Genomic DNA, 115,343 nt, shown 5'->3' with positions numbered 1-115,343 from the left:
ATTCTCTCTGTTAGGAGAGAATGCTCTAAAATTTGATTACAACTAACAATACTGTTAGCGTGCCATCTTACTTAACGCCCTTTTTCGAAAGCTTAGTAGCACGAGTAGTGCCTTGACGAGCTTTGAACTTAGGGTTGGTCTTGCAGATAACGTAGAGTGTGCCCTTACGCTTTACCACTTGGCAATCTTCGTGGCGGCGCTTCATTGAGGCGAGTGATGATAAAACTTTCATGTATTGAAAACTAGCTGTTTGGGAGGCGCAAAATACTGACACACCCTCCCTTGTAAAGCAATTTCTACACTTTTAATGGAATTTTTTTCCATCTAAGCCTGCTTTGTATTGAAATCATTCTTAGAAATAACAGTTGATAGCAGCTGCAAATACTCTTCACGACTTACTTCATACCCTCCGAACTGGCTCAAGTGCTCTGTCATCCACTGCGTATCCAGCAGCTCCGCTCCCGACTCCCTAAGCCAGTCTACTAGGTGCACTAATGCTATCTTACTAGCATCCGTCTTACGACTGAACATACTCTCTCCAAAAAAAACTCCTTTGTAGCGCACCCCATACAAGCCTCCCTGCAAACCATCCTCGTCCCAACATTCAATGGAATGCGCGTAACCGAGTTTGTGCAACTCCACGTAGCTCTCAAGAATACATTCATCAATCCACGTTTCGGAGCGATCTGCACAACCCTCCATCACTTCTCTAAACGCCGTATCCCTACGAATGATAAATGGACGCCTCCTTAGCGCCTTCTTTAAACCTCTTGGTATGTGAAATCGCTCGTCTAGAGGAATAAGCCCACGCATTAATGGCGAGTACCACTGTAACTCGCCATCCTCAGCCATAGGGAAGACCCCCTCGCTGTATGCACCTAATAAAATTTGCGGAGGAATGAGCAGCATAAAGCAGAACTCTATGAGCTTCAGAAAAAAATGCAAGTTCACGAAACGTCACACCCAACACACCCAGAAAAAGCTCAAACCAACACTCGACAGAACCCATGCTTCTGCGAACATCAAATACTTCTATGCTAACAGCTGATCGTTACATCGGAAAACAAATCATTTCCACCACTCTCTTTGCAGTGATGATACTTAGTGGTGTATTCCTGTTAGGAAATGTTTTCAAGGAAGCGCGCCCACTCTTCGTGGGCCAACACCCATCTCCCTACCTATTTTTAGAATTCATCGTCAGTGTTCTTCCATTTTCGCTGATGTTCACCATCCCCTTCAGCTTTCTCGCGGCTGTAATGCTCGTCTTCGGGAGACTCTCTGGTGACAACGAACTAGTGGCCATGCGCATGGCTGGACGCAGCTTACCCAGAATCGCAATTCCCGTCTTCGTAGTCGCGGTCACACTCTCAGCTTTTTGCTTTTGGTTAAACGTCCAGATCGCCCCACGGGCCAAACAGAATGTCCAAGACCTGTTGGTCCAAGCCGTCCAGGAAGACCCCAACAAATTCCTCGACCCGGGCGTGGTCCAAACTCAGCTCGACGACAAACGCATCTACGTCACGGACCGCAAAGGAGACATCCTCTACGGTGTTCACATTCATGATATCGGAAACGATTCAAATCAATATAGAGAAACCCTCTACACCTATGCTGAGAGAGCCCACCTCGCTATAGATATAGAAAAAGGCCAACTTGAACTCCGGCTCGAAGATGCCACCATCGAAACTATCGATAAAAACGGCATTCACACACCCATTACTGTCGCCGCGGTTAATCCCGTCATTTTTGATTTCAATGTAGAAAGAAAAAAACGCATCCGAGCCTCCTACATGACCAATAGCGAGATCCATGACTACCTCGAGGCCACCCCAAACCTAGATCCGGAGAAGCGCGCTGAGTTCAAAAACCAAATCACGCACCGCAGATCCTACTCACTCGCCTGCATCGCCTTCGCCCTGGTGGGAGTCCCTCTCGGCATGACCACTCGAAGAAAAGAATCTTCGAGCGGATTTGCATTTTCATTAGCCATCGGCATGGGCTACTTCCTCTTTCACATTTTCGCCAATCAAAGCGACTCAGAGTCGACCGAAGTCACCACTATTTTGTATTGGCTTCCCAATATCCTAGCCCTCCTCATAGGCTACTCCCTCTTCCGTCGCGCACGCAGAAGATAACCCCATGGCTAAATATAAGCATCCAGCCCGCAACCTCTGGCGCAATGTCTCTACGTTTTTCAAAGAAAACTCCGTAGACCTCTTACCTATTCGCCACAGCCTAGGCGACCTGCGACCCAGCTTCATGCGATCTGACGCTAAAGCCGCATTGAACGTCGCCCTCCTCACGCTCCCCCAAGGCATGGCATATGCAGCCATTGCCGAACTCCCGATCTATTACGGCATCATCTGCTCGATCATAGCCGGCATCTTAGCCCCCCTTTTTGCCAGCTCCCGTTTCACCATGCTCGGCCCCACCAATGCCACAGCATTCATGGTTTTCTCCTACTTTGTCTCTCACCCCGAGATCGATCTAGCCAGCAGAATGGCCATGATGCCCTTGCTGGTTTTTATGGTCGGAGCCCTCTCAGTAGCGGGAGCATTCTTCAAGGTCGCCGACCTACTCCAATACGTTAGCCGCAGCGTCCTTGTCGGATACATCACGGGTGCAGCCCTGCTCATCATGACCAACCAGATGAAGCATATCCTAGGCATCGCAGAACCAATGGCGGAACAAGGAGCGAAAACCTTCTTCTCCATCTTAGGTGCCACAGCCGACCTCTGGCAGCATTACAAATGGCAACCATGCCTCATCGGCGCTGGTACACTAACACTCTACCTAACACTGCAGAAAAAGTTTAAAGCTCTGCCAAATTTTGCGATCTGCCTCACCATAGTCACCCTCGCCTCCGTCGCACTAAAGACCTGGGCTCCCCCATTTGCTGAACTCAGCACTTTCACATCCTTTGCCCAATTTTCAATTTCACCCAGCATACCTATCCTCCAGTTCCCAAGCGTCACGATCCTCTTCGATGCTATATCCTCGCTTTTCGCCGTAGCCTTTGCCATCGCCTTTCTCGCCTCGCTCGAGAACACCGTCATGGGGAAATCCCTTGGGTCCCGCATCGGTGAACGCCCAGACGTCAACCAAGATATGTTTGCTGTTGGCATGGCTAACATGGGAGCCTCACTACTCGCTCCCATGCCAGCCTCCGCCTCGCTGACGCGGTCTGCACTCAATTACGAGTCCGGTGCCAAATCTCGCTTTGCATCGATCTACTGCTCCGCACTTTGCCTCATCGGATTTATAGCACTCATCAAACTACCAATCGTTGAGCACATCCCAAAATCTGCGCTCGCCGGCCTAGTTATCGGCATCGCTATTTCGCTCATTAATCGTCATAACATCCGTATTTGCCTACGCACCACTCATGACGACGCACTGGTCATCCTTACCACCTTTACCGCCACCCTTCTCACACGCCTAGACTACGCCATTTTCGTGGGTGTAGCCCTCTCCATCACACTCTTCCTCCGAAAGGCCTCTATACCTCACCTCGTCGAATATGAAATGAATGACGAAGGTGCACTGCGCGAACGCGACATCAAAAAAGAGCGCCCCAACCCAGCCATATCCATAGTACACGTCGAGGGAGACCTTTACTTCGGCGCCGCTGATCTATTCCGCACTCAAGTTCAGCGCACAGCATCCGACCCAAACCTCAAAGTCATCATACTGCGCCTAAAAAATGCGCGCCACCTCGACGCCACTAGCGTGATGGCCATGGAAAGCTTAGTACGCCATATGCGCGGTGAAGGTAGACACGTACTCATCTCAGGCGCGTCACGTGAGGTCTACAAGGTCCTCAAGCTCTCAGGCGCCCTAGAATGCATACAAGAAGGCTGTGACCGCACCCAAGGGGAAACTAACCTCTTCGTTTACTCCCCTAGCAACCCGAACCTCTCCACTAGAGATGCGCTGCTACGCGCACAAGACCTGCTCGGCACCAAGCAAGCAGACATTAAGATCTTCTATGATCCGTCACACTCTAAAAATTAGAGTCTCCACAGCATGTGATTTTTCATTGAAATTTCCCCCATTCAGCCTCACTAGTGGGGCATGAATGAATCTTTAGTCATCGAACTCGCCACCCTCCCAGAGGAAGGCAAGAACTTCCAGGGTGAGCTCGACTCAGCTCTCTACAGCCTCCCTAAGCACGACGCCCAGCCAGCTGGACCACTCTACTACGATCTCACTGTTCAGCGTTTTGAGGACGAACTTTTAGTCCGAGGCTTCATCTCCTCACCATTCAAATTTACATGCGTGCGTGATAATCAAGAATTTGTGCGAACAATTTCTATCGAAGAATTTGGACAATCTTTCGAAATCGAAGAGAGCTCTGTAAACCTCACTGAAGCCTTACGGGAAGAGGTTTTGATGGCTTTCCCTAGCTATCCAACCTGCACCGAAGCCGATGAACCTCACGAATGTAAAATAGATGATCGCTATTTAGCAGTAGACAAAGACCCAGAAGATGGTGTAGACGAAGCGCCCCAAAGCAAGAGTGACAACCGATGGGGTGCACTCGATCAGCTTGACGAATTTAAAGATTAATAACCAACCGTCTCATAAGACACCAAGATTATGGCAGTACCAAAGCGTAGAACATCCAAAATGAAGCAGAAAATGCGTCGCGGCGCTAACCGTTGGCGTGCACCTAAACTCCAGACCTGCTCCGAATGCGGCAGCCGCGTTCCTGGTCACATTGCTTGCCCATCATGTGGCAGCTACGCTGGCCGTCAGGTTCTTGAAGTTGACGCTCTCTAAAATGCTCCCGCGATACACTCGCGGAGCTACGAATATTTTCAAAAACGCTGCGGCAACAAGTTTGTCGCGCGTTTTTTCGTGTTTACACTAGTTAAACCGCACATAGATTTTACTTATGAAAATCGCACTCGATGCAATGGGCGGAGACAAAGCCCCTCTCGTCAACATTATTGGCGCTAAAGATGCTCTCGCACTTTACCCTAGAATTGAGAAAATTTTTCTCGTTGGCGATGAAGAGGTCCTCAAACAAGATTGTAAGAAGCACCAACTTACTGACCCTCGCGTAGAAATCGTCCACGCACCAGAAGTTGTCGAAATGCACGAATCTGGAGCAAAGACACTTCGCTCAAAGAAGAAGTCTTCAATCGCAGTTGCTACTGAACTCGTAAAATCAGGCATAGCAGACGCTGTGGTAAGCGCCGGAAACACAGGCGCAGCAGTGGCCACGGCCACGCTCAAACTCCGCACACTCAAGGGTGTTGAGCGCGCAGGAATAGCCAGCCCGATCCCAAACGAACACGGTATCTGCAATCTACTCGACGCTGGAGCTAACCCCGAGGCAACAGCCAAACACCTCGTAACCTACGCTATAATGGGAGCCATTTACTCCAACCACGTCATGGGAGTTAAGAACCCAGTCGTAGGACTCATGTCAAATGGCGAGGAAGATGAAAAAGGCAACACCTTAACTAAAGAGACCTTCATCCTACTTAAGGAGCTAGAAAAAGCAGGGAAATGCCCCTTCACATTCAAAGGCAACATCGAAGGACATGACCTCTTCGAAACAAAAATCGACGTCGCTCTTTGCGACGGCTTCACCGGCAACATCATTTTAAAATCCTGCGAGGCGACAGCAAAGGCCATGTCCAAATGGCTAAAGCTCGAATTCAAACGTAATCCATTCCGCGTACTCGGTGCGGCAATGTCACGCGGCGTATTCAAAGCGGTCAAACAACGCTCATCCTACGAATCCTATGGAGGCAGCCCGCTTCTCGGAGTCAACGGCGTCTGCATCATCGCTCACGGCGGATCATCCGCTCTAGCCATGCAAAATGCTATCCGCGTAGGCATGGAGACAGTAGAACAAAGTGTGAACCCACACATTGAAGAAGCTCTCGAAGCTCTCACTTAAGCAATTCACAGACACCCTGCGCCACACTACTGACGTCTTTTCAACGAGATCGTGACGCAAAAAAGAATAGCGCCTCCGCCTATTCAGAACTATCCTCTTGCGGCGCAATTCAACAAAACTGCTCCGCAATTTAACAAGCACACTTTCCAGCAGTGCTTGACTTATTTACCACTATACTAAAAAAGAACGTTCTATGTCCAACCAACTTGAATCTCTGAAGGGCTACACCACTATCGTAGCCGACACTGGTGACTTCCAATCCATCGCGGAATACACACCACAAGACGCAACTACTAATCCATCGCTCATTCTAAAAGCGAGCCAACAGGAAGAGTACTCAGCTCTCGTGGACAAGGCAGTAGCTGAGTTCGCTAGCTCCGACCTCACTGGAGACGCCAAGACAGAAGCAATCATCGACCGACTTCTCATCCTCTTTGGCCTCGAAATCCTCAAAGTCGTTCCAGGTCGCGTCTCCACAGAAGTGGACGCTCGTCTTTCTTTCGACACTGCTGGCACAGTAACTAAAGCCAAACAACTCATCGCGGCATACGAAGCTGAAGGCATCAGTCGTGAGCGCGTACTCATCAAGATCGCCTCCACATGGGAAGGCATCAAAGCTGCTGAAGAGATCGAGAAAGAAGGCATTCGTTGTAACCTCACACTCCTCTTCTCCATGGCTCAAGCTATCGCATGTGCCGAAGCTAAGGTTCAGCTCATCTCCCCATTCGTAGGCCGCATCTACGATTGGTATAAAGCGAAGAACGGCGTAGAGTACACAGGCGCAGAAGACCCAGGTGTTCAGTCTGTGTCTCAGATTTTCAACTACTATAAGAAGTTTGGTTACGCGACAGAAGTCATGGGTGCATCTTTCAGAAATGTTAGTCAGATCACTGAGCTATCTGGTTGCGATTTACTCACTATCAGCCCAGGTCTCCTCCAGCAACTCAAGGACACAAGCGGCGAAGTAGAACTAAAACTCGACCCGGCTAAAGCAGCTACGGCTGATATCGAGAAAATCTCTCTCGACGAGAAAGCATTCCGCTTCATGTACAATGAAGATGCTATGGCTACCGAAAAAACAGCAGAAGGCATCCGTGCATTCTCTGCTGACATCGTAAAGCTAGAAAAGCTCATCACAGACCGTATCTAATCGAACAATTCGATTTTAAAAGGTACTTATAATGGCACTCTACACACTAGGCGACATTCATGGAAAATTTTCCAAGCTCGCCACCAAACTCACTGAACTCCCAACCGGAGCTCATATCATTTGCGTTGGCGATATTGGCTTAGGATTTCCTGACTCACGAAGTGCAGAGTGTCTTTTTGACGTCGATCAAGTTGCCACAGAACGAAACCAAAAAATCTGGCTCGTTCGTGGCAACCACGACAACCCTGACATCTGGCAGAGCCTGCGAGAAGAATGGAACTCCAAACTCACAAGTATCCGTATCGCTCGCGATGTAGACCGCTTAAAGGTTGGTAATATTCATGCCATTTTAGTAGGTGGCGCTATCTCTTTAGACCGGAGCCACCCAGAACGTGTCCACGGCCACAACTGGTGGGAAAACGAAGGCGTACAGAAAAACGCACTTAAGCAAGTGGAACTCATGGTAGAGTCCTACGGCCGTGCTGATCTTCTAGTCACACACGCCGGCCCCATTGAGGCCAAACCAGGACCAGAGCGAGACACGGAGTCCTTTGATCACTACCAAAAGACCGACGCCACCCTTAAAACAGATGTCCTCGCGGAACGCCAGCTACTGAGCGACATCCTACTCGCCAGCCAAGCACGCACTATCGCCTTCGGCCATTACCACGTGCCACTAGAGAGCAATGTAGGCCCTATTCGCTACCGTTGCTGCGCCGAACTTGAAGCGTGGGAATACATCAAACGCAGCGTACTACCACCCCTCCCTTCCTAACTTCCCCCATCTGAGGCACAACTCATCAATTAAGAGTTTTATATCCATTGACCAGAGCCCATTGACCCATTAACAAAAAATCATGAGCGAAAAGAACACTGGCCCAATGGAATACGGCATGCTCGGAGAAGACCTAGCGAGCGAAGATGAAAAAGTCGCAAAGTACACTGGCGACGTGGACTGGTCATACCTGCGACCACACTTCAAGTCAGGTGCTATGATTTACGTCGACCCCAGCCTCGGGTTAAAAGAAGTAGCGAAAGCATTCACCAATGACGAGAAAGACAAGGTTAGCGCCTGGATGAAAAAGGCAGACCTCGTTAAACCATCCTCTCTTCATGCTGACTGGTGGGAATACGACAAAACTCGCTTCACCGCGGTCGTAGTCACCCCCTTCGTCCTCGCTCAGCCTCTCCCGGCGGAAGGCTAACCTACACTCATAGGAGCTTATAGAAAACGCTTGAAGCTATTCACTCCTACCTCTCAAAACCGCTCGCACGATAGCACCCAACCCTAGGCCAATAGCAACCACCACCCAGACGTTGCCATTACCTAACATCTGCCCAGGAGCATTCATTCCAAGAATCGCAGCGAGCGTCATCAGTGGAAAAAAGAAAGCAGCTAAGCGATTCAGCTTCTGCGCTTCCTTCGCTGACCTTTGCGCATCCTTTGCCTGCGCCGCTGCATTCTTAGCGATCATATACTCCAAGCTCGACTTAGCATCTTGAAGCAACAAGTCGCCACTTCGCTCCATATTGACAGCCAAGTCTCGTGTAGCCAAAATATCCAAATCGTCCTTCAAAGCTCTCCTTAACTCGCTCAAGACCTGAGCCACATGGCGGCCTGCTCGCGCTACCGGAGTAGCACCATCGATCACCTCATGAATAACCTCAGCCTCATTCGCTGATTCCAAAAGCTGATCCAACTCTGTAAGCTTTCGTTGGTAATCTCTCACCAAGCTTTTCAACTCAGACTTCCCTCCTGAACTAGGCAGAGATTTCCACTCACCACCAGAATCTAGCCAAAACAAAGCAGCCTCGCGGTGACTTTTATCCTCAACTTTAGGCACTTGGTGTAATAGGACCAAAATCTCCCCCTCTTCCTCGATTAATCTCTGATGCCCCACATCTTCACCCACCCGATGACGGATCACTGGCGACACATTCCAAGACTTTGGGATAATCGATTTACGCGTGCTAACTGGCTGCATGCATTTTTCTAAACCAATCCCAACAACTAAGCCCATGATAATCCTCAAAAACTAAGCGCACTGACTCACATTTATGAAAGATTTTCATCTAATATATCACCACCATAGAAACCATACGTCTACATCCTGAAAATCTCCGAAATCTAGGCTTAACAAGCCCTAACAACTATAACATAAGGAACAAAACCTCCTGGAACCGGAAAAGCAACTCATTGGCTCTTGTGGTTCACACCAGAATACTCTAAACCCCGCGCCATCAATTGATCATTCTTATGTCTACTATTATTTACACCAAGACAGACGAGGCTCCAGCGCTCGCAACCTATTCACTACTCCCTGTGATCGAGGCATTTTCTAAGACTGCAGGCGTTGCGGTCGAAACCCGCGACATCTCACTCGCTGGACGCATCATTTCAACCTTCCCAGAAAACCTCTCCGAAGATCAAAAGATCGGTGATGCTCTCGCTGAGCTCGGCGAGCTCGCTAAGACTCCAGAAGCAAACATCATCAAGCTTCCTAACATCTCTGCATCAGTACCTCAGCTCAAAGCTGCAATCACTGAGCTCCAAGCAGCTGGATACGACATCCCGAACTACGAAGACGCTGAAGACCGCTACTCCAAGATCAAAGGTTCTGCAGTAAACCCAGTGCTCCGCGAAGGTAACTCTGACCGCCGCGCACCTAAAGCAGTTAAAAACTACGCTAAGGTAAACCCACACCGCATGGGAGCATGGTCAAAGGACTCCAAGTCCCACGTTTCCACCATGAGTGAAAATGATTTCTACTCCAATGAGCAATCCGTCACTCTCGAAAAAGCGACTGACGCGAAAATCGTTTTCACTGCTACTGACGGCACAGAAACAGTACTCAAAGAATCCACACCACTCCTCGAAGGTGAAGTGTTTGATTCCACATTCATGAGCAAGAAGGCTCTCATCTCCTTCCTCGAACAAGAAATCGCTGACGCAAAAGCAAAAGACGTCCTTTTCTCCCTTCACATGAAGGCCACCATGATGAAGGTCTCTGACCCGATCATCTTCGGCCATGGCGTAGAAGTATTCTATAAGCCAGTCTTCACTAAGCACGCAGCGACTATCGCTGAGCTCGGCGTAAATACGAAGAACGGCTTCGGCGACCTCGTTGCTAAGCTCGACTCACTCCCAGCTGACAAGAAAGCTGAGATCGAAGCAGACATAGCAGCATGTTACGCGGACGCACCAGCAGTCGCTATGGTTGACTCCGACAAGGGCATCACCAACCTCCACGTACCATCCGACGTGATCATCGATGCTTCCATGCCAGCAATGATCCGTACTTCAGGCCAAATGTGGAACGCCGCTGGCGATCAGCAAGACACGAAAGCAGTCATTCCTGACAGCTCCTACGCAGGTGTTTACGCAGCGACTATCGACTTCTGCCGCGAAAACGGTGCATTCGACCCAACTACCATGGGTACAGTTCCAAACGTTGGCCTCATGGCGCAGAAAGCTGAAGAATACGGCTCACACGACAAAACTTTCGAAATCCCTGCTGACGGCACAGTAAAAGTTCTCGACTCCGACGGCAACGTTCTCACTGAACACTCCGTAGAAGAAGGTGACATCTGGCGTGCATGTCAGGCAAAGGACGCACCTATCAAGGACTGGGTGAAACTCGCAGTCACACGCGCTCGCGCAACTGGCACACCTGCTGTGTTCTGGCTCGACGAAACACGTGCACACGATGCTGAACTCATCAAAAAAGTGGGCGCATACCTACTCGATCACGATACAGAAGGCCTCGAGCTTCTCATCATGGCGCCTACCGAAGCGACTGAGTACACACTCGCTCGCACTAAGGCTGGTGAAGACACCATCTCGGTCACTGGAAACGTTCTCCGTGATTACCTCACAGACCTTTTCCCTATCCTCGAGCTCGGCACTTCTGCTAAAATGCTATCCATCGTTCCACTTATGAACGGCGGAGGACTCTTCGAAACCGGCGCTGGCGGTTCTGCTCCTAAGCACGTTCAGCAGGTAGAAAAGGAAAACCACCTCCGTTGGGACTCCCTCGGCGAATTCCTCGCAACAGCAGTTTCCTACGAGCACCTCGCTACAGCCTACAACAACCCGAAAGCTGGAGTTCTCGGTAAGACACTCGACGAAGCAACTGAGAAGTTCCTTCAGAACGACAAGTCACCATCACGTAAAGTAGGCGAACTCGATAATCGTGGTTCCCACTTCTACCTCGCTACATACTGGGCTGAAGCACTTGCAGAACAAACTGAAGACGCAGACCTCCAGGCAGCATTTGCACCAATCGCAAAAGAGCTTGCTGACAACGAAGAAACTATCGTTAGCGAACTTAACGCAGCTCAAGGACCTGCAGCTGATCTCGGCGGCTACTTCCTCTTCGACGACGCTAAGACGACTGCGATCATGCGCCCATCCGCGACATACAACGCGATTATCGCAAAACTTGGCTAATACCAAACAAGCGATCTACTAAAGATTCAAAAAGCGCTGTCGAGAAATCGGCAGCGCTTTTTTGTGGAATGATTTCTGTAGAACTCCCTCATACGATGCAAATACTACCATCACCATGTTCAACTCCATCATCAAACTCCCAAACACGACACTCGCCTACCATTGTCTCCGTTTTACTTTCGGAATTAGCTTCCTCGTTCACGGCGCCATTCGCCTCCCTAAAATCCAAGCCTTCGCAACTGGCATGGCAGGACAATTCGACGACACACTTCTCGCCGGATTCCCGGCTCTCACCTTCGCCTATGCCATCCCATTTATCGAAGCGCTAGTCGGCCTATCCTTACTCATCGGCGGACAGATCACACGCATTGGCCTCATGACTGGCATCCTACTCATGGGCGGAATCATGTTCGGCACATGCATGTTAGAAAAATGGGAACTCCTCACATCACAGCTCTTGCACGCTACCGCCTTCTACCTACTGCTCATCAATCCGCATACAGCGGGAGCCGAAGCTAAGAGCAACTCTAATCAATAAAATAACTAAGTACGCGCCACTACCTCCCTAATAAAAAATTTCAACTAATAAACACACACTCTCTGTGCCAATTCAAATATCCCATATGGGCATCCTTGATGCCTTTTATTTTTGCAGTAGAACTAATCCCCATAGCCATTAAATTTTTTGTGTGTTCCGTACTGAGTACTATGTACCCTTTCTCATCAAATGATATAAAACCTTGATCGAAAGCTAAATCATAAGATGGAGACAAGGCTAGGCCATTCATAGGGTCTAGTCTTTCCACATCATTTGCAGTACTCCACGGTTTGATATGAGAAGCCCTGATTAATATATCGACCCCTGTTACACAGCACCGTCCATTAAAGTTTTTTAAAACTTCTCTCCTAAACCTTTGCTGCCCGACCCTAGCTTTAATCTGAGCAAGCTTTGTTGTAGCAGTAACATTTTCATCTAAAGCAATTTCGATAATACTTTTTTGAGGTTTATCAGACTGAAGTTCGAACAAGTCCTGTAATAGATCTTCATAGAAATAATATAGCTCTAATACACCTTCATCATCTCTATGTTTATCTGTAAGTAAGAGCTCATCCAGATTATCCCTACGGGCTTCAATAACGCACCTTAGCGCCTCAACTTCTCCATATTTGTTGATGGATCTCCCTATACGCCTCTCTTTACCTCTAGAGTCCTTAAAACTAGCACGCCAAGAAACGCTAACCTCCCCATTCTTACCTTTGGTAAATTCCCGATACACACCTGGAATACCGCTAGTATTGTTTGACTGAAGCTCCGTTGAGATTCCTCTCCCCTTGCCTTCAGTCATCCAATTTTTGATGGCTACCTTGTCAGAGTTTTAAGTTAACCACTTCTTTCGGTACTCTTTAGCAGCCACTAAAGCCTCACTCTCACTACCCCACTTATTATACCTAAACAGCTTACTTGTGTATTTCCTCTTCCCATCCGGCCCCGGAAAATTAAATTTCACAAGCCATCCTTCTAAACCATTCTGAGAATATCTGGTAAGATAGCGCATTCCCCATTTGAAATCTTCATTACTCATAATTCATTATTAGCATCTAAATTTATTAAATAGATTCAAAATCTATGAGAACAACTCGCTACACACACATACCTAACGACAGCAGACAGCAAAAACTAGAATGTGACTACTGCGAGGCGTAGTTTCGCGCGCCAAAGATCGAACTCCCCACGCGCACCATCGTTGCTCCCTCTTCGATCGCCACCTCGAAGTCACCACTCATTCCCATACTCAGCTCACTGAGCTCCACGCCATGCTTTTCACAAAGCTCTTTACGTAGACTCACCATGGCTTGAAAGAACGGCCGTGCCTGATCTGGCTCTGCAACTGCTGGCGGTATACACATGAGCCCCTTCACCTCGAGATTCTCTAATTGCATAATCTCCGCAAAATGTTCGCGAATCTCATCCAGCTCAAAGCCTCCCTTACTCAACTCTGCCCCAATATTTACCTGCAACAGCACTTTCGGCTTCAAGCTCATATCCGCAGCCACACCATCAGCATAGCGAGCGAGCTTGAGCGAATCGACACTATGCACCCAGTGAAACAAACCTAAGACCTTGCGTACCTTATTACGCTGGAGACCACCGATGAAATGCCACTCAAGCCCTTGATCCATCGCTGGGATTTTCTCCTGCCCTTCCTGTAATTTATTCTCACCCAGAATTTTCTGCCCTGCATCTACAGCTAGCTGCACATGATCCACTGACCAGGTCTTCGAGACAGCCACTAAGGTAACCTCCTCAGCCTCACAGCCAACACGCGACGCTGCAGCCTTAATACGGCCCTGCACCTCCCTCAAATTCTGCGCCACTTCAGTCATACCCACATCCTCATTTCCCAGCCGAAAAAGGCAACTCCTTTTAATAAACAAAGCTTAATGACTTTCGACAACAGCCCGCCAATTTCTCTCTCATCACCACTTGCATTTTAGAGAAGCCGCATGACAATCGCAATACTGCCACATTTCACGCTTTCCAAGCCGGCTGTGAGCATCTTAAATGCCCCGTCTTGCAGCCTCTAGCTGTTGACAGGCAAGGACGTAGCAACCGCTATGCCACACAAACTTTTCACCATCAATCATTAGTAAATGAAGACTAGCCCATACGATCAAAGATTTACTCCGGATAGCACCGGCTCACTCCACTCATTTGATAACGAGCGCGATAACTGCGGCATGGGCGCGATTGCAAATATCAATGGCGTTCCATCCTTCGACATCCTTAGTAAGGCGATCGAATCAGTCTGCAACATGACCCACCGTGGTGGCGTTGATGCTGACATGAAAACAGGTGACGGCTCTGGTATTCTTTCCCAGATCCCACGTAAACTTTTCAAGCAAGAAGCTGAGAAGCTTGGCGCTACAGTCGAAAATGCAGACGACCTCGGTGTCGGTGTATTCTTCCTACCAAACGCAGACAACGCTGGATCAGAAAGAGCAAAAAACCTCGCTGAAAAGACACTTTCCGAACGAGGCATTCCTTTCATCGGCTGGCGCCAAGTGCCAGTTGCGAAAGAGGAGCTTGGCGTGCAGGCACAAAAATCATGCCCAAACATCCAGCACCTCATTGTAAGCAAGCCATCTGGCTGGGATGATCTCCACTTTGAGCGTCAGCTCTACCTCGTGCGCCGCACTATCGAACACGGCACATCTGACATTCAGGACTTTTACATCCCAACACTTTCAGCTCGCCTCATTTCCTACAAAGGATTGGCGATGCCTGCGACACTCCGTGCGTTCTACCTCGACATGCAGAACCCGGATTTCGAGACAGCTATCGCAGTCTACCACCAACGTTTCTCCACAAACACCTTCCCTGCATGGCCACTCGGTCAGCCATTCCGCATGATGGCTCACAACGGGGAAATCAACACAGTCCGCGGCAACCGCAACTGGATGTCATCCCGTGAAGAATTTTTCTCTTCAGATGTCTGGGGTGACGATGTGGAACTCGTGAAGAACCTAGTGAAGGACAACGAGTCCGACTCAGCGTCTCTCGATCACTGTCTTGAGCTACTCACTCTCTCTGGACGCGAAATTGAACACTCCATGTGCATGCTCGTGCCACCTGCATACCGCAACGACAACGAGATCTCTGAAGACCTCTACAATTTCTACCAGTACCACGGCTCCTTCGCAGAACCATGGGACGGTCCAGCAGGACTAGTCTTCACCGATGGCGTGAAAATCTGTGCAGGTCTCGACCGTAACGGTCTCCGCCCATCACGCTACGCGCTATTCGACGACGGGCTCCTTTACATCGGCTCAGAAATCGGCTGTATCGAATGCGACGAAATGAAGGCAATCGCCAAAGGTCGTCTCGGACCGGGTCAGACTATGGTTGCTAACACAGCAACTGGTAAGCTTGAGCTCGACCGCGAAGTTAAGGAACGCCTTGCTAAGCAAGCTCCATACGGACGCTGGGTTGACGAGAACCAAGTACAACTCAAGGACTACGTTTCACACGAAGCTATCGTCCCAGCTATCGACTTTGATGAAGTCACTATCTCGCGCATGCAGCTAGCCAATACTATCTCTGATGAAGAGCTCGACATGGTATTCCCACCTATGATCAAGGGTGCTCAAGAAGCAGTCTTCTCTATGGGGTGCGATATCCCACTCGCGGTGCTTTCCAACTACCCACGTCTCCTCCAAACTTACTTTAAGCAGCTCTTTGCGCAGGTTACTAACCCACCAATCGATCCGATCCGTGAGTGGGCAGTCATGTCTCTCGAAGCTGGTCTCGGTGCAGAGAAAAACCTCCTTACTGAGACACCTGATCACGCTCGCGTTCTCAACCTTGAATCCGCCATCCTTCTCGAGCACGAGATGGACCGTATCAAGGAAATGGGAGAATATGGATTCAACAATCGCATTATCGACACTACTTGGGAGTTTACTGCAGGTGCTGCGGGCCTCAAGGCTGCTGTTGAAGCCGTTTGCGCTGAAGTTGAAAAAGCGGTCGACGAAGGAGTCGACGTTCTCATCCTTTCGGACAAAGCAGCTAGCATCGAGCGCGTGGCCATTCCATCGCTGATGATCACAGGCGCTGCTCATCACCACCTCAACCGTGTAAGAAAGCGCATGCGCGCTTCCATCGTTGTGGAAACTGCTGAAGCACGTGACACACACACTGTGGCAATGCTCTTCGGTTTCGGAGCAACCGCTGTTTGCCCATACCTTGGTTACGCTACTGTCCGTCAGGTTGTGGCGAACGATAAGAAAGGCAAGCTAGGCGAAGGAATGACTCCTGAGCTTGCGATGACCAACTACCGCAAGGCGCTAGAAAAAGGCCTCCTTAAGATCATGTCCAAGATGGGCATCTCCGTACTCAACTCTTACCAGGGCGCACAGATTTTCGAAGCTGTTGGCATAGGCAAAGACGTTATCGACCTATGCTTCACTGGCTGCGTATCACGCATCAGCGGTGTGGGCTTCGAAGAAATCGCAGAAGAATCAATCATCCGCCACAAGGCAGCCTACCAAGACATCCTGGAAAGCGGCCTAGCATCTGAAACTCCATTATCACTCGGCGACCCAGGTTACAACCGCTACCGTAAATCTGGCGAGCGTCACGCGATCACTACTGACTACATCAAGAACTTCCACACCTTCGTCAAAACTGGCAGAGCGGAAGATTACGAAGAATACGTCAAAGCATCACTCGACACTCACCCGATCACCATTAAAGACCTTCTTGAGTTTGTGCCAGCATCCAGCGGCCCAATCCCGATTGAGGAAGTAGAGACCATCGAACAGATCCGCAGACGTTTCACCACTGCAGCGATGTCAATGGGCGCTCTTTCTCCAGAAGCACACGAGACTCTCGCTATCGCAATGAATCGTATCGGCGCTAAGTCCGACTCAGGTGAAGGTGGCGAAGACCCAATCCGCTTCAAGAAGTACCCGAATGGCGACCTCGCACGCTCTGCTATCAAGCAGGTAGCATCTGGCCGCTTCGGTGTTTCAGCTCACTACCTAGTCAATGCGGATGAACTGGAAATCAAAATGGCTCAAGGAGCGAAGCCTGGTGAAGGCGGTCAGCTTCCTGGCCACAAGGTAAATGGCATCATCGCCCGCTTGCGTAATACGCAGCCAGGTGTGCAGCTCATTTCACCGCCACCGCACCACGACATCTACTCTATTGAAGATCTCGCACAGCTCATTCACGACCTTAAGGAAGTAAACCCTTACGCGAAAGTCACCGTAAAGCTCGTATCTGAAGCTGGAGTTGGAACCATCGCTGCAGGTGTTGCTAAGGCTGATGCGGATAACATCCTTATCTCTGGTCACGATGGCGGAACAGCGGCATCCCCGCTCTCCTCCACTAAGCACACTGGTCTTCCATGGGAACTCGGTCTTGCTGAAGCACAACAAACACTCGTGCTCAACAACCTCCGTTCTAAGATCACTCTCCGAACAGATGGCGGCATGAAAAACGGTAGGGACATTGTTACTGCGGCTATCCTTGGAGCTGAGCAATTCAACTTTGGTACCACAGCAATGATTGCTATGGGTTGTGTTTACGTACGTAAATGCCACCTTAATAACTGCCCTGTAGGTGTAGCCACTACTGATCCGAAGTGGCGCGCTAAGTTCAAGGGGACTCCAGAAATGGTGATCAACTTCTTCAATGGTGTCGCCCAAGAAGCGCGTGAAATCATGGCTAAGCTAGGGATTAGAAATCTTGACGAGCTCATCGGCCGCCCAGAGTACCTCAAGCAACGTCACATTCCTGAGCACCCGAAGGCAAACTCAATCGATCTAGCACCTGTCCTCAAGGATGTTGTTGCGGAGACAGCGCGTGCATTCGACATCGCACCAAGTGAAGTTTCATTGATCAACGTAGACGAACGCAACGACGGCATCCACAAGCCAGAGCTCGATGTTCAGATTATCGAAGACATTAAGTCTCAGCAAAAGGTTTCCGACTTCACTGAACTTGCCGATCGCGCTCCAATCTCGCTCGACTACAGAGCTGTAAGCACCAACCGTAACCTCGGCACACGCACTTCTGGTGCCGTCGCTATGGCATTCGGTAAAGAAGGCCTTCCAGCTGGATCCATCGTACTCAACTTCACAGGTTCTGCAGGCCAATCACTCGGTACATTCCTCTGCTCAGGCATTGAAATCAATGTCACGGGTGAAGGTAACGACTACGTGGGCAAAGGCATGTCCGGTGGTCAGATCACCGTCAAGCCACACCCTGGATCTCAGTTCGTAGCACACGAAAACTCCATCGTCGGAAACACCTGCTTATACGGAGCTACTGGTGGTCAAGCATTCCTCAACGGACGTGCTGGCGAACGCTTCGGTGTTCGCAACTCTGGCGCCCAAGCAGTAGTAGAAGGTGTTGGTGACCACGGTTGTGAGTACATGACCAATGGTCTCATTGTGATCCTCGGAACTACTGGCCAGAACTTCGGTGCTGGTATGTCCGGTGGTGCAGCCTACGTCTATGATCAAGACGGCCGCTTCCAGTCCCGCATCAACACCGAAATGGTGGTTGCCCTTCCAGTGAAGCGCAGCGTAGACAAGGCTGAAGTAAAAGCGCTCATCGAGAAGCATGCAGCCCTCACCGGCTCACCGCGTGCGAAGGCTCTTCTAGAAAAATGGGAGAAAACCTGTAAGAAACTCATCCGTGTGATTCCAAAAACAAAGGCAGCTCTCGAAGCCGCCGAGGAACAACATGAAGCTGCGTCCACGCCAAAAGCGTAAGTAGATCTAAGATCATAACAAAGCCCGCTCGGAGAAATCCAAGCGGGCTTTTTTGTTTCGTTCTATAAAAAGCTAAAATCGAGCTTACTCAGTCGCGTGATCGCGGAAGTTGAGATGCTCATTGCGGTCATGTAAAATCGAAACCATGTACTTCGAAGATAGCAGAACAACCCAATTACCATCCTGATCACGCGCCACAGCGGCACCTGATGGTAGATTCACTTTAGGTGGATCTTGAGGCTTTCTTAAGGGATCAGGCTCCTTTTCGTCAAACCACTGGACTACTGACCACTGTGGACTCTCAAGTCTAGTTTCTACATTATACTCAGAAAGCAGGCGCGCTTGTAACACCTCAAACTGAAGTGGCCCAACTGCTCCTAACATAGGAACTGCCTGAAAACTGCCGTGCACAGTGTAGGCCTGAGCCACACCTTCTTTCATCAACTGCTCCATCCCAGAGCGGTAGCGCTTAACCGCTGCAGTGTCATTGTTGAGGATATAAGCGAAACACTCAGGAGTGAAGCGAGGCATTTCATTAAAGACTACTTTGGGATCAGTAGTTAGAGTATCGCCTATAAGGAAATTGTAATTACCGACCAGCGCTAGAACATCGCCTGCGTAGGCTGTGTCCAGGGTTTCACGACCTTGACCGAAAAGCTTCTGGGCATTGGCCAATCTGACCTTCTTACCAGTGCGCTGATCAACAACCTGCATATCCCGCTCAAAGACACCAGAGACGATACGTACAAAAATAGCTCTATCACGGTGACGCGGGTTCATGTTCGCCTGAATCTTGAAAACGAAGCCTGAGAAATTATTGGAAGTCGGAGGCACCATTTCATCATTACTGACTCTCCCCGTTGGCGCTGGAGCCATCTCTAGGAAACTCTCCAACATGCTCTGCACACCAAAATTATTCATCGCACTACCAAAATAGATAGGCATTTGCTCACCAGCCAAAACCTTCTCGATATCGATTGGCTCAGTGAGACCATCCAGCATCTCCACTTCAGAGATCACTGTCTCATATAAGTCATCGCTCAATGCCTCGCGTACTCTTGGATCCTCAATACCAGCGACTTCGAGAGGAGCCTTAAATGCACCATGTGCAGTCTTCTCAAAAAGATTCACCTCACCTTTTTTCCGATCGTAAACCCCACGGAATCGAGGGCCATCACCGAGTGGCCAGTTCACAGGAGCTGGTGCTAATTTTAACACTGTCTCCAACTCATCAATCAACTCGAGTGGTGGTCGTGACGGACGATCCATTTTATTGATAAATACAAAAATAGGTACTCCACGACGGCGACAAACATCGAACAACTTCAAGGTCTGCGCTTCGATCCCTTTACCAGCATCGATCACCATCACGGCAGCATCAACAGCTGAAAGAACCCTATACGTATCTTCAGAGAAATCGTGGTGTCCTGGTGTATCTAGCAAGTTCACACAGCAATCTTTATACTCAAATTGGAGCACTGTAGAAGAAACAGAAATCCCGCGCTCCTTCTCCATGGCCATCCAGTCACTAGAAGTCGTCTGCTTTTCTTTTTTAGAAGTGACACTCCCGGCTAAGCCGATAGCTCCTCCGTAAAGGAGCAGTTTTTCTGTGAGAGTTGTCTTCCCTGCATCAGGGTGAGAGATAATCGCAAAGGTTCTGCGCCGTGATATTTCACGCGCAGCTGCTGCGGGAACCGGACTTATGGATGCTTGAGTTGTCAAAACAAGTAGATTGCTAATTCGAAGCGGAACAATTAGCAACCCTTCGCATTAATATAGTTACTAACACATAAACTCAATCCATCAGCCGAGAAGTCTATCATTTCGCGAACTAGCGGTTGACGTGTCGCTCTAGACAGTTCATGAACTTCCGACCATTTTATTACTTAATATGAATGAAGGAATTCCTTCTACTTACCAGTAAAAATGGCAGACGCATAAACTCATGACAACTTCACAACTCGCATCCGCACCAGGCAGTGACACAACGATGGTTCTCTTCTCTGGAGTCAGCCTTTTGATCCTTCTGTTTTGGTATCTCGCCACAGACAAAGATCGTGTTAAGCGCAACGTCGGCACAACAATTGTTCTCTTGATCGCAGTCTTCTCGTTCTGCGCCATCATTTCACCAAGTAACCTAATTCAGGTCATCAAAGGTGAAAAAGAACTCTCCAAAGCACACAACCTCAGCGGTGGTATTGAAATCGTTGGTGGTTCCGCATTCATCATCGAAGTACAACCGAACGTCGATGAACAAACTCTCGAAGTCGTCCCACTCACGCCATCCTCAATGGATACGGCTAAAACGATTCTTGAAAAGCGTCTCAACGATTCAGGCACTCTCGATGCTCCGGTTACAGTTCAAGGTAATCGTATCGAAATTCAGATTCCAAAAATCGACCCAGCTGATGCAGCTGCACTTAAGAAAATCCTCACAACTACAGCAAAGCTCACTATCCATGAAGCACACCCTCAGAGTGCTCAGCTGGCTCAGCTAGTTTTTGAAGGCGAAGAAACCATCCCTGGCTACCGGGCTTACCCGCAAGAATTCAAAGACCCTGAAACTCGAGAGATAGTAGGAACACGCTATGTTCTCGTGAAGCGTCAACCAGCACTCACAGGTAAAGATGTAGCCTATGCGCGCGCAAACTATGCCACGAACACTAGTGTCGGGATCACTCTTACTTCTTCTGGCGGCAAGAAAATGGAAACCTTCACAAAGAGTCTTGTTCCTGGACAAGACCTCATAGTGAGCATCCTTGATAACAAAGTTATTAATGCAGCCAAGTTAAGCAACGACGTACAGGTCCTCTCCAAAAATTTCGAAATCACAGGCCTCGACGATATCGAAGAATGTGAAGAGCTAGCAAAAGGCCTTTCCAACCCAATGGAAAACGACATCGAAGTGATCGATGAACGCACCATTTCCGCTACACTTGGTGAAGCAACTGTTAAGCAAGGAATCAATGCGGGCCTCGCAGGACTCGCGCTTACAATCGTCTTCATTCTGCTCTACTACCGTTACTCTGGTATTATTGCGATCATCGGCCTTGGGCTTAATATTCTCATCCTTTTCGGTGCGATGGCACTCTTCGGAGCATCCTTCACCCTTCCAGGTATTGCTGGTATCATTCTTACCATCGGTGTAGCAGTAGATGCCAACGTTCTCATCTACGAGCGCATGCGCGAAGAACTCGCCCTTGGCAAGTCAATGCATGCGGCGATTAAAGCAGCCTACGAAAAAGCATTCTCAGCTATCTTTGATGCCAACATCACCACACTCCTCACCGCACTCATCCTTTTCTGGAAGGCTACTGGATCAGTCAAAGGTTTCGCAGTAACTCTCATCATTGGTATTCTTGGCACGCTACTCGCAGCCCTCCTTTGTACTCGCGTCATGTTCGCTTGGTCTGAGGACTCAGGCCTACTCAAGAAGGTCAAGTTCATGAACCTCATCCCGCAGCGTGCATTTGACTTCCTAGGCAAGCGCAAGATCGCATTTACTATTTCAAGTCTACTCATCATTGGCGGCCTAGTAGCCACAGCGATAAAAGGTGACCAACACCTAGGCATCGACTTCGTCGGTGGTAGTGTGAGCCGTTATGAAATTCCAGAAGGACAAACGGTCACTCGCCAGCAAGCTCAAGACATCCTCAATAATATCAATACAGCGAAAGCGGTATCTGCTCAGATCGAACAGCCGGCAAAAGGCAATGCCTTCCTCACTGTGAAATCCTCTCGTGAAGATGCTGTTGCTTGTGAAACAGCTATTCGTGAGAACATCCCAGGCTTCAACGAAAAAGTAGCGCATGAATCAGCTCTCTCTGGTGACATCGAAAGTGACGCTGAAGAGTTTGTTGTAGAAGCTTCATTCTCGGAAGTCTCCCCCACACTTGGTGGTGAGTTTCTTGAGAATGCTATTTGGGCACTCGCACTCGGAATATTCTGTGTACTCATCTACATCACCCTGCGTTACGAGTTCGCCTTCGCACTAGGAGCCTTCCTTGCGCTAACACACGATATCTTGATCACACTAGGTATAATCGTTCTCTCCGGTCAGGAAATCTCCCTCATTCATGTAGGAGCCTTCCTCACCATTGCAGGTTACTCAATCAACGACACCATCGTTGTATTTGACCGCCTCCGTGAGAATCTCAAGACTAAGCGTGGTGATGTACGTGACGTCATGAATGCGGCGATCAGCACCACCCTCTCCCGTACGATTATCACTTCTATAACAACATTTACTTCAGTACTCGTACTCTACTTATTCGGCGGAGCTTCGCTCAAGGCGTTCTCCTTCACTATCATGATCGGTGTGATCGTAGGTACTTACTCCTCTATCTTCATCGCATCTCCAATCGTATACATCTACTCAAAAGCTCGCGGCATCAACCTTCGCCGCGAAGTATTAGAGTCAGATCTCGAATCCGAGATCAACCCAGCCGATGTGTAATTTTAAAATTACAGTCTAAATTTCCCAAAGCGCAGTCCTCACCAGAGGCTGCGCTTTTTTGTTACGTAATTTTGACCGTTACGATTTATCTTCATATCTATAATAGATTCTAACAAAAATTTCTGATAGCTTTCTCCTCATGGACACAGAAGAAAACCACACACCACAACCAGACGCCCTACACATACTTTCTACTCAGGAAAAAAACTGGGCGATGTTCGCACATTTATCTACCTTCCTCGGCTGGATAGGCATTCCACTAGCGAACATCATCGCTCCACTAATCATCTGGCAGATAAAGAAAGAGACCATGCCATTTGCAGCTGAACAGGCGAAGGAAGCTCTCAACTTCCAAATAAGCCTCACCATTTTAGCTGTTATATCTGCTATCCTGATAATGGTCTTCATTGGAATCATCGGTCTCATCGCCATCGGTATAGCCCAGCTCATCTTTACTATCATAGCCTCGCTCAAAGCGAATGAAGGCATTGCATACCGCTATCCTATGACCATTCGCCTCATCAAGTAAGCAAGGGCACATTCTTACATTTGACTATCGAGCTCAGACACACAATATCCCCGCATGAACTTTGACACCATCATCACACGCCGTGACACTGGATCCATCAAATGGGACAGACGTCCTGAGCTCGACCCATTCTGGGTCGCAGATATGGATTTCACTTCTCCTGGTTGTATTCTAGAGGCTGTGCAAGAGCGCGTCTCTCATGGAGTGCTAGGCTACGCCCACGCCCACGATGGAGTCACCGAAGCTGTCCTCGAGTACTTGAAGTCTCGCCACGGTGCGAATGTCACAGAAAATAGCCTAATTCACCTCGGAGGACTCGTACCTGCCCTCTCGCTGGCGGCTCGTGGATTTGTCAAACCTGGTGAAAACCTAATGATCTGCACACCGGTCTACTATCCATTTCTCCATGTCGGGAATGATGCTAAATGCGAAACGATCTCGGTTCCCCATGTCGAAATAGATGGCACTTGGACCTTTGACTGGGAAGAAATGGAAAAGCAAGTATCAGCCAAAACCAAGCTCTTCATTCTGTGTAATCCACAAAACCCACTCGGGCGTAACTTCACCAAAGAAGAAATCATCCGCGTTGCTGAATTTTGCCATCGTCACGATCTACTGTTAGTGTCCGATGAAATACACTGTGACCTCGTCTTCAACGAAGACACACAGCCATTTTACTCTGCTCTGCATCTGCCAGAAAAGCTCCGTCAGAAACTCATCGTTCTGCAAGCACCTAGTAAAACCTACAACATAGCAGGCATGGGCTACGCCTTTGCCGTTATTGAGAACCCAGATACTCGCAAAACATTCTGTGACGCCCGTGGTCACACACTCGCTGAGATTAACTGTCTGTCATTCTTTGCTGCCGAAGCCGCTTACAAGCACGGTGAGCCGTGGCGCCAAGAACTACTCGCTTACCTCAAGAAGAACCGTGACACCGTCATCGACTTCGTCCGAAGTGAACTCCCAGCTGGCTGCACTATTCCAAATATCGAAGCCACCTACCTCGCGCTAGTCGACACACGCGAAGCTAAAATCAGACATCCTGCCCAAGTCATCGAAAAGCATTCTAAAGTCTGGGTCAATGACGGCACAGCATTCGGCGCTCCTGGCCAATTCCGCTTTAACTACGGCTGCCCGCATTCTCGCGTCCTCGAAGGGCTAGAGAAAATCAAAGTGGCTCTCCACTCCTCTAAGTAAAAGCAAACACCAGATCAGCTTCTCCCATATTTCCTGTGCGTGACATTTCCTAGATGCATGCTACTAAGATTCTAACAATTTATTATGCTCCGCCCACTCATCTCAGCTTTCTCTCTTTGCCTCCTATCCACCCCATTGATGGCTGTAGACCCTCGAGAAACAAGTGCAACTGATGATATCCCATACGGTATTGAATTTCTCACGCAGTACAGCAGTGAGTACAACTACCGCGGATTCATCCTAGCCCAAGACACGATTGATGTGCAGCTCAGCACCCACTACGCCTTCGGTAAAAGCACCTACATCAATGGTGCCGCATGGTTTGGCAGTGCTGTTGGCGACGGAGACTTCACTGAAGCTGGATTTCTAGCAGACCTCCGCAAGGATATTGATCAATGGACTCTTTCACTCTCGGGAACCTATCGCTCTTACTCGAATACCTTTTTTGAAAATGGAGTCAATATTGAGACAGTAGCTTACTATCAATGGAACAGCATGTTTCAATCAAGCGCTCACATAGCATATGACACTGGAGCAGAAGGATGGTACGGAAGCTTGGAAACTGGCTACTACCATCGCATTAATGATGACTCATTCTTTCTCTTCGATGTTGGAGTAAGTGCCGTGGAGAACTATTATTCTAGAGATGGTTTCAATGATGTATTTGGAAAACTAACCTACACTTATAACATCAACCAATCCGTCTCACTCAGTCCATATATCGGCACTTCAGTACTGCTCGACGACAAGGAAACTGGGAGTGATAGCCTTTACGGAGGTATTTACCTTGCCGTAACCTTCTAGAATTCGGTAAGAATCACTTGTGATTCGCATAGTCCTCATTCTCATTGTATCAGCGGCCTCGTTCTTCGGGATCGTATTTCTCATTGAGACGAAAGCCCCCGACGTCAAATCAATGACCGACAAGCCCGGCGCGAAGGCTACCATAATCAACCCACATGGCCTACCAAGTGGCGTCATTGGTTCCTTCACCTTGAACCAAGAAGCTACCAATGCATGGCATACAAGTGACAGCCGCCTCACCGATGACGACCGAGTACGTTTCAGTGAAACTCAAGCGCTCCAAGAGCTCTACAATTTTGATGGTGATCACCTTTGGCGCAATTCTCCTGATAATAAAATAGTGGTTATCACTAGTGAAGTCACACCCGACTTCGTCAAGCTCCTCACCACAGTTTCTCTCAATGGCGAAGAACTGCCAAACGAATTCTACCTTCAATGGGATGACCAAGGTTTCTGGCTATCGCAGCGTCTCCCAACCACTGCTGGAGTAACTAAACTCTACCGTGCTCGCTACGAGCGCAATGCTGCAGCTGAAAAATAGTAGCCACTACTTCCACTTACCCCTTGTAACCGGAAGCTTCCATTAGACTTCCGCGTCTAACCACTTACCCTTGAAGTGAACTATAGTGAACACCAGAGATTGGACAACAAGATCTGTCATCATGATCAGCCAGACTTTCGTCAGCGTCATATGCTCACCAAAGTAGTAAAACGCTGCAGCCAGAGCACCCACACGGAAGATGAGCATGGTGCCAAATGAAGACACCATCACCAACACTGTAGCTCCAGCCCCGCGCATCGACATCTTCATCACCATCGCTGTTGCAAAAAATGGCTGCACCCAGCCAACGTAGCGCAGTACCGAAATCGCCATCTCTGTCTGCGGCCCTCCTTCTGGACTCATCAGCCCCACTAACTGAGGTGCGAAAATAACGAGGCAAATCCCAGTCAGCCCCATCACGACAATCGCGACATACCAACACACGCGCACAGCGTAAGCCGCTAATTCTTTCGCCCCAGCTCCTAAGTACTGCCCAGCAAGCGTAGAAGCAGCCATCCCCAACGCAAATCCAGGCATAAAGCTCATTGATTCGATTTGCACAACCATTCCATGTGCTCCCAGAACTCCTTCTTGACTCAGTTTATTGGCCACCATCCAGACTCCAAATGCATGGATGCTCCACATTCCTATGATTTCAATCACCTGAGGAAAGCCCACACGAACGATACGATGACCCACACTCCAATCCCAACGCAGCGACTCCCTACTTAAAGTCACCACTGCTGGCCGCCAATCACGCGGTAGCATCGCCCATAGAATTACCACAGCTCCAGCCAACCAGCCCCCCACTGTCCCCCATGCGAGACCAGCCATACCACTCGTATAAAAATCTGAAACTCCATCTCCTGGCGGCATCCAATGAGACATGAATAGAACACTCAATGTCACATTCACAAGGTTTACTACCAACATCGCATAAAACGGCGTGCGCGTGTCACCACCCGCTCTCAAACACGCATTGGCAACAAACAACAAGCCACACAATGGTGACGATAGAGAGACGATTCGTAAATACTGGAGCGCATACTCCTCAGCCACGCCACTCAGCCCAAACACTTGGATCAAAACCGGAGCAATCAACCAAACTACGACTCCAGACACAGCCCCTGAAATCACCCCTAGAATCAGTGATTGCCCAGTAGCCTTTTCAGTAAGCTTCTCATCATGCGCGCCGAAAGCTCTCGACACTAAAGCCTGAGCACCAGTCGCCACAGCTCCCTGTAAAATCATCATTAGCCAAGCAACATACATCGCCAAGCCCATCGCATCAAAAACCTCGCTATGAACTTCAGCCGCCATCGTATTCCCAGCAATGATACGGTCAGTAAAGGAAACCACAGTCCCCATCAAATTCTGTAAAAACGGCCACAAGGCCAAGGTCACAATCTGTCTGGTTAACGAAATTCCAGCCAGGCGCCCCCCCAGCACAACCGACTTCCTAGGATGACTAGGTGGATCGATGGCATTGGCGGGATTACTCATAAGAAATGCGAGGAAGCTACGACTGATACCCCCTGTTAGACTGAAAAGCTACATAATTTTAGAAGTTTGCAGTTGCGGTCTTCCTGATTCAGCTTGAATACTAAGAGAGAAATGCACACTCCAGTCACTAGCTTTTCAGACCATAGTATCGCGAAAAAATTACTTCTTGCAGACCCATCACTGCGTGATGAGTATTTTGGCCATAGTGTCGTCTACATAGTAGAACATAACGTGAATAAGGGCTCACTCGGCCTCATCCTTAATAAACCGACACCTCGAAAAGTTGGTGATCTTATCAGTAGTGATCAATTCAAAGACTTAGCCCACCTCCCTGTTTACCTAGGAGGTCCAGTCGAGAGCGATCAAATGCTTTTCGCTAGTTTCGAGTGGAAAGAACCGAACACTCTCAGTTGTACATTTAGACTCTCTGCGAAGCACGCTGTAGAGCTCGTCAATACACCAGGCTCCAATGTCAGAGCTTACGTCGGCCACTCAGTATGGTCAGAGGGGCAACTCCAAGACGAAGTCGAGAAGCATGCTTGGTTCTGTCGAGACGCCTCTGCACGCCTCGTACTAGAAACGAAATCGGACGAGCTATGGCAAACTCTGCTGAAAGACCTCTCACCTTTCCATCATATTTTATCGCTCACTCCCGATAACCCATTTCTTAACTAACTGAATCTACCAGCATCTATCATGCGAGCAGTCATCCAACGCGTATCCTCAGCCTCAGTCTCCATTGTGGGAGAAATATCGGGAGAAATCAAACAAGGCTTCCTCATCCTCCTGGGGATCGAAGCCGCTGACACCGATGAAGATATAGAATGGCTCACTGGCAAGATCGCTCGTATGCGGGTGTTCGCAGATGAAGCGGACTTAATGAATAAGTCTCTGACTGACATCGGTGGCTCTGCACTCGTTGTTTCACAGTTCACGCTTCACGCAAATACGAAGAAAGGCAACCGCCCCTCATTCATCCGCGCAGCTAGACCTGAGCAAGCAAAGCCTATGTATCAGGAATTCATGCTCAGCTTAGGCAACAAAATTGGCATCCCATGTCAATCCGGAGAATTTGGTGCTGACATGCAAGTCGCTCTCGTCAACGATGGACCAGTCACCATCATCATCGACAGCAAAAACCGAGAATAGGATTCCCTAAAATTTTCCAACAATGCTCAGTAACGACCCAGTCTCAATCCAATTCCGCATCCCAGCTTCAGACCACCTCGGAAAAAATGAAGTTGAGGGGAAAGTCCGCTTCATGCCAGATAGTGTAGAACTCGACTGGCGCCTTAAGGGAAATGTCTTTCGCGGGGGACAACAAGAAGTGGAGACCATTTCGCTCAATTACGGTGACATCGAGCATGTGGAACTGAAAAAGCGCTGGTGGAAGCTACATTCCATTATTTTGCGTATCAATAATCCTGCTCTCGTTGAAAAAATCCCAGGAGTCGAAATGGGTAAAATGACTCTCGAAGTCGATGAACGTTCTCGTGAAGAAGCGAAAAAACTTGGATCACTGATCGACTTCAAACGCTCAATTTTTCTAGTCGATGAGCAAACGCGAAGACTCGAAGCTATGAGTAGAGATCTCTAAGCCTGCTTAGCCCGAGTAGCTGCTTCCTTTTTAAGCTTACGCCTATAGGCTGCAGGAGTGGTACCCATTCTTTTTTTAAAAACGCGTGTAAAGTGCGCTTGGTCTGAGAACCCTGACTCGGACGCCACTTCAGCCAATGTGACATTTGTCGGCATCAGCGTCAGCGCCTTTTCAAGACGCATAGTTGTGAGATACTTGTGCGGCGAGTGCCCAGTCGTCTTTTTAAAACTCCTAGCGAAGTGAAATGTGGACATGTTTGATTCAGATGCCAAATCTTCCACATAGATTGGAGAGTGGAGTTTCCCCCACATATAATCAGTCAGCCGCTTCAGCAATGGCTTGCTGAGCTCCGATCCCGATGTAGTATTTTTTTCTCCTTTCATCCGCAATTTATTACGTCTAACTCCACACATTAATGTGCTTCAGCTGAAATAACGAGACACCTTAGCATCCAGTAATTCAGACACTAGAGTAAACTTCAGCACTCGACCAGAACTTTTTAATCTGCAACTCACTGTTCTTTAAACAGCCTTGCTAAAAGCTCAACTTATAAATTTTCAGGGTGGCTTAGTAGTTCAGCAACACGATTCAAAACACGCCCTGCATCACCACCGTCAATAACCCGGTGATCGAAGGTTAAGTTCAGCTCCGCTTCAGTCACTGGAATGAATGCCTCCACTTGGTCCGACCAAACTGGCTTCTTCACACCAGCGCTAATACCCAGAATTAAAGTTTCATTCGGCAGAGGAATCGGAGTACCCCATGTCAGGCCAAATGTCCCGAAATTCGTCACAGTTGCTATCCCTCCTTTGGTATGCTCCGCAGTAAGTTTACGCGCACGCGCAAGATCCACCAGGTCAGCATAGTCTTTTGCGAGTTCAGCCACAGATTTAGTATCTACATCGCGAACTACAGGCACCATCACACCGTCTTCCACTTGCACTGCTAGTCCAATATCGAAAGCGCGTGGGTGCACAATGTGACCACCAATCAAATATCCTGCTGCCTCTGGATGCTCAGCTAAAGCTAAGGCTAGGGCGCGGAGCACATAGAGCGTGAGGCCTGGCTTCGGATTCTGCTCAGAACGATGTTTGAGCAACTTATCCATCACTACCGGACGAGCAACCGTCGCCAGCGGGCGACTCCATGATCGACGCATAGCATCAGCCACAGCTCTACGCATTGGTGATGCAGGAGAAGAGGGCCAAGAACTAATATACTCGAGGAATTTTTCCAAATCCTCAACTGTCACACGCCCTCCAGCGCCACTCCCATTAATAGCTGAAATATCTGCAGCTTGCAGACCGAGCTCATTCATTCTCGCACGCATACGTGGAGAAATATAATGCGCTCCTTTCTTACCCATTGGGACTTGTAGACCTTTTACATTAGGCTCCACAGCTTTTGGTTCGAAATAGGCATCACCATCTAACTTAAAGTGTAGATTCGCCTCAGCGTCATCAGGAGTAGTCTCTTCATCGCTCTCATCTTGAGCATCAGCCACCGTACTCACGCCTGTACGCTGCACCTCTTCTGCAGTGACCTCTATCACACCTAAAACACTGCCGACTGCGTAGCTTTCGCCTTCACTTGCACAGATATCTTTAATCACACCTCCACAGAGTGTTGGCACACTCATTGTAGCCTTATTGGTTTCTACTTCGATCAGGTCTTGCTCGGCCTCGACAACATCTCCTACGGCTACATTAAACTTAAGGATAGTAGCTTCAGCGATAGATTCGCCAAGCTGGGGCATTACAATTGGGACTTCAGGCATAATAGTTGTAACGTAAATTTAGTAAGCGAGGAGGTTACGAAGAGCCTCACAAATAGACTCTGGAGTTGGGCGGTGCATTGCCCAAAGTTTTGGATGATAGGGAACTGGAGTGTCTTTCGAATTCAGACGCATTGGTGGCGCGTCGAGCAAATGGAAACCATCTGCACACACTCGCGACACAACCTCTGCGGTCACTCCTCCCCACGGGAAAGCTTCGCCGAGAGCTAGCAAACGTCCAGTACGCGCAACTGACGCGATGACGGTATCCGTGTCTAATGGCTTCACTGAGCGTAAATCCACTACTTCGATTTCCCAACCACCTTCTTTATAAAGCATATCCGCAGCACGCACTGCTTCATGCACCATCGCACTGTATGTCACAACGGTTGCGTGCTTACCACTACGAGTGATCCGCGCTTTACCGATTGGTAAATCATCACCCTTATAATCATCAGCCTTCAGCCAACGATAGAGAAATTTGTGCTCACAGTATATTACCGGATCGTCAAGATCGACAGCCTGCAATAACATCGAATACGCATCTGCCACAGTCGCAGGTGTGACCACTACAGTGCCAGGATAGTGCGCATAAATCGTTTCCATACTCTGGCTATGAAATGGACCTGAGCCAGGTGTACCACCAGAGGGCATGCGTACTACAAGAGGCACAGGAACTCCTGTCCGGTAGTAATGCGTCGCTGCTTGGTTTACGATCTGGTTAAATGCGACTGATGAGAAATCAGCAAACTGCATTTCAACAATAGGACGCATACCCTCGATCGCTGCACCCACTGCCATACCAATCATCGCATCTTCACTAATAGGCGCGTCGATAACGCGGTCTGGCCAGCGCTCCTGTAAGCCTTTGGTTGCCTTAAATGCACCGCCAAACTTACCAATATCTTGACCATAGAGAAACACCTTTGGATTATCCTCCAAGGCCTTTTCCTGCGCGTCTTTAATCGCGTCAATGTACGTAACTGCCATGCTATAAACTATTTCTTATTGGAGACCTTGAATGCTTTCACTCGCTGTCGCCGCCCACACTTCTTTGTATGGGTTAGGTGGATCCTCACGCTGAGCTACTGCCACAGCCTCTTGAGCTTCAGCATTAATCTCTTCTACCCACTTTTGATATTCCTCTTCACTGAGCCAGCCTTTTTTAATCAGCTGCTCCTTCCCCACTTCGATACAGTCGCGACCATAAGCCCCTTCTCGAATCTCCTGAGGAACATAGGAACCATCGTCATGTTCTCCGTGACCAGACAATCTAAGCAACTTCGCAACGACTAATTGAGGTCCTCCTCCTGCGCGCGCTAGTTCAACTGCATTTCCAATCACTTCAATACAAGATAAAAAGTCTGTACCATCCACAGAATGACCACCCACTCCGTACCCTTTTGCACGGTCAATTAAATTTTCACAAGCATACTGGCGCTCACTCGGAGTCGAGTACGCAAATTGATTATCAGCCACCACCACCACCATCGGCAGCTTCTCCACAGCTACAAAGTTAAGCCCTTCATGAAACGCTCCAGTGGAAGTCGCGCCATCGCCAATACAAGTCGCTCCGACGCGACCGTCTAGCTCGCCTTTCAAACGCTTGGCCAATAAGGCTCCGCCCACTTGTGCCACAGCCGCACCAAGATGACTAATCATCGCAAACATTCCATCTTTTGGACGGCCACGGTGAATATTACCATCGCGACCACGCATCGGACCTTGCGCCGATCCTAGGTAAGTACGCGTGGTGTCTAGTGGATCTTCTCCAAACGCCATGCGTCCGGCTTGGTCCCGAATCAAAGGAGCAAAAACATCCTTCCCCCATTCCAAACACGTACCTAATGACGCGCTCACCGCTTCTTGACCCTTGCCCAGATACACACCACCAACAATTTTTCCAGCCTTGTAGAGATTGCTTAATTTAGTCTCTAAAATGCGAGCGCGCAGCATGGCTCTATACACTGCAAGCGCATGCTCTTTACTGCTAATATCTATTGTTGTCTGCTCTGCCACGCCGCAATCTTATAGGCAAGCACCCCTATCTAGCAACTGGTTTCCTCGCTTCTTCAGTGAATTTTTTAGCCATACCATACAATTAACTCGTCCATAGTATTCTCGATCGCTTTGCCACCCAAAATCAATTTGCTTTTTGAGCCCCACATCTCCATAAGCGCCTCGACTTTCATCAAACCCCACGCAATACATTTTCATGAAACCAACTCTACTCGTTCTAGCAGCAGGTATGGGCAGCCGATACGGTGGCCTCAAACAAATGGACCCTATGGGACCTAACGGAGAAACAGTTCTAGACTACTCCGTGTTCGATGCCATCCGCGCAGGATTTGGCAAAGTAGTTTTCATTATTCGTCGTGATTTCGCCGAAAATTTTAAAGCCGCTATTGGCGATAGATTCTCTGATAAAATCGAAGTCGAATACGCCTACCAAGAACTCAACGACTTACCCGCTGGCCACACACTCCCAGAAGGTCGCGTTAAACCATGGGGAACTACCCACGCTATTCTCGCAGCACGCGACATTGTCGACACACCATTTGCTGTCATCAATGCTGACGATTTCTACGGAGCAGACGCATACCAGCAATTCTCTCGACACTTCAATTCCTCTACCGAGGTTAATAGCGACTCCGATCATTACTCAATGGTAGGTTACCCCTTGAAGAATACTCTATCAGAAAATGGCAGCGTTAATCGCGGAATCTGCTCTGATAATGACAGCCTCCTGGATACTGTCGAAGAACACCTCGAAATCAAAATAGAAGAAGACGGCATCTGTCGTGGTGAAAACCTCGCAGGTAAACGTGTCGAGCTCTCACCAGATGCCCTCGTTTCAATGAACTTCTGGGGATTCCCGCTCAGTATTATGCAAGACCTCGAATGCGAATTTGTAAAATTTCTCACCGAGCGGGGCACTGAGCTCAAATCCGAATGCTATATCCCGACCGTTGTCGACACCATGATTCACCAAGGGAAGGCAGATTGTAAAATCCTAAAGACCTCCGGAACTTGGTTCGGGGTAACCTATCCAGAGGACAAACAATGCTGCGTTAATAGCATTAAACAGCTCATTGATGAAGGAGCCTACCCGGACCAACTTTGGAGCTAAAACCGCTTTAAAATGACTTCCAAAAGAATAGCCACTAGTTCACTTTAGTGGCTATTTTCATCCCCGCGTTTCATCTAAATTGCAGGGCCAAAAAGAGCACTACCTATTCCACTTGCTCAAGTGACGAGAACCTGTTTATTTGCTCTGTAGATAAACGGTCTGCGCTCAAGCTGAGCCAGCGCCAACCTTTTTATAATTTATGAAAATCGTAGTAGCCTACTCTGGTGGCCTCGACACTTCTGTTCTCTTGAAGTGGCTCAAGGACAAGTACAACGCTGAAATTATCGCTTACTGTGCCGATGTCGGCCAAGCTGAAGAGCTCGACGGCCTTGAAGCCAAGGCTCTCGCGACAGGAGCTTCCAAATGCTACATTGGTGACCTTAAGGAGGAATTTGCTTCTGACTTCATCTTCCCAATGTTCCAAGGCAACGCTCTCTACGAAGGTCGCTACCTTCTTGGCACCTCCATCGCTCGTCCATGTATCTCTAAAGGCATGGTCGAAGTTGCGATCAAGGAAGGTGCTGACGCTATCGCTCACGGTGCGACAGGCAAAGGCAACGACCAAGTACGTTTCGAGCTTTCTGTAGCAGCACTCGCTCCACACATCAAATGTATCGCACCATGGCGTGACGATGAATTCCGCGAGCAATTCCCAGGCCGCGCTGAAATGATCGCTTACGCTGAAGAAAACAATATTCCGGTTAAAGCATCGATGAAGAAGCCCTACTCCATGGACCGTAACCTCCTTCATATTTCATTCGAAGCGGGCGCTATGGAAGACACTTGGCATGACGCCACTGCTGAAGACGACAAGGACATGTATGTGCTTTCCGTTTCTCCAGAAGACGCACCAGACAAGGCTGAATATGTCCAATTCCTTTTCGAGAAAGGTAACGTTATCGGCCTCAAACACGACGACCTCGATACTATCATCTCCGAGCTTGGTGACATTTCAGCTCAGGGCGAACAAGACGGTTACACCCTATTCACCCCATACGGTGTAATGCGTGTGCTGAACGCTCTCGGTGGCAAGCACGGTATCGGCCGTGTGGACCTCGTAGAAAACCGCTTCGTCGGCATGAAGTCCCGTGGCGTGTACGAAACACCAGGTGGCACCATCCTCCTCGCTGCTCACCAAGACCTCGAGACCCTTACTCTCGACCGTGAAGCTCAAGCTCTCCGCGATAGCCTCATTCCTAAGTACGCTCAGCTTATTTACAACGGTTTCTGGTACGCACCTGAACGCGAGGCTCTTCAAGACCTCATTACGTCTACTCAGCGTACAGTAAGTGGCGAAGTTCGCCTCAAGCTTTACAAAGGTAACTGCCTCCAAGCTGGACGTCGCTCCCCACTCTCTCTTTACGATGAGGAAGTGGCTTCTATGGAAGGCGCTGAAGAAGGCAAAGAAGAAGCATATAACCAGAACGATGCTTCTGGCTTCATCGCTCTTAATGCTCTCCGCCTCAAGGCAAATGCCCGTCAGCGCGAACTTCTCTAACACCTAAAGTTGTTACCCCTTAAAAAGAAAGCCCTGCGTTCATCGAACGCAGGGCTTTTTTCTTTTTCTAAACTACTTAGAGACTATCGGCGAACACCTCTGTATTCATTATTTTTCCTAGCTGGCTTCCCATTGTCATTACTTGGAGGAAGCTGAATGACGCGCGGCTCAGGTAAATACCAAGGACGCTCCATCACAGCACGAGAAACACCTTCCTGCTCATCTGGATCACCATACTTTGGAGGAAGGATACTCGCTTTCGTTTGAATATCTTTCGCTAACTGAGACTTTTCAGCATTCAAACTCTGAAGCTCCATCAGTGATGCTCTGTCACTCACAATTCTTGGCTGAATGAAGATGAGCAATTCTTCACGCACTATATCCTCTTGGATCGTCGAAAATAAACGTTTCAAACCTGGAATATGCATGAGTATAGGAATTCCACTCTCACTTGACTCGCTTCGTTCCGTAATCAACCCACCTAGTACAATAGTCTCGCCATTCGGCACGGTGACTGTTGTCTTAATCTCTTCCTGACCAATTCGAGGAATCGAGTTCCCATCAATAATATCTTCACCTATAATATTTTTGTTCGTGAAGGCAATCTGCAGAGTCACCTCGTTCGCAGAGTTGACTAGTGGAATTACTTCTAATTCGAGCAAGACATCTCGATACCCAATATTGGTCGACTGCGTACTATTGTCACCAGTTCCTCCTGCAGTAAAGGTATTCGTCGGCACAGCTACCTGCTGGCCTGAATTGAGGGTCGCCACCTTATTATTCGTAGTAAACACAGTCGGACGCGCCATCAAATGAAACTTCCCGCTATCCTCCATCGCTCGCAAAGTAGCAGTGAAGTGTTTCCCTATCTGACCGTAGAGCGATAGACCTGACACTCCACTAGCAAACTGGCCAATATCCGTGAGTGTTGTCGGATCCACAAGTATAGGGTAGCCAGTATTATTCTGACCAGCAAAGCCACTATTTGCACCGCGTGTCTCTTGGTAAGTACGCGCAAAGTCTACCCCGAAATCTAGTGAGTCACCAAGGTTATAACGCCCAAAAATAGCCGTGATTTGTACCTGTTCAGAGGGAACATCCATTGCTTCGATCAAATCCTGCACAACCTTAATAGCCTGTGGCGGACCTTGGATAATTATAGTGTTGTTACTGTTATCTGCCACCAGCAGAGTCTTTCCAATAATCATAGCCTCCGGCCCTTCCTTACGCGTAGTAGGATCTAAGCTAATACCGGTACCGCCACCTACTGACTCATTATTTGTACCAGCGTTACGAACCACCTCGCCACCACGTGTGGTTGTGCCCCCAGCACCAGAGCTTTCTGCCTGAGGTGAAACCTGAGAAATCGCGTTTTCAGCAATCGACATAAAATCAGATACCGATAGGAAATTAAGCTTATGCTTAAAATAGTTTCTCTTAGAGAGTGGTGAATCAAAACCAGAGATCAACCCCTCAGCAACTTCTACATCAATTGGACGACCAATTACAAAGATCCGATTGGTTCGTGCATCTGAAATCACTTGGACTGTACTTGAACTCGTGGAATTTGCCCTCTGTGTATTATTCCCACCACGGTTTGAACCATTGTTGTTACCACCACGATTGTTTCCACCTTGGTTTCCTCCACCATTGTTATTTACTGCCACGGAAATGGTATTCCCCCCACCGGCCGACAATGGTGTATTCTGCTGAGCACTAAACTCCAAAATCCCACGCACACTTTCAGCTGTTTCTTCAGCATCTGCATGCTCAAGATGAAACCATTTTTGCATCGAAAGCTCCTGAGGAATGTCGATACGATCCTTTAGCTGGACGAGAGTCCGAATCAATTGCGAGTTTTCGGTAATCAATAATGCATTAGCATTAGCCACGGGGACAATAGAACCGTGCGGGTCCACTTGAGATACCACTCCGGTAAAAATACTCATAGCCTCTTCAGGCTTGATGTTATCAAAGCTCATCACGTAAGTGACTAATTGCTCATCATCCGGCAGGAGTTCAGCATCCATAATCATTGGATATCCACCAGCCTTGCGCACATTAGGGGCGGGAAGAAGCTTCACTTCATTTGGTCCGGATGGAACAAACACTAAGCCCTCTAAGAAACATGTTTTCACCAATAGAGCCGCAGCTTCTCCATACGTAATAGGCGCCTTTGGTTTAAAACTAATATCCACCCCCATTGCAGCCTTGGAAACAATCACACGCTTACCAGTCCATGTACTATAGAGGTCAGCAATGATGTCACCAGTCATACCTGCAGGAAATTCGAGATTACTCTTCATCGGCGTATCAGGGTTGACCGTATTCTGCCGAATCACTGGTTGATCTGGCTCTGGCGGAGCTGCAGGCGGCGCAGGCACCTGCGCGAGAGCAGCACTAGTCATCGCAGCGAATGCCGAGAATCCTTTGAGTTTGTTGGAAAATTTCATAGTGTGTTCTATTTAACGGGTTTTAGGCACAGGTGGTGCGGTCACAGTGCGTCGCACACGTGGACGGCGACTGCTAGTATCTGAAGATGATGGAGTGGCCGTTGTTGACGGCTTAGTCTGGGTAGTTGGTATGGGAGGTCTAGTCGACTGAGCTGTTTTAGTAACGGGCTTCGCGGTAGCTAGACTCTTTTTAATGTCAGCAGGATTGTAGCCCACTGATTGAGTTCTCCCGCCACTCATTATCTGTACTGTTGATTTGTTATAATCAGACTTATTCTGATTCACCCGGATGAGGCGAAGTCCCTTATCGTTTGCAGCCCCCCCTTCTCTCAGGATAATATTTTGCGTGGGATTCTTGCGATCAACGACAACCACGTACCAGCCATCTTCGAGCGCAGCCATACCGCGGAGAGCCAGCGAACTATTTACGACTACTTCAGGCGCTTTAACCTCAGGCTTTTCAATAATAAATGGTGAGCGCAATAGCAGCGCACTGTATCCATTTATCGAAGGTGACCTGGGGACATCTGCAAAAAGTTGCCCACACAGCACCCAACTAAAGGTAATGAGTATTTGGTGAATTTTCATTAGAGTTCAGCCTCCTTTTCTATCAGCCATTGCTCGGCAGTGAGTGTGCAAGACACTAAGCTGTCATCATTTGAAACAGGTTTGAGCAGGATTTGAGTCACTGCTCTAAACTCCGTTGGTTGATGAATAGCCACTAGCCATTCGTAAATTTGTTCCTCAGAACCATTCGCCGTCACCTCGATTTTCACGCGACGGTAAACTTCGCCTGAATCCTCAAGAGGGATCAACTTCTGATCTTTTGCTGAAATACCGAGCTTACTACTCGAGCTTTCTAAAAACTTAAGCAAGTCACTCTCGGTATTTTCTAGCGTGCTTGGCTCTGGCTCATTCTCTGAGAGCCACTCGACTTCGTCAGCTATCGACGAAGCTGTCTCCGTACTCGAGCGATAACTCGCTGCACGAATACCTAGATCATTTACGGTCTGTTCTTTTTGGCGGTAAGTCGACATATACCACTTAACTCCCAAGATGTGTGCGAAGAGCACTACCACCACGAGAATCATCGTTAACAAGGATTTTTCGCGCTTATTCATTAGTACTCTTCGTAGCCGGCGGGTTTTGCTTTATAAGTGAATCTCCAGAGCTGAGTTTTGGGGTCGCGGATTGCTGGTGGATGTTCCCACTCAAAATCGGCAAACATTTCAGCATTCTTGAGCTTAGGTTTGTAGACATTGAGGTATTGGTTGCCTAAGGCATTCCCTCTCAACTCTATAAAACCATTCTGCACATTCACATTTGTGTAGCGAATGGTCTGTTTAGGCGGCATAGCCATCACACATTCTTTATAAATTTCTAGTGGCCACTTATCAGTCACTACAGGATAGAGCTCGTCCCAAGCCTTGAAGTGTTCACTATTCATCTCCCATGATGGAGCATAGAGTGCCACCTCCTCCTTGAGATCAGATGCTTGCCCATCGAGAGCTAACAACTTCCACGTCAAGACTGCCAAAACAATTAAATAAAGAGCAGCTACTCCGCCCCCGACCATCTTCAGTCGCTTCCGAGACGCCACTTGCTTCCGCCACTCCGTGATTACGGACGGCTCTAGGCTAATCCCTTCAACTGGCATGCGAGGAACCGGCCTATCTTGCTCAGTGAGAATCAATCCAGCATCAACAACTTGAGCCGCTACTTCACTACTCTTTTCACATACCGACCAAAGTATCACCTCCGCAGGCTTAAACTCGATCCCCTTTAGGGATAACTGCGAAAGCGTCAGATGGAGTAACATTGTTAGATCAACGAGCTCTTCGCCTATTGGTTCGGTTAAGAATGGAATTCCATTCCGATAACAGGCCATACACCAGCGATGACGCTCCCGCCAGATGGCGACACAATCTCCACTCACTGACGGTCGATAGTAACGAGCAGAGTAATCGAAAGTATGTTGCCGAAGATCGTTTGCTTCGTTGAGCTCTTCTTCAAGTAGGTAGATAGCGGAGACAAAGGACTCATCATCCGTTTTCTCAACCATGACACAGTCCCAGCCCTGATAGCCTTCAACATCTAGCAACAGCCCAGCATTCTCTAACTCTAACTGAGCGGCTCCACGATAAAGCTCCGGATCCGAGGAGTGCACCAGCACGGGCAGCGTAGCCACACGTGTGATAGAGAAAGCGACACAGCTATCATGCTGTTTATCAGCTTTAGCCAAGGCACCCTCGATCGAGTGATCGTGAACAAACACGTCATCATGTAACTTCCACACTTCCCAACCGTCCTCCTCAGACGGCAGAATCACTGTTTTTTCTACTTTACTCACGCTCTATACGTTTCTCTTGATAGTCTAATATGTTGCCATTAGCGCCTTTACCACTACTAACTGCGGTAACTGCATAGCGATACGTCCCTGAATGCCCAATACTTTCCACCCGAATCACTGAGTCACCAATCGAAAACCGGTCAGCAATGAGTTCACGCCTCTCTGGCGGAGAAAGCATATCATCTAGTGCTTCATTGACATCAGAGAACCGGGCATCGTCTTCAGTGCCCATGATTCCATCATCACCACTGACGAAATTTCTATGTTCTTGAGCAGTCGAAATCTCTACTTCTGCTGCTGCTGCTAACAGCTCAGGCATAGCTTCATGAATATCTAAGCCACCTGAGGTCCACACTGTTAAAAACTCTCTCCACTTGGGCTGCAAACGCTCTAACTCCCAAAAACCTTTAACGAGGGGGAGTTCGTCCAACTCGTAAAAAGGACGGTTAAATGGCCTATCTGAATAACCGCGGTCCTCATAGTACTCACGCTCGGCACCATTCAGGCTCATCAGCTCATCGCCATCCACCCAGTCAACCAATGCATCTACCAATTGATCAGATTGCTTATCTTCCAACCCCCAGTTCTTGAAGAGACTATAGAGCAACTCTGTATCTCCATTCTGGATCACTGTGTTAATATTTAACCGACTAGACTCCGGCTCAATTTTCACCGTATAGCCTTCATCATAACCAGTGTCTTGGCTTTGCAGAAGAGGGTCATCCCGCTCGATGGTTGGATGTATACCCACACTTAACCCTGAGTGCGCTTGTTGCCACGCTCTGAAACTCTGAACTTCTGTAATATTATCATCTACGTCCACTTTGAGTATCGTCAGCGTTACGACTAACACTGCAGATAAAAACGCGACCACCCAGAGAACTGCAATCAATGCGACTCCCGATGGCTGCTTTTGTGAACTAGATAAACAAACTCTCATTACTGATCGTTGAGGTTGTTAATAGTTTGATAAATAGCCTGAATCATTGTGTATGACAGTAGAGCAACCAGCACTGACATTGCTAAAAGAATCAATGGTGAGATCAACCCTAACAAACCTTTAATAAGGATACTTAGCTTCTTATCATAATAGATAGCCGCTCTTGATAGAGCTCTAGAGAGTTTACCCGTACTCTCCCCTACACCGATAAGGTCCACCATATTCGGTGGGAACATATCAGTCTGGCGCATACAACGGGTGAGCCTGTAACCATCCCCTACTTGATCAGAGACCTGCAATAACTTTGCGTGAAAATAACGATTCGTCACTGTTTCTGAAGTCAACTGTAGCCCTTGAACCAAAGGCACTCCATTCTCTAACAAATTACTTAACGTCTGAAGCCACTGCACATAGAGACCGTAGTTAATAACCTTCCCGAAGAGAGGGAGTTTAAGTTTCCACTCATCCCACTTCGCTTTATTTTCTTCGCGTTGGTGCCAGAGTTTCACACCAGCTATCGCAAGGACTATCAATACGATAATGCCGATCCATTGACCTCTGAGCGTATCACCTATCCATGTCGCGATTTTCACTCCGATCGGCATATCAGCCCCGGGCATCCCATCGAGAAGCAGGGTGATTTTAGGTAACAAGTAAAAGATAAACACTAGAGTCACGATCACACAGGCGAGCACCAAGAAAGCTGGGTAAATCAATGCTTGTTGCAAACGCGCACGTAGCTCCACCTGCTCTTTTAGATAAGCACAGTGTTGTTTTAAAATAGTCTGAAGGCTACCAGACGCCTCACCAGCTTTAACGAGATTGCAATAAAGTTGATCAAATGCTGGTGAAATACGGGGTAGAGCTTGGTACATCTGCTCTCCTTCCGTCACCCACTGGCGCAATCGTGAAGATGCCTCCTTGAGCACGCCTGATTCATCACGGTCTTCCATCGACGCCAACGCGGGCTCAAGAGGCAAACCAGCCTCTAACAGCTCACTCAACTCCTCAGTGAATGCGATAATATCTTTTTGCTTCATCACGAGTGGCCCATCAGTGAGCCCCTCGGTCTTCTTCTTTTTACCAGATACTTCCACCTCTTTGATCGAGGCTGGACGCATTCCCAACGACTGTAGATGACGGATCACTTCACCGCGCGCGTTGAACTCCAACTCGCCGGTCTGTTTTTTCCCCGCAGCATCTATTGCCACATATTGAAACGCCTTAGCCATTAATCAAAATCCTCACTAACAGCATGTGCATGTGTGCAAGAAAGCACCTCCTCAATGCTTGTAACGCCCTTCATCACCTTACGCCAACCGTAGTCACGAATACTTTCAAAACCTTCACTTACAGCCTGCTTCAAGATCTGATTTTCATCAGCACCTTTCGCAATCATATTTTGAATAGGATCAGAAATACGGCAAATTTCATAAATTGCCGAGCGCCCCTGATACCCTTTATGACGACATTCTGGACAGCCCACAGCGTGATACGGTTGCCCGTGCTGAGAAATCTCATCAGGAATCCCTAACTCACGAGCTCGCTCAATGGACCAATCGGGGACAGGTTCGGCACAATGCTTGCATAGCTTCCTTACGAGTCGCTGCGCTAAAAAGGCGCGAACAGAAGCTGAGATCAAAAATGGCTCAATGTCCATATCGAGCAAACGGCTAATGCCACCGATCGCGGTGTTCGTATGCAGAGTGGAAAACACCAAGTGACCAGTAAGCGATGCCCGGATAGCGATCTCGGCAGTCTCAGTATCACGAATCTCACCAATCATCACATTATTTGGATCCGCACGAAGAATAGAGCGTAAGCCTTTCGCGAATGTCAACCCAACCTCTGGACGCACGGCAATCTGCACAATACCAGGAAGCTTATTCTCAACCGGATCCTCAATAGTAACTGTGCGAGTCTCTGGTTTATTTAAATGATCGAGAAAACAATAAAGGCTTGTTGATTTACCAGAACCCGTAGGGCCAGTCGCCAAGATCACTCCATGGGAAAGCGCTAATACTTCATGAATAGCCTTCTTCACTGAGTCTTCTAGATCTAAGGCGTTCAGATCAAATTTTTCTTGATTGAGCAAACGTAGGCTCACCGTTTCACCCTCCACAGAGGGAATCGAAGCCACACGCACATCGATACTCTTACCTTTATTCCGAAGGTGAATACGACCATCTTGCGGCAATCGGCGCTCAGCCACATCTAAGCGAGACATGATTTTGAGACGTGCGACCACAGAAGACTGGAGAGCATTAATCCGATCCGGAACGGGCACATCTAACAATTGACCATCAACACGGTAGCGGATGCGCAGTATGTCAGCCTGTGGCTCTATATGGATATCTGTCGCCTTCTGAAGGAGTGCTTCCCTTAAAATTTGATTCACAAAACGCAGTACAGACGCTTCGTCTGATTCATCATCATCCAGAACGGATGCCTCATCTTTATCAGCGAGTTGATCTGCATTGATGTCGCGACCTGCGAGAATTTTTTCAAAAGTGTCAGCACCCACACCGTAAATAGCACTCAAGCTATTGCGCACATGTCGACGCTCGGCCAGCATCCATTTTATTGTCATTGGCAGCTTCCGAGTTAGAGCCTGACGCACGTCCATTTTATAAGGATCGTAGCAAGCAACGGTGAGCACTTTTCCATCTAACTTCAAGGGCACCACTTGATACCGGATCGCTAAAGCAGCTCCAAGCACACTCTTCAGTTCACTTACCTCTTCAGCCTCAATCTCACCAGAAAGCAAAGGCATACGCACGAGCTCTGCTAAACCTTTGTAGAACTCTTCCTCAGTAACCAAGCCAGCATCGATCAAGGCATCGATCAAGGGGAGTTGGAGCTGAGTTGCACTGTCCACCACTTCTTCAATGGCCTCAACATCTGCCTGACTAGAGGCACAGGCGAGGTCGTGCAATTGTTGCACAATGGGACTTCTTTCAGTGGTTTTACTCATAAATTTAGGTTTGAGAACGATTCACTCGTGACTTTAACCGCGCAAAGTCACCAATGGTGCAAACTAATTAGCGAAAGTTTGTCAGACTTCAAGAAGGGATTATTATCACTGTAACTTAATGAACTCTGGCGGAGTCGCGTATTTGACAAAGCGCAAAACTTCGCGTAGTCAACTAAGTCATGAAAATCGTAGCTCATTCAGCACACCGACAGTCACTCCGCTCCGCGAGAGGTTTCACCCTTTTGGAAATGGTCATGGTCATGGCGATCATCGCGGTGCTCGCTGGTGGTGTCATCGGCTTACTTGGCAACTTTGGTGAAGGCGCTAAGATTCAGCGTGCTGAAACAGATATTCAGACAGTCAATGCAGCCTTGATGAACTACAATACGCTCGCAGGCCGCTACCCTACTTCTGAACAAGGTATTGAGGCTCTAGTATCTAAGCCAACTACGGCACCTAAACCGAGACGCTACCCATCCAAACCATTCTTAAAAGCCATCCCAATGGATCCATGGGGCAACCCTTACGCATACAAGATGCCGGGCTCACAAGACCCTACTACATATGAAGTTCTGAGCTACGGAGCGGATGGAAAACCCGGGGGTGATGATGACATTAGTTCACAAGACCCGCTTCAATAGTTTACCGTCTCCGCGTCGCGGATTCACGCTCTTAGAGATAGTCGTCACTATGATGATTATCTCTGTTTTATTGGGTTCGGCAGCTCTTTTTTTTGTAGGCTCCAGCGATGAAGATGTCGAAAATCTGTCGCGCGACACTCAGCGACTCGCGAAAAAAACCATGCGCTCAGCCAGAGACGAACAGCGCGCCTACTCACTCTTCATCTCGCCAAAATCCATCTGGTCTGAGCCTGAAATGATTGACCTTGAGTATGTTGAATCTCGTCCAAATGAAATTCAAATCGATGAGGACATTACTGTCTCATACCTACTTGATGAAGAATCAGGATGGCAAAGGGTCTCAACAAATGACACGCCATTCGTCTGGAGTTTTTCGCAAACAGGCTTATGCGAACCGATTAGCCTACGATTCGAAAACGATGTAGCGGTAGACGAAGTCACATTTCACCCACTCACAGCGGGCAAACTAATTGATGAAAACTAACAGCCATAACCGAAAGGGTTTCATGCTGATGGAAGCGCTCATAGCTTTCAGTATATTTGGTATCGCTGCCACGGGCATCATCATAGCACTCCACCGCACAGCCGAGCTGAGCCAAACAGTAATCCACGAACAATGGGTTACCCAAGAAGCACACAATCTGCTTACAGAAATCATCACAGCCCCAAATACAGGCACTGACTTCGCTCGTGTCGAGTCCATCACTATAGATGGCAGCACAGAGGCCCTTATTTCTATTGAGCCAATAGAAGACCTCTCTAACCTAGATGAAGAGCTTCTCGAGAACCTTTACCGAGTAAGTGTCACCATTTATTGGGATGACAATGGCACCCCAGCGGAAGAAACCTTTACTATAGTCCACCTCGACGGGATGTTTAATAACGGCAGATAGATGAAGCTCACTACCAAACAAACAAGAGGTTTCACCTTACTTGAAACAATCCTCGCCATGGCCATTCTAGCGACGATCATGTCCGTCATTTTTGCGATCACACATAGCTCGATCGGCCTCAGTCAAACCATCATAGCTGTGCAAGCTCAGAGTCGCGAACAAGCAGCACTACGAAATTTCCTCAGAGAAGTACTGACTAACATCCCTTCAGAAGCCCGTATCACTCTCGCTGAAAATGATTTTCAGTTGATGAGCTTGATGATTGAAAACCCTAACACGGAATTCCCTGCCAATGGCCGACAGCAAGTGGCCAAGCAGCTCTGGTTAAGTGGAGGCAAAGACCGTGACGGTCTCATCAGCTTAATCGTAGAAATGTCAAATCAGCTGGAAGGCGAAACCAGCTCTATAGAGCCAGTCAACTTCCAAGCCGAACTCATAGGCCAGCTCGCCAACATTCGCTGGGACTTCTATAACCCAGCTCGAGACGAGTGGAGTCCTGAGTGGACGCCTGAGATGGGCAGACCAACCCAAGTGAAATTTTTCTACAGCTTCCCTGACTACCCTGAAGAGCACATGCTCTATTTCTGGATCCCAAATCGCACTCCTCCAATTCAGTCTGCAAATAATGGTAATCAAGAACAAGGTAACGATGTAAATCAACCACGCCAATAATTGGAGTGGTCCCGTCTAAGCGAAGTGCAAAGGAATACTTAAGCTCCATTTTGGCACTCTATTAAAGCCATTGTAACACTTCTCGAATCGCTACTTCATGAGATAATAACAGATCGGTAAGCGCTGTTATTAAGCGGCCTTAAATGCCTTACTCAGGAGACCTTTGACTCTGACACACAAATATGCTCTAACGTACTAATGGCTAATGACTTTCAGACCACCCAACCATAAGCTAGCTAAACGTTTTAATTCTATGAAACGGCACTCCTCCCCCCAATGTGCTTTTGTGATTTATAATCCCTTCTGTAAAATCTCCTGGGTGCGCTCATTTTACTGAGCCTCCGATGTAGCAACGCGTAAAAGTTGTTTATTCATATTATATGTTGTTTGTAAAAGCATGGCCCCACTGCCCCGGCAGCGTGGTTCATTTTTCACAAATGTGGTCTACTTGTTGTCCATCAATACTATTTGAGCGGCTTAACTATAACACGAAAACCCGACTCCACACTAGGTGAAGTCGGGTTAATAATTTTCAGGATCTAGCTGGAACGATTAGTTCGCCTCAGCAATATCTTCAGAATCTTCAGTTGATTCTACTACTGGTACTGGTTCCTCTACAGTGAACTCAAAACGTGAGCTCTTGTGAGTGTGGAAGCCTGTACCTGCAGGGATGAGGTGACCCATGATGACATTTTCCTTAAAGCCTTGGAGCGTATCTACGCGGCCAAGTGTCGCAGCTTCTGTAAGAACACGTGTGGTGTCCTGGAAGGATGCGGCAGAGATGAAGGAATCAGTCTCAAGAGATGCCTTAGTGATGCCGAGAAGAACTGCTTCGCCTTCTGCTGGCTTACCACCTTGTGCAACCACTTGACGGTTCGCACGGTTGAACGTAGTACGATCCACCTGGTCTCCCCAAAGGAAATCAGAGTCACCTACTTCAGTGATCTTCACCTTACGTAGCATCTGACGGATGATGATTTCAATGTGCTTGTCATTGATCTCAACACCTTGGACTCGGTAAACTTCCTGAACCTCATTAACGAGGTGTTCTTGGAGTTCCTGAGCACCACATGCTTCGAGAAGATCTTCTGGAGCTACTGGGCCTTCAGTGATCTGGTCACCAGCTTTCAAGACGTCACCTTCTACAACAATAACATGTTTACTCATTGGGACAAGGTGGTCAGCTGACTCACCAGTCTCAAGATTAGACACAATCACCTTCTTCTTACCGCGAACGTTTGGACCGAAGGAAACTTCACCGTCGAGCTTAGAGATCGTACAAGCTTCTTTCGGACGACGAGCTTCGAAAAGCTCAGCAATACGAGGAAGACCACCAGTAATATCCTTGGTTTTTTCAGCCTTACGTGGAGTACGTGCAAGCTGAGTACCACCGCCGACTAACACACCTTCTTTTACAGAAAGGTGAGCGCCAACTGGAATTGGGTAGGATGCGAGAACTTCAGAAGTTGCATCGTCCACAATCACTACGGATGGGTGGAGATCTTCCTTGTGCTCAGTAATAACCATTCCCTTCTTACCAGTTTCCTTATCAGTCTCGTTAGCAACAGTAATACCAGTGATCATGTCACGGAATTCAATTTTACCAGCCTTCTCTGTAAGAATAGGTACGTTATATGGATCCCAAGTAACGAAGATTGCACCCTTCTTAACTGGGTCACCATCTTGGACTGAGATAACGGAACCGATAATCACATTGTGATCTTCGACTTCAAGACCGCTCTTGTCCTGGATAGATACGGAACCCTTCTTATTAAGAACAACATAGTTACCATCTGCATCTTTAACTGTACGTAGGTCCTTGTAGACAATAGTACCGCCAGACTTAGCTTTGATTTCTGGTTGTTTGAAGGACGCTGTAGCAACACCACCTACGTGGAACGTACGCATTGTAAGCTGTGTACCTGGCTCACCAATAGACTGAGCTGCAATGATACCAACTGCTTCACCAGCTTGACCAATCTTGCCACTAGCAAGGTTGAGACCGTAACAGTGTGCACAACAACCGCGCTCCGCTTCACAAGTAAGTACAGAACGAATTTTCAGTGTTTGACGACCAATATTCTCGATTCTGTTTGCCTGCTCTTCGTTGATGATGTCGTTCACGTGTACGATCACTTCACTAGTAACTGGATCCTTCACTTCTTCACAAGAAGTACGACCGTAAATACGCATTGGAAGTGTTGCCACTTCTTCGTCGCCGTCATAGATCGGAGATACTGTAATACCATTTACAGTGCCACAGTCGCTTTCGTTGATGATCACGTCCTGTGATACGTCAACAAGCTTACGAGTCATGTAACCGGAGTCAGCTGTCTTAAGTGCTGTATCGGCAAGACCTTTACGCGCACCGTGAGTAGAAATGAAGTACTCGAGTACTGAAAGACCTTCACGGAAGTTAGAGGTAATTGGGCGTTCGATAATCTCACCAGATGGCTTAGCCATCAAACCACGCATACCTGCAAGCTGCTTAATCTGTGCTTTGTTACCACGAGCACCAGAGTCAACCATCATGAAGAGCGGGTTCGGGAGATAATCACCACCCTTGTGCTCCATCTGACGATAAACCGCATTCGCGATGTTGTCCGTAGCATGTGTCCAGATATCAACAACCTTCTGATAACGTTCATTGTTCGTGATGACACCGTTGCGGTAGAGCTTGTCTACTTTATCGATACCTTCATACGCCTTCTTAAGTTCAGCTGGCTTCTCTTTCGGAATCACCATGTCAACAAGACCAATGGATGTACCAGAGCGAGTAGCTTCGGTGAAACCAAGTGTCTTAAGGCTATCTAGTGCGAACACTGTGCCGTTCTTACCAGCTACCTGATAACAGCGCCAAATGATGTCACCGATCTGCTTCTTACCAACATTGAAGTTGATGAAACCGACGCCTTCAGGCCAAATCTCATTGAAGCGCACACGACCAGGTGTGGTTTCGATGATCTTCAACTCTGGATCACCGTATACAGACTTCTTACCGAAATCTGGGTTACGGAGGCGGATGAGATCGTGATAGCGAAGCTTACGGGAAGCGATTGCGAATTCGACTTCAGTAGTATTCTCGAAGAGTGGGAAGTGAACTTCCTTATTCGCTTCTACTTCAACAGCAGTACGCTTACGGCTGTATGTGAGGTAGTAGTTACCAAGAATAATATCCTGCGAAGGAGTAGTGATCGGCTTACCAGAAGAAGGTGAGAAGATGTTATTAGTCGCTAGTAGCAACTGACGACACTCCAACTGCGCTTCAATAGAAAGCGGCACGTGAACAGCCATTTGGTCACCATCAAAGTCAGCGTTGTAAGCTGTACATACGAGTGGGTGAACACGAATCGCAGAACCTTCAATAAGCACAGGCTCGAATGCCTGGATAGAAAGTCTGTGAAGAGTTGGCGCACGGTTAAGCATCACTGGATGCCCTTTCGTTACTTCAGCAAGGATGTCCCAAACTTCAGTCGTCTTACGATCGATCATTTTCTTCGCAGAACGGACTGTGTGACAGTAACCAAGTTCTTTAAGGCGACGAATAATGAATGGTTCGAAGAGCGTGAGTGCCATCTTCTTAGGAAGACCACACTGACCAAGAGTAAGCTCAGGACCAACAACGATCACAGAACGACCGGAGTAATCAACACGCTTACCAAGAAGGTTCTGACGGAAACGTCCACCCTTACCCTTGAGCATGTCAGAGAGGGATTTGAGAGCACGGTTACCAGCACCTGTTACAGCACGACCATGACGACCGTTATCGAAGAGTGCATCAACAGCTTCCTGTAGCATGCGCTTTTCGTTACGAATGATAACCTCTGGAGTCTTCAGTTGAAGGAGGTTCATCAAACGGTTATTACGGTTGATTACACGACGGTATAGATCGTTAAGATCAGATGTCGCGAAACGTCCACCTTCGAGTGGCACCAACGGACGAAGGTCCGGTGGAATCACTGGAAGAACGCTCATGATCATCCACTCAGGACGAGTCTTAGAGGTAAGGAAGCCTTGTGTAAGCTTAAGACGCTTAGCTAGCTTCTTCATCGTCTGCTTGGAACGTGTGTTCTCCATGTCTTCCTGCAGTTGCTCAGTGAGCTCAGCAAGTTTACACTGAGAAAGAAGGTCTTGAAGAGCTTCAGCACCCATTGCAGCACGGAATGATTCCTCACCGTAGTCGTCTTCTGCATCACGAAGCTCGATCTCTGTCAGAAGCTGACCGCGCTCGAGTGGTGTGTCACCAGGCTCAGTTACGATGAAGTCTTCGTAGTAGATTACGCGCTCAAGGTGACGTGCGGACATGTCAAGCATGAGACCGATACGGGATGGCATACACTTGTAGAACCAGATATGCGTTACTGGTACAGCAAGTTCGATATGACCCATACGCTCACGACGAACGCGAGAAAGAGTCACCTCAACACCACAGCGGTCACAGACTACGCCTTTATGCTTGATGCGTTTGTACTTACCACAAGCACATTCCCAGTCACGTGTAGGACCGAAAATACGTTCACAGAAGAGACCGCCTTTTTCAGGTTTGAAAGTACGGTAGTTAATCGTTTCAGGATTCTTCACCTCACCCTTAGACCAACCACGGATGATTTCCGGGTTAGCAACAGTGATAGCGACATGATCGAAGGAATCTGGCTTTTCATCGACACCGAAAAGCTCGCGCAGATTTGTTTCAACACTCATATTATAAAGTAAATCGTTTTTAGTTTTTAGTTAAGAGATGGCGCTACCGAAGTAGCGCCGTGTGTTTCGTGTTGATTACAGTGTAAGATCGTCGAGTGAGAAATCTTCAGAACCAATGTCAGCTGGAGGCGCTTCAATATCTGGTACATCAGCGTGACCCTTACCTGGGCGCACATCGAGACCAAGTGACTGCATTTCCTTCATGAGAACGTTGAAGGACTCAGGAGTACCAGCTTCGAGGTTGTTATCGCCTTTGACGATAGCCTCGTAGATGCGAGTACGACCTTGTACATCATCAGACTTAACTGTGAGCATTTCCTGAAGAGTGTAAGCCGCACCGTATGCTTCCAGTGCCCAAACTTCCATCTCACCAAAGCGCTGACCACCGTACTGAGCTTTACCACCGAGTGGCTGCTGAGTAACGAGTGAGTAAGGTCCGACCGCACGAGCGTGAATCTTATCAGCCACAAGGTGACCGAGCTTCAGCATGTAGATCTGACCTACCACCACAGGTTGGTGGAATGCTTCACCAGTACGTCCATCATAAAGAGTAGACTTACCACCTGTAGAGCCATCCTTGCCGTCACCAATCCATGTGTAACCATCGATCTTCTTAGCTTCTGACATGAATTCCCATATTTTCGCTTCCGGAATACCGTCGAAAATAGGAGTAGCCACGTTGAATCCTAGAGCCTTAGCTGCCACACCGAGGTGAGTTTCAAGAACCTGACCAACGTTCATACGAGATGGAACACCGAGTGGGTTAAGACAGATGTCTACTGGAGTACCATCATCGAGGAATGGCATATCTTCTTCAGGAACGATTGTCGCAACAACACCTTTGTTACCGTGACGACCAGCCATCTTATCACCGACAGAAAGCTTACGCTTCTTGGCAACATAGACTTTAACTTCCTTGATCACACCTGGATCGATCTCGTCGCCTGATTCCATTTGGTCAAGGCGGCGTTCGCGGTCTGTGTCGAGTTCCTGGAAACGGCTCTCGAAGGATGAAATGATTTCAAGGATCTTATTACGGATCGGTGAAGGATCGATTTCAATATGGTCATGGATCGCTGCGAGCTTACGAAGAAGTGTCTTCGTGATCTTGCGGTTCGCTGGGATAATGATCTCACCGGACTGAGCGTTTACAACGTCAAGTGGGATCTTTTCGCCGAGAAGAATGTCGGAGAGTTTCTCAGTGAGCTGGTCAGTGAGAGCATCGATCTTCTTCTTGTAGTCGTCGTTGATCTTCTTGAGCTGCTTCTTCATTTCCGCTGGGTCTACATCGCCCTTACGACGAGCAACACCATGAGTGGAAATACGAATATCCTGAACGATACCAATGGTACCGGAAGGAACACGGAGTGAAGTATCTTTAACGTCAGCCGCCTTCTCACCGAAGATTGCACGGAGAAGACGTTCTTCTGGAGCAAGCTCAGTTTCGGACTTAGGAGTGATCTTACCGACAAGAATGTCGCCAGGCGTCACTTCTGCACCGATACGAACGATACCGTCATGGTCGAGGTTCTTAAGAGCCTCTTCACCGATATTAGGAATATCACGAGTGATCTCTTCAGGCCCGAGTTTTGTATCACGAGCAGCACATTCGTACTCAGAGATGTGGATAGATGTATAAACATCTTCTTTCACAACACGCTCAGAGATAACGATAGCATCCTCGAAGTTGTATCCATTCCAAGGCATGAATGCCACAAGAACGTTACGACCTAGAGCTAGCTCTCCACCTTCAGTATTAGGACCGTCAGCAAGTACAGAACCAATCTTCACCTTGTCACCGCGATGGACAACAGGCTTTTGGTTCATACAAGTACCAGCGTTTGAACGCATGAACTTACGAAGTGGATAAACGAATACACCCTTATCGAAGTCAGTAGTTACAGCGCTGGAGTCAGAAAGGAATTTTTCATCACTTACTGGGAGCAAACCGTCTTTAGAAACGACGATCACCTCACCTGTAGATGCTGCAACAATACCTTCGGACTCAGAAATAATCACAGCACGTGAATCCTGAGCTGCTTTTGCTTCGAGACCTGTACCAACGAATGGTGCTTCAGACACAAGAAGTGGCACACCCTGACGTTGCATGTTTGAGCCCATCAATGCGCGGTTCGCATCATCATGCTCAAGGAATGGAATAAGACCAGCAGCTACAGAAACGAGCTGTTTAGGTGAAACGTCCATGTAATGGACAGTCATTGGATCAACTTCGATGAACTCACCACCACTCTCACGAGCAGTCACACGCTCATTCAGATACGTCCCAGATCCGTCGATAGGGTTGTTTGCCTGAGCAATGAGGAATTTCTCTTCTTGGTCGGCAGTAACGTACTCAATTTGATTAGTTACCTTACCATCGATGACTTTGCGGTACGGAGTCTCGATGAAACCGAACTCGTTAATACGCGCATAAGTACACATGGAGTTAATAAGACCAATGTTCGGACCTTCCGGAGTCTCAATTGGACAAATACGTCCGTAGTGAGATGGATGAACATCACGAACTTCGAAACCTGCACGGTCACGATTCAAACCACCAGGTCCAAGTGCTGAGAGACGACGCTTGTGCGTAAGCTCTGCAAGTGGGTTAGTCTGATCCATGAACTGAGAAAGCTGGGAACGACCGAAGAAGTCACGAACAACCGCTGAGAGAGCCTTGGGGTTGATCAACTTCTGTGGCGTCATGCCTTCGATGTTCACATCAAAGAGAGTCATACGCTCTTTGACGAGTCGCTCAGTACGAGCAAGACCTACACGGCACTGGTTCGCAAGAAGCTCACCAACTGCACGCACACGACGTGAACCAAGGTGATCGATATCATCGAGAACACCCTCGCCCTTCCTAAGCTTAAGAAGGTACTTAGTTGCGTTAAGGAAATCTTTACCAACCATAGTACGCTCATGGGAATCGACATCGATACCGAGCTTCTGGTTAATCTTATAACGACCTACACGTGTAAGATCGTACTTCTTAGGATCAAAGAAGAGACGCTTGAGTAGCGCCTTAGCGTTCGCTGCAGTTGGAGGATCACCAGGGCGAAGCTTTTTATAAATGTCTTTAAGTGCAGACTCTTCATCGTGTGATGGGTCTTTCTTAAGAGACTTGAGAAGAATTTCGTCTTCACGTGAGTCAACCACTTCGATCGTTTTGAGGCCGAGAGCGATAAACTGACGCACTACACCAATGGTGAGTGGTTCGTAGCGTTTCGCGACGACGACTTCACCATCGAGAATATCTTCGAAAGGAACCATAGAGGAAAGCTCCTCTTCATCCATTTCATCAGCGAGCGTTAGCTCCTTGATTGCGTAGAATTGCTCACAAAGCTCACGGTTACTTGGGTAACCAAGTGCACGAAGGAAAGTAGTAGCTAAGAATTTACGACGACGACGACGGCGGTCGAGGTAGACATAAAGAAGGTCATTCGTATCGAACTGAGTCTCGAGCCAGGAACCGCGATCTGGAATGATGCGGAAACTGAAAAGCTCTTTACCGTTAAGGTGAAGTGACTTTTCAAAGCAGATACCAGGTGAGCGGTGAAGCTGAGATACGATCACGCGTTCAGCGCCGTTTATCACGAAAGTACCACGGCGAGTCATCATTGGGAGTTCACCCATGTAGACGCGCTCTTTCTTAGTGCCAGTTTCGTCCTTCAATTTGAAGGTGACATAAAGGGCAGCACTAAAGCTTTCTCCGGTCTGGAGTGATTCGAGGGCGGTTGCCTTCGGGTCTTCGATATCATATGCATTGAAATCGAGCTCGATTGTTTCGTCGTAGCTTTTGATTGGGAATACTTCCTTGAGGACGGCTTGTAAGCCGGTCTCAATGCGCTGCGTAGCAGGCACATCTTTTTGTAGGAAGTCTTCGTAGGACTTGGATTGAACTTCAATAAGGTTTGGTGGTTCAATTACCTCATCAATCGTTCCGAAGTAGCGTCTTTCGGCCATGGTAGATTTCTAGTATTTATTAGGCGGTTAAACCCGATACCGTTTCCGGTTCGGGCGTACGTAGTTTAAGATCCTGTTCTGATGTCAGAGCGGAGAACTTGAACGTCTTCAGTTCTCTTTTTTAGTCAGAGTTCAAACTTGTGTTTATTTGACACAAATCTGAACTCTAATTAATGAGGCGCAAAAAGGTGACTCCGTAAAAACGGAGTCACCTCGTAAGGAAAGTCTAAAATTACTTAAGAGTAATTTTAGCACCTGCTTCTTCGAGAGCTTTCTTAGCTGCTTCAGCTGCGTCTTTGTCAAGAGCTTCAGCGATAACCACTGGAGCGCTTTCAACGAGCTTCTTAGCGTCTGCAAGACCGAGACCGGATGCAACACCACGTACTGCCTTAATGACAGCAATCTTGTTACCACCAGCTTCAGTGAGTTCTACGTCAAAGTCAGTCTTCTCTTCAGCAGCTTCGCCACCTGCAGCAGGACCGGCAACAACAGCAGCAGCAGCAGCGGATACGCCCCATGCTTCTTCGAGATTCTTAACGAGTTCAGCAGCTTCAATTACTGTAAGCTTACCGAGTTCTTCTGCGATTTTTTCTAAATCAGCCATTTTTTTATATATTCTATTTGTTAGGTTTCGTCGCGCCCTGAGCATCAGGGGCATTTCAGTCTCCAGACCGGAGGTCCGACGAGGAACCAAGGTTGGTTATCAAGCAGCGCAAGTTACCTTACGCCGCCATCAGTTCAGATTGTTTATTCAGCTGCTGCTTCTTCAGCTGGTGCGGAAGCGTCTTCGCCGCCGTCTTTCTTGACTTTTTCGTTAAGCACACGAGCGATCTGAGTACCAGGCTCGTTGATAACACCAAGAAGTTGTGAGAGAAGTGCTTCGCGAGAAGGAAGGCTTGCAAGAGTAGTAAGTTTAGCAACATCAAGTGCTTCACCGTCGAGGATACCTGCTTTGAAAACGTCCTTCTTAGCAGCGTCTTTAGCGAATGCTTTAACAGCACCAGCAGCAGCACACACGTCATTCTCACCAGTGATGAATGCAGTCTGCCCAATAAGGTCAGCACTGATATCTGGAAGACCTGCCTTACTAAGGGCAGCACGCATGTATGTGTTTTTAGCAACGTGACAGACAGCACCTGACTCGCGAAGCTTGTCACGAAGTCCAGCAAGCTGGTGTACTGTTGTACCTGTGTAGTCTACTACGATTACGAACGGTGAAGCGTTCACACGCTCATAAAGTTCGTCGATGATGAAAGATTTATTAGGATTCATAATGGATCGTTCCTTTCGTTAAATTATGCAGAAGCTGCGGTGTAAACACTGGAATCAAGCTTAACACCAGGATTCATGGAGGAAGCAACAGTTGCTGCTTTAATGTAGTTACCCTTAGCAGTTGCTGGCTTAGCTTTCACGAGGCTCTCTACGAGTGCCTGTGCGTTCTCAACAAGCTTAACCTCGTCGAATGAACCTTTACCGATCGCTGCAGAAACGTTGCCGTTCTTGTCGATCTTGTAATCGATACGACCAGCTTTCACGGCGTCGATAGCCTTAGCTGTATCGTCAGTAACTGTACCAGTCTTAGGGTTAGGCATAAGGCCACGCGGTCCGAGGACACGTGCGATCTTACGAACTTCCGCCATTGCGTCTGGAGTTGCGATTGCAACATCGAAGTCGGTGAAACCACCTTGAACTTCTTTAATGAGGTCAGCCATACCGACTCTGTCAGCACCAGCTGCTTCAGCTGCTTTAGCTGCATCACCAGTTGCGAAAACTACAACGCGTACTTTCTTACCAGTACCGTGCGGAAGAGATACAGAACCACGCACCATTTGATCGCTCTTACGCGGATCAACACCGAGAGCGAATGAAAGAGTGACTGTGGAGTCAAATTTAGGAGCTGGAAACTTCTTAAGAAGGTTCACAGCTTCATCGAGGCCGTATGTCTTGGTGCGATCCACCAATTCAGCGGCTTTCTTATAACGATTACTACGTTTTGCCATTGTTTTATGTTATTTTGCAGTACGAATGAGTCGATTGGACTCTCCTGCTGTTGTATGCCTACACATACTAGATGTGTAGGCAGAAAGGGGACTCGCAGAAGGAGCCCCCTAAGTCAAGCACTTATCGTGCTAAATCTGTATATTTAGAGAGAAATCACGCAGAAGGCCTAGTAACCTTCAACTGTGATACCCATCTGGCGAGCTGTACCAGCAATGATATTTGCTGCTGCTTCTGGGTCGTTAGCATTAAGATCAACCATCTTTTGCTCAACAACTGACATAAGCTGCTCTTTAGTAAGGTGCGCCACCTTCACTTTATTCGGCTCACCTGAACCTGAAGCGATACCTGCTGCCTTCTTAATAAGAATTGCCGCTGGTGGCTGCTTTGTAATAAATGTGAATGAAGCATCCTTGTAAACTGTGATTACCACTGGAAGAAGATCACCTGCTTGCTTTTGTGTAGCAGCATTGAAATCCTTACAGAAAGCCATAATATTCACACCTGCTTGACCGAGTGCCGGACCTACTGGTGGGGATGGATTTGCTTGTCCAGCTTGAATCTGGAGCTTGAGAACTTGTTTAATTTCCTTAGCCATAATTTGCTATAGGGTTAGTAGTTAGTGATTAGTTGCGATATATGCGGCAGACAGGGTCCTCCCCTACTCTGCAAATGCAGGACTTACTCGCCTTGTTCGACCTGCCAAAATTCAAGCTCAACCGGAGTCGAGCGACCAAAGATAGTTACAGCTACGCGAAGTTTGCCACGCTCTGCATCGATCTCTTCCACAATGCCATTCTGGCTTTGGAAAGGACCGTCATTAACGAGAACCGCATCACCCACTTCAAATGCCACAGCAGGACGCACGGTTTCTTCGCGCTCCTTAATCTGATTAAGCATTGCATCAACTTCACGCTGACGCATAGGAATTGGGCGAATTTTCGTACCAGCGAAACCGATGATACCCTCCATCTCTTTGATGAAGTACCAGGTATCCTCAACAAGACCACCCTCTTCAGTAAGAAGGTCCATGTTAATAAGAATGTATCCTGGATAGAATTTACGCTTTCTCTCTGATTTCTTACCCTTCTTAACCTCGGATATAACCTCTGTAGGCATAAGAACATCAAAGATCTTATGACCCATCTCTTCTGCTTCAACCTGACGCAAGATACGATTACGGACACGCTGCTCCTGATTGGATAGAACGTGTACTACATACCATTGGTTTTTGGCTGGCGGAATTGTTGGCATCTGAATTAGTTGAGTAAAAAATGGAAAATTACGGGAGCCAGCTTTAAGCGGAACACCCTAAAAATGTGGATTAACTAGCAGCCTTAGCAATAACGAGAGATAAGGCCTCAGACAGAAGCAAATCAGAAACAGCCACGAAGCCAGCGAGAAGAACAATAGCGATCATCACGACCACCGTGGAGTCCACGAGCTCCTTGTATTTCTTCAGACCTTTAGCCTTTGGATCAGAATCCCAAGGCCACGTTGCCTTGCGAAGTTCTGCTTTCACCTCTTCGATGAAGTTTCTGATTTTATCAAACATGCTAGTTATCTAGTTTTTTAAAGTTTCAAAGGTGGCAGGGGCACAGAGACTCGAACTCTGAACCAACGGTTTTGGAGACCGCTACTCTACCAATTGAGCTACACCCCTATAACCTTTGAAGAAAATTTGTGAAAATTTTGAGTAAATAAAGAAGTGCTCCCAAGCTCACTCAAGAGCACTTCTGTAAATCCAGCTTTCGAGCTTACACTCGAAACCCAGCGCGTCAAAATTAGTCGAAGATCTCGGATACGCGACCAGCACCTACGGTACGGCCACCTTCACGGATAGCGAAGCGCATATGCTTCTCCATCGCGATCTTAGTGATAAGCTCTACGTTGATCTGAACATTGTCACCAGGCATAACCATTTCAACACCTTCTGGAAGTGTCATTGCACCTGTAACATCTGTCGTACGGAAGTAGAACTGAGGACGGTAGTTGGAGAAGAATGGTGTGTGACGACCACCTTCATCCTTGGAAAGAACATAAATCTCACCAGAGAACTTTGCGTGTGGAGTAACGGAACCAGGCTTAACAACAACCTGACCACGCTCAACATCTTCTTTCTTAAGACCACGAACGAGGAGACCTACGTTCTCACCTGCACGACCTTCGTCGAGAAGCTTACGGAACATTTCGATATCTGTGATAGTAGTTGTGATTGTATCCTTGATACCAACGATCTCAACTTCTTCCATCTTCTTAACGATACCACGCTCAACACGACCTGTAAGAACAGTACCACGTCCAGAGATGGAGAATACGTCTTCAACAGGCATAAGGAACGGCTGATCCACTGGGCGCTCTGGCTCAGGGATGTAAGAATCAACTGCATCCATAAGCTTACGGATGTTAGCTTTCTGGTCTTCGTCACCCTGAAGAGCGAGGAGAGCAGAACCCATAACAACAGGAATGTCGTCACCTGGGAATTCATAAGCAGAAAGGAGTTCACGGATTTCCATTTCAACAAGCTCAAGAAGCTCGTCATCATCAACCTGATCAACCTTATTAAGGAATACTACGATCGCTGGAACACCTACTTGACGCGCAAGAAGGATGTGCTCACGAGTCTGTGGCATTGGGCCGTCAGCAGCAGAACAAACGAGGATAGCTCCGTCCATTTGAGCAGCACCAGTGATCATGTTTTTAACATAATCAGCGTGACCAGGACAGTCAACGTGTGCATAGTGACGAGTTTCAGTCTCATACTCAACGTGTGCTGTCGAGATAGTAATACCACGCTCGCGCTCTTCTGGAGCTCCATCGATTTCGTCGTATGCCTTAGCAACTGCGCCACCTGTCTCTGCGAGAGTGTTGGTGATTGCTGCTGTAAGAGTAGTTTTGCCGTGGTCAACGTGGCCGATTGTACCGACGTTCACGTGTGGCTTATTTCTTTCGAATGCTTCTTTAGCCATAATTTTAGATTAGTTTTGCGCTTTAGATTTGGGACTTGCTGGATGCAAGAAATGGAAACCTGCAATGGAGCTCTTGAGCAGATTCGAACTGCCGACCTCGTCCTTACCAAGGACGCGCTCTACCACTGAGCTACAAGAGCAGGATTGCCGATGTATTTGCCTCACTTAGCTGCTAGAGCCAGTCAGGCGGGGCGCAACCTAGCAACTGCCAACCATCTGTCAAAAAAAAATTGCCTTTATCCTTACTTTTTTCTCCCCCATCAAATCATAGAAACCCAAAACTGCATCATAACTCACTGGAGAACCCCCTACTTACTCAACATACAAGCACTTACACCGAAACTTGTTTTTTGTAACCACTAGTAAAATAAAATGTAACGAGTCGCTTACATCCATCATATTTCATCCATTTCTGAGCATTAACCTCTGAATACTTCTCCAAACGCACCCCATATGCCGTGCAGAAAAACTCTACAGAAATATTGACCTCACCATTTCCTCTAGCAGACTCCCCCGTATGGCTTCACAGCGTCTTTTCTTACTCGATGGCATGGCATTGGTGTATCGCGCGCACTTCGCGCTCATCCGCAACCCTATTTATAATAGTAAGGGCATGAACACCTCCGCAGTCTTCGGATTCATGAACACCTTGCTCGATATTCTAGATAATCAGCAGCCGACCCACCTTGGCGTCGCCTTCGATACTAAGGAACCCACCCCACGCCATAAAATATTTCCCGAGTACAAAGCCCAGAGAGAGGCCATGCCTGAGGACCTAGCTAAAGCTATCCCCGAAGTCAAAAAGCTCCTCAAAGCCTTCCACATACCAGTCATCGAACTCGACGGCTTCGAAGCAGACGACATCATCGGCACACTTGCACACAAAGCTGACCAAGATGGATCTTACCACACCTACATGGTCACACCTGATAAAGACTACGCTCAGCTAGTCAGCCCTACTACGACTATGTGGAAGCCTGGTCGCAAAGGATCCGAGGTCGAACTTCTAGATGTTCCAGCTATTCTTGAAAAATGGGAAATCGAAGACCCGAAGCAAGTCATCGATATCCTCGCACTCTGGGGAGACGCCTCAGACAACATCCCTGGCGTTCCCGGCGTAGGTGAAAAGACAGCCAAGAAACTCATCAAGCAATTTGGCTCCGTAGAGAAACTCCTCGAGTCTACTGACCAACTCAAAGGTAAGCAGAAAGAAAATGTAGAGAACAACAAAGAGCAGGCGCTACTCTCTAAGACTCTCACCACGATCATCCTCGACGTCCCAGTCGACACAACTTTTGCAGACCTGGTTCTCGATCAACGCGACGACGAAGCAGTGAAGTCACTCTTTACCGAGCTCGAATTCAGCGCACTAGGTAAACGCCTCTATGGAAATGAATTCCAGTCTGGCCGCGGCCACAGCACTGTAGAAACAGCGGAACAGCCAGAACTCCTCCAAGCTGAGCTTAAAACCTTCTCTGACTTTAAAACCAACTACACCTTGATCAACACCTCCGCAGCTTTGGAAAAATTCGCAAAGCAGCTAGAGCAACAAGACCTTTGGTGCTTTGACCTAGAAACCACCGCACTCAATCCCCGCACAGCAGAAATCCTCGGTATAGCCATCTCATGGAAAGCTCGTGAAGCCTTCTTCGTCACACCGACAACAAAACTCCCGCTCGCCGAAATCCTCGAAGCTCTCCGCCCAGCATTCCTCTCCAAAGCCACTAAGATCGGTCACAACCTGAAGTTCGACCTCTCAGTCACTCTCGCAAATGGCCTCGATGTGGCACCACCTTTCTTTGACACCATGCTCGCTCACGCTCTGGTAGATCCAGAACAGCGACACAGCATGGATTACCTCGCCGAGTCACTTCTAGGCTACCCCCCTATCAAACTCAGTGAGGTCGCTGAAAAGTTTGAACAAAAAGAAGAAGCGGTCGATGATCTCTTCTCCTTCGCGGAGAAAAAGAAGACTAAGAAAAAGGGCTACATTGATATGTCCAGCATCCCATCCGAGGCACTCACAGATTATGCCTGTGAAGATGCGGACATCACCTTCCAGCTCGCCGAGATCCTCGCCGAGCAGCTCGATCATTCAGGCCAGTCCGAAGTCTTCTACGAAATCGAGTCCCCACTACTCCCCGTCCTCGTGCGTATTGAAAACGAAGGTATTTCTATAAACAAAGACGGGCTCAGTGTCATTGGCGCCACCCTCGCTACGAAAATAGCATCCCTCACTAAGTCGATTTACGAACAGGCAGGAAAAGAGTTTAACCTCAACTCTCCAAAACAGCTTGGAGAAATCCTTTTCGGTGAAATGGAACTTGTCGAAAAGCCAAAGAAAACGAAAACAGGCCAATTCAAAACCGATGAATCCACCCTCTCAATTCTCGCTCCTAAACACAAAATAGTTTCCGACATCCTCGAATACCGTGAGGCTACGAAACTTAAATCCACCTACATCGACGCCCTCCCTGAACACATCTGCCCTAGCGATGGTCGCATTCACACGCACCTTCACCAGCTGATGACAGCGACTGGCCGCCTCGCATCCTCGGACCCGAACCTACAGAATATTCCGGTACGAAGCGAAGCTGGACGCGAAATCCGCAAAGCATTTGTCCCACGTGGTGCAGATTTCACCCTCTTAGCCTGCGATTATTCGCAAGTCGAACTCCGCGTCATGGCTGCCATTTCGAGCGATGAAGCAATGATCGAAGCATTCCAAAAAGATCTAGATATCCACACAGCCACTGCAGCTCGTGTCTACGGTGTGGGCCTAGAGGAAGTCACACGTGAAATGCGCGCCACGGCCAAGATGGTCAACTTCGGTATCATCTACGGCATCTCAGCCTTCGGCCTCTCCCAGCGACTAGGAATCCCACGCGCGGAAGCAGCAAGCATCATCGAAACCTATTTCGAGCAATACCCAGCGATCAAGACCTTCATGGAGAACACCACCCTGCAAGCTGAGAAAGATGGCTACGTCACCACTATTAGTGGCCGCAAGCGCATCCTCCGCGATATCGCTTCACGCAATGCCTCAATCCGTAATAACGCCGCACGCGCCGCCATTAACACTCCCATCCAAGGCTCCGCCGCTGACATGATCAAACTCGCAATGGTCAAGGTCGATCAACTCCTCAACTCCGGCAACTATCGCTCAAAAATGATCCTCCAAGTGCACGATGAACTTATCTTCGACCTTGCACTCGATGAAAAAGAAGAGCTCGTTCCGAAAATCCTCGAGGCCATGCAGTCAGCTCTCCCACTCCCACACAACGTCCCAGCTAAAACTGATGCGGGCACTGGCAACAACTGGCTCGAAGCACATTAAATGACAACCGACCTCCAACAGCGCATCGACTTCATCAAAGCGATTGATTCACTCAAGGAAGTACAGCGCAAGACCTGCCTCTTTTCCGAATCGCGTTACGAGAACTCGGCTGAGCATTCGTGGGCAGTCGCCACCTTCGCTCTCACACTCGCGGATTACGCACCAGAAGGCTCTGACATCAATCGCGTTATTCACATGCTTTTGCTGCACGACATAGTCGAAGTCGACGCCGGCGACACACTCTGCTACGACGAGATCGGAAATGCAGACAAAGCGGAACGCGAACAAACCGCAGCGGATCGCCTCTTCGGCCTGCTCCCTACCGACACAGCGCTGCACTTCCGAACACTCTGGGACGAATTCGAGACAGAAGAAACTCTTGAGGCAAAATTCGCCAACGCCCTCGATCGCATGATCCCCGTCTTGCACAATCTCGAAACAGGTGGTCGCGCATGGAAAGAAAACTCTGTTACCTTTGACCAAGTAATCTCCAAAAATCAGAAAATCGCGCATTCCTCACAAGCACTGTGGGACTACCTATACCCAAGACTCACAGAAGCTAAACAAAGAGGCTGGCTCAAATAATGGTAAGTAAACTACTCCAAGACCGACCTCTTTGCCTCGCTCTCACATTTGGCAGCTTAGCTTACCTTCTGCTATTTCTATTTGGCATCGACATCATGTCATGCCCAATCGACACCCTATTTCAAAAACCTTGCCCAGGCTGCGGCCTAACTCGATCCGTATCAGCTCTTGCCGAAGGAGATTTCGAGAGATCATTTTCCCTGCACGCGCTTGCCATTCCTTATATAGCAGTTTTCACATTGATCGGATTAGCTGCTATCCTTCCTAGCAGATATAGAAACATACTTATTTCTTGGGTAACAAAATCTGAAAAACTCACACACTGGCCAACTATTTTAGCCCTTCTCACCCTTGTATACGGCTTGACTCGACTATTCATAGAGGGCTAACTGTTAGTGGCTCAATTATATTTAGAACACAACTGCCATACTATTATGCAAATTATCTACTACCTCGCCTCTGTCGCCTCTCTTGTTTGCTGGATCATCACTTTAATTACGATGTTCAAGAGTGACAAAATCCTCCTAGCCATCCTAGGCATAATCTGTCCACTCTGGAGTTTCATCTGGGGATGGATGAATAAAGCAAAACTTCCTAACAAAAACCTAATGATCATCTGGACGATCTGCATCATCATCGGTGGAGCTACAGCCTCATCTGTGGCAGCCAGCTTTCAGCCATAAGCTCTCTCACTTCAAAAAAGGCCTCAGTCACTTCATGTGCTGAGGCCTTTTTTTTGTTAGAACCTCTTAATTCTGGTGTAGCACATGCCCTTCACAATCACATGTAATCACTGTATCGCCCTGCTTAGGAAAGACCTTACTCAAGGTGTAGGTGCCACCAGATGGACAAATAGGCTTTTGCTGGAGTGGCCCATCTTCTCCAACTATCAAATCCCAAGTCAAAGGGTCACCTTGATCATATCCATTAATATTTTGAACAGCCTGAGTCGCCTTAGAAAATGAACTCATATTAATGACACATGCGGCTTTATTTGCATTCTCTCTATAATACTTAGCTCCCACGAATAAAGTTGAGCCACCAACAAGAGCTACTCCTGTAGTAGTTGTCGCATTTTTAAATTCTGGAAAATGCACCGGTGAATTTGCTACATGCAGAGTTCCTTTTTCTTGAAAAGATACAGTGTACACGGTCGCAGTCTTAGTCACCTCACTGGCCTTAAGCTTCTCCATGAGCATCTTGACAGCTGGACGCACATATTGTTCTTCCTCGATTTGAGGCACTCCAAACGCGTCTATCAGATTGAGTGCCATACTGGTAAAATTTGGCGAGACATAAACCATGTTAGAAAATTCAGAAGGAAGCCCTTCTTTCACCTTCAGCCACTCCTTATCTTGAGATAAATTAGGAGCTTCTCCCTTGAAGCACTTTTGACATAAATCTAAGTACTCCCTAGTAGTACTGACAAAGAGCTGCTTCGTCTTATTATTATATTGCAGATACGGTTTCCAGCCAATCATCTCCGCTGGAAAAACAATCTCCTCCACTCCTCCGTTATCGATAGCATTCAGTCCTTGCTCAGCGAGTAGAGGCTTGAATATCTCCCACACTGGTTCAGCATTGGTTACTGAAACTAACAGTTGCCCACCAAAAGGAAGACCTTGAATCCCTTTAAAGCCTTCCGGCGAGAGGTCTGCAATAAAACTTATACGTGAGTTTATTTTTGAGTAGTTCTTTTGATATGACGCCATCAGAGGATTGCTAGGCTGAGAAGCTTGAAGCTCCTTAAGCTTTGTACCCAATGGCCCTAGAGCTGCGTACATTTTCTCTTCGGCATCAGGATCATAACTTCCGTTAAAGTGCATTTCCATGACAAGATCAGCACCAGCCGGAGCTAGTTGAAGAGCCACGGAAGGCTTCGCCTCGCCATAGGCTAGTGCATAACTAGACTTCTCCTCAGGCATATAATTGTAACTGCGGTAGTGCACAAACCCATCATACTGACTCGCACTACTGCCCGATGCCACGACTGACTTGAGAGTAAATAGCTCTATTAACTTCTTCGCATCGACTCCCTTGAATTCCGTATGAGCCTCAAGATACGCCACAGCCATTTTAACCACTCCAGCGTATAGCGCATTTTTAGACCCTTGATCGGAGTAGGAGAAACTAAGACCTCCCATTTCTAACTGAGAAGCTACCGCCGGAAAATAAGGCGACTGTTTTTTAGCTAGAACCACCCCTTCTGGAGCAGCTAAAGCCGATGTAATGAGTGTTGATGCCCCAACAAGGGACACCCCGACATGTGTTAGCAAACGAGACTTCGTCATATGAAGTCAGCACCTAACAGGAGTGATCTACACTTACCAGAGGCAAGTGCGTCCATGTCACTCTTTGTTCATTTTCACCAAGGCTGCTTTAGCCTTCGTATAACTCGGCTGCCTTTCCAAAGCTTTGGTAAATGATGCTTTAGCATCTTCTTCACGACTAGTTTCCTCTTGGATCACCCCAAGCTTATATTCCAATGGATAGAGTATATTAGGAGGTAGTAATCTAGATCCTGGAGTTTGAGCATCCGCCGCCGCCTGATACCAAACATTAATCATCCCCTTTTGCTCGGTCACATCGCCAGTGAGAGCCTTGTGTAAAACTCCAAGAGTTTGTAGCTCGCGGACGTAATCTCCAAATTCAGGACTTTGGCTCACAAGCTGTTGCTTGTCTTTTGCCTCCGTAAGCAAGGCCGCCATCTTAGCATGTCCAAGCTTAGCTGCATCATACTTCCCTTGCTGAGCTAAAATACGTGTATCAATATACAGTCTATAAGCGGTCACAATCGCATCAAAGGGCATCAAATTATTCTGCTTCACTTTATCAAGCTTGGGCAGGCGCTCTTTCGCGAGCGCGAAATCACCTTCCTCGATTGCCATCTTCATTGGGAGCAAGCCTGCTACCCATTTTGAAGTCAGTGCTCCTGAGGAATACTCACGTGTGATGGGCGCACAGAGTCGCTCTACGGCATCGATTTCAGCTAAAGCTGCTACTTTCTCTTCCTCGGCATGAAGAACAGCCGCTAAAAATAACTGCGCTCTAAGAAGACCCTCACAATCTGCTGGCTGAATCTTATTCTCAATGCGCCACTCATCATATAACCTAACAGACTCGACAAATGCAGCAGCCGCTGTATCGAGATCGCCACTGCGCCAGGCTACATAGCCTAACAGGGACTGCCAACTTGGAACTTTCCCGTCACTCAGCTCGACTAACTTTTTAGCGAGAGGCAACATGTCTTCCTTAAAATTTACGGCCTGGTATGGAGCTTCAGCCTGAACCATGAGAAGGAAGTTCAAAACCATTGGCTCGTTGGGATACTCAGCATAGAGAGCCTCTAATTTCTCCACAGTCTCTCTCTGGCTCATCCTTGGGTTCCCAAGCGCATTATATCCACCCCGTGATAATAACAGAGCAAACAGCTGCGCCTGGAGATCATTAGGGTAATTTTCAGCCAATTGACGGAACGCAGCCGCGCCTCGATTAAGGCCGTTTGCCATAAGCTCCGCGACTGCTACCGCATACATCCGTTCATTCTCTGGATAAACAAATTCCTCACCTTCTTGGTATTCAGCGAGACTAAGCATTCTATTAAATGCGTACGCACGCTGCTCTTTGAATTCGTGTTCAGGATTTGTAAGTGCCAGTACAATACCGCAGTACGCCATCAAACACTGTGGATCTTCTTCTAAAGCAGCCGAGAAATGACGATACGCCTCAAAATCCCATGAAGCGTGGATCATAGCAAAACCTTGGCGCACATGCTCCTGAGCCTTGAGACTAGGAGAAAACACCAGAATATTGGGCTCACCGACTTCGAGGCGAATAGGAGGCTCTCCCAGAGCTTTAATAGGCTCGGCTATCACCGTTTGGTAATCAAAGCTCGTCACCTCTTCAGCATTAGACGCCTCGGTAATAACGGCCTCAGTAGCTACTTCTTCAGTAAGCACTTCTTCAGCTAATGCGAGAGAACTCATAGCTAAGCTACTTGCGATGATCCATTTCATATGGCGCGACTATCCAGCATTAAAATACAGAATCAAGTCGTAAGACGTTATTCAATTTTCATCCACGACTATGCTCGACAGTGAAATATAGTCCTCCTAACATTCATTTATGAAATTAGGACTTATCGGATGCGGAAAAATGGGCCGAGCTCTACTAGAAGGCGCACTAAAGGCTGGGATCGTTAAGGCAAGTGATGTCTATGTTTCATCACGAACAGCAGAAACTCGGGAAGTTCTATCAAAGGAACTCGGCGTCAATGCGATAGAATCCAATGTAGAGCTAGCACAGAAATCAGATGCAGTGTACCTCTGTACAAAACCGAATGTTCTCCCTATCGTCCTTCTCGAACTAGCTGAGTCACCAGAGTGCCTCGATGGTACTCTACTCATCTCCGCTGCTGCAGGCCTCACCCTTGAACAGCTCGAACAGCCACTTCCGGATTCTACACACGTCATACGCTGCATGCCTAACACCCCTGCTCTTATTGGAAAAGGTGCCGCTGCTTATACTTTAGGCCAAAATGCTGACAGCATAGATGCAGCCACAGCCTGCAAACTCCTCGGAGCAGCTGGCTCTGTCATCGAAGTTCCTGAATACCTCATGAACGCAGTCACTGGTGTCTCCGGCAGCGGACCAGCCTACGTTTACACATTTATTGAAGCTCTTGCGGATGGAGGAGTACTTAAGGGTCTCCCACGTGCTCAGGCACTAGAACTTGCTACCCAAACCGTTCTCGGAGCAGCCTCCATGGTTGCTGAAACTGGACTCCACCCAGCAATTTTACGGGATATGGTAACCTCACCTGGCGGCACGACTATTACCGCCGTGCAGTCCTTAGAAGACAATGGTTTCCGCTCTACGACTATTGCTGCAGTAGCAGCTGCGGCAGACAAGGCGGAAGAACTCGGCCGCAGGTAAACGACTCATTAGAGTCGAGATTCACTTGACTTTCATTTAGTTCTGCAGTGCGAATGCATTTGCAATTCGAGCACACCCAAACTAATATCACAACATGAGCACAACACTTGCATTTTTAGGCAGCTTCGGCGGACAGGAAATGATGATCGTATTCTTGATCGTCCTCCTCCTCTTTGGCGCGAAAAAGCTTCCTCAGCTCGCACGCGGTGTCGGTAAAAGCATGGGCGAGTTTAAACGCGCTCGCGATGAGTTCGAACATGAGATCACACGCGCAGAGCACGAAGAGACAATCAAACCTACTCCTGCCAAAAAAGAAGAGGAGGCATAAGCTTCTCCACGCCGCGCCAATTCAAACCATGCGCCAATTCAAATTTTCCACCCCACAAGCTCTGCTTTGTGGGGTTTTCTTTTGCCTACTTCTCAGCGGCTGTGACGATCAACCTGAGTCCCCTGATTGGCCAACAACCTCAGAGAAGCCTACTAGTAGCTCTACTGTAAAAAAACTCACAAAAACTAGGCACGTCACGAATACTAGGACTGTCTTCATGGTTTATAATATCAAAAATTACTTAAGTCAGCCACGTGGCGAGAGCATGAGATCAAAGCCAGAATCTGAGGTTCTAGACCTCGTCGAAAACATCATTAAAGTACATCCAGACATCCTCGGCATATGCGAAATAGGAACTCAAGCGGACTTAAACGACCTCCAACTACGACTAAAAACTAATGGGTTAGATCTACCATACAGTCACCTAGTCGGAGGTGCGGATGCCTACCGCCGCCAAGCTCTTCTATCGAAACTTCCCCTCACCCCACACAATTCAGCTAATATTGCTTACCAGCATGAAGGAAAGCGTCATATTATTTTACGGGGCATCTTAGATGTAAGTATTGAGCTTCCCTGTGGAGAATCGCGCTTCATTGGTGCACATTTGAAATCAAAGCGAGAGAATAAATACTTCGATCAAGCTATCATCCGCAGAAAAGAAGCTCAGCTTATACGTGAACATTCCAACCTCGTCCTCACCGAGAACCCTAATGTAATAGTATACGGCGATTTCAATGATACAAAACAATCCCCAAGTGTTCGTGCTGTTGCTGGTGATCACGGGTCCAGCAACTACTTATTTCCATTAAACCTTGCTGATTCAGAAGGGCAGAGATGGACACATTATTGGAGTCACCAAGACATCTATTCTCGCTTCGACTACGCCTTTGCCTCCTCTTCGATGAAACAGCACATTACACTAGAGGAATCCTATATTCCAAAAATTTCTATAGACAGCCAAGCCAGCGATCACCGTCCTCTAGTCATTACCTTTTACTAGAAAACACATTCGAAGGCCTGAGATTCACGGCCGCTGCTTTGCAATTGATTCCGACGAACCTCTGGAAGCTGCGCTATCTCCATCGGAGAGTAGCCTAATGCTTCGGTGAAGAAACGTGAAGCTCTGTTAGTCAGCGCAAAAACACTTTTCATTCCACGCTCACGCGCCTGGCCGTGCATAAAGTGAACTAGATCCGCGCCATAACCGGTGCCCTCATGACTTTGCTTCACATAAAGACAGGCTATCTCACCTCGCTCATCATGCGAATAAAGCGCTACACACCCTACGACATGACCATCCACTTCCATCACTGCGTAGTCCCCTAGAGCTGCTGCAATCTGTTCGTAACTACGCGGAACTAAATGTGTCCTCCGCACTGATCTTCCAATCATCGCTAATAGTTCGGGAACATCCTCCTCTCTCAACAATCGGATGTTTCGGTAGGTGCCTGAATACACCATAGTCCCGACGCCTTCATTTGAAAACAACTCGTCGAGCAAGACACCTGGAACTCGCCCATCTAACAGATGAACACGATCAACACCTAAGTGACAAGCCATTGCTGCACTATCCAAAAGAGCTCTCTCTTTTGACGTCAATATTGATTCGAGTTTTTGAATCTCTGCAACCCTAAGGAACTTCAATTGACCTCCGTTGTATTCGATCGGTTTGAAATCTGAAATCGCCACCATTTTCCTCGCGGAAAGAGTTACAGCAAGCGATCGAAGTTCACTGTTTAGCAAGTCCCCTCTCCGTTGACACAAAGCTGCCTGGCCTCGACCTAAAACTTGTTGAATAGAAGACGCATCTATTTCATCAATGACTGATGACAACTTCAACTCATGATCCGTCGCCCAATCAACAAAATCATCTAACTCCTCATTAGACGCAACAACTAACAACAGCACCCCTATCGACTGCAAAGCGGTGAGATCCATTATAACCTCCGCCTTATTTGCCTCCGATAAAAGACTCCACTCTATATCTATAACAAAAAGCTTACCTCTAAACTGAGGGACGTAGTGAAGAAAACCACGAAGGTCTGTCGAATGGTAATCCATTATTATCAATGTATATGCAGAGCAGCCCGATGGGCCTCTTTAGGAACAAATTTTTTCCACTCCTCACCACCCTCAAGAATCATTTTCTGGATATCTCGACCGGTATAATTGAGTAGCGCTTCATCACCTGAATCCACTGAGCGTATCAGACGGTTCATTAAGAAATATTGGTAGAGGTGTTGTAAATTCTCGTTCGTCCGGAAGGTCTCAGCGGTCACAAGCTCACCACCTTTACGACTCTTCCATGGGTAGACATAGAGCGAAACTTCGTGCTTAAATAGGCGTCCGAAAGACTCCAGAATACCACCATCTAAATTCTCAGACCACTTCTCTTTAAACAGCTCGTTAAGTAGCCCAATACTCAATATAATCGCGATTGGCTCCTTTGTATAAACACTCAAATAAGAGGCTATTCTGTGGAACTCTGGACAGTTAGAAATAAGTAACGTCTGGCCGAGAGCTTGTAGTGCATCTGCACGGTCAAGAAACTTCAGGTGATCTATTCCTCCATCCCCTCCGCGAAGTAGATTATTCATCGAAATCTCACAGAGACTAATAAATCTACCTTTCTGAGCATCATTCAACTCACTACAAAAACTTTTCTTAGTCTGTGATAGCATGTCGAGATGGAGATTCGTGACGGGATCGAAACTACCACGTAGCAACGCTACTGACTTTTTATAGAGAACTTCTGCTGGCTGCACAACTTCGCCGTCAGGGGTAAACATAGCCGCCGCAGTTAAACCACTTTGAACTAACTGTAGTGAGCATAATCGGTTGTCAACAAAGCGAAACCCCTCGCCCAAGAACTTCAACATATCCACTTCAACACGGCCCTTTGTCAGATTATTGACAAGTGATTCAACGAAACGCTCAAGATTATCTCTATGGTAAAAAGAGGCATAGATAAGATTTAGACCAATAACTCCAAGAGCCTCCATTTGATCCATGTTTTCTTCATCTAACAAACGCACATGACAGAGGATATCACATGGTGGACCACCCGGTTTTAGCTGTAGCCGAACTCCCATCCAGCCATGACACTCTTCCTTATCCTTATAACCACGAGCTCGTACTGTATTACAAAAGCTAAAGAAAGTGGTCTGATCATCTCTCTCCTCAGAAAGCCTCTCAACAAGTAATTCATATTCATGATCAAGCATTTGAAGAACCCGCTCACGTGAGACGTAGCGCCTAGACTTGCCATAGATCTCGTCACTCATTGTCATATCATAAGCTGATATAGACTTAGCCACTGTGCCTGCAGTCGCAGAGGCTTTGAAAAACCAGTTCACAACTTCTTGCCCAGCTCCAATCTCCGCAAAAGTTCCATACTTGGAACGATCCAGATTAATCCTCAGAGCTTTATTATAGGAACTCAATACCTCTCTAGATTTCATAAACTTATTTTTTATAATCAACGACCCAGCTATCAGATTCTACCGAATCTATAATGAGCAATCTATCATCAATGACATTCTCTGGATAATGCACCTTTAAGGTCATTTCTATCATTCCAGCCGAAACACCCAACGGCAGAAGCTGACTCAGCAGAGCCCCGTCCCTGCGCGCATAGGCATAAAACCTCGTGTTTGAGTCGTTGCGCATGAGTTCAAAACACTGATAAGTCGCTGAATCAAAACCATAGTTGTAATACTCCGATATACTACGGATTGCACGCACCTTGATTGGCTCTCTTGGCAGCCTCTTTTTAATCTCATCCCATGGTATATCTGAGTATGCGACAAACGACTCCCAATCTAATCTCACTTCACCCTCACGCTCAAGAATCACACTCAACTGTATTAATCCATCTGTATATACGGCAGAACATAAGTAGCCTCCATCCAAATCGTTGCTAATCTGGTACAGCTCATTTACCGATCTCACCTTTTTAAAAGACAACGCATTGGTCTTATAATAGTTCTCCATTTTCTCACGCAGCTGAGGAACTGACCTAAGCTTAGGCTCTAGCTCGTCAATTGAAGTACAGGTCGACAACTCATTTAAATACTCTTCCACTCTAGCGATACGCTGTAGCTTAGACATTGTACTAACAGCGTTGATCTGTTCTACCCCAACCTCGGCGGCTACTTCAGAAGCACTGAGCGCAACTACAGCGCGCTCTTCGGTTTGAAGCAATAACCCAACCATCCCCAAAAAAAGAAGTAAGCCAAGAAGGGCTGCTGGAACGATCATATGCCAAGGCAAGCCACGTGAATGCGCGGCCAAGTACTCCACTGGTAGATCTTCATGCCAAGAATCATTTATATCCTTAATCGAAGCTGCGGCTGAAATACCAACAGGCTTAGTCCTCATAGAGGAGCCGAGTTGGGGAATATTATCCTCGATACTTGGTACTCTTAATTTGGAAGTACAACATGGGCATACTAGTGTAGCACCTCTTTGCTCAGTCGTTGCTGAAACCAAAAGGCGGCATTCTGGACAAAGGAAACTCTGTCTTCTATCTGCATCCAATGTGGCCACAACCGAAGTTACCGAACCATCTATATTAGGCAAGCCACCAATGCTTAAACTTCCCTTAGTCTGCAATAATTTCTATCTTACCAGGTCCCTGCATAGATATCGTAGAAACACTATCTTGATCAGAAAGCACATCAGGATTTACTGCATCGAGCCCGCGAGCACTCGATGAAGAAGTCAGATCTTTTGGCACAAAGGCTGGCTGCTCAGAGCTATAGGGATCATCACCTAGTAAGGTTGGCGCCACTGGCTGGACTGGCTGGATGTGGGTATACTGCTTAGAGCCCACCCTCTTGGTAAGAGAAAACATACTATCTGAGACTCCGTGACTCCCACTCCCGTGCTTATCACAGTATCCAAGAGGCTTATTCTCGACGTAATAATACTCATTGTACCCAGTACTTACGGTTTCCATTTCACCCGTCTTAGGATTCTTCTCATATTCTTCGCAATCTAAAGTAACTCTGAGACCAGAGAGTTCACAAATTTCTATTTCCTCAACCTGGCTCGGCTGAATCACATCTTTGGGTTTATGCTTATACTGGTATATTTCCATCGCCTTTACCCAAGCTGGCATCACGGTGTCTGCAGAAAAGGCTCCTGGATAAATTGGAGTTCTTGAGCCATCCCAGAAGCCTGCCCACACACCACAGGTCACTTTACTGTTATAACCAACAAACCAGTTGTCTGCAAAATCACTGGTCGTACCCGTCTTTCCTCCTCCTGAAAATCCTTCGAGGCTTGATTCTTCGTAAATACGCATACCGCTTCCAGTTTTAAGAGCAGACTCTAACATTGAGTGAGTTAAAAATGCTGTTGCTGGATGAAGAACTTCTTTGGGTTTCCTTCTATCTAAGCTATTTTTAGCATCGTAATATACCTCACCTTCTTTCGACTCAATACGTGTTATACAAAGGATCTCACGAGGGCTCCTCCCCTGGTTAGCAAAAGCGCAATAAGCGACTACTAGCTCTTGTAGTGAAACAGACTCAGTCCCTAGCAACTCACGAGGTAATGGTTTTGTCTTTGGCATAGTGAATCCAAAACGCCCCGCCAGATCTCGCACCTTTTGCAAACCCACTTCTCGACCAAGGCGAACTGTCGCCGCAATTTTACTTGAAGCTAAACCTCTTCGTAAAAGAATTTCACCCTCGTAAACTGGCTGCTCAACCTCATTCCCCCATTCGCCTAAAATACCTTCTACACCATCAATCATTACCTGTCGGTTATCCATGGCTTCATCAATCAAGCGCGTTGAAAGAGTTTCACCAGCCTCTAGTGCCGCCGCATACACCAATGGAAAAAACGCAGTGCCAGCTGGCTTTCTGCCAGAATCAATAAAGTCATACTGTGAATGGGCGAAATCACGACCTCCAACATAGGCAATCACCTCACCAGTCTCGTTGTCTAACATGAGAGCGGCTCCTTGAAGATATTTTGGTCGGTGACCAGCAGCAGAATCAAAGTCTCTATACTTCGGGTGTTTATACCCATCTTGCTGCTCAGCTTCAGATAGCTGACGTTCAAGATTTTTTTCCAAGCTACGTTGAATATCGCGGTCGATAGAAGTGAAAATCTGGAACCCTCCTTTGTCTAACAACTCTGCTGGAACATGATCCTGTAGAGTTGCCGCAATACGATCATACAAATGCGTTGTGTTACGTTTGATCGGTTTAGGATTAGTTACCACTGGCAGATCGATCAACTCTTGGGCCTCAGAAAAAGGAATACGCCCCTCAATCGCCATGCGATTAATGACATGATCTCTAGCCTTTTTATTATTTTTCTTACTCCGTAGCGGAGAAAACGTTGAAGGGTTCTTGATACACCCCACAAGTGACGCGCACTCTTCCACTGTTAAATCTCTCGGTTCTTTCCCAAAGTACCCCAAAGCTGCAGACCGCACTCCATAATAACCGCTACCAAAAGGAACCCTGTTCAGATAGAATTCTAATATTTTGAGCTTCGTATAGTGCTTCTCAATACGCTGAGCCAAATAGATTTCGACCAGTTTACGCTCGTATCCACTCTCATCGTTCTTAAGAGCCTCGTCTTTTAAATTATATGCATTCCGAGCGAGTTGCATCGTCAAGGTACTTGCTCCAGAATCTTGAGCTCCTGACTTAAAGTTCAGGTAAGCCGCTCGCGCTATACCTATATAATCAACTCCATTGTGCTCTAGAAAACGAGAATCCTCTCCTGAAATCAAGGCATCGATCATTCGCTGTGGAACTTCTTCAATCCCAATCGGACTTCTATTCTCTACAAATAAGCGCCCAATTTCTCGTTCTTCACGATCGTAAATTAAATTTGGCAGCTCCACCACACTCACCAAGCTCATGTCATAAACTCTGGCTCGGTCTCGATATTTTTCCGTCAAAACAGTGTAGCCAACAAACGCGCCTACTAATCCTAACAGACAAATAAATGCGAAAGCCAGAAACCACGTCCTGAGAAAAATTGACTTCTTGCGTACCTTTCGGCGCGAGTTAAACTTCTTGCGAATCATGATGATGAACCATTCGTCAGACTTGGGAAATTCTGACACTAAATATCCTTACCCTCTCTTGAGCAATCCTGCAACCCTCGGCTTACACTCTCTTCTCGTTGCTGAGATTTCAGCCCTTGGCCCTATGCCATTTGATAAATGGATGCAGCATTGCCTCTATCATTCCGAATATGGTTATTACAACAGAGGCGCTGACCATGTTGGGAGGAGCGGAGACTTCTTCACCTCCGTCAGTGTTGGCTCATGCTTTGGCAGTATTCTAGCCGAACGCATCGTAAAATACGTAAAACAGCATCAAGAGTGTGAAATACTAGAAATTGGCGCCAATACTGGCCAACTTGCCAATGACATACTCACCCACCTTCAGACAAATCACACAGGGGTTTACGAAAAGATTAGCTACACTATTTGCGAACCACTCGAGCAGATGAGATCCGTCCAACAAGACAACCTCTCAGAACACATTCTCAAAATCACTCACGCAAATAGCCTAGCGGATTTTAGCACCTCAAAACCTTCAGGCATTATTCTCAGCAATGAACTTATCGATGCTTTTCCCGTCAAACTCGTCATGAGACAAGGCGGTCAATGGCTAGAACGATATGTCGACTATGATGGATCAAACTTTCAATGGACTAATCAGGTAATTAGCACTCCACGTCTCATGGAATTCACGCAGTCACTAGCTGACTATCCCGATGGCTACCAAACTGAATACCGTCCTAGCATCAACAGCTTCGCCAGCCTCTGCGCCCGCTGCTTTGATCAAGCGCTATCTATCACGATCGATTACGGCTACTCGAATAGCTCCTTCTATGATCCATACCGGAACACGGGAACGCTCCGCTGTTTTTTCCAGCACAAAGCAGATGAAGATCCACTAACGCATGTTGGTCTAAAAGACATCACAGCACATGTGGACTTCACCCAACTAGCACAAAGCTTCACTGAAGCGGGCTTATCCCCTCAGTACTTTGATAGCCAAACTCGCTACCTTATCAGCCATGCTCCTTCATTGCTCAAAAAAATTGAGACTGGAGAGACTAAGAATCCAGCGAAGTGGATCAGGCAATTTCAAACACTCACCCATCCAAGTATCATGGGCCAACAATTCAATGTTCTTGAATGTGAGCTCGGCTTATCAGCGAATAAGTCGGCAATGGAGAAACTAGAGTTGCTGTAAAACAAAAAAAATCCGCCGTGAGGCGGATCGTTTTGCAAAGAAATACCGAGGACAGGAATCGAACCTGCACGTCCTAAGACACTTGAACCTAAACCAAGCGCGTCTACCAATTCCGCCACCTCGGCCTTTGCTGGGCGCAACTTAATCAAATTTTCGCGCTGCGCAAAACAATTCTGTAAAAAAAATAGCTCAATCATTGCTGATTGAGCTATAAATATAAAGTTATCAGAGACTTAGAGAGAAAGAAGTTTCTCCTTCAGAGATTCTTTTGTTACGTTTGCTCCAACGATCTGATCCTTCACTTCTCCATCTTTAAAGAAAAGAAGGAATGGAATAGAACGTACACCATACTTTGCAGCAAGTGCTTGAGCTGTATCGACCTCAACTTTACCGACAACAGCCGCATCACCGACCTCATCAGAAAGTTCATCAATAATTGGTGAAATCATCTTACAAGGACCACACCATTCAGCCCAAAAGTCTACGAGAACTGCCTTGCCAGAGTTAATTACTTCGGCTTCAAAATTGTCTTCAGTTAATACAAGTGCCATACGCCAACTATGCCCTCACTCTTGAAAAGGTCAAGATCACGACACCCCATTTGCACACTAATATTTAGCATGCAATTTACTTATAATCTCTGACAATAAAAAACCGTTAGCCACACTAGGTCGCCAACGGTTAAAAAATTTCGATTCTCAGAAACCTAGTTTGATGAGAAAATTGCTCCAATAGAGCTACCTTCTTCAGTCATCCACACTTTAGCATGCTTAAACTGGGCGAAAAGGCAGAACAAGGAGAGCACCAATGCGGCCACCGCAAGATAAGTCACGACATTGGATGCGCGCTCGTCGGATGATTCCCCATCAACTACAGTTTGAATAGTGGGCGCTTGTTCACCTGGTGCACCAACGGCGGTTGGAGCTCCAAGCTGCTGCGTCTGCTCTAACTGAACTGTTGCTTTTGGTAATGGCTGACTCGCACTCCCTAGAGGCTGAGTAGCGAGTGCTATTGGAGCTTTAGCTCCTGCTCCTAAGTTAAGAGGAACTGTCGGCGCGGGCGCGGGCGCCCCAGACGCTTTTATAGGTGCTGAAGCCCCTGCTCCCATATTGAGTGGAACAGTAGGAGCTGGTGCCGGCGTTTTAGGCGCAGAACCTAAAGGCGATGTGACAGCTGGTGGTCTAGGCGCTGACGGACCAGAACTAGCTTTTGATTCAGCCTTCAGTGTCACACGCATGGTCTCCTCTTTAAGAGGAACTGCTGAAGTAACATCTGGGATGTTAGGGTTATGTAGAGAGGGAGCCTTTACAGTTTGAGGCGCTGTATGTGGGGACATCGCTTTAGGAGCTGGCGGACCAGATACAGAAGGTGGCTGCTTAGCTCCTGCAGGTGTAGACTTAAGAGTCACTCGAACCGTTTCCTTACGGAGCGGCACAGATGAAGTCTTGCGCATGGCCTGAGGCTTCAATGGCTCAGTCTCCAACGGCTGGGTTTCGTTGTCGTTATTTTGATCGCTCATCCTTTGATGGGTTTCGTTAGGTGATGTGTAGGTGTGGATACTCTACCATGAGAGTATCGCAGAGTGTTAGTCCTACTCTAAACTGATGACTCCCCCACCTGTCAAACCTCCAAACAGCTTTTTTTAGGAAACTAAACTATTTAGGAGGCTCAGCGTACTACGTTTGAGCAAGAAGCTCCATAAATACTGGAAGCACCTTGCGGAAAAGAGAGTTTTTCCCACCTCGTGAAAGCTGGTCACGCATTAGTCCCACAGAATCAACACTATCAGCAGGCGTTGACTGCTCACTTACATGGCCGCCTACATCCAAGCTAAGGTGGATCAAGCTATCACCCACGGGACGTGTGACTGATAAGCTCACATTCCCTGCAATGATTTCGACAAGACTAATCGGCGAACTCCCCTCTTCAGTGGTCACCTTAGCTTCTATAGCTCCACCATGAGCATGCTCTAAAGAATAACTACCACGACTCCCTTGTGTTTCTAGTAATTCATTCGCCTTGACCCAACCACATTGAGTTGAAATCCACGCAAGCAACTGAATACCTGAAATTTCACAATCAGGAGAAGTCACAATATTTACTTTTCGAATACTCTCAATCGCAGCTTGAGCATGTACGTCATCAAACATTGAAGCGATCGCAAGTCGGATATGGTAGGTACGAGTCCAAGACAAGTCTTGTACCACAAGATTGTCCTTTAACATCGGCACACTGAGTCTCTGAAATTGCTCCAGCGGGTCAGCCCATTCTCCACTGTCCACTACCAGACGTTGAATCAGTGAATAGATCCGATCATCTAGGCGATCCGTCAATTCACCCTGCCACCAAAAAATTAAGGGTAAATCGCTCTGAAGGTGAGAAAAGATCGTATTTCTGAAACGCCCACTGACGCGCCCAGCCAAATGAAATGCAAGCTGCTCACAGCAAACTGTTTTGTTACCATTCGCGAGATTACAGTGCGCCGTAATCCACGCGCGCATGCCTACCTCTGAATCATCTCGGTCCACAGCGACGAGAATCGCGCGACACGCATGCTCGCGAGTAATCTCGCGAACCATTTCTGAATTTTTAGCGAGCGCTGATGAATCTTCTGAATACACAGCAAAGTTCATCAAAGAAGCGTTTGTCCTCGCTTCATCAGCCTCCCATAAACGCTTGAGCTCGACATCGATTTCACCGATCTCAACCTCTTTACCTAGAATACTACAATCATTAGGAACACTCATATGCCTATCAGGTTAAAGTCTTCTCCAAGAATTACCATCTTGTCCCAGGAGTTCATCAGCCTCTTTTGGCCCCCAACTGCCAGCTGCAAACTCCGTCATTTCAGGAGCCTTCGCTGATTCATGCCAAGCTTTCTCAATATGATCAATGAAACGCCATGCTTCCTCGACCTCGTCACGGCGTGCAAACAAAGTCGCATCACCGGCCATAGCATCGAGCAAAAGTCGCTCGTAAGCCTCTGGGCTACCTTTACCAAAGCTTGTAGAATAATGGAAATCCATCTTTACCGGCTCCATACGGAGAGTTGTCCCAGGAAGCTTGGACACCATGCGAAGAGAGATCCCTTCATCTGGCTGAATACGAATCACAAGTACATTCCCGCCAGCTGCCGCTCCAGGAATTGCATTAAATAGAACACTCGGCGGTGATTTGAAGTGAATGGAAATCTCTGTTGCCTTTTTAGGTAAGCGCTTACCAACTCTCACGTAAAATGGAACACCGCTCCAACGCCAGGTATCGATATGCATGCGCAACGCCACATACGCCTCAGTCATAGATTCAGGATCCACGCGATCTTCCTCACGATAACCCACCACTGTCTTATCTTGGATGTGACCCGCAGTGTATTGGCCGCGCACCACATTCTGTCGAATAAGCTCTGGAGAATCTAACTGTCGAAGTGAACGGAGCACTTTGACCTTTTCATCGCGAACTCCGTCAGCAGATAAATCAGTTGGCGGCTCCATTGCAACGAGGCTCAAAAGCTGTAGTAAGTGATTTTGCACCATATCACGTAACGCACCAGCCTTATCATAATAGCCACCGCGTCCACCTTCCATACCTAGATGTTCAGCACAAGTGATCTGCACCTGCTCAATATATTTATTATTCCAGAGTGGTTCAAAGATCGCATTTGCAAATCTCAGAACCATGATATTCTGCGCAGTCTCTTTGCCCAGATAGTGATCAATACGATAAGTATCCTTCTCAGCAAAGGTGTTATTCACCACTTTATTAAGATGTTCAGCAGTTGCTAGGTCTGTACCAAATGGCTTTTCTACGATCACGCGTGACCAGAAACCGTCAGATGCAGAACTAAGCCCCACAGCTTTAAGGTTTTCTAAAATTACATCAAAAAACTCAGGGGCACTCGCAACATAAAAAAGGCGATTGCCAGCTCCACCACGTTCGCGATCAATAGCATCTAGGCACTCAGCGAGACGCTTATATCCATCTATATCATTAAACTCACTTTGGTGGTAATGAATGCTCTCTTGATATTCTGACCAAAGCTCAGGGTTATGACCGCTACGGGAAACCTGTTTATTGAGAACCTCCAAGCCCTCACGGAACTCTTCATCGCTTTTCTCTCTACGAGCAAAACCAACAATCTTCACTCCGTGTGGCAGCTCACCATCCACGCCGAGGTTGTAAAGCGCTGGCACTAGCTTGCGGTGAGTCAAATCACCTGTAGCACCAAATATGACCACCGTACAGGCTTCTGCGCGTGAACGTGAAACTAAATCTTCTCTGAAAGGATTACTCATTGCTGCGCGCAGCATTCCTTAGGAAGACCAATCCCTCAAGCGGGAAGTCTGTTTTTTTCCCACACACTTTGTCATATCAACCAAACCACACACAGCTACAGTGACTTTGGCTGCTTCATCACGCTTGCCGCGAACTCCAGTGAGTCCCCCAGCTTAGCTATCGGCTCTGTCAGTTTGATTACTAACTCTGGTTGAGCTGAAAGCAGCGTCAATAAATACTCAGTTTCATCCTGCACATCACGCAAGGAACTCTCAAATTCGAGACCTTGCTCATAACCCAGATAGGACTCTGCATCCACTCGTTGGGCTATCGATGTGACAGCATCAGCGAGCGACTCTATTTTTTTCACTACTAAATCTGCACTCTCTACAGAATCCACACTTTGAATTAACTGAGGCAGCGTTAGGAGCTGTTCAGTTAATTCTTGTGACAGCTCATTTGTAGATTCCGGTTTTGAACAGGAACTCAAAACCAGAACTACTAAGAATAAGCAAAACTTGGAAAACCTGTGCATGAGTCACTAACTATCCGCTATGTAAAAATCGACAAGCTGCTTTTCCATATTCACTCGTGCAATCTTCACTTTCACCTTTTGACCCAATCGCAATTCATTTTGAGATTTCAAATCCCTAAATGCCATCACGCCTTGCTCAAAGTTCCAATTACCTTGTGGAAACTCCTCCTTCTTCACTAGGCCTTTGACCTGCATGTTGGTAATTTCCACGAAAAGCCCCATGCGTCGAACATCTGTAATAAGTGCTTCGAATATCGGTGCTTGGTCTTGCTGTGTTAGCATGAACAAGTACTCCATCATCTTCATGCGCTTAGTCGCATTTTCAGCTTCAGCACTTTTACGTTCCGTATCTGAAATGTGTTGAGCTATCTCCTCTAACTTACCAGCCTTCGGTAATCTAACGGGATCAGCAGGTGGATTAACCAACTGCGTTTGAAGAGCTCTGTGCACTATTAAATCAGCGTAACGTCGAATAGGGCTAGTGAAATGACAATAGTCCATCTTGGCCAAGCCATAATGACCTAACATCTCAATACTATACGCAGCCCTCTTAAGACTCTTTAATAAGCCTAGTTTGATTGACTGCTCCACGGGGCTACCCTTTGCCTGCTTAAGCAGTGCTTGAATATGTTTTTTGTTTGTTAGATCACCTGCATTAAATCCATGAATACGCGCAATCTCAGCAAACTCATTGAGCCTATCAGCATCCGGGTCTTCGTGAATACGGTGAATCGCAGTCTTACGCTTCATCTTCAACTCCACTGCCACGGCCTCATTCGCAGCTAACATGAACTCTTCGATCATTTGATGACTCTCGTCATAGACTAGCTCTTTGACCTCAATCGGTTTTTTCGTCTTCTCATCTAACACCACTTTGACCTCTGGAAAATCCAGATCAAGCGCACCGTGAGAGAAACGCCTTTTACGCAACACGTCAGCTAAGCCCCAAGCTGTACGAATAGCGTCACCTACTTCGCCACCACCACTGCCTTTGATCAAGACCTGAGCCTCTTCATACGCCAACTTCGCTTTACTATTAATTACAGCATCGCAGAAGTAAGCTTTTCTACGCTCACCTCTACGGTCAAACTCCATCACAGCGCACTTCGTGAGCCGGTCCACGCCCAAGCGTAAACTACAAACATTGTTAGAAAGCTTCACTGGAAGCATCGGAAGCACACGATCAACCAGATAGGTTGAATTCCCTCGCAGCTGAGCCTCCTTATCTAAAGCTGAATGCGGTGTCACATAGTGAGACACATCAGCAATATGAACAGCAAGTCGCCAGCCATCATCGAGCTCTTCCACCAAAACGGCGTCATCATGATCCTTCGCATCGCCGGGGTCCACAGTAAGCACTAATTGCTCACGCCAGTCCTCGCGCCGAGCGTACTCTTCATTAGAAATAACTTCTGAAACTGCATCAGCCTCTTTCTGTACTTCCGGCTCAAACTCGACTCGGAGATTATGCTTATGGATCACTGATATGATATCCACCCCTGGGGCATCAGGGTAACCAATCACCTTAGTCACCTTGCCTACAGGAGTTTCATGTCGATTTGACCACGCTACTACTTCCACTGCAACTAATTGCCCTGGCTTGGCTTCACCTGCATCTAATAAATCAATCCCACCGGGTAGGCCCTTCATCTCTGGCTCTACATAACAAAAACGTCCATCTTCGCGGTACACTCCGATCACTGTCGAGCTCTTACGCTCCAATATTTTAGTCACTTTCCCAGCAGCCTCTTCTTTTACATCTTCTTTAGGCTGCGGCTTTTCCTTAATCGGGCGTCCACGTTTATCGTATTTTTTCTTCCCTCTATCTGCGAATTGCTTCCATCTTGGAACTCCAATACGTGTGATTTTCACTCGCACCAAATCACCATCCATCGCCACTCCCATGTCTCGGTTATCTACAAAAACACGATCGTGTTTTTTGATATCCATCCCTGTCGCAACGTTACCTTCTTCACCTTGCGTTGGGTAGAACCATGCGTTTCCGTTAGGTTGGTATCTTAAAGTTCCGACCAGATATACTACAGCAGTCTCCCGGAGCTTGTAACGCCCCTTTGAAACTATCACCACTTTACCTTCTTTTTCTAGCTTAGTCAGCTGTATACGCAGCGCTCTACGCTCAGAGCTATCTATCCCTAATTTGCTGGCTAGCTCCATCTTATCCATAGGACGGTAACTCTTCCCTCGCATTAATTTCAGCAACTGCTCACGCAAATCTTTCATGCCAATACACTGTGTGGTCTAACTGCTTCCCGCAAGACAAGATTCAGCTATGACTGCATAGCTCCACCACTGTTATACCTTTATTAGCCACATTGATTGGTCAAATTTATATTTCGCAAACTGTGGAGTTGCCGAACCGTAAAATTCCTGCCATCGATAGTTATTACACAGTTTTTCGACATGAAAATTCCTACTCGTACATCTACATCAAAAAACGGCTTCTCACTCATCGAGCTCCTCGTCGTCATAGCCATCATTGCATCACTCGCCGCCATGTCTTATGGCCCGATCATGAAAGCTATTAGAAACACCAAAATCGAAGCAGGCAACAAGCTCGCCAACGATGTGGTATTCGCGATCGAACAATTTGAACAAAAATATGATTACCTCCCTTACCCTAGTGGCGGAGCTCCTGGGGACGACGTAGTCGAATACAAAGATGCCCAGCTTGTTAGCTTACTTGAAGTCCTCATGGGTAAAGAAGGTGGCTCACCAGACATCAACCCGAACAACCAAGAATTCTTCAGCTATAAAGCTGCCAGCAATGGAGTGGACGGCATTGTCTTCGCCTCAGACGGAGAAACTCCCGACGGGCTCAAGGATCCATTCGGTAATGATTTCACAGTTATTATCGACTACACAGGTGACAATAAAATCGAGCTCAGAGGCACTGATTTTAATGGGCACACTGACAATGACGGACGCGCGCTCATCATTCGCAAAGTTGCTATTGCAGGCAGCGAAGGACCTGACGGAGAGTTTTACGACGGCGATAATGATCTTGACGATGTGACCTCATTCTAAGCCATCATTTTATTCTAAACTATACAGCACGTGACCGAGTCACGTGCTTTTCCATTTCTAACAATCATCTATTGCCCATGAAAAAATCTACTCCTCTGCTTTGCTCCTTAAGTGTGGCTATTATCTGCGGTGTTGTACTCGCAAAAAAAGAGAGCACACAGGATTCACCACCAACCCAAGCAGCCAAAACTGACACTTCAGTGGCTGAGGGGACCGCTAGAGCATGGGCTCAAGACGACTCAGATATACCAGCTGACCCAAAAGTCGTCTACGGGACATTAAAGAATGGGATGCGCTACATCATCTGTAAAAATCCCCTCCCGCCTAAACGCGTCAGCATGCGTCTTCACGTCGATGCTGGATCGCTCAATGAAGCCGATGACCAGAGAGGCGTCGCGCACTTCTTGGAGCACATGGTATTCAATGGCACCAAACATTTCCCAGATGCCAGCAAGCTCATCCCACAGATGCAGCGTTTAGGAATAGCATTCGGCGCTCACGCCAATGCCTACACCTCCTTTGACGAAACAGTCTACATGTTAGACCTCCCTAACATTGATCAAAAAACTCTCGATCTAGGATTCGCCGTCATGGGTGACTTCGCAGACGGTGCACTTCTAGAAGAAAAAGAAATCGATGAGGAACGCGGAGTCATAGCCTCTGAAAAAACATCTAGAGAATCCGTCGGCTTGCGTATGTTCGAAAAACAAATCGACACACTATTCCCTAACTCTCTCCTAGGTAAACGTCTCCCTATCGGTAAGCTCAGCGTCATAGAGTCAGCCCCGCGTGAGCGCTTCGTTGACTTCTACACCCGTTTCTACACTCCTGAGAAAATGACTTTCGTCTACGTCGGCGATCTGGATGTGGCAACAGCGGAGCAACGTATCGTTGACACCTTTGGCCCAATCAAAAATCCAGCTAAGCAAGGCCCAGCTCCTAGTCTCGGGGATATTTCAACTCCTGAAGGTTTCCACGTATCAGTCTTCACCGACAAGGAACTCACCGAAACTGAAATCTCAATCGTCAAATCTAAGCCCCATAGTTACCAAACTGACGATATCCAGAAACGCTATGAGAGCCTTAAAATGAACATCGCAAGCGCCATTCTAAATCGCCGCTTCTCTAAAATAGCGAAACAAGAAAATGCCACCATCACTTCAGGATCTGCGTCACATTATGTCCTATTCCGCGAGCTCGAAATGGCAAACATTGAAGTCACAGCACTCAACAATGACTGGAAAGCTGCTCTACCCGTTCTTGAGAACGAATTTAGAAGAGCCTCTCTCTACGGCTTTATTCAGTCGGAATACGATGAAGCCGTCGCCGAGCTCATCAATGCTTATCAGCAAGCGGTAAAAACAGCGCCAACGAGAAAGTCTGACAGCATCGCTTCTAATCTAGTCAAGCATGTGCAATCTGACTCGGTTTATTCTACTCCAGAAGTGGATCTCGAAGTGTTAGAAGAGAACCTACGCAAGCTCACCGTGAGTGAAGTGAGTAAAGCATTCCAAAGCTATTGGGGGGTCTCAGCTATGGATCGCCTAAATGCACACCTTATTCTCAGCACACAAAAAGCTCCAGAATCTGCAGCGCAAGAGCTGAAGGACATCTATAAAGCTCAGGAAGGTATCGCTCTAGAAAAACCTACGAATATTGAAGTCGCAGAATTCTTCTACACTAACTTTGGAGACCAAAATGAAATCCTAGAAAACACGCACACCAAAGATCTCGATATCACCCAATTTACATTCAGTAACGGCGTTAGAGTAAATTGGAAAAAAACTGATTTCGACAAAAACTCCATCTCCATGATTGCCAGCTTCGGCACAGGTAAGGCTGGCATGCAGCTCGACAAGCCAGGCCTTGATACACTAGCTGGTGCTATCTTTATCAATGGAGGCTTGGGGATGCACTCCTCTGAAGACCTCAAGTCTATCCTCGCTGGACGTAATGTCGGTGTCGGTTTTGGAATTTCCGATGACAGCTTCACACTCAGTGGCAGCACTACTCCTGAAGATCTTGAACTCCAACTCCAGCTCCTAACAGCCTACCTCACTGATCCAGGTTTCCGTCCAGAAGCTGAGCGCCAATTCGATGCCATGCTCCCAAATGTCTATGCCCAGCTCACCCATACAGAACAGGGCCCCATGGCTAAAATGACGCAATGGTTTAGCGGTAACGACCCACGCTTCACTTTCCCAACTCTCGAACAGGCCCAAGCCCTCACCAGTGAGCAAGTCAAACAATGGATTGTGCCTCAGCTAGAAAATGACACCATCGAAATATCGATCGTTGGCGACTTCGAAGAAAAAGAACTCATCGCAGCCCTATCTAGCACTCTGGGAGCTCTCCCCGTCCATAAAGGCAACGCTGAGATCCCGATTGCGGATCGCACCCTAACACCTCCTAACACACCTACGGAGAAAACCTTTAACTTCGACAGTGAAATCGAAAAGGCTATTGCCATTGTGCTCTGGAAAGCTGGCGACGCGACTGACCGAGACGTTAAAAAAATCCGGAGAATGAGCATTCTATCAGCCATTTTAGACGAACGCATGCGTGTTGAACTCAGAGAGAAATTAGGTGAAGCATACAGTCCCTTTGCCAGTTCAAACCTCTCACAGACATTTAAAAACTATGGCATGATCATGGCATACAGCCCTGGCAATCCATCAAACACAGAGAAGGTCGGAAAAATCATCATCGAGCTCGCTGACGAACTAGCTAAGAACGGCGCTACCCAAGACGAACTTGATCGTACACTCACACCACGATTAGGACTTTTAGAAAAGTCTCTTCGCCTAAACACATATTGGCTCAGCACTGTACTCGATCGCTGTCAGCAATATCCAGATAAACTCGAGGCAGCCCGTACCCGTGACGAGGATTATGCTGAAATCTCCCTCGAAGAAATCAACAAGCTCTCCAGAAAATTCCTCTCGAAAGAAAACTCAGCACAAGTAACTATCACTCCCGCTAAACCTTAAAACCCAATGAAAAAAACTCTATTCCTCACTCTTAGTTTAGGTCTTACATTGTCCTCACTCTATGCGGATACTTACACTCTAAAAAATGGCCTTGAATACACTGGGAAAATCTCTCTAGAAACAGACGATTCCTACTACTTATTAGTCGAAGAAAAGCCTGGAGTTCGTAAAGAAATCGCCGTCAAAAAAGCCGATATAGAATCTATTTCTAAATCTAATTCAGGAAAAGCCACGCGTGATTTCATCCTAGTAGAGAAGCTCGTCCCGACACCTGATTTCCTTTCTGAAGAAGACTACGAGCGAGCCATTACCAGTGTCGTTGACCCTTACTTAGAAAAATACCCAAACTCTTTACAGGCCAAGCAAGCACTAGCAATTCGCAAAACTTTGGCCAAGGAACAGGAACAGGTCAAAAGTGGTGCTCTCAAAATAAATGGTGAATTCACCACCGAGGCTGAGCGTATCACTAATGCTTATGAGATAGACGCAGCGCTTCTTGCAAATATCATTAGCAAGCAGGCTCGCAGCAAAAACTACAGTGAAGCATTCGTAGCATTTGCCGAAATGGCAGATAACTACAAGCACACACTTCCTTTTGAGGATACTCTTAAAAAAGCCATTGATCTTTGCAAAAACTACGAAAATGAAGCCAAGCAAATAGTTAGTTCGGCGGACGATACTATTGAAAAAAGAGACAAGGCTTTAGATGCCATGACTACGGACACGCGCATCCGTGCCAAGCAAGCCCTAGCTGACGAAGATCGCGCCTATCAAGCGCAACTAACCAAAGCTAAAAACGCCAATAACAAATGGCTTCCATTGAATCGCTTCCACCCTGATGTCGCGAAACAAACTCTCTCCTCTCTCAGAAATGAGCAGTCTCGTTTACAAAGGCTAGCCGAAGAGAGTGACTCCATCGACGCTGGTGCCATCTACAGAGAAGTTTGGGTGGCCTTTGACCAGAATGACCTCGATCTAGCAAAAGTGAAAATCCGTGAGCTATCCAGAGCACGAGTCCCTGATCAATATGTAGGGCCTTTAGAAAAAAAACTCTCTGAAGCAATAGAAACCCGACGCGAGCTCGAACACCAAAAACGTGAGGAAGAAAGAGAAGCTCTCGAGAAAGCGAGAGAGGCTGCCAGCCTAAAGCAAGCTGAAGAGCTCGACAACGAATCAGAATAGACAAAAGACATCTTAATATTTCTACTGAAAGACTTCTCAATTTCCCATTTTCCCATGGCGATTTCCTCACAGAAATCGCCATTTCTTTTGGGTTGAACTTCCGCCTAGCTCACGCACACTAGCCCCACGAACTATGAGAACTGCATCACAGAAGCGCGACACCGCTGAGACAAAGATCCAGCTCAGCCTCAATATCGACGGCTCGGGCGAAAGCAAAATCGACACAGGTATCCCCTTTTTCGATCACATGCTCACAGCGTTCTCACGTCACGGTCTTATCGACCTTGATGTCACAGTGGACGGCGATATCGAAGTCGACTACCACCACACAGTCGAAGACACAGCCATCGTCATTGGTGAGTGCCTGAAAGAAGCTCTCGGAGACAAAAAGGGAATCACTCGCTACGGTCATTCCTACCTTCCTATGGACGAAACACTCTCGCGCGTAGTGGTCGACCTTTCAAACCGTCCTCACCTCGAGTTCAAATTTCCAGCTGGCACACCTGATGCGCAGAACTTCCAGTTCACGCTCGTAGAAGAATTCTTTCGCGCTATCGCGTCGAACCTCCGCGCGAACATCCACGCTGAAGTTCTCTACGGGCGCGATGGTCACCACATTGCTGAGTCCCTCTTCAAAGGCCTCGCTCGTGCACTTCGCGCAGCTATGGAAAAAGACCCACGTGTCACAGGCATTCCTAGTACAAAGGAAGTCCTCTAACTATTCCTAACACTTAATACTCCATCGTTATGAACGTAGGAATTATCGACTACGGTGCTGGAAACCTCCAGAGCGTACTCAATGCCTTTCACGCCCTAGGCGCTGAAGCCAACCTCATCACCACACCAGAAGAACTCGATGGCTTGACTCATCTCGTTCTCCCTGGCCAAGGTGAATTTGGCGATTGCTCGCGCAAGCTCGAAGCCTCCGGCATGACCGAACCTGTCAAAAACTGGATTGCTGCCAACAAGCCATTCCTTGGTATTTGCGTCGGCTACCAACTCCTATTCGAAGGAAGTGATGAATCTCCATCAGCCAAAGGACTAGGCATTTTCAAAGGCCATAACGTTAAATTCCAAAAAGAGGCTGGCCTCAAAATTCCACATATGGGCTGGAATGGAGTCACTCCGCAAAACCCTGAACACTCTATGTGGAACGGTATGAGCGATGAACCGTATTTCTATTACGTTCACTCCTACTTTCCTAAAGCGGAAGAGCCCGACGTCGTGGCTGCTGTCACCACCTACGGCACTCAGACATTCCACGGAGCTGTCACCCGCGATAACCTCATCGCCACGCAGTTTCACCCGGAGAAATCTCAGCACGCTGGTCTCCAACTTCTCAAAAATTTCCTCGCTCTTTAGCGAGAACAAAACGCAAGCATAGCTTTGCACCCACCTTTCTAACTTAATCACTTTTGACTATGTCATCTGCACTAGAACAACTCGTCGGCGGAACCGCCAAAGTACTTTCAGAAAAAGAACTCGCTGAGAAGCTGGAGCTCGGCCGCCCACTCCGCGTCAAACTCGGAGTCGACCCCACCGCTCCAGACATTCACCTCGGTCACACTGTAGCGATCGAAAAACTCCGCCAGTTCCAAGAACTCGGCCACACCGCCGTACTCATCATCGGCGACTTCACCGCCACAGTTGGCGACCCTACAGGCCGCTCCGCTGCACGCCCACCGATCACCCGCGAAGAAGTACTCTCCAATGCTAAAACCTACACCACCCAAGCCTTCAAAATTCTCGACCCAGAGAAAACCGAAGTCGTCTACAATGGTGATTGGTTCAACAAAATGACCTACGACCAAGTGCTCAAACTCAACGGTCGCGTCACCATGCAGCAGATGCTTCAGCGTGAAGATTTTAAAGTACGTCTAGCAGAAGGGAAAGAAGTCCGTCTCCACGAAATCCAGTACCCTATCATGCAGGGCTGGGATTCCGTCGTCGTCAAATCCGATGTCGAAATAGGCGGCACTGACCAGCTCTTCAACATCCTCGTTGGCCGCGACCTACAGAAGGAAGAAGGTATGGCGCAACAAGTCGTCATGCTCATGCCACTGCTCGAAGGTCTCGACGGGGTTAAGAAAATGTCCAAGTCCTCTAAGAACTACGTCGGCGTGTCCGAGCCTGCGCCTGAAATGGTCAACAAGCTCATGAGCGTGTCAGACGATCTCATGGACAAGTACTACCTCATGCTACTCGGCACCAAGCGCGATGAGTCACTGCACCCACGCGATGCAAAGCTCGAACTCGCTCGTAGTATCACAGCACGTTACCACGATGAAGCCGCTGCCGCAGATGCTGTACAGCAATGGCTCGATCGCTCAAAAGGAGACCAAGGCGCAGGTGCCACAGAAGTAGTACTCGCAGACTTTCCTGCAGATCTCAACGTTCTTACATTAGCGGCAAACGCATTCCAGATTGGCTTCAATCTCAAAAAGTCAAACGGCGAACTTAAGAAGCAAGCCATCCTTCCTGGCGCCATCCAGCTCAACGGCGAGAAGCTAACCGACGCAAATGCTGCTGTGACTCCAACAGTTGGCGACGTCCTCCGTCTATCCAAGAAGCACACAGTGAAGTTCGTTTAAGATTTTTCAGCTGATTCATTTATCAAAAAACGCGCATAAGCTTCTGCCTATGCGCGTTTTTTATAAAGCCTAGAATGTGATCAGCCCGCAGGAACTGCAAATATAGTGATAAAAAGTAAGATCGCAGCGACCAGAACCATCCCGATGCGTTTGGGTGTAGATTTACAGACCGTCACTGCCACTAGGCACTGTAACATGTAGTAAAAGGCAAAAGCCCGCGAGGCGATTGCTAGAATTTCCTCGGTACTCGCAGACCAGCTGAGAGCAATTGCTCCCACGCCTACGATAATAGTTCCAATCTTGGATTTCAGGTGGCCCGCAGTCGCCTCTTCCATGTTACCAGTGGCTCCGAGTGTGTCCGCAACTGCCGCTGAAAACTGACTCAATGCCGCAGCAATGATGAGCGGTGTGACTAATAGAGCCGAGGCAGTTCCCGCCAGCTTGATCAAACTGTTGTCATCATACAGACCTTGCAAGGTGTGCACCAGCGGAAGAGACACGGCGATAAACACTAGATAAACCGCCGTTGAAATAATCTGAGACCAGCGGCATGCCCTAATCCGAGTATCCGCGTCAAAGTCGTTTCCAAGATAACGTGTTGTCTCAAAACCCTGAACAACAATTAAGGTGCCTGCCACGATTGTCAGTATCTCCCACGGTGTATGGGGGCTGGCTTTGGGCATTACAATCCCTTCAGGTGAGCGCATAGCATTCACGTCATATGTAGTAAATCCTACGAGCAGGAGTACGATGATTAACAAGGTGACGTAGAGCCCTATCTTTTCCAACTTACCCAGTGCTCCGAGCCCCTTGGTTAGGCCGATTGCCATGATAAACACGATTACCGAGGTCGTCAGAATGTTCTCGTTCAGCTCGGTATCGGCATTAAATCCACCCAACACAAAAGACGAAAGGATGTGGAGGTAGAGGCAGACCGAAATGACGTAGGCGGCCACCAGCGCCAGATCAGACGAACGCTCCAGCGACTGAGTCGCCTCAGAGGGATGCTTAGCAAGTGCCGGTTCGGCTTCTCGAATGTTGAAACGAATGACCATTCCGACAGCGTAGGCCAAAGCGCACACTGCCATCATTGCCACCACGGAATACTCCCCTACTGCACCGGCTAGGATTGGCACAATGACAAGAAACCCACTCCCAAAAATCGAGGAAAGAGGAGTGCTCGTCGCATCAGCGATCTTCTTAAGTGAAGAGTTCAATGGTACAAATAGAGGTGAAAACGAACTAATCTCGGCTAGAGATCTGATCGCAATTTGAATTAAATTTCTTATTCCACAAGCTAAGTCTTACCTGAACGCTAGGTCTGATCGATCCAAGGATTTTCTGGGACGTGCTGACCAGGTTCCCCACCATTATCTACCTGTATTAATGTTTAGATTTCTAGGCCTTCAACTCATTCAGAAAAGAGCCACAGGAATGTGTAAACTAGACTACAGGTGCCACTAGTTAAGGGGCTCACAGTGTTTTGATAACTCTGGATATTGACCTTCATCGCTTGCTTGTTGACATTAAAGCTCATGACGTGACCAGCGATAGAACCGTGAGGGTGGCCCGTGACTGGTCGAAAGCATCATGGACCTTGGTAACGGTCCACATCATCGAAGAATTCGATGGGAGTAATTTCACCCATTTCCAAACTACCTGACTACTAATTTGGGAATAGTAGAGTTATACCTAATCTTAAGCCCCACTCTGGTCCGTTCTCTGGCTTGTCTGCATAATATCTAGCACCCAACTGCCATTGTGTCGGAAGGTCTCCGATCTTAACCATTTTACTAACCATCGCATTGAAGGGGATAGTCCATTGGTCACCAACGAAATCGTAAGTACTTTCAGCATTCAGTGAGTAAGTGAGGCCGCCACCTGGAAGGTAGGCCAAAAACGGCTGAAGAAATAGTTGGTTGACCGAATCCCTATTGTCATTACCAGCATATGACCATGCTTGGCTGACCAAGGCTCCATAAGTCCATTTACCCTCTTGTTTCAATGCTATTCCCGTAGCGCCTGCCGACCACTTCTCTGTACTCAGAAAAGGGGCATCACCAGTAGGCAAAAGGAAAGTCGGTCCAACTCCCAAAATCCAACCTGACGGAGTAGGATCTTTAGGTGATAGCCACATACTCACGGATAAGTCAGAAATTCCAGTCTGACTCGATGATCCCACTACGTTGTCCTGAGTGATGAAAGGTAAAATGGTACGCGTGATAACGTTCCAGTCCTTACTCACTGAGAAAGGAATCACAGGCTGGATGTTTAGTTTATACTGAAATCCGTCGCCTTCAGGTCCCGCCCCGAAATCAAAGTTGCTTTGGAATGGAACACTGATCATCGATGCAACCGGGTTTGCTAATTTTTTAGACAGCTCATCGGCAGATTCAGTGACTGCTCCAGAACTAGCGACCGCACTATTGTTATTAGCCTCTTCCGCTACAAGGCTCCCTGCGGAAAGTCCAAAAACCACTCCCCCTAGGCTTAAGCACGTCACCTTAAAATTCACTGTGTGATTTCTATGATTATTCATATGTAAATTTACTTTTTTTAGATTGAGTCTGAGACTGGCTAACTATGCATATGAATGCCTAGTTTTCTCCTACCAGTACATCTAACATAGTCATATCCCCCTAGAATACACCACTCAATAAGGGTGGCTGATTCAACTAGTTAGTTATGAAAGAAGATGAAGTATGGCGTCATTCTGTCGATTATTTTCCGAGGTCTACGGTTAATTTTGAACTCTACGACAGCTATTTCATCATTCGATATTTCGTGAAAATCGGTGCGCTCCGAGAAGTATTGCCGAATCAATCCGTTAGTATTTTCGTTGAGACCTCTTTCGAACTTGCCAAATAAGCATTAAAAAAGAGAAGCCGTAAACCAATTCACTATCATTGGATTAACCTTCTAAGCAAACGTGCACTAACCTACTCCTTATTATTCCTCCCCCACATGCAGAAGCAGAATCCTACACATCTCATCAATGTTATCCTTGTTCATAGGAATTTGGGTGTGCATCCCATGAACCACTTTTTCTGATTCCGCATTTTTCATGTGCGAACTCCAGTAAGGAACCACTGTATCGCTACTTTCTAACAACGGCTCAAAGGAGATGAACTTACCAATGATCGAGTGATAACGGACCCGATCGCTGAGCGGCTCTTCAAGAACTGTCATCAAGTAGGGCTCATTTGGACGTAGATCACTGATACTGTTAGGCACATGGTGAAGGCGGCGCTTCCCCAGCTCTGTGAGCCCTTTCACTTTTTTATCAAGTGAATAGCTAAGAATCGTTTGCGGCATCTGTATGAGCTTAATACCTAGCTTCCCTATAAAATCGCTAGCTAGATTACTTCCACGGTGAGGGCCGGCCATAAAAACAACACGGCTGATGTCTTGATTAGCCTCATACACATTTATGTGCCTAACAGTCTCTTTTTCTTTAGCACTCAACCCATCTATTTCATCCAGAGGTTTTGTTAGAAGTAGATCTAAGATTCTGTCTCCACTACTACGGATTTGAGCATTACTCAGCAGACACCCCATGCTGTGGCCCACTAGAACCATCTCACGGAAGTTTGCCCTATAGCTAGGGCTATCGTAATGATCGTGATAGCGCTTGAGCCAATCGCGGAATAACGAAGAGTTGTAACTGATAGGAAAACCAGTCGGGTAGGAATAGACGAGAATTTGATAGCGATCTCGTAGTCTAGGATCACCCATCACTTTATTAATAGCATCCAGCCAAACAGCGGGACATGATGCTAATCCGTGCACAAAAATGAGCGGTATCTTGCCATCGTCAAAGGGTGTGATTTCATCCAGCTGGCAAGTATCCATATATTCCTCTGGATGGAGTAAACGCTTAAACCCAAATAATTTGGTGGGTTCGTAATCAAGTAATAATGCTACCGGAGTGGTATAATCAGCAGCTAAAGCTATGCGTTCACCATTCAGTCGAGCGTCTTGAGTCTTATACATATCCACCAAACTCAACTTCACCTTACTTCCTCCATTGGTAAATACAGAAACCGCTGTCACCGGTATGGCCATTCCTTCAGCACTCATAAAAGCGTCTTCTTTCAGCCGACTCTCTGTTTGGCGTTGATGCGCCACCATCGCAGCTCCCGCTCCATTAAAAATATGCCTTTGCCCCTTATCTATTCCTTTGACTGGAACATCGCGGGCTAAATAGATCGAATCAAAGTCTCTAGGTGACCTGTTTTCTTCCCCTTGAGTATCCCACTGGCAGCTGTAAGTGCGCCAAGGTCCTTTCACTGAGAATCTGTCTGGGGTATCACCTCTTAAAATGGAAGGCACCATCGAGTTCACAATATTTGCCGTACCTAAGTTATAGATCGAAATAAACCTTTTCTCCATCCCGCCAGTAATGGACTGACTTAAATGTGGGTAGGCGACTTCTGCTGACGCTAAAAAATAGCCTAATGACTTCTCCTTATTTTTTCTCTGATAACGCGCACCTAAATCACCGCACAACTCAGCCAAGACACATTGCCCTTCCAGACTTCCTATGCTTTTGACCTGTTCCCGTAAAGTCAGAATAGCCTGCTCAGGATCCCGTCGATACTCATCCTTGAGTCCATGTTCTTGAAGATAGAGCTTAGCCTCCGAAGAGATTTTCTTACCCGAGAAAGAAGTTCGGAGAGGAGCCGATACACTGGGATTATCCAGCACATCCACACTAGGGGATGAACAAGAAACCAAAGCTAACGTCACCGCTAAACTAGTTACCTTTAATGCGTCGAAAAGTTTCATAATGAATACGGTTGGTAGAATTTTCAGGATTCTACTAAAGACTGGGCTAAAGCACGGGTCCAAACATCGCGACAAAATTGTTTCCTAGCCTGTGCAGCAAGGACCATTGATTGACCATTTCGCTGGTAACCGTATGCGAGTAAGATTGGTAGTACTGCTGGCGCTGACGCATATCTGCTGTAAGTGCCGGATCATAGAGCAGGATATTATTCTCATAGTTCAGCTCGAAGCTACGCCTATCCATATTTGCAGATCCGATCAATGTGACTTCCCCATCAATCGTCAACGACTTGGTATGAAGTAATCCCCCTTCATATTCGAAGATTTTCACTCCTGCTGCGAGCAAATCAGCGTAATAGCTCCGGCTAGCTGCACCAACGATCCAGGAATCATTCACCGCTGGAAAAATAATGGTGGTATTCACCCCCCGTCTCGCGCTTGCGCAGAGAGCGGCTTGCATAGCTTCATCCGGAACGTAGTAAGGTGTGGTAATCGTCAATTCCTTTTGAGCCGCATACATCAAAGTTTCAAATACCTCCGGCATAGCTGAAGCTCGAACAGTCGGCCCAGTTCCTATTACTTGCGCAGGAAACCCGAACTCTCCTGCAGACAAAGGCTCGTGCAGAAGCTCCTCAATATCATCCTCAACCTGCTCCATCCAATCACTTGCAAAGAGGTACTGATTTTGTCGCGCAATCGGCCCTTCGAATCGCATCATCGCATCCACCCAGGGAGCAAACTTTGCTTTAACTAAGAACTCTGGATCTGCACAATTCTGGCTACCGCAGTAGGTAATATGGTTGTCGATCACCACAATCTTTCGGTGATTCCGTAAATCAATTCGTCCGTGCAGTGGCCGCAATAGTGGATTTCCTATGGGTAACGCCGTAGCTAAGTGGACACCAGCATCAGCCATCTCCTTCCAATAAATAGAAGCTATCATGCCGCGTGAGCCCAAGCCATCTGCCATAGCTCGGCAGGTCACACCACGCTGTGACGCCCTTTTTAAAGCCTCCACAATTTTGCGCCCGTTATTATCCGTTAGCCAAATATAAAAGGTTAGATGCACGTGATCCTGTGCCGCGTCAATATCGGCCACCATCGACTCTATCGTAGAATTAGAGTCAGCTAAAAGATCGGCCTTATTTCCACCAATAGGTGTAAAGCCATTCACCGTCGTACCCATTTTAAAAATCGAAGTGAAACTATCGGGAATAGAACAACGCGTGAACTCAGCATCAATTCCAGGTATCTCTGATACTCGCGGCAGCTTGCTCAGAATCTCATTCATTCTAGCCACTCGGCGGCGTCCTATATTTGTTTCTCCAAGTAGTAAGTAGGCGATCAGACCTACACCTGGCACGACAATCATCACTACTAGCCATGCCACCCGGGAAGCAGGTTCCCTGTGAGGTCGGAGGATCACGCGAACGATGAATGCCAAATACACCGCTAGGCCGAGAATACATCCGAGAATGACAATATAATAAGGGAGCTCCATAACATTGATAACTGGGATGTGTTTTAAATGCCTACTAACAGCAAAGCAATTATTTAGATCCAAACAAACTCTTCATGGGAGGTCTTTCTGGAGGAGCATGGCGCGCCTACCGATTCTCTGGCCAAATCGAGCGCCCTTGGGCTGGAATTTACGCCACTGGAGGCTGGCTTGGCTACATGCTCAACGAAGACTACCTGGCTGACCATGTTCACTACGGAATGCGCATCGCAATGGTCAACGGAGACCGCGACCGTGCCGCTGCCCGTTATGAACCGAGAGATACAAACTACCTCAGCGAAACAGCAAACTGTGAAGTCGCTATGTTCGCTTTTGAAGGCGCCCACCAGGTGCCACCGTCAGACTCTCAGCTAGAAGCATTCGAGTGGCTTCTCGAAAATGACGATTAAGCTCTAATTCCCAAGCTTATTTCACAAAAAAAGCGCCCCATATGGAGCGCTTTTTTATGCTATAATTTAAATCAAATTCTACTGAGCAGACTCTTGATTGAGTGTCGCTTGGAAGACATCAGCCTTCGCCTGCGGGATCGCTAGATCACTTGGTTTCACTTCTAAATCTGTTGTACCGCGGAGTGCAGCTTCAATGTCATCTACAACATCCAACTCAGGGCGGAAATCTGCTGCGTGATAGGAAGAACGTACGAGCGGTCCGGAAGCCACGTGGCGGAAACCTTTTGCAAGAGCGATCTCCTTGAGTTCGTCAAACTTCTCAGGCGTGATGTACTCGACCACTGGAAGGTGGCGCGGAGTCGGGCGAAGATATTGGCCGAGAGTGAGAACAGTCACATTGTGAGCTAGGAGGTCATCCATAGCTTTCTCCACTTCTTCCTGAGTTTCGCCAAGACCGAGCATAATGCCGGACTTTACGGCGACTTTACCGTCAACCATCTCACCAGCTTTCTTTAGCACAGCGAGTGATCGCCAGTACTTAGCGCGGGAGCGAACTAATGGGGTAAGACGTTCAACCGTTTCTAGGTTGTGATTAAAAATATGAGGGCGAGCATCCATCACCATCTGAAGAGCCCAGTCACGATCGTTAAAATCGGGAACCAACACCTCAATGATAATACCAGGATTTACTGCACGAATTTCGGTAATGACTTTATTGAAATGCTCAGCACCGCCGTCCTTTAGATCGTCACGCGCCACGGCTGTAATTACTACGTGCTTGAGCTTCATCCGGCGAGTAGCCTCAGCCACGCGCTGTGGTTCATCATCCTCAAGAGGATCAGGGCGAGCAGTCTTCACGGCACAGAATCCGCAAGCACGCGTGCACTTCTCACCTGCGATCATGAAAGTAGCAGTTCCCTGCCCCCAGCATTCCCAACGGTTCGGGCACTGCGCTTCTTCACAGACAGTTACAAGATTGAGATCCTTGACCATCGACTTGGTGTCCCAGAATACTGGATTATTCGGGAGACGCACTTTAATCCACGACGGCTTCTTGTCCGTGTGGAGTGTCGGGTCCATCTTCATTCTTGGTCCTGCGTTGCAGCTCATGGCGCGGAAGCTATGCAAGATTTTTCAGAAAACAAAGGCTAATTTTAACGATTCCGCCACATCTAGAACAAGATACGCACGCCCTCAGCATGAAGAGAATTCATCGAAACTCTCATTCCTTGGCTACAAATGAAAACTAGGTTGCACCGCCATCAAAAATCTGCGATTCACCACTAGGTTATCGAGCAAGTCGACATCCGAAATTTAACAATCAGCATTCCACATTTGAAACTATGAGCATGAATCGCAGCCACCCTAGCATGCCCCTCGGCCCCAAAACCGTAGGATCCATTGCTGACGCTTCTCTTCTCGACCATCCCTTTTCAGCTGATGAATGCGAAATCGTGGAATTTCGACTCGATGGACTCGTTCGCAACCTCTCACAAGTGCGTGACGTGCTGATCAAACTGAAATCCAGCCAACTGCAAACGCTCATCACAGCCCGCTGCACTTCAGAAGGTGGGCTTGCTGAGCTCACCACAGAACAACGTTGCCAACTCATCGGTGGACTTTCCCCGCTTGCTACTTTTGTCGACATTGAGCTCGCGAACCTTGCAGAAATGGAACCCGCCGCAGAACAAGCGCGCACCAACGGAGCTCTCGTCGTTGCCTCCTTCCACGATTTCAAAAAAACTCCCGACACCGAATTTCTTCGCGACAGGATTAAGCAAGCGCTCGATCTCGGAGCCGACATGGTAAAAATAGCGGTCCACCACAATAGCGTGGAAGACATGTATCGCTGCGCCACACTCATGCAAGAAGGTCATTCGATCGCCATTTCACTTATGGGCATGGGCTCCTTAGCTCCAGTTTCACGCGTACTTTATTCCCAACTCGGTTCCTTGCTCAATTACGGCTACCTCGGTGACAAAGAGACTGCGCCCGGCCAATGGCCAGCAAGCCTTCTCAACCAAGCAATTCGCGCGAGTAAGCCGTTCTAAAGGCAGCTTGCGCTGAGTGCGTTGAGGCATAGGGAGAAGAATCTCCCAATTACTTTTTCACTATCTTCACAGGTGCATCAGGAAGCGCCTTGAGAAACATTTTCCCATAACGTTTGGTGACCACTCGGTTGTCGAGAATCACCACCACGCCTGAATCCTTTTCTGAGCGAATAAGGCGCCCTACACCTTGACGAAGTTTGATCACGGCCTCTGGAACAGAATAATCCATAAAAGGGTTCCCCCCCTCGGCCTCGATCGCTTCGATCTTTGATTGAACCAAGGGATGATCTGGCACAGAAAACGGTAAGCGAGTCACAATGACATTACTCAATGCTTCGCCCGGCACATCGACCCCTGCCCAAAAGCTATCTGTTCCGAAAAGTACGCTGTGGATGTCTTTGCGGAAAATTTCGACCATCTTATGACGTGGCGTCCCATCTCCTTGAACTAGCAGGCGCCAGCCCATTTCATCGAAATAGTCTTCCATAGCCTCAGCCACGTTACGCATCACTTTATAACTAGTGAATAAAACGAAAGCCTTGCCCTCCGTGTACTTCAATACGCGACCGATCCAATGAACCAGCGCCTCTTCATAAGTCGGAGTTCCAGGATCAGGCATTGCCTGCATCACGTAGACTTCCATTTGTTTTTTATAATCAAACGGACTACCGATCTGAACTGCCTTTGAATTTTCAGCGCCAACTCGTCGGCGGAAATAGCTCATATCTTCCTCGCCAGCACTCAGAGTTGCACTTGTTAGAATACAAGTACGCCCCTTTCCAAACATCGTCTCACGCAACCTATCAGCAATATTGATAGGTGCAGAACGAAGACTCAAAACATCGCCATCGCGCCCACCTTTTTCAACCCAATACACGCTCTCCTCATCCGTCTGATCAAGAAACAATCGCAGCGTGCCGTGCATCTCTCGTAGACGTCTAGCTCCATCCATCAACTCCTTACGAGTCGCCGATTCCTTTTCTAATTTTTCAGCCTCATCCTCGATGACATTCCATAGCTTACGTAGTGGCTCAGCCAGTGTATTATCCACTAACTCAGGCTCTCGTACTCGGCTCTCTTTGGAAAACTTCCCGAACTGGATGCTCTCAGCGACCTCATCAAAAAAGTCCTGGGTCCGCTCTAACAAATCTTCTGCAGCTTGAATCCCCTCACCACTTCGCAGTTGCTTCAGCAGCCCCTTCTTATTTCGAGGATTGTACAAGCGGGATACATCAAAGCGCAGGCCTGATTGGCTAAGGCGCAAGCCCAGTTGGTTCGCAGCCACCTCTTCTAGGGTGTGCGCTTCATCAAAAATCACGAAATCGTTCGGGAAAATATACCCCATGTCGCGTTCATCACGCTCTTCGACTACAGAATCTAACAACGAGAAGAAAAGCGTGTGATTAACCACCACTACATTCGCCTTATCCACTCGGCGTCTCGCTTTCTGGTAGAAACAATTGCCTTTAGTTCCACAGGTACGTGGCGTGCAAATATGTGCCTCGCTGCACACTTGGCTCCAAACTTTTGGAGAAGGCTTGAAATCAAGCTCACTTAGAGTTCCATCCGTTGTTCCCTCAGCCCATTCCCACAGTTCCTTAAGTTCCTCTACCTCACTCGTTGTAAAAAGATCACCCTTGGAATCCATTGCTATACGAAGACGCAGTGGACAAACATAGTTTTGGCGCCCCTTGAGAAGCACCGCATCGAAATCAATCCCTAACAGCTTCTTTACGATTGGAATATCTTTTCCAGTAAGTTGCTCCTGTAGATTGATCGTATGGGTAGAAATGACAGCCTTCTTGCCAGACTCTATAGCGAACTTCACCGCAGGGATCAAATAGGCCAGCGACTTGCCAACTCCAGTTCCAGCTTCCACCGTCAGTACACGAGCTTCCTCGAGCGCACTCGCCACCTCAGTCGCCATTTCTTGCTGCTGAGGTCGATAGGCGAAATCAGGTGATTGTGACAATAGACCATCCTCGGAAAAAATTCCGTGGATTTCATCAGCGAGCCCCTTACAAGCTCCAGATCCTGTACCTTCGACGAACGCAATCATGCTAGCCTCATTGCTGTATCTCATTCACCATCGACTAGCAACTGAAACAAGTTTCTCTCATTTTCAAACACAAGCCACTGGCTGCCATCACTCTTCAAATTCTAGCGCACAAATCACTGGAAAAATCGCGAAAATCAATGATGATCCAGCATGAGTTTTCGCGATGCGCTCACCGCGCCATCTAGCCAAGTCTGGTTTCTTCAAGGAAAGTTTGGAATTGAGAAAGAACACGTCCGCGTGGATTCTGAGGGCAAGCTAGCACTGACTCCGCACCCAGCGGCATTTGGAGACAAATTGGCAAACCCTTATGTCACTGTGGACTTCTCCGAGAGCCAATTGGAAATGATCACTCCGCCTGTCGATTCAATGCGCGAAGCCTTAGGCTTTATCGAGACCATTCACGACATCGTCACAGAAAACCTCGATGGTGAATACCTCTGGCCGCAAAGTATGCCTCCAGCTCTCCCAGAAAATGGCTCACAGATCCCGCTTGCCCAATTTGATTCTGAACATCGTGCTCTTAGCGAGTACCGCCGCTTTCTCGCTCAAACATATGGCAGAAAAAAGCAGATGATTTCCGGGGTGCATGTCAATCTCAGCCTCTCTGAAAGTCTATTAGACAGCCTGCAGTCTGAAATGGAGTTCACTGCGCTCAGCAAAGCTGACTTTAAAGCCAAAGTCTACATGAAGGCTCTGCGTAATATGATGCGCTATCGCTGGATGATGGTGGCTCTGTTAGGAAACTCCCCAGCCGCAGACGAAAGCTATAAAACCATCTGCCCAGACTTGCCTCAGATCACTCCAAAAACTTGTTGCGGCCAGAAGTCTGTTTCTATCCGAGCGAGTATTTGCGGCTACCGAAATAATGAAGACTTCACCCTCGATTACCAAGACTGGTCTAGCTTTCACCGCTCCGTTCGCGACCTAGTAGAGGCCGGAAAGCTCATTCATGAGAAAGAGCTCTACAGCCCCATCCGCCTGAAAACAGATCTGCAGACGGGCGAGATCACTCACCTTGAAATCAGGCTATTAGATCTAGACCCGACCACCAAGGTTGGCATCCGTGAGGAAAGCCTCCAACTACTCCACCTCTTCATGCTCTGGGCAATCGCTCACGAAGACGACACCGACTTCGACCAGCAGCAACAGGCCATCGCCACCGCGAATCAGTACCACTGCGCGTGTTGCGGATTCGACAGCAAGATCTCAGCATCTGATGGCTCGCCCTACGAAAACGGAGCCAAGCACGCTGTCGCCAATTTCCTCGACGAACTCACCGAGCTACTACCCGAGGGAGAAGCGAACTACGCTGCCGCCATCGGTACTTTTAGGGAGTTACTCGATAAACCTGATGACTCACCGCTCGAAAAAGCGCGTTTAGGCATCAGAAAAAATGGATTTATTCATTACAATTTAGGGCAGGCGAAACAATTCTATGCCCGCAGAGGCGAGCAATCATTTCGTTTCTCAGGTCTCGAAGACCTCGAACTATCCACCCAGCTCATGTTACGTGAAGCTGTCAGGCGCGGCGTGAAATTTGATTTATTAGACCGTGCCGATAATTTTGTTCGCTTCCAAAAAGGCAAGCACATTGAGTACGTTCAGCAAGCGACTAAAACCTCTAAAGACAACTACGCCACCATCCTCATGATGGAGAATAAGCTAGTGACAAAAAAGGTGTTGGCAGCAGCGAAACTCAACGTCCCGCTCGGCGGGTACTACACTGATGCCGAGCAAGCCAAAGCAGATTTCTTTCGCTACCAAAACAAAGCAACCGTAGTGAAACCTAAGTCCACCAACTTCGGCATTGGAATCAGCATCCTCAAAGACAACAGCAAAATCGGCCAATACAACCAGGCCATTGATATCGCATTTGCTGAAGATTCCTCTGTGCTGGTAGAGCCCTTCGTTGCTGGACGAGAGTTCCGCTTCTTCCTCATCGATAATGAAGTCGTGGGAATTCTCCACCGAGTTCCAGCCAACGTGACTGGCGACGGAAGTTCGACTATCACTGAACTTGTTAGAATCAAAAATGAAGACCCCTTACGCGGAAAAGGCTACGTCACTCCGCTTGAAAAAATTGCTCTAGGTGAAGCTGAGCTGATGTTTCTCGAAAGCCAAGAACTCAGCTTCACCTCTGTGCCACTGAAAAATGAAACCGTTTATCTCCGAGAGAACTCAAATATCAGTACTGGAGGAGACAGCCTCGACTTCACGGATGAAGTCCACCCGAGTTATAATGAAATCGCCGTTCAAGCAGCAAAGTCTTTAAACGTGGCGATCACTGGGCTCGACATGATGATCTCTGACATCACCGCACCCGCGACAGCAGTGAACTATTCTATCATTGAGATGAACTTCAACCCAGCGATCCACATTCATTGCTACCCATTCCAAGGCCACAACCGTGAGCTCAATAAAAAACTCATGTACTTCCTTGGATTCTAGTATCCAAACTATTGCTTTCATTGGCACATTCGCTAAAACTCTCTTTGTAAAACTATGGAAACTCCAATTCTTAAGACCAATCTTAGCCTTCGAGACGGTCAACAATCCACACTCGCAGTCACCGACTGGGTGCTAGATACCGCCAAGATGGCGAGTGTATTAGCAGCCACAGAGCGAGCAGGTTTTAACTCCGCAGAAGTTGCTGGAGGTCAGAGTTTCCAGACCGCTATCAGTAATGGCTATAATCCATTTATTATTAGTGATGCCCTTCACAATGCGCTCGTCCATGAAAACGGAGTTAAGTCCATCGATCTCCAGATGCTCTTCCGTGGTGCCAACGCCCTCGGTTTCCGCCATTACGATAAAGATGTAGTCGAAGCCACGCTCCGCGAGTTCATTAAAAATGGAATTTCTAAAATTCGCTTTTTCGATGCCCTCAACGACATTGACAACCTTTACCTTCCAGAATCTATCAAACAGTTAGATGGAGTAATGCTGCAAGGCGCGATCTGTTTTGGGCACTACGCCCACGCACCCGAACGCTACACTGATGGCTATTTCCTGAGCTACGCAAAGCAGCTAGTAGCTAACGGTTTTACGCACATTGCGATCAAAGACATGTCTGGTCAAATGACAGCTCAGCGCATGTCCTCATTACTCCCAATCTTACAAAACTACCTTAAGCCTCTCAATATCCCGATTGAGCTTCATATCCACTCCACCAACTCTAACAGCTCTAAAGAAGCCGCGAAGAAAGCGATCGAGCTCGGAATTGATTCTATTGAAACGGTAGAAGGTCCGCTCGCTGGTGGTTCTTCTCACCATTCTTTGGCTGACATTGCTCCAGAACTTATTTCTGACGAAGCTGCCTATCAGTCTCTTCTAACAAAGAGCCGCAGCATCTGGCCTAGTCCACAACGCAAGGACGACGACATTGACCCACAACTCAAAGAACAACTTTGTTCTGCAGGAGTACCTGGTGGTGCGATGCCTTTCGTCATTCGCGACCTACGCACCCAGATGCCAACCATCGTTGCGAAGTATGAAAAACTGACTTCAGCTGCTGCTAGCACTCAAAATAAATTCGCCATAGGTAAAACCAATAGCATTCCAGTCAAAGCTATTGGTGAAGTCAGCTTTGTTGATCTCGTTGGCCTCTTTATCACAGAACTCAAGCGTGTTTGCCAAGATGCGGCATACCCACTATTAGTTACCCCAACAGCGGACATTTGTTGTAAGCAAGCTATTGCCAACCTAGCATTTGGTAAAAACCCATACAGCGATAAGTTAGAAGACCGCTATCTCACTGCGAATGGGGACACTGGAGCCGACCCTCGTTTCACCAAGCTCATCCTAGGCCACTATGGTGAATTTAAGTCCTATGATTCTACGGTGCCGGCCTTCGCGCCCAGCGATGAAACCCTCAGTTTCTTCGAAATAAACAACCCACTCAAGCTCCAGCGTGCAGCACAGCACCCGTCGCTCCGTGAGAATGGCAGTGACATGAAAGAAGCACGTGCAGCCGCGTGGAAGTTGATCCAGTCTGTAGGTCCGAAAGCCCTCTCATTTGCCAACTTTGACCAACTCACCTTAATGTATGCGCTCAAGCCATCCAGCGCTCCAGGTGTTGACCCCATCGCGATCGCTGTTGATGCTTATTCCAAACGCGCCAGCAAGGCTCGCGTTGCGGGTACAGGTGTCACCTTTCCTGGTTATGAATCAATTATGCAACCGATTCTGGAGCATCTCGGAGCACTCTACGCGGTAAAACCTGAGCTACTTCCAGCAGATGTCATGCAGATCAAGCTCGCGGACCTAGGCCGTAATCTCTACCGCAGATTGTTCCGGACCTACGCGACCCTCAGCATCACACAGGAAGTTACCCGAGTACGAAACAATCTCACAAACCTCATTTCCTCAGACCATACCAATGAGACTCTCAAACAGGCTGTGGCACACGTTGGCGATAGCTTCAGAAATCTCGATTTCCTCCCAGAAAGCCAAGACGAAGCAGCCTACGAAGACACTCGAGAACGTTTTCGACAGCTCACACTCTGTGAACTCTTCGGAGCCCTCGCGCTCACCCACAGCTTAGTCAACAGTGTCGACAAGCACGGTACTGATCCCACAAAACCAGCAGAACGCGCAATCACGCTCGACGACATCACCCGTTTTGCCCAATCAAAAGCTAGCACGGCCAAATCAGATTGGGAAAAACGTCTCCAACTCGCTATCAGCACGCGCCATTTCCAAGTCGAAAACGACCTCCTCAAACGCATCCAAGTGTGGCAGAGTATTTAATTTACTCCCCCTTCACACATTTCAACTTCTCTACTGCCGCATTCTCTACCTGCCTACACACTAAATGGCAGAGTTCAAACAGCATAGGCTCTGCTATGCTGTAGCGTACGAAGTTCCCCTCCTTCTCGCGCTTCACTAAATCGGCATCTAAAAGAATCTTCATGTGCTTGGAAACATTCCCTTGTTTTAGTGCTGTATGATCGACCAACTCACCGACAGTCAAGGCTCCAGCCATTAGGCTAGAAATCAACTTCAACCGAGCAGGCTCAGAGAGGATCTTAAAGAGTTTTGCAATCTCTTCCATCTGAGACTCACTTAACATCGAACCTCCGTTTGACTTTTCTTTTTGCATATTCCTTTATCGCGATATAGTCTAAACTAGAAATCAAAGATCACAAGTTATGAACACAATTACTGTTAAAGAATACCTCGCTGACCGCAACGCTTTTTACCTAGCAGACGTCAGAACTCCTTCAGAATATGAGGAAGCTCACATTCAAGACGCGAAGCTCCACCCATTGGACGCGCTCAATACTGGAGAGATCCGCTTTAAATCGCAGGATAAGAAACTCCTCCTCAGTTGCCTTTCTGGAGCACGATGTGTGAAAGCTGCTAAAAAACTTGAAGCCGAAGGCTTTGAAGTAGCTCAACTTGAAGGCTCACTTCAGGGTTGGGAAGCTGCTGGTGAGCCAGTGGTTCGTAGCTCTCCGAGTGGCCTGCCATTGATCCGCCAAGTCCACCTCACGGTCAGCATTATTAATATCATTGCAGCCCTTTTAGCAATTTTTGTGAACCCTGCATGGGCATGGGTTCTGGTTGGCACAGGAGCGGGCCTGTTCCTAGCTGGAGCCACAGGCTTCTGCGGGATGGGTTTACTCTTAGCTAAAATGCCTTGGAACAAGAAAACTACAGATAGCTGCACAGCTGGCTGAGCAGCTTAGATGAAACGCTGTAAGTTTACAGCATTCACTCATCTGAATTGAACCTCGTTGCTTTGCCCCGATGAATCCTTTACCCAAGCATCTCAACTCACATCATAAAAAATGAAACTAAACTCTATCATCGCAATTCTAGGAATAGCTACTGTAACAGCATTGGCTAACGAAAAACCTCCAGCTGACGCGCTACCCTTGTCTAAAGTCGTAAAGATGGTTGAAGACCAAGGCTACAATCCATTTATCGAAGCTAACTTCGACGACGGCAAATGGGAAGTCGAAGCCTATAAAGGTGACGCCAAGCGCGAGCTTCGAGTAAATGCCAAGAGCGGCAAAATTGAATCTGACAGAGCTGACGATTAAGCTAGCAATCAATTGATTTTCTCTAAGAGCACTCAGCAACCCTGAGTGCTCTTTCTATTCATGCATAAGGCTATAGATTATTCATCCACTTTGTATTGCTATCTAATCAGATTATTGTTCCCCTGTTAGGTGATGACAACAGAGCAACCCACCCGCCACCGTGCGTTGACCAAATGGGTCAACAAAATGATAGCCCTTTGCGAACCAAAAAATGTTCACTGGTGTGACGGGTCCCAAGATGAATGGAACCAACTCTCTGAAGAGCTCGTTGATAAAGGAACTCTGATTCGCCTCAACCCAGAGATACGACCGAATAGTTTCCTAGCCCGCTCCGCACCATCTGATGTCGCTCGTGTCGAGGAGCGCACCTTTATTGCTACCAAAAGCAAAGACGAAGCCGGCCCTACGAACAACTGGGCGGAAGAAGGAGAAATGAAAAAGAAGATTCTTGAGATCTTCCAAGGCTCCATGAAAGGCCGCACCATGTACGTCGTTCCTTTCTGCATGGGACCACTCGACTCACCACTCGCTAAAATTGGTGTGCAGGTAACAGACTCAGCATATGCAGTTCTTAATATGCGAATCATGACTCACATGGGTTCTCATGTGCTCGATCGTCTTGAAAAAGAAGCATTCGGAGAAATTCCATCCCGCCGCACTAAACCAGGTTTCTTCATCCCCTGTCTTCACTCCGTAGGAGCACCACTAGAAGAAGGACAAGAAGATGTTCCATGGCCATGCAATGACGAAAAGTATATCGTCCACTTTGTCAGATCCCGTGAGATCGCCTCCTTTGGTTCAGGCTACGGTGGCAACGCATTATTAGGAAAAAAATGTCTCGCCCTTCGCGTGGCCTCTAACATTGCACGTGAACACGACTGGATGGCTGAACACATGCTCATTCTCGGTCTTGAATCACCCACTGGAGAAAAGACCTATGTCACTGGTGCTTTCCCTTCCGCCTGCGGAAAGACCAACCTCTCCATGCTCGTCCCACCTGAGAAATACCGCAAGGAAGGTTGGAAGACTTCTATCGTTGGAGACGACATCGCTTGGCTCTGGCCTCATGAAGATGGCCACCTCCACGCCATCAATCCTGAAACAGGTTATTTCGGAGTTGCTCCAGGCACCTCGTATGAATCAAACCCGACAGCTATGGACTCAATGAAGGCTAACTGTATCTTCACCAACGTAGCGCTCACTGACGAGGGTGACATCTGGTGGGAAGGCATGACAAAAGATACTCCAGAGCACCTCATTGACTGGCAAGGCAATGATTGGACACCCTCCGATGGACAAAATGGAGTCAAGGCTGCACACCCTAATGCACGCTTTACCGCTCCCGCTGAGCAATGCCCCACTATCGATCCCGAATGGCAAAACCCAGAAGGCGTGCCTATATCTGCAATCATTTTTGGTGGCCGCCGTAAGACTACTATGCCACTCGTTTACCAAGGATTTAACTGGGCTCATGGTTGTTACATCGGAGCCACTATGGGATCTGAGACCACTGCAGCTGCAGCTGGCGCGATCGGTAACGTCCGTCGTGACCCTATGGCTATGCTTCCCTTCTGTGGTTATAACATGGGCAACTATTTCAAACATTGGATCAAAATGGGGAAACGTATCGAGAAGCTTCCGAAGTTTTTCCACGTCAACTGGTTCCGCCTTGATGAAGATGGAAAATTCCTTTGGCCTGGATTCGGAGAAAACATGCGCGTACTTGAATGGATTGTGGACCGCTGCCACGGTCGCGCCCTAGGTCACGAATCATCCATTGGCTGGGTCCCAAGTGCTGACGAACTCAATATCGACGGCCTCGAGGGATTTGATGAAAGTGATTTAGAAAAGGTCATGAAGATCGATCCAAAAGAATGGGAACAAGAAATTCTCAGCCAAGGTGAACTCTTCCTCAAACTTCATCACTCTATTCCAAAGGAGCTCGCTTACCAACGCGAACTCCTTGCTTCGCGCATTATTGACTAAAGCTCCAACATCTTTATGCCGCCTAACAGAACCCAAGTTATAAATGCTTGCCAGGCGGCATAATTTGCTTTTTAGCTTATTCACATATGAAAATTTCAAAGACTCTCTTCATCGGGATGGCCTTAAGCACGTCGCTCCTTTGCCCACTTCTTCAAGCTGAAGACCGCCAGCACAACGCGGACTCCTTCACTTGGAACCCAGAACTCTCTAAATCTGGTCCAGTCCTTATTACTGTGAGCTTAAAGACACAAACGGCCGCAGTTTATCGTAATGGTATTGAAATAGCCACGAGTGAAGTCAGTACAGGATTTGATGGTCATGAGACACCTACAGGAGTTTTCCACATCCTCAACAAGGACGCTGATCACCATTCAAAAACCTACGGAAATGCTTCCATGCCATTCTCCGAGCGCCTGACATGGGGCGGTGTGGCACTTCACGCCGGAGCTGTTCCGGGCTACCGCTCGTCACACGGCTGTATCCACCTTCCATACGAATTCTCAAAGCTACTTTTTGGGATCACCCACAACGGCACAACCGTGGTTGTTACAGACGAAAATCCAGATATTCATGTGAGTCATGGGCACAAGGTTCAACTTGCGAGCGGCGAAATCAGTAAATTCATCTGGCAGCCTGAACTCGCACCATCAGGCCCAGTCTCAATGATTTTCAGTAGGCAAGATAAGAAGCTCTACCTCATTCGCGATGGCGTCACCATTGGTGAATGCCCAGTGAAGACTAGCCTTTTTTCCAAACACACAAAAGGAACCGCAGCATTCTTGTTCAGTGGTTGGAAAATCGATGCCAAGGAAGGCACTCGGAGCTCTGCTTGGACTCAAGTCAGTGGCAACAGTGACCACCACACGGACACTCTTGATGAATGGATGAAGCTCGACCCAAATTTCCAACATATACTTCAAGGCGTACTCACGCCTGGCACTAATCTTGTAGTCACTAGCGAATCCGTCAATAAACCAATGGGCAAAGGGTTCCCTCTACTACAAGGACGTGTAGAAGAAGCTGAAGAAGTAAAAGACGCTAAGCCATAGCTGCATGCAACCAACCAATCTCGAAGAGCACCCAGAAGGCGGCAAATACAAGGAGGTTTTCCGCTCGATTCATAAGACCGACTCAGCGAGTCATGGTACACGAAGCTGTCTGACGCACATCTATTTTCAGTTAGAAAAGGGTGAAGTCAGCGCCTTCCATAAGGTAAGCAGCGAAGAAGTTTGGAATCTCTACCAAGGAGACGGGATTCGACTCTATCAGTGGGACGGCGAAAGCCAATCCATTGAAATCATTGAGCTCTCATCTGAAGCTGAACAATTTTGTCATGTTGTTCCAGCTCATTACTGGCAAGCCGCTGAGCCGTTGGGGGCAAAAGTCCTCGTCGGCTGTAGCGTGGCTCCAGGTTTTGAATTCGAGGACTTCACCCTCATTCACGACTGTTTAGGTCATGCTGAGTTATTAAAGAAAATACAACCTCAGTTAGGGTACCTCATCTAACATTCGATAAAGTGGTTCGCCATAAAAAGCTCTTTCATCCTAAGGTCGATAAGCTACTAAAAGCCACATGCCTACTGACACCTTAGAAGTACGCCCAAGTAATCGCGCAGGTTACGTCCTCAGCCTAGATGGCGAGGAACTAAAAATTCCGATTGGATGGGCCTTACTCAAACCTGGCGATGCAGCACTCTCAAGACGGATCAAAAAAGATGGTCCCACTTGGACTGTAAAAGAACCCAAGGGGCGCAAGCTATTCTCCAAAGGTATCTGGGCTCCATCTCAGCGTATCGATGCTCTCAAAATGGAGCTAGTGCAGGAGCGCGATGACCCATCCTATCAGAAAAAGTTAGACGCGGGCCGCGAACGCCGAGCAAAGGAACAAGAGCGCTACGTGCTAGAATTTACCGCAGCAATCCAACAATTCCTAAATTTCTCTTATCGTTACGACGAACTAGAGGACCAGCTCGCGGAGGCTGTCGCTGCACACGCAGTTCCAGTAGGCAGTGGCACAGTCGCTAGAACCCAACGTATTCCCATTGAACAACGTGCAGAATCCGCAGTCATCGCCTGGATGCGTCACCAGACAACAGCTTACGACGATATGGTAATTCCACGTGAAAAGGGTAAGCGCCGTGAAGTCCGCCAAATGCTAGCTAAACGTTCACGTAGTATTTTAGAAAAATATCGCAAAGAAGATGATATAGATCTCACGCATTGCCCCCTTTATAGGGCACTCAAGTGACGCTATTCAAACTCTAAGCGGCTTATCATTTCCCTCACACCTCAGGCCAGTTTCTCCATAGCTATTACTCTTGTACAGGAACTGCTAGCGCGGGTCGTACAGGCACAACTAATAATTCATCTTCATCGACCACTGCTTGTGCACGTGGTGCTATCCCCTCCTCTATGATTATCGTACGACTAGGGGTAAGGTTGTTATCACTTTGCTCTGTAGGCTCCTCTAACTGGCGCATACTCGGTGGAAGCTCCCTGAGATCTGGAACATCTACTTCCTCCTCAACTGGCACTGCTCGAGGTGAGTCTTCTGGTACCACTAAATCTTCCTCGACCAATACGGCTCGTGGAGCAGGTGGAGTATCGGGTAATTCCATCGCCTCTTCGATCACCATCGCACGACCAGGAAGCCCTAAATCATCTTGGTCAGGCAGAACTTCTGTCTCATCTTCCTCTACAATCATCGCCTTGACTGGAGGATTAATCCGGAACATCACATCCTCTTTGATCGGTTCAAAAAAGCTTTTCACCATAGGAGCAGCCTTGCTACCACCACTGACTTTTTCACCTGGGCGACCTTCGTACACCATAGCAAAAGCATACTTGGGATTTTCGATTGGGAAGAAACCCGTGAACCAACCGAGGTTTTGCTCCTTCTCTTTCGGCCCCCACTGAGCAGTACCTGTTTTACCACTTACTGTCGTGTAACTCAAGTAGGCGCGCTTACCTGTACCAGCGGGATCGTTAACTACTCGCATCAAGCCTTCTTGAACTGTCACCACATCTTCAGGGAGCATGTTAAGAAGCTGTCTAGGCTCTTCTCTATTGTACTTGATAATCCGCCCATTGGCATCTTGCACTTGGCGCACAAGTTGTAGCTTCGGGAGCCTACCTCCATTCGCTATACCAGCCATTCCTTGAGCAACCTGCAAAGGTGTGGCCAGAAGCATTCCCTGACCAATTGACATATTCGCGGTGTCACCATCTGTCATTCGGCGCCCCTCTTTCTTCATCATGTATGCGTCATCGGGCAATCTACCTGGACGTTCACCGACAAGCGGGAGACCAGACTTCTTTCCATATCCTAACTGCGCTGCAGTTTTGACAATATTCTCAGGGCGTGTAGCAATACCCACTTGAATGAAAAATGGGTTATTGGAACGGTAAAGCCCTTTCACTACATTCATGTAGCCCTCAGGTTTTTTAGACCAGTTCCACATTTGGTGTCTGCCTAGCTGAATAAATGCAGGTGTGTTAATCTCCGTATAGCGATCAATCACGCGATTCTGCAATGCGGAAAGTGCAACCACAGCCTTGAAAGTAGATGCTGGCGGATATTCTGCTTGGTAAGCTCGAGCGAAGAGAGGTGAATCCTCGTTTTCACGTAACGTTTTATAATCATCGGTGCTGATAAATGGCACAAATGTATTCAAATCATAGGATGGCAATGAAGCCATGGCTACCAGTTCCCCAGTGCGAACGTCTATAATCACGAGGGCTCCACGGTGCGCATGCTCATTGAGAACTGATTCTGCACGCTTCTGCCACTCTAGATCTAGTGTTGTCACCACTGAGCCCCCTTGGCGCGGTGCACGCTTTTGCTCACGGAGAACTTCTGCTCCCGAGGAATCGTATTGGAGCTTTAGTAAACCAGGGACTCCGGTAAGTTCCTCGTCGTAAAGTTTTTCGAAACCCGCACGCCCTTCAGTATACTCAAAGATCGGGTCACCGTAGTTGATTGGCCCCTTTTCGAGCTTCCCTTTGCTACCGACATAGCCAATCAAATGCGCTGCCGCGTCATTCTGAGGGTAATACCGTTGGTAGATAGGATGAAGAATCAGT

At 47.7% G+C, this 115,343-nt stretch carries 97 protein-coding genes and 3 tRNA genes (1 of these 100 only partly in view); 50 read left to right on the top strand and 50 right to left on the bottom strand.

Annotation, left to right across the window (positions count from 1 at the left end; translation table 11 throughout):
- Positions 1-67 precede the first annotated feature (67 nt).
- Together ykgO and aat are read right to left on the bottom strand one after the other, a co-directional pair.
- Positions 68-232: a type B 50S ribosomal protein L36 gene (gene ykgO / locus ACSHX2_RS01535; RefSeq protein WP_105041962.1), complete on the bottom strand. Its 165-nt coding sequence runs from the start codon at positions 230-232 to the stop codon at positions 68-70.
- A gap of 92 nt (positions 233-324) precedes the next feature.
- Complete coding sequence (gene aat, locus ACSHX2_RS01530) at positions 325-909, bottom strand: leucyl/phenylalanyl-tRNA--protein transferase (protein ID WP_435689903.1); 585 nt, start codon at positions 907-909, stop codon at positions 325-327.
- 98 nt (positions 910-1,007) lie between these two features.
- On the opposite strand from aat, the gene ACSHX2_RS01525 reads away from it, so the two are divergent.
- From ACSHX2_RS01525 to ACSHX2_RS01490, 8 genes are all read left to right on the top strand, one after another.
- The gene (locus tag ACSHX2_RS01525; RefSeq protein ID WP_435689901.1) at positions 1,008-2,135 is read left to right on the top strand and encodes an LptF/LptG family permease; all 1,128 of its coding nucleotides are present in this window, start codon (positions 1,008-1,010) and stop codon (positions 2,133-2,135) included.
- A gap of 4 nt (positions 2,136-2,139) precedes the next feature.
- Positions 2,140-4,014 (top strand): SulP family inorganic anion transporter, encoded by a 1,875-nt coding sequence (locus ACSHX2_RS01520; RefSeq protein ID WP_435689899.1) that lies wholly within the window; start codon positions 2,140-2,142, stop codon positions 4,012-4,014.
- Positions 4,015-4,074: 60 nt separating this feature from the next.
- Positions 4,075-4,569: a YceD family protein gene (locus ACSHX2_RS01515; RefSeq protein ID WP_435689897.1), complete on the top strand. Its 495-nt coding sequence runs from the start codon at positions 4,075-4,077 to the stop codon at positions 4,567-4,569.
- Between the two features lie 30 nt (positions 4,570-4,599).
- On the top strand, positions 4,600-4,782 hold the full coding sequence (gene rpmF, locus ACSHX2_RS01510) for a 50S ribosomal protein L32 (RefSeq protein WP_377093710.1): 183 nt from the start codon (positions 4,600-4,602) through the stop codon (positions 4,780-4,782).
- 115 nt (positions 4,783-4,897) lie between these two features.
- A complete protein-coding gene (plsX, locus tag ACSHX2_RS01505) occupies positions 4,898-5,914 on the top strand; it encodes a phosphate acyltransferase PlsX (protein ID WP_435689894.1) in 1,017 nt (338 codons plus the stop codon).
- A gap of 193 nt (positions 5,915-6,107) precedes the next feature.
- Complete coding sequence (gene tal, locus ACSHX2_RS01500) at positions 6,108-7,064, top strand: transaldolase (RefSeq protein WP_435689892.1); 957 nt, start codon at positions 6,108-6,110, stop codon at positions 7,062-7,064.
- Between the two features lie 31 nt (positions 7,065-7,095).
- A complete protein-coding gene (locus ACSHX2_RS01495) occupies positions 7,096-7,839 on the top strand; it encodes a metallophosphoesterase (protein ID WP_435689891.1) in 744 nt (247 codons plus the stop codon).
- A gap of 82 nt (positions 7,840-7,921) precedes the next feature.
- On the top strand, positions 7,922-8,269 hold the full coding sequence (locus ACSHX2_RS01490; protein WP_435689889.1) for a DUF2288 domain-containing protein: 348 nt from the start codon (positions 7,922-7,924) through the stop codon (positions 8,267-8,269).
- Positions 8,270-8,305: 36 nt separating this feature from the next.
- On the opposite strand, the gene ACSHX2_RS01485 is transcribed toward ACSHX2_RS01490, so the two are convergent.
- Positions 8,306-9,049, bottom strand: a complete 744-nt coding sequence (locus ACSHX2_RS01485) for a hypothetical protein (protein ID WP_435689887.1) — start codon at positions 9,047-9,049, stop codon at positions 8,306-8,308.
- 272 nt (positions 9,050-9,321) lie between these two features.
- Between ACSHX2_RS01485 and ACSHX2_RS01480 the strand changes: the two genes are divergently transcribed.
- Together ACSHX2_RS01480 and ACSHX2_RS01475 are read left to right on the top strand one after the other, a co-directional pair.
- On the top strand, positions 9,322-11,514 hold the full coding sequence (locus tag ACSHX2_RS01480) for an NADP-dependent isocitrate dehydrogenase (protein WP_435689885.1): 2,193 nt from the start codon (positions 9,322-9,324) through the stop codon (positions 11,512-11,514).
- Positions 11,515-11,629: 115 nt separating this feature from the next.
- Positions 11,630-12,052: a DoxX family protein gene (locus ACSHX2_RS01475; RefSeq protein ID WP_435689884.1), complete on the top strand. Its 423-nt coding sequence runs from the start codon at positions 11,630-11,632 to the stop codon at positions 12,050-12,052.
- 40 nt (positions 12,053-12,092) lie between these two features.
- On the opposite strand, the gene ACSHX2_RS01470 is transcribed toward ACSHX2_RS01475, so the two are convergent.
- On the bottom strand, positions 12,093-12,860 hold the full coding sequence (locus ACSHX2_RS01470; RefSeq protein ID WP_435689882.1) for an HNH endonuclease: 768 nt from the start codon (positions 12,858-12,860) through the stop codon (positions 12,093-12,095).
- Positions 12,861-13,203: 343 nt separating this feature from the next.
- Positions 13,204-13,899 (bottom strand): YggS family pyridoxal phosphate-dependent enzyme, encoded by a 696-nt coding sequence (locus ACSHX2_RS01465; protein ID WP_435689880.1) that lies wholly within the window; start codon positions 13,897-13,899, stop codon positions 13,204-13,206.
- A gap of 267 nt (positions 13,900-14,166) precedes the next feature.
- Here ACSHX2_RS01465 and gltB point away from each other — a divergent pair, with 267 nt between their 5' ends.
- Positions 14,167-18,795 carry a glutamate synthase large subunit gene (gene gltB, locus ACSHX2_RS01460; protein ID WP_435689878.1) on the top strand — a complete coding sequence of 1,543 codons (4,629 nt, stop codon included), beginning with the start codon at positions 14,167-14,169 and terminating at the stop codon, positions 18,793-18,795.
- Between the two features lie 84 nt (positions 18,796-18,879).
- On the opposite strand, the gene ACSHX2_RS01455 is transcribed toward gltB, so the two are convergent.
- A complete protein-coding gene (locus tag ACSHX2_RS01455; RefSeq protein WP_435689876.1) occupies positions 18,880-20,517 on the bottom strand; it encodes a peptide chain release factor 3 in 1,638 nt (545 codons plus the stop codon).
- Positions 20,518-20,740: 223 nt separating this feature from the next.
- Between ACSHX2_RS01455 and secD the strand changes: the two genes are divergently transcribed.
- From secD to ACSHX2_RS01430, 5 genes are all read left to right on the top strand, one after another.
- Positions 20,741-23,251, top strand: a complete 2,511-nt coding sequence (gene secD, locus ACSHX2_RS01450; RefSeq protein ID WP_435689874.1) for a protein translocase subunit SecD — start codon at positions 20,741-20,743, stop codon at positions 23,249-23,251.
- 139 nt (positions 23,252-23,390) lie between these two features.
- Positions 23,391-23,780, top strand: a complete 390-nt coding sequence (locus ACSHX2_RS01445; RefSeq protein ID WP_435689872.1) for a DUF4870 domain-containing protein — start codon at positions 23,391-23,393, stop codon at positions 23,778-23,780.
- A gap of 54 nt (positions 23,781-23,834) precedes the next feature.
- The gene (locus tag ACSHX2_RS01440; protein WP_435689870.1) at positions 23,835-24,980 is read left to right on the top strand and encodes a MalY/PatB family protein; all 1,146 of its coding nucleotides are present in this window, start codon (positions 23,835-23,837) and stop codon (positions 24,978-24,980) included.
- Between the two features lie 84 nt (positions 24,981-25,064).
- Positions 25,065-25,784: a hypothetical protein gene (locus ACSHX2_RS01435; RefSeq protein ID WP_435689868.1), complete on the top strand. Its 720-nt coding sequence runs from the start codon at positions 25,065-25,067 to the stop codon at positions 25,782-25,784.
- A gap of 19 nt (positions 25,785-25,803) precedes the next feature.
- Positions 25,804-26,325 (top strand): hypothetical protein, encoded by a 522-nt coding sequence (locus ACSHX2_RS01430; RefSeq protein WP_435689867.1) that lies wholly within the window; start codon positions 25,804-25,806, stop codon positions 26,323-26,325.
- A gap of 42 nt (positions 26,326-26,367) precedes the next feature.
- Here the strand turns inward: ACSHX2_RS01430 and ACSHX2_RS01425 are convergent, their stop codons facing one another.
- Complete coding sequence (locus ACSHX2_RS01425; RefSeq protein WP_435689865.1) at positions 26,368-27,828, bottom strand: MATE family efflux transporter; 1,461 nt, start codon at positions 27,826-27,828, stop codon at positions 26,368-26,370.
- A 111-nt stretch (positions 27,829-27,939) separates the two neighbouring features.
- Here ACSHX2_RS01425 and ACSHX2_RS01420 point away from each other — a divergent pair, with 111 nt between their 5' ends.
- Genes ACSHX2_RS01420 through ACSHX2_RS01410 form a run of 3 tightly spaced genes read left to right on the top strand, consistent with a single transcriptional unit; the run spans position 27,940 to position 29,425 of the window.
- A complete protein-coding gene (locus tag ACSHX2_RS01420; RefSeq protein WP_435689863.1) occupies positions 27,940-28,503 on the top strand; it encodes a YqgE/AlgH family protein in 564 nt (187 codons plus the stop codon).
- A 21-nt stretch (positions 28,504-28,524) separates the two neighbouring features.
- Positions 28,525-28,977 carry a D-aminoacyl-tRNA deacylase gene (gene dtd / locus ACSHX2_RS01415; RefSeq protein WP_435689861.1) on the top strand — a complete coding sequence of 151 codons (453 nt, stop codon included), beginning with the start codon at positions 28,525-28,527 and terminating at the stop codon, positions 28,975-28,977.
- A 22-nt stretch (positions 28,978-28,999) separates the two neighbouring features.
- A complete protein-coding gene (locus ACSHX2_RS01410) occupies positions 29,000-29,425 on the top strand; it encodes a hypothetical protein (RefSeq protein ID WP_435689859.1) in 426 nt (141 codons plus the stop codon).
- On the opposite strand, the gene ACSHX2_RS01405 is transcribed toward ACSHX2_RS01410, so the two are convergent.
- From ACSHX2_RS01405 to ACSHX2_RS01390, 4 genes are all read right to left on the bottom strand, one after another.
- Complete coding sequence (locus ACSHX2_RS01405; RefSeq protein ID WP_435689857.1) at positions 29,422-29,808, bottom strand: helix-turn-helix domain-containing protein; 387 nt, start codon at positions 29,806-29,808, stop codon at positions 29,422-29,424. The two genes, ACSHX2_RS01410 and ACSHX2_RS01405, sit on opposite strands and share 4 nt — an antisense overlap.
- A gap of 164 nt (positions 29,809-29,972) precedes the next feature.
- Entirely contained in the window at positions 29,973-31,202 is a 1,230-nt protein-coding gene (locus ACSHX2_RS01400) for a dihydrolipoamide acetyltransferase family protein (protein ID WP_435689855.1), read from the bottom strand.
- Positions 31,203-31,220: 18 nt separating this feature from the next.
- Complete coding sequence (locus ACSHX2_RS01395; RefSeq protein WP_435689853.1) at positions 31,221-32,189, bottom strand: alpha-ketoacid dehydrogenase subunit beta; 969 nt, start codon at positions 32,187-32,189, stop codon at positions 31,221-31,223.
- A 15-nt stretch (positions 32,190-32,204) separates the two neighbouring features.
- Entirely contained in the window at positions 32,205-33,218 is a 1,014-nt protein-coding gene (locus ACSHX2_RS01390) for a thiamine pyrophosphate-dependent dehydrogenase E1 component subunit alpha (protein ID WP_435689851.1), read from the bottom strand.
- A gap of 196 nt (positions 33,219-33,414) precedes the next feature.
- Here ACSHX2_RS01390 and ACSHX2_RS01385 point away from each other — a divergent pair, with 196 nt between their 5' ends.
- Both ACSHX2_RS01385 and ACSHX2_RS01380 read left to right on the top strand, forming a co-directional pair.
- Positions 33,415-34,329 carry a nucleotidyltransferase family protein gene (locus ACSHX2_RS01385; RefSeq protein WP_435689849.1) on the top strand — a complete coding sequence of 305 codons (915 nt, stop codon included), beginning with the start codon at positions 33,415-33,417 and terminating at the stop codon, positions 34,327-34,329.
- A gap of 199 nt (positions 34,330-34,528) precedes the next feature.
- Complete coding sequence (locus tag ACSHX2_RS01380; protein WP_435689848.1) at positions 34,529-35,827, top strand: argininosuccinate synthase; 1,299 nt, start codon at positions 34,529-34,531, stop codon at positions 35,825-35,827.
- An 83-nt stretch (positions 35,828-35,910) separates the two neighbouring features.
- Here ACSHX2_RS01380 and ACSHX2_RS01375 read toward each other — a convergent pair whose 3' ends face one another.
- The 7 genes from ACSHX2_RS01375 to ACSHX2_RS01345 are packed head-to-tail and all read right to left on the bottom strand — an operon-like array spanning position 35,911 to position 44,544.
- Positions 35,911-38,280: a secretin N-terminal domain-containing protein gene (locus ACSHX2_RS01375; RefSeq protein WP_435689846.1), complete on the bottom strand. Its 2,370-nt coding sequence runs from the start codon at positions 38,278-38,280 to the stop codon at positions 35,911-35,913.
- Between the two features lie 12 nt (positions 38,281-38,292).
- On the bottom strand, positions 38,293-38,868 hold the full coding sequence (locus ACSHX2_RS01370) for a hypothetical protein (protein WP_435689844.1): 576 nt from the start codon (positions 38,866-38,868) through the stop codon (positions 38,293-38,295).
- The gene (locus ACSHX2_RS01365; RefSeq protein WP_435689842.1) at positions 38,868-39,401 is read right to left on the bottom strand and encodes a hypothetical protein; all 534 of its coding nucleotides are present in this window, start codon (positions 39,399-39,401) and stop codon (positions 38,868-38,870) included. The genes ACSHX2_RS01370 and ACSHX2_RS01365 overlap by 1 nt, the downstream gene beginning before the upstream one ends.
- Positions 39,401-40,630 carry a hypothetical protein gene (locus ACSHX2_RS01360; protein WP_435689840.1) on the bottom strand — a complete coding sequence of 410 codons (1,230 nt, stop codon included), beginning with the start codon at positions 40,628-40,630 and terminating at the stop codon, positions 39,401-39,403. Before ACSHX2_RS01360 ends, ACSHX2_RS01365 begins: the two co-directional genes overlap by 1 nt.
- Positions 40,623-41,570 carry a general secretion pathway protein GspK gene (locus tag ACSHX2_RS01355; protein WP_435689838.1) on the bottom strand — a complete coding sequence of 316 codons (948 nt, stop codon included), beginning with the start codon at positions 41,568-41,570 and terminating at the stop codon, positions 40,623-40,625. The genes ACSHX2_RS01360 and ACSHX2_RS01355 overlap by 8 nt, the downstream gene beginning before the upstream one ends.
- Complete coding sequence (locus tag ACSHX2_RS01350; RefSeq protein ID WP_435689836.1) at positions 41,570-42,802, bottom strand: type II secretion system F family protein; 1,233 nt, start codon at positions 42,800-42,802, stop codon at positions 41,570-41,572. The genes ACSHX2_RS01355 and ACSHX2_RS01350 overlap by 1 nt, the downstream gene beginning before the upstream one ends.
- Positions 42,802-44,544, bottom strand: coding sequence for a GspE/PulE family protein (locus ACSHX2_RS01345; RefSeq protein ID WP_435689834.1), 1,743 nt, complete (start codon positions 44,542-44,544; stop codon positions 42,802-42,804). Before ACSHX2_RS01345 ends, ACSHX2_RS01350 begins: the two co-directional genes overlap by 1 nt.
- Before the next feature lie 179 nt (positions 44,545-44,723).
- On the opposite strand from ACSHX2_RS01345, the gene gspG reads away from it, so the two are divergent.
- From gspG to ACSHX2_RS01325, 4 genes are read left to right on the top strand one after another with little or no spacing between them, the layout of a single operon-like run.
- Entirely contained in the window at positions 44,724-45,185 is a 462-nt protein-coding gene (gene gspG / locus ACSHX2_RS01340; protein ID WP_435689832.1) for a type II secretion system major pseudopilin GspG, read from the top strand.
- Entirely contained in the window at positions 45,133-45,669 is a 537-nt protein-coding gene (locus tag ACSHX2_RS01335; protein ID WP_435689830.1) for a type II secretion system protein, read from the top strand. The genes gspG and ACSHX2_RS01335 overlap by 53 nt, the downstream gene beginning before the upstream one ends.
- On the top strand, positions 45,659-46,078 hold the full coding sequence (locus tag ACSHX2_RS01330; RefSeq protein WP_435689828.1) for a type IV pilus modification PilV family protein: 420 nt from the start codon (positions 45,659-45,661) through the stop codon (positions 46,076-46,078). Before ACSHX2_RS01335 ends, ACSHX2_RS01330 begins: the two co-directional genes overlap by 11 nt.
- Entirely contained in the window at positions 46,079-46,750 is a 672-nt protein-coding gene (locus ACSHX2_RS01325; protein ID WP_435689826.1) for a prepilin-type N-terminal cleavage/methylation domain-containing protein, read from the top strand. It abuts the gene before it with no gap.
- A 552-nt stretch (positions 46,751-47,302) separates the two neighbouring features.
- On the opposite strand, the gene rpoC is transcribed toward ACSHX2_RS01325, so the two are convergent.
- The 11 genes from rpoC to ACSHX2_RS01270 all read right to left on the bottom strand — a co-directional run bounded on the left by rpoC (position 47,303) and on the right by ACSHX2_RS01270 (position 60,524).
- Positions 47,303-51,451 (bottom strand): DNA-directed RNA polymerase subunit beta', encoded by a 4,149-nt coding sequence (rpoC, locus tag ACSHX2_RS01320; protein WP_435689824.1) that lies wholly within the window; start codon positions 51,449-51,451, stop codon positions 47,303-47,305.
- A gap of 75 nt (positions 51,452-51,526) precedes the next feature.
- Positions 51,527-55,417, bottom strand: coding sequence for a DNA-directed RNA polymerase subunit beta (gene rpoB, locus ACSHX2_RS01315; protein ID WP_435689822.1), 3,891 nt, complete (start codon positions 55,415-55,417; stop codon positions 51,527-51,529).
- Positions 55,418-55,649: 232 nt separating this feature from the next.
- Positions 55,650-56,021 (bottom strand): 50S ribosomal protein L7/L12, encoded by a 372-nt coding sequence (gene rplL / locus ACSHX2_RS01310; protein WP_435689820.1) that lies wholly within the window; start codon positions 56,019-56,021, stop codon positions 55,650-55,652.
- A 143-nt stretch (positions 56,022-56,164) separates the two neighbouring features.
- Positions 56,165-56,689, bottom strand: a complete 525-nt coding sequence (rplJ, locus tag ACSHX2_RS01305; protein ID WP_435689818.1) for a 50S ribosomal protein L10 — start codon at positions 56,687-56,689, stop codon at positions 56,165-56,167.
- A gap of 23 nt (positions 56,690-56,712) precedes the next feature.
- Positions 56,713-57,417, bottom strand: coding sequence for a 50S ribosomal protein L1 (gene rplA, locus ACSHX2_RS01300; protein ID WP_435689816.1), 705 nt, complete (start codon positions 57,415-57,417; stop codon positions 56,713-56,715).
- A gap of 167 nt (positions 57,418-57,584) precedes the next feature.
- Positions 57,585-58,013, bottom strand: a complete 429-nt coding sequence (rplK, locus tag ACSHX2_RS01295) for a 50S ribosomal protein L11 (RefSeq protein ID WP_435689814.1) — start codon at positions 58,011-58,013, stop codon at positions 57,585-57,587.
- An 83-nt stretch (positions 58,014-58,096) separates the two neighbouring features.
- The gene (gene nusG / locus ACSHX2_RS01290; RefSeq protein WP_435689812.1) at positions 58,097-58,669 is read right to left on the bottom strand and encodes a transcription termination/antitermination protein NusG; all 573 of its coding nucleotides are present in this window, start codon (positions 58,667-58,669) and stop codon (positions 58,097-58,099) included.
- Positions 58,670-58,739: 70 nt separating this feature from the next.
- Positions 58,740-58,970: a preprotein translocase subunit SecE gene (locus tag ACSHX2_RS01285; RefSeq protein ID WP_435689810.1), complete on the bottom strand. Its 231-nt coding sequence runs from the start codon at positions 58,968-58,970 to the stop codon at positions 58,740-58,742.
- A gap of 32 nt (positions 58,971-59,002) precedes the next feature.
- A tRNA-Trp gene (locus tag ACSHX2_RS01280) sits at positions 59,003-59,078 on the bottom strand.
- A 121-nt stretch (positions 59,079-59,199) separates the two neighbouring features.
- Positions 59,200-60,384, bottom strand: coding sequence for an elongation factor Tu (tuf, locus tag ACSHX2_RS01275; RefSeq protein ID WP_435689808.1), 1,185 nt, complete (start codon positions 60,382-60,384; stop codon positions 59,200-59,202).
- A gap of 65 nt (positions 60,385-60,449) precedes the next feature.
- Positions 60,450-60,524: transfer RNA gene (locus tag ACSHX2_RS01270), tRNA-Thr, on the bottom strand.
- Positions 60,525-60,901: 377 nt separating this feature from the next.
- Here ACSHX2_RS01270 and polA point away from each other — a divergent pair.
- From polA to ACSHX2_RS01250, 4 genes are read left to right on the top strand one after another with little or no spacing between them, the layout of a single operon-like run.
- Positions 60,902-63,721, top strand: a complete 2,820-nt coding sequence (polA, locus tag ACSHX2_RS01265; RefSeq protein WP_435689806.1) for a DNA polymerase I — start codon at positions 60,902-60,904, stop codon at positions 63,719-63,721.
- Positions 63,722-64,306, top strand: coding sequence for an HD domain-containing protein (locus tag ACSHX2_RS01260; RefSeq protein WP_435689804.1), 585 nt, complete (start codon positions 63,722-63,724; stop codon positions 64,304-64,306).
- On the top strand, positions 64,306-64,695 hold the full coding sequence (locus ACSHX2_RS01255; RefSeq protein ID WP_435689803.1) for a DUF2752 domain-containing protein: 390 nt from the start codon (positions 64,306-64,308) through the stop codon (positions 64,693-64,695). The genes ACSHX2_RS01260 and ACSHX2_RS01255 overlap by 1 nt, the downstream gene beginning before the upstream one ends.
- Positions 64,696-64,740: 45 nt before the next feature.
- The gene (locus ACSHX2_RS01250; RefSeq protein WP_435689801.1) at positions 64,741-64,989 is read left to right on the top strand and encodes a hypothetical protein; all 249 of its coding nucleotides are present in this window, start codon (positions 64,741-64,743) and stop codon (positions 64,987-64,989) included.
- Positions 64,990-65,055: 66 nt separating this feature from the next.
- On the opposite strand, the gene ACSHX2_RS01245 is transcribed toward ACSHX2_RS01250, so the two are convergent.
- Positions 65,056-66,597: a hypothetical protein gene (locus ACSHX2_RS01245; protein ID WP_435689799.1), complete on the bottom strand. Its 1,542-nt coding sequence runs from the start codon at positions 66,595-66,597 to the stop codon at positions 65,056-65,058.
- Positions 66,598-66,654: 57 nt separating this feature from the next.
- Positions 66,655-68,322: a hypothetical protein gene (locus ACSHX2_RS01240; RefSeq protein WP_435689797.1), complete on the bottom strand. Its 1,668-nt coding sequence runs from the start codon at positions 68,320-68,322 to the stop codon at positions 66,655-66,657.
- A 109-nt stretch (positions 68,323-68,431) separates the two neighbouring features.
- Between ACSHX2_RS01240 and proC the strand changes: the two genes are divergently transcribed.
- From proC to ACSHX2_RS01225, 3 genes are all read left to right on the top strand, one after another.
- Positions 68,432-69,241 (top strand): pyrroline-5-carboxylate reductase, encoded by an 810-nt coding sequence (gene proC / locus ACSHX2_RS01235; RefSeq protein WP_435689795.1) that lies wholly within the window; start codon positions 68,432-68,434, stop codon positions 69,239-69,241.
- A 94-nt stretch (positions 69,242-69,335) separates the two neighbouring features.
- Positions 69,336-69,569 carry a Sec-independent protein translocase subunit TatA/TatB gene (locus ACSHX2_RS01230; RefSeq protein WP_435689793.1) on the top strand — a complete coding sequence of 78 codons (234 nt, stop codon included), beginning with the start codon at positions 69,336-69,338 and terminating at the stop codon, positions 69,567-69,569.
- A gap of 28 nt (positions 69,570-69,597) precedes the next feature.
- The gene (locus tag ACSHX2_RS01225) at positions 69,598-70,569 is read left to right on the top strand and encodes an endonuclease/exonuclease/phosphatase family protein (protein ID WP_435689791.1); all 972 of its coding nucleotides are present in this window, start codon (positions 69,598-69,600) and stop codon (positions 70,567-70,569) included.
- Here ACSHX2_RS01225 and ACSHX2_RS01220 read toward each other — a convergent pair.
- The 4 genes from ACSHX2_RS01220 to ACSHX2_RS01205 form a co-directional block, all read right to left on the bottom strand.
- Positions 70,566-71,630, bottom strand: coding sequence for a GNAT family N-acetyltransferase (locus tag ACSHX2_RS01220; protein WP_435689789.1), 1,065 nt, complete (start codon positions 71,628-71,630; stop codon positions 70,566-70,568). The genes ACSHX2_RS01225 and ACSHX2_RS01220 overlap by 4 nt on opposite strands.
- Before the next feature lie 5 nt (positions 71,631-71,635).
- On the bottom strand, positions 71,636-73,030 hold the full coding sequence (locus ACSHX2_RS01215; protein ID WP_435689787.1) for a TonB-dependent receptor: 1,395 nt from the start codon (positions 73,028-73,030) through the stop codon (positions 71,636-71,638).
- 4 nt (positions 73,031-73,034) lie between these two features.
- Positions 73,035-73,949, bottom strand: a complete 915-nt coding sequence (locus tag ACSHX2_RS01210) for a hypothetical protein (RefSeq protein ID WP_435689785.1) — start codon at positions 73,947-73,949, stop codon at positions 73,035-73,037.
- 223 nt (positions 73,950-74,172) lie between these two features.
- On the bottom strand, positions 74,173-76,662 hold the full coding sequence (locus tag ACSHX2_RS01205; protein ID WP_435689783.1) for a transglycosylase domain-containing protein: 2,490 nt from the start codon (positions 76,660-76,662) through the stop codon (positions 74,173-74,175).
- Positions 76,663-76,681: 19 nt separating this feature from the next.
- Here ACSHX2_RS01205 and ACSHX2_RS01200 point away from each other — a divergent pair, with 19 nt between their 5' ends.
- On the top strand, positions 76,682-77,806 hold the full coding sequence (locus tag ACSHX2_RS01200) for a class I SAM-dependent methyltransferase (RefSeq protein ID WP_435689781.1): 1,125 nt from the start codon (positions 76,682-76,684) through the stop codon (positions 77,804-77,806).
- A gap of 43 nt (positions 77,807-77,849) precedes the next feature.
- Here ACSHX2_RS01200 and ACSHX2_RS01195 read toward each other — a convergent pair.
- The 7 genes from ACSHX2_RS01195 to rnr all read right to left on the bottom strand — a co-directional run bounded on the left by ACSHX2_RS01195 (position 77,850) and on the right by rnr (position 84,854).
- Positions 77,850-77,931: transfer RNA gene (locus ACSHX2_RS01195), tRNA-Leu, on the bottom strand.
- 108 nt (positions 77,932-78,039) lie between these two features.
- Complete coding sequence (trxA, locus tag ACSHX2_RS01190) at positions 78,040-78,357, bottom strand: thioredoxin (RefSeq protein ID WP_435689779.1); 318 nt, start codon at positions 78,355-78,357, stop codon at positions 78,040-78,042.
- 155 nt (positions 78,358-78,512) lie between these two features.
- Positions 78,513-79,325 carry a hypothetical protein gene (locus ACSHX2_RS01185; RefSeq protein WP_435689777.1) on the bottom strand — a complete coding sequence of 271 codons (813 nt, stop codon included), beginning with the start codon at positions 79,323-79,325 and terminating at the stop codon, positions 78,513-78,515.
- Positions 79,326-79,482: 157 nt separating this feature from the next.
- Positions 79,483-80,553 (bottom strand): glucose-6-phosphate dehydrogenase assembly protein OpcA, encoded by a 1,071-nt coding sequence (locus ACSHX2_RS01180; RefSeq protein WP_435689775.1) that lies wholly within the window; start codon positions 80,551-80,553, stop codon positions 79,483-79,485.
- A 12-nt stretch (positions 80,554-80,565) separates the two neighbouring features.
- Entirely contained in the window at positions 80,566-82,113 is a 1,548-nt protein-coding gene (zwf, locus tag ACSHX2_RS01175; protein WP_435689773.1) for a glucose-6-phosphate dehydrogenase, read from the bottom strand.
- 80 nt (positions 82,114-82,193) lie between these two features.
- The gene (locus ACSHX2_RS01170; protein ID WP_435689771.1) at positions 82,194-82,478 is read right to left on the bottom strand and encodes a hypothetical protein; all 285 of its coding nucleotides are present in this window, start codon (positions 82,476-82,478) and stop codon (positions 82,194-82,196) included.
- A gap of 141 nt (positions 82,479-82,619) precedes the next feature.
- On the bottom strand, positions 82,620-84,854 hold the full coding sequence (gene rnr / locus ACSHX2_RS01165; protein ID WP_435689770.1) for a ribonuclease R: 2,235 nt from the start codon (positions 84,852-84,854) through the stop codon (positions 82,620-82,622).
- Between the two features lie 180 nt (positions 84,855-85,034).
- Between rnr and ACSHX2_RS01160 the strand changes: the two genes are divergently transcribed.
- The 6 genes from ACSHX2_RS01160 (at position 85,035) to tyrS (ending at position 92,421) form a co-directional block, all read left to right on the top strand.
- A complete protein-coding gene (locus ACSHX2_RS01160; RefSeq protein WP_435689768.1) occupies positions 85,035-85,658 on the top strand; it encodes a type II secretion system protein in 624 nt (207 codons plus the stop codon).
- Between the two features lie 77 nt (positions 85,659-85,735).
- A complete protein-coding gene (locus ACSHX2_RS01155; protein WP_435689766.1) occupies positions 85,736-88,648 on the top strand; it encodes a M16 family metallopeptidase in 2,913 nt (970 codons plus the stop codon).
- Positions 88,649-88,654: 6 nt separating this feature from the next.
- The gene (locus ACSHX2_RS01150) at positions 88,655-89,830 is read left to right on the top strand and encodes a PTPDL family protein (protein ID WP_435689764.1); all 1,176 of its coding nucleotides are present in this window, start codon (positions 88,655-88,657) and stop codon (positions 89,828-89,830) included.
- A gap of 133 nt (positions 89,831-89,963) precedes the next feature.
- Positions 89,964-90,548: an imidazoleglycerol-phosphate dehydratase HisB gene (hisB, locus tag ACSHX2_RS01145; protein ID WP_435689762.1), complete on the top strand. Its 585-nt coding sequence runs from the start codon at positions 89,964-89,966 to the stop codon at positions 90,546-90,548.
- Positions 90,549-90,577: 29 nt separating this feature from the next.
- Positions 90,578-91,192 (top strand): imidazole glycerol phosphate synthase subunit HisH, encoded by a 615-nt coding sequence (gene hisH / locus ACSHX2_RS01140; RefSeq protein ID WP_435689760.1) that lies wholly within the window; start codon positions 90,578-90,580, stop codon positions 91,190-91,192.
- 59 nt (positions 91,193-91,251) lie between these two features.
- Positions 91,252-92,421 (top strand): tyrosine--tRNA ligase, encoded by a 1,170-nt coding sequence (gene tyrS, locus ACSHX2_RS01135; RefSeq protein ID WP_435689758.1) that lies wholly within the window; start codon positions 91,252-91,254, stop codon positions 92,419-92,421.
- A gap of 80 nt (positions 92,422-92,501) precedes the next feature.
- On the opposite strand, the gene ACSHX2_RS01130 is transcribed toward tyrS, so the two are convergent.
- Positions 92,502-93,638 (bottom strand): hypothetical protein, encoded by a 1,137-nt coding sequence (locus ACSHX2_RS01130; RefSeq protein ID WP_435689756.1) that lies wholly within the window; start codon positions 93,636-93,638, stop codon positions 92,502-92,504.
- 449 nt (positions 93,639-94,087) lie between these two features.
- A complete protein-coding gene (locus ACSHX2_RS01125; RefSeq protein ID WP_435689754.1) occupies positions 94,088-94,960 on the bottom strand; it encodes a transporter in 873 nt (290 codons plus the stop codon).
- Positions 94,961-95,106: 146 nt separating this feature from the next.
- Here ACSHX2_RS01125 and ACSHX2_RS01120 point away from each other — a divergent pair, with 146 nt between their 5' ends.
- Complete coding sequence (locus ACSHX2_RS01120; protein WP_435689752.1) at positions 95,107-95,289, top strand: hypothetical protein; 183 nt, start codon at positions 95,107-95,109, stop codon at positions 95,287-95,289.
- 81 nt (positions 95,290-95,370) lie between these two features.
- Here ACSHX2_RS01120 and ACSHX2_RS01115 read toward each other — a convergent pair whose 3' ends face one another.
- Both ACSHX2_RS01115 and cls read right to left on the bottom strand, forming a co-directional pair.
- Positions 95,371-97,209, bottom strand: a complete 1,839-nt coding sequence (locus ACSHX2_RS01115) for an esterase/lipase family protein (protein WP_435689750.1) — start codon at positions 97,207-97,209, stop codon at positions 95,371-95,373.
- Between the two features lie 46 nt (positions 97,210-97,255).
- On the bottom strand, positions 97,256-98,710 hold the full coding sequence (cls, locus tag ACSHX2_RS01110) for a cardiolipin synthase (RefSeq protein ID WP_435689748.1): 1,455 nt from the start codon (positions 98,708-98,710) through the stop codon (positions 97,256-97,258).
- A 74-nt stretch (positions 98,711-98,784) separates the two neighbouring features.
- On the opposite strand from cls, the gene ACSHX2_RS01105 reads away from it, so the two are divergent.
- Entirely contained in the window at positions 98,785-99,117 is a 333-nt protein-coding gene (locus tag ACSHX2_RS01105; RefSeq protein WP_435689746.1) for a hypothetical protein, read from the top strand.
- A gap of 78 nt (positions 99,118-99,195) precedes the next feature.
- On the opposite strand, the gene lipA is transcribed toward ACSHX2_RS01105, so the two are convergent.
- The gene (gene lipA, locus ACSHX2_RS01100; protein ID WP_435689744.1) at positions 99,196-100,227 is read right to left on the bottom strand and encodes a lipoyl synthase; all 1,032 of its coding nucleotides are present in this window, start codon (positions 100,225-100,227) and stop codon (positions 99,196-99,198) included.
- Positions 100,228-100,466: 239 nt separating this feature from the next.
- Between lipA and ACSHX2_RS01095 the strand changes: the two genes are divergently transcribed.
- A complete protein-coding gene (locus ACSHX2_RS01095; RefSeq protein WP_435689742.1) occupies positions 100,467-101,168 on the top strand; it encodes a type I 3-dehydroquinate dehydratase in 702 nt (233 codons plus the stop codon).
- A gap of 49 nt (positions 101,169-101,217) precedes the next feature.
- Here ACSHX2_RS01095 and ACSHX2_RS01090 read toward each other — a convergent pair whose 3' ends face one another.
- On the bottom strand, positions 101,218-103,251 hold the full coding sequence (locus ACSHX2_RS01090; protein WP_435689740.1) for an ATP-dependent DNA helicase: 2,034 nt from the start codon (positions 103,249-103,251) through the stop codon (positions 101,218-101,220).
- Positions 103,252-103,377: 126 nt separating this feature from the next.
- Here ACSHX2_RS01090 and gshAB point away from each other — a divergent pair, with 126 nt between their 5' ends.
- A complete protein-coding gene (gshAB, locus tag ACSHX2_RS01085) occupies positions 103,378-105,675 on the top strand; it encodes a bifunctional glutamate--cysteine ligase GshA/glutathione synthetase GshB (protein WP_435689738.1) in 2,298 nt (765 codons plus the stop codon).
- Positions 105,676-105,729: 54 nt separating this feature from the next.
- A complete protein-coding gene (locus ACSHX2_RS01080) occupies positions 105,730-107,976 on the top strand; it encodes a hypothetical protein (RefSeq protein ID WP_435689736.1) in 2,247 nt (748 codons plus the stop codon).
- Between the two features lies 1 nt (position 107,977).
- On the opposite strand, the gene ACSHX2_RS01075 is transcribed toward ACSHX2_RS01080, so the two are convergent.
- Positions 107,978-108,328, bottom strand: a complete 351-nt coding sequence (locus ACSHX2_RS01075) for an ArsR/SmtB family transcription factor (RefSeq protein ID WP_435689734.1) — start codon at positions 108,326-108,328, stop codon at positions 107,978-107,980.
- 49 nt (positions 108,329-108,377) lie between these two features.
- Here ACSHX2_RS01075 and ACSHX2_RS01070 point away from each other — a divergent pair, with 49 nt between their 5' ends.
- From ACSHX2_RS01070 to ACSHX2_RS01045, 6 genes are all read left to right on the top strand, one after another.
- Positions 108,378-108,908, top strand: coding sequence for a rhodanese-like domain-containing protein (locus ACSHX2_RS01070; protein ID WP_435689732.1), 531 nt, complete (start codon positions 108,378-108,380; stop codon positions 108,906-108,908).
- A gap of 111 nt (positions 108,909-109,019) precedes the next feature.
- Entirely contained in the window at positions 109,020-109,274 is a 255-nt protein-coding gene (locus ACSHX2_RS01065; protein WP_435689731.1) for a PepSY domain-containing protein, read from the top strand.
- Between the two features lie 132 nt (positions 109,275-109,406).
- Positions 109,407-111,260 carry a phosphoenolpyruvate carboxykinase (GTP) gene (locus ACSHX2_RS01060; RefSeq protein WP_435689729.1) on the top strand — a complete coding sequence of 618 codons (1,854 nt, stop codon included), beginning with the start codon at positions 109,407-109,409 and terminating at the stop codon, positions 111,258-111,260.
- An 86-nt stretch (positions 111,261-111,346) separates the two neighbouring features.
- Complete coding sequence (locus tag ACSHX2_RS01055) at positions 111,347-112,309, top strand: L,D-transpeptidase family protein (RefSeq protein ID WP_435689727.1); 963 nt, start codon at positions 111,347-111,349, stop codon at positions 112,307-112,309.
- A gap of 4 nt (positions 112,310-112,313) precedes the next feature.
- The gene (locus ACSHX2_RS01050; protein WP_435689725.1) at positions 112,314-112,766 is read left to right on the top strand and encodes a cupin domain-containing protein; all 453 of its coding nucleotides are present in this window, start codon (positions 112,314-112,316) and stop codon (positions 112,764-112,766) included.
- A gap of 67 nt (positions 112,767-112,833) precedes the next feature.
- Positions 112,834-113,508: a DUF2293 domain-containing protein gene (locus tag ACSHX2_RS01045; protein ID WP_435689723.1), complete on the top strand. Its 675-nt coding sequence runs from the start codon at positions 112,834-112,836 to the stop codon at positions 113,506-113,508.
- 64 nt (positions 113,509-113,572) lie between these two features.
- On the opposite strand, the gene ACSHX2_RS01040 is transcribed toward ACSHX2_RS01045, so the two are convergent.
- Positions 113,573-115,343: the 3' portion of a peptidoglycan D,D-transpeptidase FtsI family protein gene (locus ACSHX2_RS01040; protein WP_435689721.1), read on the bottom strand. Its footprint extends 599 nt past the window's final position; 1,771 of the gene's 2,370 nt are visible here — the last part of the coding sequence; the start codon falls outside the window, past its right edge; it ends in the stop codon at positions 113,573-113,575.

The organism is Rubritalea sp. (genome assembly GCF_051252225.1).
In the GTDB taxonomy this organism is placed as follows: domain Bacteria; phylum Verrucomicrobiota; class Verrucomicrobiia; order Verrucomicrobiales; family Akkermansiaceae; genus Rubritalea.
The sequence above is the reverse complement of the archived record's forward strand: the minus strand, read 5'-3'. Positions and strand labels throughout refer to the sequence as shown.

Coding starts and splice junctions, on each gene's coding strand:
- hisH (WP_435689760.1), top strand. CDS start 90,578: ATGAACGTAGGAATTATCGACTACGGTGCTGGAAACCTCCAGAGCGTA.
- ACSHX2_RS01520 (WP_435689899.1), top strand. CDS start 2,140: ATGGCTAAATATAAGCATCCAGCCCGCAACCTCTGGCGCAATGTCTCT.
- ACSHX2_RS01325 (WP_435689826.1), top strand. CDS start 46,079: ATGAAGCTCACTACCAAACAAACAAGAGGTTTCACCTTACTTGAAACA.
- rpmF (WP_377093710.1), top strand. CDS start 4,600: ATGGCAGTACCAAAGCGTAGAACATCCAAAATGAAGCAGAAAATGCGT.
- ACSHX2_RS01445 (WP_435689872.1), top strand. CDS start 23,391: ATGGACACAGAAGAAAACCACACACCACAACCAGACGCCCTACACATA.
- ACSHX2_RS01425 (WP_435689865.1), bottom strand. CDS start 27,828: ATGAGTAATCCCGCCAATGCCATCGATCCACCTAGTCATCCTAGGAAG.
- secD (WP_435689874.1), top strand. CDS start 20,741: ATGACAACTTCACAACTCGCATCCGCACCAGGCAGTGACACAACGATG.
- hisB (WP_435689762.1), top strand. CDS start 89,964: ATGAGAACTGCATCACAGAAGCGCGACACCGCTGAGACAAAGATCCAG.
- ACSHX2_RS01420 (WP_435689863.1), top strand. CDS start 27,940: ATGCACACTCCAGTCACTAGCTTTTCAGACCATAGTATCGCGAAAAAA.
- ACSHX2_RS01095 (WP_435689742.1), top strand. CDS start 100,467: ATGAATCGCAGCCACCCTAGCATGCCCCTCGGCCCCAAAACCGTAGGA.
- ACSHX2_RS01070 (WP_435689732.1), top strand. CDS start 108,378: ATGAACACAATTACTGTTAAAGAATACCTCGCTGACCGCAACGCTTTT.
- ACSHX2_RS01335 (WP_435689830.1), top strand. CDS start 45,133: ATGGAAAACCCGGGGGTGATGATGACATTAGTTCACAAGACCCGCTTC.
- cls (WP_435689748.1), bottom strand. CDS start 98,710: ATGGAGCTCCCTTATTATATTGTCATTCTCGGATGTATTCTCGGCCTA.
- gshAB (WP_435689738.1), top strand. CDS start 103,378: ATGAGTTTTCGCGATGCGCTCACCGCGCCATCTAGCCAAGTCTGGTTT.
- ACSHX2_RS01125 (WP_435689754.1), bottom strand. CDS start 94,960: ATGAATAATCATAGAAATCACACAGTGAATTTTAAGGTGACGTGCTTA.
- ACSHX2_RS01260 (WP_435689804.1), top strand. CDS start 63,722: ATGACAACCGACCTCCAACAGCGCATCGACTTCATCAAAGCGATTGAT.
- ACSHX2_RS01240 (WP_435689797.1), bottom strand. CDS start 68,322: ATGAAATGGATCATCGCAAGTAGCTTAGCTATGAGTTCTCTCGCATTA.
- ACSHX2_RS01480 (WP_435689885.1), top strand. CDS start 9,322: ATGTCTACTATTATTTACACCAAGACAGACGAGGCTCCAGCGCTCGCA.
- ACSHX2_RS01245 (WP_435689799.1), bottom strand. CDS start 66,597: ATGACGAAGTCTCGTTTGCTAACACATGTCGGGGTGTCCCTTGTTGGG.
- ACSHX2_RS01365 (WP_435689842.1), bottom strand. CDS start 39,401: ATGAATAAGCGCGAAAAATCCTTGTTAACGATGATTCTCGTGGTGGTA.
- ACSHX2_RS01220 (WP_435689789.1), bottom strand. CDS start 71,630: ATGGATTACCATTCGACAGACCTTCGTGGTTTTCTTCACTACGTCCCT.
- ACSHX2_RS01225 (WP_435689791.1), top strand. CDS start 69,598: ATGCGCCAATTCAAATTTTCCACCCCACAAGCTCTGCTTTGTGGGGTT.
- tuf (WP_435689808.1), bottom strand. CDS start 60,384: ATGGCTAAAGAAGCATTCGAAAGAAATAAGCCACACGTGAACGTCGGT.
- tyrS (WP_435689758.1), top strand. CDS start 91,252: ATGTCATCTGCACTAGAACAACTCGTCGGCGGAACCGCCAAAGTACTT.
- ACSHX2_RS01435 (WP_435689868.1), top strand. CDS start 25,065: ATGCTCCGCCCACTCATCTCAGCTTTCTCTCTTTGCCTCCTATCCACC.
- ACSHX2_RS01285 (WP_435689810.1), bottom strand. CDS start 58,970: ATGTTTGATAAAATCAGAAACTTCATCGAAGAGGTGAAAGCAGAACTT.
- plsX (WP_435689894.1), top strand. CDS start 4,898: ATGAAAATCGCACTCGATGCAATGGGCGGAGACAAAGCCCCTCTCGTC.
- gltB (WP_435689878.1), top strand. CDS start 14,167: ATGAAGACTAGCCCATACGATCAAAGATTTACTCCGGATAGCACCGGC.
- ACSHX2_RS01230 (WP_435689793.1), top strand. CDS start 69,336: ATGAGCACAACACTTGCATTTTTAGGCAGCTTCGGCGGACAGGAAATG.
- zwf (WP_435689773.1), bottom strand. CDS start 82,113: ATGCTGCGCGCAGCAATGAGTAATCCTTTCAGAGAAGATTTAGTTTCA.
- ACSHX2_RS01440 (WP_435689870.1), top strand. CDS start 23,835: ATGAACTTTGACACCATCATCACACGCCGTGACACTGGATCCATCAAA.
- ACSHX2_RS01150 (WP_435689764.1), top strand. CDS start 88,655: ATGAAAAAAACTCTATTCCTCACTCTTAGTTTAGGTCTTACATTGTCC.
- ACSHX2_RS01395 (WP_435689853.1), bottom strand. CDS start 32,189: ATGGCAGTTACGTACATTGACGCGATTAAAGACGCGCAGGAAAAGGCC.
- ACSHX2_RS01475 (WP_435689884.1), top strand. CDS start 11,630: ATGTTCAACTCCATCATCAAACTCCCAAACACGACACTCGCCTACCAT.
- ACSHX2_RS01105 (WP_435689746.1), top strand. CDS start 98,785: ATGGGAGGTCTTTCTGGAGGAGCATGGCGCGCCTACCGATTCTCTGGC.
- aat (WP_435689903.1), bottom strand. CDS start 909: ATGCTGCTCATTCCTCCGCAAATTTTATTAGGTGCATACAGCGAGGGG.
- ACSHX2_RS01490 (WP_435689889.1), top strand. CDS start 7,922: ATGAGCGAAAAGAACACTGGCCCAATGGAATACGGCATGCTCGGAGAA.
- ACSHX2_RS01330 (WP_435689828.1), top strand. CDS start 45,659: ATGAAAACTAACAGCCATAACCGAAAGGGTTTCATGCTGATGGAAGCG.
- ACSHX2_RS01410 (WP_435689859.1), top strand. CDS start 29,000: ATGCTCAGTAACGACCCAGTCTCAATCCAATTCCGCATCCCAGCTTCA.
- ACSHX2_RS01155 (WP_435689766.1), top strand. CDS start 85,736: ATGAAAAAATCTACTCCTCTGCTTTGCTCCTTAAGTGTGGCTATTATC.
- ACSHX2_RS01355 (WP_435689838.1), bottom strand. CDS start 41,570: ATGAGAGTTTGTTTATCTAGTTCACAAAAGCAGCCATCGGGAGTCGCA.
- trxA (WP_435689779.1), bottom strand. CDS start 78,357: ATGGCACTTGTATTAACTGAAGACAATTTTGAAGCCGAAGTAATTAAC.
- rnr (WP_435689770.1), bottom strand. CDS start 84,854: ATGAAAGATTTGCGTGAGCAGTTGCTGAAATTAATGCGAGGGAAGAGT.
- ACSHX2_RS01115 (WP_435689750.1), bottom strand. CDS start 97,209: ATGAAACTTTTCGACGCATTAAAGGTAACTAGTTTAGCGGTGACGTTA.
- proC (WP_435689795.1), top strand. CDS start 68,432: ATGAAATTAGGACTTATCGGATGCGGAAAAATGGGCCGAGCTCTACTA.
- ACSHX2_RS01350 (WP_435689836.1), bottom strand. CDS start 42,802: ATGGCTAAGGCGTTTCAATATGTGGCAATAGATGCTGCGGGGAAAAAA.
- ACSHX2_RS01525 (WP_435689901.1), top strand. CDS start 1,008: ATGCTTCTGCGAACATCAAATACTTCTATGCTAACAGCTGATCGTTAC.
- ACSHX2_RS01180 (WP_435689775.1), bottom strand. CDS start 80,553: ATGAGTGTTCCTAATGATTGTAGTATTCTAGGTAAAGAGGTTGAGATC.
- ACSHX2_RS01485 (WP_435689887.1), bottom strand. CDS start 9,049: ATGCAGCCAGTTAGCACGCGTAAATCGATTATCCCAAAGTCTTGGAAT.
- ACSHX2_RS01515 (WP_435689897.1), top strand. CDS start 4,075: ATGAATGAATCTTTAGTCATCGAACTCGCCACCCTCCCAGAGGAAGGC.
- ACSHX2_RS01385 (WP_435689849.1), top strand. CDS start 33,415: ATGAAACCAACTCTACTCGTTCTAGCAGCAGGTATGGGCAGCCGATAC.
- ykgO (WP_105041962.1), bottom strand. CDS start 232: ATGAAAGTTTTATCATCACTCGCCTCAATGAAGCGCCGCCACGAAGAT.
- tal (WP_435689892.1), top strand. CDS start 6,108: ATGTCCAACCAACTTGAATCTCTGAAGGGCTACACCACTATCGTAGCC.
- nusG (WP_435689812.1), bottom strand. CDS start 58,669: ATGCCAACAATTCCGCCAGCCAAAAACCAATGGTATGTAGTACACGTT.
- ACSHX2_RS01345 (WP_435689834.1), bottom strand. CDS start 44,544: ATGAGTAAAACCACTGAAAGAAGTCCCATTGTGCAACAATTGCACGAC.
- ACSHX2_RS01075 (WP_435689734.1), bottom strand. CDS start 108,328: ATGCAAAAAGAAAAGTCAAACGGAGGTTCGATGTTAAGTGAGTCTCAG.
- ACSHX2_RS01090 (WP_435689740.1), bottom strand. CDS start 103,251: ATGAGATACAGCAATGAGGCTAGCATGATTGCGTTCGTCGAAGGTACA.
- ACSHX2_RS01465 (WP_435689880.1), bottom strand. CDS start 13,899: ATGACTGAAGTGGCGCAGAATTTGAGGGAGGTGCAGGGCCGTATTAAG.
- rpoB (WP_435689822.1), bottom strand. CDS start 55,417: ATGGCCGAAAGACGCTACTTCGGAACGATTGATGAGGTAATTGAACCA.
- ACSHX2_RS01055 (WP_435689727.1), top strand. CDS start 111,347: ATGAAAATTTCAAAGACTCTCTTCATCGGGATGGCCTTAAGCACGTCG.
- polA (WP_435689806.1), top strand. CDS start 60,902: ATGGCTTCACAGCGTCTTTTCTTACTCGATGGCATGGCATTGGTGTAT.
- rplL (WP_435689820.1), bottom strand. CDS start 56,021: ATGGCTGATTTAGAAAAAATCGCAGAAGAACTCGGTAAGCTTACAGTA.
- ACSHX2_RS01370 (WP_435689844.1), bottom strand. CDS start 38,868: ATGAAAATTCACCAAATACTCATTACCTTTAGTTGGGTGCTGTGTGGG.
- ACSHX2_RS01495 (WP_435689891.1), top strand. CDS start 7,096: ATGGCACTCTACACACTAGGCGACATTCATGGAAAATTTTCCAAGCTC.
- ACSHX2_RS01375 (WP_435689846.1), bottom strand. CDS start 38,280: ATGAAATTTTCCAACAAACTCAAAGGATTCTCGGCATTCGCTGCGATG.
- ACSHX2_RS01215 (WP_435689787.1), bottom strand. CDS start 73,030: ATGAAATCTAGAGAGGTATTGAGTTCCTATAATAAAGCTCTGAGGATT.
- ACSHX2_RS01380 (WP_435689848.1), top strand. CDS start 34,529: ATGAAAATCGTAGTAGCCTACTCTGGTGGCCTCGACACTTCTGTTCTC.
- ACSHX2_RS01400 (WP_435689855.1), bottom strand. CDS start 31,202: ATGCCTGAAGTCCCAATTGTAATGCCCCAGCTTGGCGAATCTATCGCT.
- dtd (WP_435689861.1), top strand. CDS start 28,525: ATGCGAGCAGTCATCCAACGCGTATCCTCAGCCTCAGTCTCCATTGTG.
- ACSHX2_RS01045 (WP_435689723.1), top strand. CDS start 112,834: ATGCCTACTGACACCTTAGAAGTACGCCCAAGTAATCGCGCAGGTTAC.
- rplK (WP_435689814.1), bottom strand. CDS start 58,013: ATGGCTAAGGAAATTAAACAAGTTCTCAAGCTCCAGATTCAAGCTGGA.
- rplJ (WP_435689818.1), bottom strand. CDS start 56,689: ATGAATCCTAATAAATCTTTCATCATCGACGAACTTTATGAGCGTGTG.
- gspG (WP_435689832.1), top strand. CDS start 44,724: ATGAAAATCGTAGCTCATTCAGCACACCGACAGTCACTCCGCTCCGCG.
- ACSHX2_RS01210 (WP_435689785.1), bottom strand. CDS start 73,949: ATGAGGACTAAGCCTGTTGGTATTTCAGCCGCAGCTTCGATTAAGGAT.
- ACSHX2_RS01065 (WP_435689731.1), top strand. CDS start 109,020: ATGAAACTAAACTCTATCATCGCAATTCTAGGAATAGCTACTGTAACA.
- ACSHX2_RS01080 (WP_435689736.1), top strand. CDS start 105,730: ATGGAAACTCCAATTCTTAAGACCAATCTTAGCCTTCGAGACGGTCAA.
- ACSHX2_RS01120 (WP_435689752.1), top strand. CDS start 95,107: ATGAAAGAAGATGAAGTATGGCGTCATTCTGTCGATTATTTTCCGAGG.
- ACSHX2_RS01255 (WP_435689803.1), top strand. CDS start 64,306: ATGGTAAGTAAACTACTCCAAGACCGACCTCTTTGCCTCGCTCTCACA.
- ACSHX2_RS01160 (WP_435689768.1), top strand. CDS start 85,035: ATGAAAATTCCTACTCGTACATCTACATCAAAAAACGGCTTCTCACTC.
- rplA (WP_435689816.1), bottom strand. CDS start 57,417: ATGGCAAAACGTAGTAATCGTTATAAGAAAGCCGCTGAATTGGTGGAT.
- rpoC (WP_435689824.1), bottom strand. CDS start 51,451: ATGAGTGTTGAAACAAATCTGCGCGAGCTTTTCGGTGTCGATGAAAAG.
- ACSHX2_RS01050 (WP_435689725.1), top strand. CDS start 112,314: ATGCAACCAACCAATCTCGAAGAGCACCCAGAAGGCGGCAAATACAAG.
- ACSHX2_RS01405 (WP_435689857.1), bottom strand. CDS start 29,808: ATGAAAGGAGAAAAAAATACTACATCGGGATCGGAGCTCAGCAAGCCA.
- ACSHX2_RS01470 (WP_435689882.1), bottom strand. CDS start 12,860: ATGACTGAAGGCAAGGGGAGAGGAATCTCAACGGAGCTTCAGTCAAAC.
- ACSHX2_RS01060 (WP_435689729.1), top strand. CDS start 109,407: ATGACAACAGAGCAACCCACCCGCCACCGTGCGTTGACCAAATGGGTC.
- lipA (WP_435689744.1), bottom strand. CDS start 100,227: ATGAGCTGCAACGCAGGACCAAGAATGAAGATGGACCCGACACTCCAC.
- ACSHX2_RS01185 (WP_435689777.1), bottom strand. CDS start 79,325: ATGAGCGATCAAAATAACGACAACGAAACCCAGCCGTTGGAGACTGAG.
- ACSHX2_RS01250 (WP_435689801.1), top strand. CDS start 64,741: ATGCAAATTATCTACTACCTCGCCTCTGTCGCCTCTCTTGTTTGCTGG.